The following is a 115,343-nucleotide window of genomic DNA, read 5'->3' as shown; positions in this document are numbered from 1 at the left end:
GGTGTATATCCCTTTAAACCCTGCAACTATAGGCGCAGTAACGGTTCTTGGGCTTCCTGGCGTGGTTATGTTGCTCGGATTAAGAATAATTTTATTTTAATGCTTGACGTGGCTTTGAAAAATATGATACATTAAGTCTCGCCCGTTTGGACAAGCTGTTGATTAACAACTTGCTGAAATGGTCAAGCGAAAAAAGAAATTAAAAAAATGCTTGACGAAAACAAAGGCGCTGTGATATATTATAAAGGTCGCTGCTGACAAGCAACGACGACGAAAGATGAGACATTGATCTTTGAAAACTGAACAACGAGTGAGTAGGAAATCACGTAAGTGAAATCCAAAATTAGAGAATTAATTTTCTCGTCAGATGTTTCAAAATGAGCATATCGCTCTTTTCAATACTAATTGGAGAGTTTGATCCTGGCTCAGGACGAACGCTGGCGGCGTGCCTAATACATGCAAGTCGAGCGGAGTTATTTTGAAAGCTTGCTTTCAAAATAACTTAGCGGCGGACGGGTGAGTAACACGTAGGCAACCTGCCCTTCAGACTGGGATAACTACCGGAAACGGTAGCTAATACCGGATAATTTCTTTTTTCTCCTGAGAGAAGAATGAAAGACGGAGCAATCTGTCACTGAGGGATGGGCCTGCGGCGCATTAGCTAGTTGGTGGGGTAACGGCCCACCAAGGCGACGATGCGTAGCCGACCTGAGAGGGTGAACGGCCACACTGGGACTGAGACACGGCCCAGACTCCTACGGGAGGCAGCAGTAGGGAATCTTCCGCAATGGGCGAAAGCCTGACGGAGCAACGCCGCGTGAGTGATGAAGGTTTTCGGATCGTAAAGCTCTGTTGCCAGGGAAGAACGTCCGGTAGAGTAACTGCTACCGGAGTGACGGTACCTGAGAAGAAAGCCCCGGCTAACTACGTGCCAGCAGCCGCGGTAATACGTAGGGGGCAAGCGTTGTCCGGAATTATTGGGCGTAAAGCGCGCGCAGGCGGCTATTTAAGTCTGGTGTTTAAACCTTGGGCTCAACCTGAGGTCGCACTGGAAACTGGGTGGCTTGAGTACAGAAGAGGAAAGTGGAATTCCACGTGTAGCGGTGAAATGCGTAGATATGTGGAGGAACACCAGTGGCGAAGGCGACTTTCTGGGCTGTAACTGACGCTGAGGCGCGAAAGCGTGGGGAGCAAACAGGATTAGATACCCTGGTAGTCCACGCCGTAAACGATGAGTGCTAGGTGTTAGGGGTTTCGATACCCTTGGTGCCGAAGTTAACACAGTAAGCACTCCGCCTGGGGAGTACGGTCGCAAGACTGAAACTCAAAGGAATTGACGGGGACCCGCACAAGCAGTGGAGTATGTGGTTTAATTCGAAGCAACGCGAAGAACCTTACCAGGTCTTGACATCCCTCTGAATCTGCTAGAGATAGCAGCGGCCTTCGGGACAGAGGAGACAGGTGGTGCATGGTTGTCGTCAGCTCGTGTCGTGAGATGTTGGGTTAAGTCCCGCAACGAGCGCAACCCTTAACTTTAGTTGCCAGCAAGTAATGTTGGGCACTCTAGAGTGACTGCCGGTGACAAACCGGAGGAAGGTGGGGATGACGTCAAATCATCATGCCCCTTATGACCTGGGCTACACACGTACTACAATGGCCGGTACAACGGGAAGCGAAGCCGCGAGGTGGAGCCAATCCCATCAAAGCCGGTCTCAGTTCGGATTGCAGGCTGCAACTCGCCTGCATGAAGTCGGAATTGCTAGTAATCGCGGATCAGCATGCCGCGGTGAATACGTTCCCGGGTCTTGTACACACCGCCCGTCACACCACGAGAGTTTACAACACCCGAAGTCGGTGGGGTAACCCGCAAGGGAGCCAGCCGCCGAAGGTGGGGTAGATGATTGGGGTGAAGTCGTAACAAGGTAGCCGTATCGGAAGGTGCGGCTGGATCACCTCCTTTCTATGGAGAATCGTTCTCTGCAATGAGGACATTCAAATCGGAAGCTCAGCTTCCACAATAGAACCTTCGGGTTCGAACACTCACTCGTGTTCAGTTTTGAAAGAGCAAGTCTCTTTCGTATGCGTTTGGTGGCGATAGCGGAGGGGTTCCACACGTACCCATCCCGAACACGACCGTTAAGCCCTCCAGCGCCGATGGTACTTGGACCGAAGGGTCCTGGGAGAGTAGGACGTTGCCAAGCGGACAACCAATTCATTGGTTGATTCACAATGTTATATATGTTATATGGGCTTTTAGCTCAGTTGGTTAGAGCGCACCTCTGATAAGGGTGAGGTCGGTGGTTCGAGTCCACCAAGGCCCACCATATAACATTATAGAGTAATTTTATGGGGCCATAGCTCAGCTGGGAGAGCGCCTGCCTTGCAAGCAGGAGGTCAGCGGTTCGATCCCGCTTGGCTCCACCATAAATTTTTAAATGAATAACTTTTTCAACTTGATCCTTGAAAACTGGATACCGAAACGAATTTGCGTTTTAGAACATCTTTTAGCAACTTGTGTAAACAAGTAAATGTTATTAGTGAGATTTTTCTTCGGAAGAATCAAGGTTAAGCTAATAAGAGCACACGGAGGATGCCTAGGCGCCAGGAGCCGACGAAGGACGTGGCGAACAACGAAACTGCCTCGGGGAGCTGTAAGCAAGCTTTGATCCGGGGGTGTCCGAATGGGGAAACCCAGCTGTGGTAATTCGCAGTTACTCATTTCTGAATACATAGGAAATGTAGAGGCAGACCAGGGGAACTGAAACATCTAAGTACCCTGAGGAAGAGAAAACAATAGTGATTCCGTCAGTAGCGGCGAGCGAACGCGGAACAGCCTAAACCTAAGAGCTTGCTCTTAGGGGTTGTGGGACGTCTCACATGGAGTTACAAAGGAATATGGTAGGTGAAGAGGTCTGGAAAGGCCCGCGATAGAGGTAAAAGCCCTGTAACCTAAACTGTATTCTCTCCGAGACGGATCCCGAGTAGTGCGGGGCACGTGAAACCCCGTATGAATCCAGCAGGACCATCTGCTAAGGCTAAATACTACCTGGCGACCGATAGTGAAACAGTACCGTGAGGGAAAGGTGAAAAGCACCCCGGAAGGGGAGTGAAATAGAACCTGAAACCGTGTGCTTACAAAAAGTCAGAGCCCTATTAATGGGTGATGGCGTGCCTTTTGTAGAATGAACCGGCGAGTTACGTTTAACATGCAAGGTTAAGCCGAGAAGGTGGAGCCGCAGCGAAAGCGAGTCTGAATAGGGCGAATGAGTATGTGGACGTAGACCCGAAACCGTGTGATCTACCCCTGTCCAGGGTGAAGGTGCGGTAACACGCACTGGAGGCCCGAACCCACGTACGTTGAAAAGTGCGGGGATGAGGTGGGGGTAGCGGAGAAATTCCAATCGAACTCGGAGATAGCTGGTTCTCCCCGAAATAGCTTTAGGGCTAGCCTCGGTATAAGAGTAGTGGAGGTAGAGCACTGATTGGGTGCGGGGTCCGCAAGGATTACCAAGCTCAGTCAAACTCCGAATGCCATATACTTATTGCCGGGAGTCAGACAGTGAGTGCTAAGATCCATTGTCAAAAGGGAAACAGCCCAGACCATCAGCTAAGGTCCCCAAGTGTGTGTTAAGTGGGAAAGGATGTGGAGTTGCACAGACAACCAGGATGTTGGCTTAGAAGCAGCCACCATTGAAAGAGTGCGTAATAGCTCACTGGTCGAGTGACTCTGCGCCGAAAATGTAACGGGGCTAAACACACCACCGAAGCTATGGCTAGATACGTATGTATCTGGGGTAGGGGAGCGTTGTGTAGGGGTTGAAGGTGTACTGAAAAGAGCGCTGGACACTACACAAGTGAGAATGCCGGTATGAGTAACGAAAAGATCAGTGAGAATCTGATCCGCCGAAAGCCCAAGGTTTCCTGAGGAAGGCTCGTCCGCTCAGGGTAAGTCGGGACCTAAGGCGAGGCCGAAAGGCGTAGTCGAAGGACAACAGTTTGAAATTACTGTACCACCGTAATCCGCTATGAGCGATGGGGTGACGCAGGAGGGTAGTGACGCGGACTGATGGATGTCCGTCTAAGCAGTGAGGCTGATGTGTAGGCAAATCCGCACATCGTTAAGGCTGGGCTGTGATGGGGAGCGAAAATTATAGTAGCGAAGGTCATGATCTCACACTGCCAAGAAAAGCCTCTAGCCAGGAGAAGGTGCCCGTACCGCAAACCGACACAGGTAGGCGAGAAGAGAATTCTAAGGCGCGCGGAAGAACTCTCGTTAAGGAACTCGGCAAAATGACCCCGTAACTTCGGGAGAAGGGGTGCCCCGGTAGTGTGAATAGCACGAGGGGGCCGCAGTGAAAAGGCCCAAGCGACTGTTTAGCAAAAACACAGGTCTGTGCGAAGCCGCAAGGCGAAGTATACGGGCTGACGCCTGCCCGGTGCTGGAAGGTTAAGGGGAGTGGTTAGGGGTAACCCGAAGCTATGAACCGAAGCCCCAGTAAACGGCGGCCGTAACTATAACGGTCCTAAGGTAGCGAAATTCCTTGTCAGGTAAATTCTGACCCGCACGAATGGCGTAACGACTTGGGCGCTGTCTCAACGAGAGATCCGGTGAAATTTTAATACCTGTGAAGATGCAGGTTACCCGCGACAAGACGGAAAGACCCCATGGAGCTTTACTGCAGCTTGATATTGAATTTGGGTACGATCTGTACAGGATAGGTGGGAGCCGTAGAAATCGGAGCGCAAGCTTCGGTGGAGGCGCCGTTGGGATACCACCCTGATCGTATCTAGGTTCTAACCTAGTGCCCTTATCGGGTACGGGGACCGTGTCAGGCGGGCAGTTTGACTGGGGCGGTCGCCTCCTAAAGAGTAACGGAGGCGTTCCAAGGTTCCCTCAGAATGGTTGGAAATCATTCGCAGAGTGCAAAGGCATAAGGGAGCTTGACTGCGAGACCTACAAGTCGAGCAGGGACGAAAGTCGGACTTAGTGATCCGGTGGTACCGCATGGAAGGGCCATCGCTCAACGGATAAAAGCTACCCTGGGGATAACAGGCTTATCTCCCCCAAGAGTCCACATCGACGGGGAGGTTTGGCACCTCGATGTCGGCTCATCGCATCCTGGGGCTGAAGTAGGTCCCAAGGGTTGGGCTGTTCGCCCATTAAAGCGGTACGCGAGCTGGGTTCAGAACGTCGTGAGACAGTTCGGTCCCTATCTGTCGTGGGCGCAGGAAATTTGAGAGGAGCTGTCCTTAGTACGAGAGGACCGGGATGGACGTACCGCTGGTGCACCAGTTGTTCCGCCAGGAGCATGGCTGGGTAGCTACGTACGGACGGGATAAGCGCTGAAAGCATCTAAGCGTGAAGCCCCCCTCAAGATGAGATTTCCCAATTAGTAAGACCCCTTGAAGACGACGAGGTAGATAGGTTGGAGGTGGAAGTGCAGCAATGCATGGAGCTGACCAATACTAATCGGTCGAGGGCTTATCCTATACGTAGAATGCAGATTCGTTTCGGATTCAGTTTTCAGGGAGTCAAATTCCTGTTTGGATTGCTGTGGTACTGATATCGTTTGGAGAGATACCCAAGTGGCTATAAGGGGACCCTCTGCTAAGGGGTTAGACTGCGTAAGCGGTGCGTGGGTTCGAATCCCACTCTCTCCGCCATTTTCAATCCATAGCAATACTAATTATTGTGGCGGTGTAGCTCAGCTGGCTAGAGCGTACGGTTCATACCCGTGAGGTCGGGGGTTCGATCCCCTTCGCCGCTACCATAATACCTGGAGGCTTAGCTCAGCTGGGAGAGCATCTGCCTTACAAGCAGAGGGTCGGGGGTTCGATCCCCTCAGCCTCCACCATTTTCATCTTTTAGAATTGCTTTTACACCGTGCCGGTGTAGCTCAACTGGTAGAGCAACTGACTTGTAATCAGTAGGTTGGGGGTTCAAGTCCTCTCGCCGGCACCATTTTTAATTAATGCGGAACCGTGGTGTAGTTGGCCTAACATGCCTGCCTGTCACGCAGGAGACCGCGGGTTCGAATCCCGTCGGTTCCGCCATTTTTTCCACAAAATGAGTGGGAAGTGTAAGACTTTTCCGCTTAATTGTCATGTAATCTTATGGCTCGGTAGCTCAGTCGGTAGAGCAGAGGACTGAAAATCCTCGTGTCGGCGGTTCGATTCCGTCCCGAGCCACCTTTTTTGGGGGATTAGCGAAGTGGCCAAACGCATCAGACTGTAAATCTGCTCACGTACGTGTTCGGTGGTTCGAATCCATCATCCCCCACCATTTATGAGCCATTAGCTCAGTTGGTAGAGCACCTGACTTTTAATCAGGGTGTCGAAGGTTCGAGTCCTTCATGGCTCATCCCAAACAGAAAGTCATCACCTTAGGGTGGTGGCTTTTTTTGTGTTTTTATGTCGTATTATAGTAGCGCGCTGCTGTAGTGATTAACATAATATTAGAGAATATGCTAAAATAGGCGAAAAGAGCAAAAGTGGTGGAGTATGGTGACTATGGATAGCGAAACATTGCGAAAAAAGTTAGAGCAGCTCACCGGAAAGAAAACCGGAATCAAGCAGTTAGGGAGGCAACATTCAGCTTCTCTTTTTAGCCTGGGATTGGAAGCACAAGAACAGCCGGTAATCCATGAAGGTCATCTTTGGGCACCATTATATGAGACTGATGGACGTGTAACCGCTGTCTGGGTGGAATTGGATGGACTTAACTCTTTGGAAATACAATTAGTGAATTATGCAGTTCGAAACTTTGCAATTGCACTAAAAGCTACTGGGGTTAGAGAAGAAGGGGAAGCGGAGGCTCGGCAGCTGGGTACCTGGTTGAACACCGAACTGGAGCAAGAGAAAAATGACTCTGAGATACCCGATGAGATGGCTCTAAAGGGACGTTTATTCGGAGATATGGTTCCATTCCTACTTAGCAGTGAGAATGCACATAGCCCGCAGATCACTTATCGTTCCTTAATGAAGCTGCTGCGCAGCTATTTTGAGAATGAAATTCTGCTTATACCTCTTCAAGAAAAAGAATGGTTAATATTGGCCCGGAAGGAACTACTCACGGGCGGAGATGATAAGGATGAGGAAGAAGAGAGTGTAGATGAAATTCTGGCTCAGACCAGTATGGGCTTGCACGAACTGATAGCTAGCGAATGGGTAGGTGTATTCCATTTGGCTGTAGCTCCGGCTATCGTTCCTGTTAAGGGATTGACGGGATCCGTGGCCTTGCTGAGGGAGACTATTGTACTCGGACGTATTTTCCAAGTGGGTGAATATATTCATTTACCTTGGGAGCTGCATTTGGAACGTTTGGTTAACAGCATTCCTGATGCACGGCGTAAACAGTTACTTGGACAGATTGGCGACTATTCTTCCGTATTATCGGATAAAGAGATGCTGATGACCCTGGAGACGTTTTTTGAGATGGATTGTAATGTAAGTGAAACAGCCAAGAAGTTATATATTCATCGCAACACGCTTTTATACCGTCTGGACAAGATAAAACAGGAGACGGGTGCCGATGTGCGTAGCTTTGGGGACGCTGCTATTGTGAAGCTTACTATGCTTTTGTATAAAGTGACGAAAAGGAAATAGGTTTTTTGTGAACGTTACAAATAGTCACCGTGTCCCGTCTAGGGTAATATAAATGTACAAGGAAAAAAGAATTTTTCAATTAATCAATAATTAACTCGAGGGGGAAATACAATGGCAGGCGTACGTTTAGAGCATATTTTCAAAAAATACCCGGGTTCAGATAAAGCAACAGTAATGGATATCAATCTTGATATTAAAGATAAGGAATTTCTAGTATTGGTTGGACCATCCGGTTGCGGTAAATCCACAACTTTGCGTATGATCGCTGGTCTGGAAGAAATCTCCGAAGGTAAAATGTACATTGGCGATCGTGTAGTCAACGACGTTGCACCTAAAGACCGCGATATCGCGATGGTATTCCAATCCTACGCCCTGTATCCGCATATGAGCGTATACCAAAACATGGCTTTCGGTTTGAAACTTCGTAAAGTGAAGAAAGATGAAATCGACAAGAAAGTACGTGAAGCTGCTAGAATTCTCGATATCGAGCATTTGCTAGATCGTAAACCAAAAGCACTTTCCGGTGGTCAACGCCAACGTGTCGCTTTGGGACGCGCTATCGTACGTGATCCACAAGTCTTCTTGATGGATGAGCCTCTTTCCAACTTGGATGCTAAACTTCGTGGTCAAATGCGCGCTGAAATCACTAAACTGGTTAAACGCCTTGAAACCACTTGTATCTACGTAACGCATGACCAAACAGAAGCTATGACAATGGGTGACCGTATCGTAGTTATGTATGATGGTATCATTCAACAAGCTGCTTCCCCTGAAGAGTTGTACAATGAACCAACTAACCTGTTCGTAGCTGGATTTATCGGATCCCCTACAATGAACTTTATCAATGGTACTTTGTCCGAAGCAAACGGTTCTATCCGTTTCCGCGCTGAGAACCTTGATGTTGAAGTACCAGGCGGAAAAGCTCAAATCATCCGCAGCAAAGGCTACATTGGCAAAGAAGTAATTATGGGCGTTCGTCCAGAAGATATCCATGAAGAGCCAGTATTCTTGGAAGCTTCCCCGAACACAATCTTTACTTCATTGGTTGATGTAACTGAAAACCTTGGTCACGAAATGCTCCTTTACTTGAGCGGCCTTGGTAAATCTACTGTAATCGCTCGTGTAGATGGACGTTCCACTACTCGCGAAGGCAGCAAGCCAAAACTGGCTATCGATATGAACAAAGTTCACTTCTTCGATAAAGAATCCGAAGTTAACATTCTGTTGGGATAAGATCGCAGGATCTTTTCTCTCTTGATAAAGCCACCCGAAAGGGTGGCTTTATTGTTTAATTAGGGTCGTAATGGATAGGCGTTAAGATTGCATTCACAAGCGTTATCAATTAAGATAGCAGGAGAATTACCTCCGGAATTGTAATGAGATCGCTGTCAACCGGACGCAGTAAGCGGACATATACCGCAGGTGACGAAAGGACGAATTTACATGGCTAAGAAAGTAAAAGTATCTGAATTGGTACAACATTTTCAATTAGAGGTTATTTCCGGCCAGGAAGGTCTAAAACGACCTATTACGGTCGATGACCTGAATCGCCCTGGACTAGAGATTGCTGGTTATTTCGAATATTATCCGGAAGAACGTGTTCAACTATTAGGTAAGACAGAACTCGCATTCTTCTCCATGCTACCTGAAGCTGAACGTAAAAGTAGGCTTCGTGGAATCTGTAATGACAATACCCCTTGTATCGTAATTACCCGTAGTTTGGATGTGCCACAGGAGTTAATTGATATAAGTAATGAAAAGGGACTTCCTGTGCTTCGTAGCTCGATGGCTACGACTATTTTCTCCAGCCGTTTGACGAGCTTCTTAGAAGGGAGATTAGCCCCTACAGCAACGATTCATGGTGTACTCTGTGATGTATATGGTGTAGGTATGCTGATTACTGGTAGTAGTGGTATTGGTAAGAGTGAGACAGCCCTTGAACTTGTAAAACGTGGACATAGACTGATCGCTGATGATGCCGTGGAAATCCGCCAGACTTCAGATAACCAGCTGCATGGTACAGCCCCTGAGTTGATCCGTCACTTGTTGGAAATTCGCGGAGTAGGTATCATTAACGTAATGACACTTTTTGGTGCGGGTGCTATCCGTAATCATAAACGGATTACACTTGTCGTTAGATTAGAGGCTTGGCAGCAAGACAAGCAGTATGACCGGCTTGGACTTGATGAGGAAACAACGCGGATTATTGATACCGATGTTCCACTTGTAACCATTCCTGTACGTCCAGGACGTAACCTTGCCGTTATTATTGAGGTTGCTGCGATGAACTATCGCCTGAAGCAAATGGGCTTTAATGCAGCCCTGCAGTTTACGAATAAGTTAACTGCGACCATATCTGAGGATATGGACGATCTCGATTAGGAGTGTGAGACAATGTTCCCATTAGCAATAGATCCTATTGTATTCTCAATTGGATCACTACCTGTACACTGGTACGGGTTAATACTAGGGGTCGGTGCACTCGCGGGATTATTTCTTGCGATCCGCGAGGGCAAACGGTTCGGAATCCCGCAAGAATTCTTTATGGATATGCTGCTACTGGGTGTACCCTCGGCAATTATAGGGGCACGGATTTATTTTGTAGCTTTTAAATGGGACGATTATAAGCATAATCTGATAGACGTCTTTAAGATCTGGAATGGCGGCATCGCCATTTACGGCGCATTAATAGGAGCGATTATTTGCGGAATTATTTATTTCCGTTATAAGGGTTACCCTTTCTGGCGTATTGTTGATATTTGTGCACCTGGACTACTGGCGGGTCAAATGATTGGCCGCTGGGGAAACTTTGTCAACCAAGAGGCATACGGCAGCGTAGTTGAGGAATCTTTTTTACGGGATAAACTGCATTTACCTGACTTCATCGTTAATCAAATGTACATAGGAGATGCTTTTCATCATCCGACCTTCCTGTATGAATCTCTTTGGAGCTTACTAGGGATTGCGTTATTGATGGTTCTCCGTCGTCAGAAGTTTGTACGTGCTGGAGAAATCTTCATGTCTTACTTTATATGGTATTCCATCGGTCGGTTCTTCATCGAGGCTGTGCGTACTGACAGTTTAGCTTTTAACGGAAGTGCAGGACTGGCTTCGTTTATAAACGGCTTATGGAGTCCGATGGAATGGTTAGGTTTTGAACAAGGATATCTGGATCCTGCCTATGGTAATATTCGTATTTCTCAGCTGCTTTCTCTACTGATTATTGTGGCAGCTATATTGCTGATCGTTATTCGCAGAGTAACCGGAGAGCCTAAAGCACATTATTCTGACCCTATCGTATGTACTAAACCGATCCAAGCAGATACTGTAGTGCCAGAAAGCGCAGTAAATACACCGCAGAAAACTCGTCAAGGAACACAACCTGAGCAAGGACAGCCAGCGGATGGAGATAAGAAGGAGCAGTAAAACTTATGATAGAATGCGTTCTTTTTGATCTGGATGGAACGATTGTCGATACGAATGAGCTAATCATTAGTTCATTTATGTACGCGCTGAAGGACAATGGTCTGGCTCCACTGACCAGAGAAGAGATAATTCCGCATATGGGAACAACCCTTCAGCAACAGATGAGAGTATTCTCTGGACTAGAGGATGTAAATGGTACGTTAGAAAAGTCCTATCGTTCTTATAATAATGAGCATCATGATGAGTTAGTGCGTTCCTTTCCGCTTGTAAAGGAGACCATTGAGGAGCTCTCGCGTCGTGGGATCAAACTTGGGATTGTAACTACTAAGATCCGTCCAACAACGATCAAGACCCTGGAAAGGTTCGATTTACTTAAGTACATGGATACGATTGTGACTGTGAACGATGTTACTGAACCAAAGCCACATCCGGAGCCCGTACTGACAGCGGTCCACAACCTTGGTGTTGATCCTCGCAAAACCTTAATGATAGGTGACAGTGCAGTTGATATTCAATCAGCCAAAGCTGCCGGTGTATACGCTGCTGGAGTATCTTGGTCTTTGAAGGGCGAGGATACGCTCCGCAAGTATGATCCGGACTTTATCATCCATAACATGAAGGATATTATAGAAATTATGGAGCGAGGAACGAATGAATCGTGAGAAACGTAACCCGTTATCCAGTAGAAGGTCATAACTCACTTTGGTATATTTACCGTACGGTCAGCCCTTGGAAGGGTGTCCGCAACTTTATTTTTATTCAGATTGCCCGCTATTGTCCGATTCTACCGTTAAAGAATTGGATCTATCGACGGATGCTGGGGATGAAGGTTGGTAAACACACGGCTTTTGGTCTTATGGCAATGGTGGATGTGTTTTTTCCGGAGAAAATAACGGTAGGTGAGAATTCTATTATTGGTTATAACACGACGATTCTGGCGCATGAGTATCTGATCAAGGAATATCGCCTGGGCGAAGTGGTGATCGGTGAAAATGTATTGATCGGCGCGAATACAACGATTCTTCCCGGTGTAACCATTGGAGATTGGGCAGTTATAGCTGCTGGCTCCGTGGTGCACAAAAATGTGGCGGCTGGCTCTTTTGTCGGAGGCAATCCTCTGCGAGAGCTGCGCCCCTCTTCAACGGAAGAACATGCGGAACAAGTGTAAACGATGCTTTTTTAACCCTGCAGTTACATATTGCGTTTTTTTAGCGCAGGTTCTGCAGGGTTTCTTGCGTCTTAGAGAAGATTATTAAGGAAACTTTAAGTTCTTCTTAAGTTTTTAGAACAGATACATTCGATATAATTAGCGTTAGTGATAAGGATAAGGCGAATCCCACGCTAGGCATTCAGCTTCAAATATCAGAATGTAAAATCAGCAGGTGCAGGCTTCCTGGTATTTTCAGTTTCCACATTCCGCTTAGCGTCTCTATGAACAACCATCATAGTAGAGAAGAGGAATATAATATGAACACTGCGAGACAGGAAAGGCTGCCCCAGCTGGATATTTTCAGAGCATTAGCGATCTTAGGCGTATTGCATGTGCATTCCTCATCTTTTGCCGCTGGAGAGCAGGCACTGCATTCCCCTTATTATTACTGGCTGAATTGGATCAACATTTTCTTTAAATTCGGTACGCCCTCATTTATTTTTCTGAGCAGCTTTGTATTGTTTTATAATTATTATGGGCGTCCTGTGACACGCAGCTTGATTATTAATTTCTACCGTCGTCGATTAAAGTATATTTTATTACCTTATCTGCTAGCCTCTATGGGCTATTACGCACTAACCTTATATGTGAACGGACGATTGACCCAGAACCTCGGTGGCAACCTGTACAGCTTTATTAGAGCGTTATTCTCAGGTTCCGCATATGCGCATTTGTATTTTGTATTTATCAGCATTCAGTTTTATTTGCTTTTTCCAGTACTGCTTAAGCTACTCCAGAGTTCCCGCTTTTTAATTAAATGGGCGGTTCCGCTCGGATTGGCACTTCAGTGGGGGTTTATTTTCTGGAATAAATACGAACTGCACATTGTTGAAAAAGGGAGCCTGGCGATCTCTTATCTGGCTTATTATATGATGGGTGCTTATATCGCAATTCACTTTGAGAAGGTGAAGACTTGGCTGATGAAGCCATGGAGGGGGCTAACTGCCAAGCAAAAAGGATGGACTGCCCTGTTAGTGAGCGGGTGGTTAATTGCAGCCTTTATCCATGTGCAGCTATGGTATGTGGCCCGCCATTTTGGGGTGTGGACGGATTCGCTGTGGTACGAGCTATTATGGAATGTCCATACGATGTTATCAGCATTGGTTCTGTTGTATGCTACATTCCTGATCTATCGTAAGGCCTCTCGCGGGATTGTTGCTTTTTTAACACGTTTGGGTGAACTCTCATTTGCGATATATTTGATTCATCCGCTATTGCTGGCGGTATATCGCAGGTTCCGATATCAGATTCCCCTAGAGTCGCTAACATATGTTTTGTTCATCTACGGAGGGCTTGTGGTCGCACTGGGAGGGAGCTGGCTTATTGTGCAGTTTGCTTTCCGGCGAGTTCCGGGTTCATGGATTATTTTTGGAAGCGTGCCTCGCTCTTTGGAATCCAGTCCGGAGGAAAAGTCAGGTTATATCTCTGAGGAACGGGCAAAGGGGTTCGTGCAGCAGGAGAAATAGCGTTAGAAGAAGGTCTGATACACGCACACGCTAAAACGTGGGGAAGTAGCCTTCATAATATTTGATTAAAAAGGCATCATTTCGATGCGGAGCTTAACAGGAGGAAAGATTATGAGACAAAAAGAAAGAATTCCGCAGCTGGATATTTTTCGGGCGATTGCTATTTTTGCAGTGCTGGCTATTCATGCTACTTCACGAACGTTGGCGGAGACACTAGGTACAAACATGTTTCATCCGTTCTTATTTATTAATAAATTCAGCCAGTTCGCCGTACCTTCATTCATATTTTTGAGTGGGTTCGTGCTCTTCTATAACTATATTGACCGTCCGCTGGGTGGCAAAACGCTAGGAAAGTTCTACACTAGAAGGCTGCTTTATATTATTGTGCCTTATGTAGTATTTTCACTGCTGTATTTTGCGTTAAAAATGAATGCCGGGAATACTTGGGGCTTACCTCCGGGGGAGATGGCTTCTAAGCTATGGAAGTATTTATGGACAGGAACGGCATATACGCATCTGTATTATATTATTATCATTATTCAGTTTTACGTGTTATTTCCGCTTATTTTGTGGTGTTTGCAAAAGGTTCGTCATCTGGCGGCTTGGGCGCCACTGATCGGGTTATTACTACAGTGGGGTTTTGTGCTGCTGAATAAATACATGACCAATCACGGGTATTGGCAGTTATCCAAGGGGAGTCTGGCGATCACTTATTTCTCGTATTTCCTGCTGGGTGCTGGGATTGCAGTGTATTACTCTTCTTTGAAAAAATGGTTAGTGCCTTCACGTGAAGGCTGGCGCGCCGGTAAAGGTCCGGTTTGGATTACGTTGTGGTTGTTATGGATTGTAGCAGGGGTTGTTCATGTTGAGCTATGGTTTAACAATTACACGAAAAAAACTGTCATCAACAGCTTATGGTATGAGGGTTTCTCTAATTTACATGCGCTGCTCTCTTGTGTGGTGCTGTTGCAAATCTCCTTCTTGCTCTATGGGGCGGGTCGTAGCTTGCTGACAAGACTTTTGGTATCTGTGGGAGCATGCTCCTTCGGAATTTATCTATTGCACCCTCTGCTGCTGTATTTCTATAGAAAATTACCGTTTCACGGGGGTTCTCTTGCGTACATCGCAGCGATTGTAGGAGGATGGCTTGTTGCGCTGCTGGTTTCATGGCTGGCAGTGGCTCTCGTCTTCCGGTATGTGCCTGCGTCTTGGATTATTTTCGGATCAGGCGCACCAAAGAAAGCAAAAACAGGCTCCATAAGCGCATAGTCTACTGCTAGGTAATATAAAAGCGCCGGTCTCCCGTATATGCGGGTTGACCGGCGCTTTTATATTTTGTCTATTCTCCAGCTTGTTCCCGCTGAAACTCCGCAATAGCTTGATACTGGCTTTCCAGACTACGGTAGACGGAAATATAAATCGGCAGCAGCTGCTTGTACACTTTGGTATGTTCATCAATCGGATCATGCTGGTAAGTTGAACCGATCATGTCGAATACAACATCGAAGGAGTCCACACGGCCCGTTGCGTAAAGACCAAGCACTACTGCTCCGAGGCAGGAGCTTTCGATACTCTCCGGAATGATGACCTCTTGATCAAAAATATCAGACATCATCTGCCGCCAGACTGAGGAGCGGGCGAAGCCGCCTGTAGCCAAAATTTTGCTAGGACGCCCGATTTGCTCTTCCATAGCCAGCAGAACCATATACATATTGAAGATTACGCCTTCTAGTACCGAGCGAATCATATGCTCCTTATGGTGATTCATAGAAAGGCCGAAGAAGGAGCCACGAGCATCAGGATTCCACAGCGGTGCCCGTTCACCAGTTAAGTAAGGATGGAACAGAAGACCACCGCTACCTGCCGGAACTTGTTCCGCGATGCGCGTTAGAACCTCGTAAGGGTCAATGCCAAGACGTTTGGCGGTTTCGACTTCAGAAGCAGCGAACTCATCCCGTACCCAGCGGAACAACATACCGCCGTTATTAACGGGCCCTCCGATCACCCAATGTTTTGGGGTTAAGTTATAACAGAAGGTCCGTCCTTTAGGGTCGGTAAGCGGGTGATCCACTACGGTGCGAATCGCTCCGCTTGTTCCAATCGTAGCAGCCACTACACCGGGTTTAATCGCGCCTACGCCAAGGTTGGACAAGACGCCATCACTGGCTCCTACGACAAAAGGTGTCGTGGGGAGCAGTAACAGCTCCTCTGCTAGACCGGGAAGCAGGCCTTGCATGATCTCTGTGGTGGGAACAAGCCGTGAGAGTTGATCTGGTGAAATATGGGCTATCTCCAGGGCCTCTTTATCCCACTCCAAAAGTTCAAGGTTGAGCATGCCTGTAGAAGAGGCAATGGAATGATCGATGATGTATTCGCCGAACAGCCGAGCGAATATGTATTCTTTTATAGAAATGAATTTATAGGTTTGTTGAAACAACTGAGGCTGCTCTTCCCGAAGCCACATTAGCTTGGTAATCGGTGACATAGGATGAATAGGCGTTCCTGTGCGCAAATACAACTCATGTCCGTTGAACTCGTTCTTCAGGCGAAGTGCAGATCCGGCACTACGGTTGTCAGCCCAAGTGATGCAGGCAGTAAGTGGTTTACCCAGCTGATCAATTGCAATGACACTGTGCATGGCTGAACTGAAGGAGACGAATAGGATCTTATCTGGAGTTACGGCGCTTTGCCGCATGACATTAGAGAGGGTATGAAAGACTGCACGTAGGATTTGCTCTGGGTCCTGCTCCGCTATAGAAGGGGAGGGTTGATGCAAGGGATAACCCATATTCGCTTGTGCAACTATGGCTCCATTCTCCTCGAAGAGAACTGCCTTTGTACTTGTAGTACCAATATCAACGCCAATCATATAGGATTTAGTCAAGCGTTAGCCCTTCTTTCTAGGTGAAAGTATATTTTTAGAACACCAATTACAAAATTATGAAGTACAATCGTATTAGCTCATTATAGTATTCGATAAGCGGGGAGGCAAAAATAAAGAAAATGCCAAACGCTCGACTAAGGGTTTGATTGACGAAAAAGCAGTGAACATGATACGATATTGAAAATACTTTAATTTGCTACCACTTTACCATAGTAAAGTAAACATAAACAGTATCTAATGATAACTGACGAGGTGAACAATGAAGATGTCCAAACCAAAGGGATTTGAGAAGCCGTCTGGCGTTCGGGACTATCTGCCCCGGGCCGTAACGAAATTGCGCAAAATTGAGAATGATGTACTGCATTGCATGAGTCGCTGGGGATATCAGCAAATGATGACTCCAACGTTGGAATATTACGATACAGTTGGCGTGGCTAGCTCTACGTCGGACCAGAAGCTCTATAAATTACTTAACAATCGTGGTCAGGCTTTGGTGCTTCGATCAGAAATGACTGCCCCGGTTGCCCGTGTTGTTGCCTCTCTATTGAAGGATGAGCCACTGCCATTGCGTCTGTCATATCACGCGAATGTATTCCGTGCCATTGAGGAAGAAGCGGGGCGGGAAGCGGAGTTCTTCCAGACAGGTGTAGAGCTGGTAGGTGATGATTCACCTGAGGCCGATGCGGAGGTAGTGGCGCTTGCTATTTCTTCGCTGCAAGCCGCGGGTGTGAAGTCTTTTAAGATCGCTATGGGGCATGTAGGCTTTCTGAATGGGTTATTTCAAGAGGTACTTCCTGAACTGCCCGAGGCTCAAGAGGAGCTGAAAAGTCATTTGCTGGGCCGTGACTATGTTTCTTTCCGGGAGACTTTACGGCGGCTGGATCTTACAGAAGCGCAGAAGAACGAACTGGATGGGCTGCTGCGTCTGCGCGGAGGCAAGGAGATTTGTGGACAGGCGCTAGAGCTGAGCAATCATCCGCTCGCGCGTCATTCGATTGATCATTTGTGCAAGGTGTGGGAGGTGCTGGTCTCTTACGGCGTATCACAGCATGTACTGATTGATCTGACGATGATCGGGGACTTTTCCTATTATACAGGCATGACTTTTGAAGGTTATGCAGCGGAGTTAGGATTTCCGGTATGCAGTGGTGGTAGATATGACAATCTGCTGCAACAGTTTGGGCGTCCGATCCCATCCACAGGATTTTCCTTAAAAACGAATCGCATCTTGGATGGTGTAACTGGAGTGGTCGAAGAGCAAGAGCTGCCTATTTTGATCCAATATGATGCGATTCGCAGAAAAGAAGGCTTGGAAGAGGCAACACGCCTGCGGTCAGAGGGTCATGCAGTCGTTACTAGACTTGCTGCAGGTCCAGAAGAGCTTGAAACGGTGAAGCGTTTGGATACGGACACGGTTGAAGAAGAGGGTGTACGGTACGGTGAGATCTATACATTCGTATCTTTTGTAAGTGAGCATGGCTGAGGATATCGCTAGTACAAAAAGCGATTAACATAAATTTTGCATGGAGATGGAAAAGGAGGCAACTTAACAATGGCACAGATATTGAAGGTGGCTATGCCAAAAGGCCGGATTTACGAAAAGGCTGCTGAGCTGTTCCGCCAGGCAGGTCTTCCGATTCCACCGGACGGTGAGGCATCACGCAAGCTTGTTATTCCGCTGCCTGAGGCAGGGATGGAGTTTATATTGGCGAAACCAGTAGATGTACCTACATATGTAGAATATGGCGTGGCGGATATTGGGATCGTGGGCAAGGATGTTTTGCTGGAGGAAGATCGTGATGTATACGAGCTGCTTGATCTTGGCATTGCCCGCTGCCGGATGTCGATCATCGGATTGCCGAACTGGCAGCCGGGAATTCAGCAGCGTGTAGCGACGAAATATCCGAATGTAGCTTCAAGGTATTTTAGGGAGCAGGGCCAACAGGTCGAGGTAGTGAAGCTAAATGGATCCATCGAGCTTGCACCACTGATTGGTCTGGCCGATCGTATTGTGGATATGGTAGAGACCGGGCAAACGCTGCGGGACAACGGATTAATCGAAATGAAGAGTATATTCGAAATTACAAGCCGCCTGGTGGCGAATCGTGTGAGCTATCGGATGAAAAATGAAGAGATACAGCAACTGTGTGACCGACTACAGGCAGTTATAGGGCAACCTAATTTGCGGTAGGCGGCAACAGATGTTAGGGGTAAAGGGAGGAACCAGCGATGAAGGTTGTGTCGAGCAAGGACTTTAAGCTAGAGCGGGAAGTGGAGTATGGTACGCCAGAGCAAAATCAGGCGGTAAAGGAAATTGTGGCCGCCATTAAAAAAGAAGGAGACACAGCGCTTCTTCGCTATACGGAGCAATTTGACCGGGTTGCACTTACGCCGAATCAACTGCGGGTAACGCCGGAAGAGCTTCAGGCAGCGTATGGCCGAGTAGAGCAATCTTTCGTATCTGCCATTCAAGCAGCTGCAGCCAATATCCGGGCGTTCCATGCCAGACAGAAACGGAATTCATGGATGGATTTGCAGCCGGATGGCACGATTCTGGGGCAGATTATTCGTCCGCTGAAGCGGGTAGGGGTATATGTACCTGGTGGCAAAGCAGCTTATCCCTCCTCGGTGCTGATGAACGTGATCCCAGCACAGATCGCGGGTGTGCCGGAGATCGTCATGGTGACTCCGCCATCCACCGGCGGCAAGGAAGGGATTGACCCTTATATCCTGGTTGCTGCCGCAGAAGCAGGTGTGAATGAAATCTACCGTGTGGGCGGAGCACAGGCGGTAGCTGCTTTGGCTTTTGGTACGGAGAGCATAGCGCCGGTAGATAAAATATGTGGGCCCGGCAACATATACGTTGCGCTGGCTAAACGCGAGGTATATGGCGCCGTGGATATCGACAGTATCGCGGGTCCAAGCGAAATTGTCGTGCTGGCAGATGAGACCGCTGAGCCGGCTTATGTCGCAGCGGATCTACTTTCGCAGGCCGAGCATGACGAGATGGCCTCGGCGATTCTGGTCACGCCATCGCAGAGCCTGGCGGATAACGTGGCGGCCGAAGTGGAGCGTCAGCTGCAAGAGCTGCCGCGTCAGGTGATCGCCCGTTCTTCGGTAGAGAATTACGGCGCGATCATTGTTGTGGAATCTATGGAGGAAGGGATCTCCGTAGTGAATAGACTGGCACCAGAGCATCTGGAGATTGTTGTCGAAGATCCTATGGGCCTCGTAGGCAGCATTGAGAATGCTGGAGCCATCTTCCTGGGAGCGTATAGCTCCGAGCCCGTGGGTGATTATTTTGCCGGGCCAAATCATATTATCCCAACCAATGGGACCGCACGTTTCTCGTCACCAGTGGATGTGGATGATTTTATTAAAAAATCAAGTCTGATCTATTACAGTAAGGAAGCACTCTTGCGTGATGGGAAGACCATTATAGAGCTGGCACGTCGCGAAGGCTTAGAAGGCCACGCACGAGCCATTGAGATTCGACTCAAGAACGAAGGAAAAGGTGGAGACGGATATGGAGAACAATAACGAACAGGCCCTGCGCCAAGCTGGATTAAGCCGTAAAACAAACGAGACGGATATAAAGTTGTCTCTTAACGTAGATGGAAGTGGAGTTTCAGAGCTGGAGACGGATGTTCCTTTTCTGAATCATATGTTGGATCTGTTCACGAAGCACGGACAATTTGACCTGTCTGTACAGGCGCGTGGAGACATCGAGATTGATGACCACCACACGGTTGAAGACATTGGGATCTGCCTAGGGCAGGCACTGCACGAAGCACTGGGTGATAAAAAAGGAATCAAACGTTATGCGAGTGTTTTTGTACCGATGGATGAGGCGTTGGCGCAGGTTGTGATCGATATCAGCAATCGCCCGCACTTTGAATATCGTGCAACCTATCCTTCACAGCAGGTGGGCAGCTTTTCGACGGAGCTTGTTCAGGAGTTCCTGTGGAAGTTCGCGCTCGAAGCACGGATTACGTTACATGTTATCGTACACTACGGTTCTAACACACACCACATGATTGAGGCTGTATTCAAAGCGCTTGGACGGGCGCTGGATGAGGCAACTTTGATTGATCCCCGTGTGAAGGGTGTGCCTTCTACGAAGGGAGTGCTGTAGGATGACTGTTGCAATCGTCGATTATGGCATGGGCAACCTGCACAGTGTGAGTAAGGCGGTAGAACGTCTCGGTTATGAGTGTGTAGTGACGGGTGATGCCGAGCAAATTCTCGCTGCTGATAGTGTCATTCTGCCAGGTGTCGGTGCATTTGGCGATGCGATGGGGCATTTGCGGGAGAATGGTTTGGATCTTGTCGTCAAACAGGTAGCCGCTGGAGAGCAGCCTCTGCTTGGGATCTGTCTTGGCATGCAGCTGTTGTTTAGCACCGGTGAAGAGCATGGCAGCCATGAGGGGCTAGATATTCTCTCGGGTTCAGTGGTGCGGTTCGCTCCTAGAGATGGCTATAAGGTGCCGCATATGGGGTGGAACAAGCTCAGCTTTAGACAGCCGGAGAATCCGCTTTTTGTTGGCCTTGAGGAGGGGCATGTGTATTTTGTCCACTCTTATCACGCGCTTGTAGCAAAAGAGAGTGATCTGCTGGCTGTCACGGATTATGGTTACCCAGTCACGGCTATTGTCGGGCAAGATAATGTGTTCGGTATGCAGTTCCATCCGGAAAAAAGCGGAGAGCTGGGAATCAAGCTGTTGGGTAATTTTTTGAAGATTAAGAGAGAGCGGGCGTAAGCCACGCTATAAATATAATGGAACGAAAGTGGGGAGCGCCAAATGTCTTCTTTTATTGTATATCCGGCGATTGATATCCGGGATGGAAAATGCGTCAGGCTGCAGCAGGGGGATTACAATCAGGAAACGATATACAATGATAGTCCACTAAAGGTGGCAAAATCATGGGAAGAGCAAGGTGGAAAGTTCATTCATTTGGTGGACTTAGATGGTGCGAAAGCGGGTCATCCTGTGAACGATGCGATTATCGGTGCTATTGCTGCTAATGCTAACGTTCCTGTGCAGGTGGGTGGCGGTCTTCGCAATCTTGCGGACGTAGAGAAATTGCTCGGACTTGGCGTTAGCCGCGTTATTATCGGTACTGCTGCGATTAATGATCATGCTTTTACCGAAGAGGTATTGGCAAAATACGGCGATAAAGTCGCGATCGGCATTGATGCGCGCAACGGTTATGTTGCGACACACGGCTGGCTGAACACCTCTGAAGTACGTGCTGAAGCTCTTGCCAAGGAATTGGCGGCAAAAGGAGCCGAGACATTCATTTACACCGACATCTCCCGCGACGGGATGATGCAGGGACCGAACGTGGACGGTATCCTGTCCATGGCGCAGGCCAGCGGTAAAACTGTGATCGCGTCCGGCGGAGTCACCAGTCTTGATGATCTGTTGCGTCTGAACGTGCACAGCGGCAGCGGTGTAGGCGGAGCTATTGTTGGCAAGGCGTTATATACGGGCAATATTGATCTTTCTGGAGCTTTGCGAGCGCTTGGGCAGAAATAGCGTTGGGCGAGCGCGCTAATTGATGAGCGGATGAACAAAAAGACGACATGAGCTAGCCAAGGAATAGTGGATCAATGAAACAGACAGAACCAACAGTGGGTTAAAGAAATAGACTTAACAGTAACGTAGTGAACACAAATCACTAAATCACCAAACTAATTAATAAACGAGCGAATGAACAAAAAGACAATAGATGAACTAGTAAATGAGCAGTGGGTTAAAGAAATAGACGTAACAGTAAATGAGTAACTAATAATAATTAAATGAACGCACAGAGAAGCAAACTAGCAAAAGTTAAACGAACAAACCAGCAAACCAGCAAACCAGCAAAAGGGCTTAATAACAAAGCAACAAACCAACAAAAGAGCTAAAACAAACCAGCTGGCCAAAAAAGCAACAAACCCAACTAGCTAATGTGTTTTCACTTTGCAAAAATCTCATCTCATTACGAATGGCGTAACGACTTGAGCGCTGTTTCAACGAGGGATCCGGTGAAATTTTAATACCTGTGAAGATGGAGGTTACCCGCTAGCTAAAACCCGCTGCACAATCTGCTACAATAGGCGTAATGAGGCGGCGGGAAGGGTATTTTTCCTCGGATGATGATTTAAGTGTACTTTATACCGCTATTTTTCACATTTAGAGCTGATTAGCTAATTTAGTTGTATTTCGTGCAGCTATAACTCAGAGATGAGTTGATTTATAAGCTCATCCCCAGATTTAGTTGTACGAAATGCAGTTAAAAGAGTAGCTTGCAAAAAGGTTGATAAAATAACTGTACGTTGTGCAACTAAATACTCGTGGGCTTGCAGGTGGCGTGAGCCCTTCCGACCACATAAGGGCCAAAACCGCGGAACATGAAGGTGTTATGGGTCAAGGAAGCGGCTACGAAGGGGTTAGCGATCATAGCACATGTTCAGCCGTGTGGGCTATGGTTCAGCCGGATGGGCTATGATCCGCCATGCCTTCAATCGAGGTTTCCAAAGGGCAGGGGCCCTTGGGCTCCCCCTGGGCTAAGAGGGCTTTAGGGGGACGGACACACTTTAGGTGCTTGAAACGCTTTTTAAAGAAAGGGGGATTTCATAATGTTAGCAAAACGTATCATCCCCTGTCTTGACGTTAAGGATGGACGGGTAGTCAAAGGCGTTAACTTTGTGAATCTGCGTGATGCTGGAGATCCGGTAGAGCTAGCGGCGCTGTATGACCGCGAGGGCGCAGACGAGCTTGTGTTTCTCGATATATCGGCTTCCGTAGAAGGTAGAGCAACGATGATCGAGGTTGTACGGCAGACCGCTGGTGAGATTGCCATTCCTTTTACAGTGGGTGGAGGGATCTCTACAACTGATGATATGAAAAGAATTCTTCGTGCAGGCGCAGACAAAATCGGCATTAATACGGCAGCCATCACTAATCCTCAGTTAATTTTGGACGGTGCTCGCCGATTTGGCTCCCAGTGTATTGTAGTAGCGATAGATGCTAAATATAATGAGGCTTTTGGTGAATGGGAAGTGTACACTCATGGCGGGCGTAAGCCCACCGGCATCCGTGCTCTGGCTTGGGCTAAAGAAGCTGAGAAGCTGGGCGCAGGTGAGATTTTGCTCACTAGCATGGATGCAGATGGCACAAAAGACGGCTTCGACCTGAAGCTAACCTCGGCAGTATGCGATTTGCTCAGTATTCCTGTGATTGCTTCTGGCGGCGCTGGGAAGAAGGAGCATTTTTACGATGTATTTACGGAAGGGAAAGCCGATGCGGGACTTGCGGCGACCATTTTTCACTATAAAGAGATTGCAATTAATGATTTAAAGGCAGATTTGAAGCAAAAAGGGGTAGAAATCCGATGAGCGAAACACAAAACAATACCACATTAAGCCAAAAAGAAGCTCTGGCAGGCATTCGCTGGAATGAAGCGGGTCTAGTGCCTGCCGTTGTTCAGGATGCTAGCAGTTTAGAGGTACTGATGGTTGCTTATATGAACTCCGAATCGTTACAGCTCTCACTGGAGAGTGGCCAGACTTGGTTTTGGAGCCGCTCGCGCAGCGAACTTTGGCATAAAGGCGGAACCTCAGGCAACACACAAGCTATTACCTCCATATCCTATGATTGTGATAGCGACACACTACTCGTGAAGGTTGTGCCTGAAGGACCAGCTTGCCATACTGGAGCTACGTCATGCTTTTTCCGTGAGATTCCTTTGAATAACCCAATAACAGATGCTTCGAAACCAGTGTCTAGTTTGACAGATGGTGAGCGTTTTGCTGTTCTTGGTGAGCTGGAGCGTGTGATTGCTGAGCGGGAACTGGAACGCCCGGAAGGCGCGTATACCACTTATCTGTTTGATAAAGGCGTGGATAAGATCCTCAAAAAGGTAGGCGAGGAAGCTTCCGAGACCATAATTGCCGCCAAAAATAAAGATAACGCCGAGCTGCGTCTTGAGGTCAGTGATCTGATCTATCATCTGTTGGTATTGCTGCAAGAGCGCAAGCTTCCACTGGATGAGATTATGGAAGAGTTGAGTACCCGTCACGAACGCCCACGCCGGGATCAGTACTAAGGGAGGACTGAGTGATGCATATTGATTACCACACGCATCATGAACGCTGTGGCCATGCCGTGGGTAAGCTTGAGGAGTATGTACAGCGCGGGATAGAGCTTGGACTTCAGCAGCTGGGATTATCCGACCACTTGCCGCTCATCCACGTAGATCCCGCCAGCTATTATCCAGAAATGGCTATGCCAATGGCTGAGCTGCCTCGTTATGTGGAGGAATGTCTAACCCTAAAGGAGCGTTACCGTGGAGTCATAGATCTGCGGGTGGGGCTGGAAGCCGATTATATCGAAGGCTATGAAGAGCAAATTCGCGAGATTTTGTCGCCGTATCCATGGGATTATCTTATAGGTTCTGTGCATTTTCTCGGGGAGTGGGATATTACGGATCACCGCCAGGTTCATGGTTGGGAAAGCAGAGATGCGCTAGAGGTGTATCGTCTTTATTACGATGCGGTAAAGAAGTCGGCGTTATCGGGATTATATGATATTATAGGACATATGGATGTTATTAAACGGTTCGGTTATGGTCCACAAACACCGGAGGGCAAGGCTGAGGTGAGGGCGCTAGAGCTAGAGACCTTAAAGGTTATAGCGGATAGCGGAATCGCCATGGAGCTGAATGCTTCCGGACTTACGAAGCCTTGCGCTGAGATGTTCCCGGCGGAGCATCTGCTACAGGAGGCCCTAAAGCTCGGCATACCGCTGACATTAGGCTCTGATGCACATGATCCTACCAAGCTGGGGGACGGGCTGCAAGAGGCGCGTAGTATGCTTTGGCACACTGGTTTTCGTGAGCTGGCTGTATTTGAGGGACGCCGCCGTACCACTGTTCAGTTCAAACTATAATAATTTATAATCCGCAGGAGGGTATTATGCATCATCAACAATTACGTATTTTTTCCGGTTCGTCGAATCCAAAGTTAGCGGCTGATATTGCGGAGCGACTTGGTGTTGAATTGGGGCAGATAAAGCTGACCCGCTTCATGAGCGGCGAGATTTACGTGCATTACGAAGAAAGCATCCGGAACTGCGACGTATTTTTGGTGCAATCCCTTTCGCATCCCATTAATGAGATGTTCGTGGAGCTGCTGGTGATGATAGATGCTGCCAAACGGGCTTCAGCTCGTACAGTGAACATTATTGTGCCGTATTATGGGTACGCTCGGCAGGAGCGGAAGTCCGCACCTCGTGAGCCGATCTCGGCTAAGATGGTGGCTGATGTGCTGACGACCGCTGGAGCAACCCGCGTAATCACCATCGATTTGCACGCAGCGGCGATTCAAGGCTTTTTCAACATTCCGGTCGATCATCTGACTGCACTCGATTTGATCAGCAGCCATTTGAAAGCCAAGGCAATGTCTGATCTGGTCATTGTTTCCCCGGATGCAGGGCGTGCGTCTATGGCTGAGAAGCTGGCGAATAAGCTGGATTCACCTTTTGCCATTATGATCAAGAAGCGCCCAGCCCATAATGAATCGGTAATCACTCATGTCATTGGTGATGTCGAGGGACGGACACCTATCATTATTGAGGATCTGATCGATACTGGGACGACCATTGTGAATGTGGTAGAAGGCCTGAAGGAGAGAGGTGCGAAGGACAGTATTGTCTGCGCGACACACGGATTATTCTCAGGGCCCGCGCTACAGCGGCTTGACCATCCTTCTATTCAGGAAGTGGTTACGACAGATTCTATTGCACTGCCTGATGACCATTCAAGTCGGTTTACAGTATTATCTGTTGCACCGATGCTTGCCCAGGCTACGCACATCATCCTTGAGGGTGGTTCAATCGATAAGCTATTTAGAGACGCGGGAATTTAATTCCCCGTCTTTTTTATTTTTTGTCAAAAAAGATGTTGTAAGCAGAGTGGTAGAGTCTTTCTCAACTTGAGATTCTCGCTGTCACATGTGGTATACTGTGTGGAGATACCCGCGCCCAATAAGGGAACGGAATAGCGATTAAGGATGGAGCTCCGGCATACCCCATAGGGCGCCGCCCTCCTATTTTTCGTTAGTATAAGGAAGCTTCTTATAAGGGAGGTGCCTTGCTTCCATGATTGAGAGAACTTCAGAGTATGAACTGGGGAATGATAATGTGATTCCTGTAACTCTGAATGCCAATTTTTTCTTTGAAAGAGCCGTTCGGTCCTTGGATCGCTTTCAATATGATAAGGCATTAAAGAATTTTCGCAAAGCTGTAGAGTACGAGCCGGAGAATCCGGTCAATCATTGCAACGTGGCTGGCGTATTATCAGAAATGGGTAATTATGAAGCGTCCAACGACATTTTAACCCATGTACTGGAGAATATTGATCCGGCAATGACGGAATGTTATTTCTATATGGCTAACAACTTCGCCAATATGGAAAGCTATGAGGAGGCAGAACGCTCACTCGTCACTTATCTCGAAGAAGATGTGAACGGTGAATTTCTGGCCGAATCGGAAGAATTGATGGAGCTGCTGCAATATGAGCTGGACCGTCCTGCTCCACTTATCCGGATTAGAAGCCGGGAAGGTGTAATAGAGCATGAGCGAGCCCGAGCACTGTTGGAGGAGGGCAAGTTTACACAAGCCGTCACTTTGCTTGAAGAGATTGTGAGCAATACGCCTGACTTCCTGGCGGCACATAACAACCTAGCCCTAGCGTATTTTTACATGGGTCGTTTTACCAAAGCTAAGGAATGTATTATGCGGGTGCTGGAGCTGGATTCCGGGAATTTGCATGCACTCTGTAACTTAGCGATCTTCCTTCAGTATGAAGGTGACCGCGGGCAACTGGATGGATTGTTACGCCTTCTGGAGACCACCATTCCGTTTCATCAGGAGCATCTGTTCAAAATGGCCACCACCATGGGGATTCTGGGACGCCATAGAACCGCCTATGGCCATTTTAGACGTCTGTTGAAGGATGAAGAGGTCGGTGGCGACGCCAGTCTCTATCATTACTGTGCGGCAGCTGCCAGCAATAGTGGCCTGTATACAGAAGCCCAACGCTGCTGGCAGAAGGCAGCTAAGCTTGATCCGGAATCGGCTGTGCCGAGATTTTTTCTGGCTCAGCTGCAGCAGGCGCAGGGGGAAGGTAAAACGCTGTCGCTGGTCAGCTACAACTATCAGCTTCCTTTTCAGGAGCAGCTGAAGCTGTGGAAGGACAACAAGGGCAGCTTTACCGAAGAGGTACGGAACAATCCGCTGCTTCGCTCTTCCTTCTTCTGGGCGCTCCGCTACGGGGATGCCAATACGAAGCTTCAGGTTACAGAAGCTCTTCGGTGGATCGAAGATGAAGAGATGTCCGAAATTCTGCAAGGACTTCTAAAGCAGCAGCCCTTGCAGGAAGAAAAGCTGCAAGAAGCGGCACTTCTTAGTCTGCAGCGGCTGATTGGAAGTGTTCCTGAAGAGAATGTGCTTCAGGAAGTCAAAGAAACCTCTTCCCCGCGTCTGAAGGGACTGCCGGAATGGAGAGAGGATTGGCAGAAAGTTATCGACCAGACCCTTAGTATGATGGATCGAAGATATGATGCAATCCACAAAAAAGATGCTGAATTACTGTGGAAGCAATTTCTGAGCAGCCTTTATCCGGATGTTCCGTTTATCCGTCATGCGAATGGCTGGTGTGCTGCCTTAGAATATCTAATTGCTAAAACGCATAACCTGCCGGTCACCTACCGTGAAGTAGCTCAGCGTTACAATGTTTCCGTATCTATGGTCAGTCGTTATGCTCGGCGCATAGATACGGAATGTAGTTTCGAGGGAAGTGTGAGCGACAGCCTTCCGCCATTTACCGAGAATATCTAAATCGATCATGTAGTATTTCGTAGAAACGGAGCCCTTTTTATATGTCTTGCGTAACGCTAATGTTCCTTATAGGGACACCGAAGGCGTCTATGCTCGCCAAAAAAGGGCCCGTTTCTTCTAAATAAACCCTATTGTGAGGAGGCCACTGTTATGTACAAAACGATTGTAATCGGAACAGGCCCAGCCGGGCTTACTGCTGCAATTTATTTGGCACGTGCCAACCTAAACCCACTTGTGATTGAAGGTATGCAACCAGGTGGACAACTGACAACGACAACAGAAGTCGAGAACTTCCCAGGCTTTCCTGAAGGAATTCTAGGCCCGGATTTAATGGACAACATGCGCAAGCAGGCTGAACGTTTTGGGGCTGAATTTAAGAATGGTTGGGTGGATTCAGTTGATTTTTCACAGCGTCCATTTAAAGTGACTGTAGATGGATTGGGAGTATTAGAGGCGGAGTCAGTGATCATCTCAACCGGTGCATCTGCCAGATATTTAGGAATCCCCGGTGAGCAGGAGAATGTGGGCCGTGGGGTCAGCACTTGTGCTACTTGTGACGGATTCTTTTTCCGTGGCAAAAAGATTATTGTCGTCGGTGGTGGAGATTCAGCGATGGAGGAAGCCAGCTTTTTAACCCGATTCGCTTCTAATGTAACATTGGTTCACCGTCGTGATGAGCTTAGGGCTTCGAAGATTATGCAGGCTCGCGCACGGGATAACAGTAAGGTATCGTGGGCTCTTAACCGTACACCGCTTGAGGTTACAACCGACGAGTCTGGCGTTAAGGGGCTGACGGTTCGCAACAATGAGACGGGAATTGATGAACTCATCGAAGCGGACGGAGTGTTTGTCGCGATCGGGCACACGCCGAACACCGGATTTTTAGGGGGGCAAATTACGACCGATACCAACGGCTACATTGTGGTCAACCCTGGAACGACAGAAACGAACATCCCGGGCGTATTCGCTTGTGGCGACGTGCAGGATACCCGTTATCGTCAGGCAATTTCCGCAGCGGGATCTGGCTGTATGGCAGCAATGGATGCTGAGAAGTACCTAGAGGGCACGATGGTGCATGACTGGAGCGAAACACTGGATAGTTAATTTTGCGAGAAATCGTAGTCGATGACATATAAGCAGGTAATCCTTTTTCTAAAGGGTTGCCTGCTTTTTTCAATATTGGCGGGGCCGTGTCCAGATATTAAATATGTTGTTTATTTATTACCGCTCGGAAGTTAAAATAACTGTAACAATGTCTTTATAAAAAGACTTGCGCATTTTAAAAATACGTTTACAATGAAGATATAATGTTAACGTGAACAATTTACACAAATCCTATTATAAGCAATAATTTTAAGTTTAAAATATTTATTAAGAAATCAACCGATTGAATAAATGTTCACGTTAAACTTTGTGTAACTCCCATTCGAACTTAAAGGAGAGCAGCAAACCTCATGAGTAAAAAATTCATGGATGAGAACTTCCTATTGTCGAGCGAGACCGCAATTAAGCTGTTTCATAATCATGCGAAAGACATGCCCATTATCGATTATCATTGCCACCTCAGCCCAAAAGAAATTTATGAGAACAAAACGTTCAACAATATCACCGAAGCTTGGCTGTATGGCGACCATTATAAATGGAGAGTGATGCGCGCTAACGGTATAGAAGAGAAATTCATTACTGGCGATGCCAGTGATTATGATAAATTTTTAGCCTGGGCTAGAACGGTTCCGATGATTATCGGGAATCCGCTATACCATTGGACGCATCTGGAGCTGCAACGTTTCTTCGGTGTATATGAGTTGCTGAATGAAGCTAACGCACCAAAAATTTGGGATGAAGTGAATAGACAGTTACAGGGTGAAGGATACGGAGCAAGAGATTTGATCATTAAATCGAAGGTGACTACGGTTTGTACTACCGATGATCCTGTAGATAATCTGGAATATCATGAGAAAATCAGTAATCTGAGTGGGTTCAATGCTAGCGTTGTGCCGGGATTCAGACCAGACAAAGCGCTTGAAATCAACCGTCCTACCTTCCAGCCTTGGGTAGCTCAGCTAAGCGAAGTTTCGGGAATGGCTGTTAAGAATTACGGACAGTTTCTTGCAGCATTGGAGAGCAGAGTGAGATTCTTCCACGCCAGAGCCGGCCGTGTATCTGACCATGCTTTGGATGCGGTAATGTTTGAGCCTACTACCTTGGAGGAAGCTACAGCTATATTCGCTAAAGCACTTTATGAAGGCACTGTAAGTGAGAGTGAAGAAAAGAAATATAAAGGATTCACGCTAGTATTCCTCGGCAAATTGTATAACGAGCTGGATTGGGCGATGCAATTCCATATTCATGCGCTACGGAATAACAACAGCGTAATGTTCGGAAGTCTCGGACCTGACACGGGTTATGATTCTATCAATGACGGCGTGATTGCTAAGCCTTTGGCGGGTCTGCTCGATGCGCTAGATCGTGAGAATGCGTTGCCTAAGACCATTTTGTACTCATTGAACCCTAATGATAATCATGTTATTGCCAGTCTAATGGGTAGCTTCCAGGGCGGCGGTATTCCAGGGAAGATTCAATTCGGAACCGCATGGTGGTACAACGATAATAAAGACGGCATGCTGGAACAGATGAAGACACTTGCTAATCTAGGCGTACTTAGCCAATTTGTTGGGATGTTAACAGACTCCAGAAGCTTTTTATCGTATACCAGACATGAGTACTTTAGAAGAATCTTGTGTGATCTAGTAGGCTCTTGGGTAGAAGCTGGAGAAGCCCCGGATGATATGGAGTTACTGGGCAGTATGATTGAGAACATCTGTTACAATAACGCTGATCATTATTTTAATTTCTCGAAACAGGCATTGGTGACTAGGTAATCGTTATGATATCCTTACATGGAAGAGCCAAACCCGTTTAATAAGGAAGGTTGACCCATGGCACCTACAATCAAGGATATCGCCAAATTGGCGAATGTATCGCATACAACTGTATCGAGAGCACTTAACAATAGTCCACTAATTAAAGAGGTCACACGTAAAAAAATTGCCGAGATCGCTGCGCAAGTGGGTTACGTCCCTAATTACAATGCCAAAAGCCTTGTGATGCAGCGATCCTATACCATTGGTCTGTTCTTCACGAGTATTGCCAACGGCACAACTTCTGGTTTCTTCTCTGATACGATTCGTGGTGTAAATAGGGTCATAGATGTAGAGTACAATCTGTTCATCCGTGGGATCGACGATTATGCGGATTACTCCTCTATTCATCGCAAACGTTTTGATGGAATTATTCTAATGAGCCAGAGTGAAGCAGATAATAAATTCATTTACCATGTTGTCCAGCAAGGCATTCCAATCGTTGTGCTGAACCGGCAAATTGATGACCGTTCCATTATCAACATCATCTCGAACGACCGGGAAGGTGCTTATAATGCAGGCAAATACCTGATCGAAAACGGGCATCAAGACATTGCAATTATTGAAGGTGTCGAGGGCTTTAAATCCACACAGGAACGCAGAGATGGCTTTATAAAAGCTTTGATTGACCATAATATCCCTGTTCGTAATGACTACATGATAAGCGGTAGTTATGATATGCAAAGTGGATATGAGGCGATGGGCAAGCTGCTGGATCTCGAGAAGCCACCGACTGCTGTATTTTGCTCCAATGATGATATGGCGATCGGGGCTATGAAAGGCGTGTTTGAGCGAGGGCTGCAGGTGCCAAATGATATCTCTGTTGTTGGTTTTGACGACATTGGGTTTTCACTTTTTGCCAATCCTTCACTCACCACGGTCAAACGTCCTATTGAGAAGATTAGTGAGCAAGGCGCTCGCCAGCTGTTAAGCTTGGTCAAGGAACCCTCAGAAAAAGACGGGCGGATCTCGATCGAGACAGAGCTTATTGCCAGAGAATCAGTCAGGAAGTTGCAGAAGTAGAGGCTGCGCATAGCAGCCTGATCCTTTACCTTCGTAAAGGATTGCTATCTAGAATTTTCACGTGTGCATATATTTAATGAATTAGTAATATAAATATGATTTTATATAGTTTATTTAATAAGTTTATCGTGTGCATTTACTATTAGGAGGCGTTAATATGAAAAGATTAAATAGTGATAATTGGACAGCTTACAAGCAGTATCCTGAGAAGGTTCTACAATTTGGCGAAGGCAATTTCATGCGCGCCTTTGTAGATTGGCAGATTCATACCATGAATCAAAAAACGGATTTCAATGGTGGAGTGGTTGTTGTACAGCCATTGGCTAACGGACTGGCAGAAATGCTGAATGATCAGGATGGGCTGTATACCCTTTATCTGCAAGGCATTAAAGACGGAGCGGCTGTAAAAGAACACGAGGTAATTAATTGTATTACGCGGACGCTTAATCCCTATTCACAGCATGAGGAGTATATGAAGCTGGCTGAGAACCCTGAGCTACGCTTTATCGTGTCTAATACTACTGAAGCGGGAATTGCTTTTGAAGCTGGCGACAAGTTAACCGATACGCCGCAGAGTAGTTTCCCAGGCAAGCTGACGGCCTTATTGTACAAACGTTATCAAACTTTTAATGGGGATGCTTCTAAAGGTTTTATCATCATTCCATGCGAGCTGATTGACCGGAATGGTGATGAGCTCAAAAAGGTTATTTTGAAATATGCTGAGCTGTGGAATCTTGGAGAAGGTTTTGTGAACTGGTTGAATGAAGCTAATACCTTCTGCTGCAGTCTGGTGGACCGCATTGTTCCCGGTTATCCAAGAGACAGCATTGCCGAGATTACAGAAGAGCTGGGTTATGAGGATAAGCTGGTCGTTGTCGGCGAGCAATTCCATCTTTGGGTGATTGAAGGGCCACAGTGGATTAAAAAGGAGTTCCCGGCTGAACTAGCAGGTCTTAATGTGCTGGTGGTGGATGACATGGCCCCTTATCGCACTCGTAAAGTGAGAATTTTAAACGGAGCTCATACAGCTATGACACCAGTAGCGTATTTGTACGGTATTGATACGGTTGCTGAAGCCATTGAGCACGAAGAGGTTGGGGCGTACGTGAAGTCCTTAATCTATGATGAGATTATTCCAACGCTGGATCTGCCGGCAGAGGAATTGAATTCTTTTGCAGACGCGGTATTAGAAAGATTCCTGAACCCTTATGTGCAGCATTACTTGATGAGCATTTCCCTTAATTCTATATCGAAGTTTAAGACAAGAGATCTGCCTTCTTTACTGCAATATGTAGAGGCCAAAGGACAATTGCCTGAAAAGCTTGTCTTCTCATTGAGCGCATTAATTGCCTTCTATAGAGGACGCAGAGGGGAAGAAAACATTCAACTGGCTGATGATGCGGATATTTTGGAATGGTTCGCCTCCTTATGGGGAGGATGGGATGGCACAGACACCGGGCTGCGCGCACTGGCCGTCGAAGTACTTGCCGCAACCAATCGCTGGGGCTGTGATCTGAATGAAGTGGCTGGACTTACTGACAAGGTGACAGAAGGACTGGTTGCGATTGAGAAAAATGGCATGAAGCAAGCCTTAAAAGCGTTCGTGAAGAGACCGGCACACAACTAATACCCTGGAGGTGACAATGATATGATCAAGACGATGAAAGAAGTATTGCAGATTAATGAGGCTGATAATGTCGCTGTTGCACTAAAAGACTATAAAGCAGGCGACACCATTGTGATTGGTTCAAAAGAGATTAAAATTACTGAAGATATCGCTAGAGGCCATAAAATTGCACTGTCCAGCATTAACGAAGGTGAAAACGTATTGAAATATGGTTACCCCATTGGTCATGCTATAGCGTCTATCGCGCCGGGGCAGTGGGTGCATACCCATAACACTAAGACAAACCTAACAGGGGTAGAGGAATATACCTTTGAGCAGAAGCTGACGCCGAATCCTTTTGCAGCGGAGAATTTGACCTTTAAGGGGTATCGCCGCTTTGATGGATCTGTAGGTATCCGCAATGAGCTGTGGATCGTCCCTACTGTTGGTTGTGTGAATGGAGTGGCGGAGCAGATCATCAATATTTTCAAAGCAGAGGTTGGAGATATCGCACCTTTCGATAACGTGCTCGTGCTTAAGCATAACTACGGTTGCTCCCAGCTGGGCGATGATCATGACAATACACGTACGATTCTGGCTAACGCGGTTAAACACCCGAATGCGGGCGGCGTGCTTGTGCTCGGATTGGGCTGTGAGAATAACAATTTGCATATTTTTAAAGACATGCTGGGCAGCTATGATGAGGATCGTGTGCGTTTCCTTGTCTCCCAGGAGGTTGGGAATGAGATTGAAGAAGGCGTGAAGCTGCTGAAGGAAATCTACAATAATGTACAAGGTGATCAACGGGAAGAGGTATCACTCTCCGAGCTGAAGATCGGTCTGAAATGTGGAGGCTCCGACGGGTTATCCGGTATTACTGCGAATCCGCTCCTTGGACGTCTGTCTGATTATATGGCTGCTCAAGGCGGGACCACTGTACTGACAGAAGTGCCTGAAATGTTTGGTGCCGAAAAAATTCTAATGGAACGTGCTGCGGACGAAACTATTTTCAACAAAATTGTCGATCTCATTAATGACTTTAAGCAGTATTTTATGGACTATAAACAGCCGGTATATGAAAATCCTTCTCCAGGGAATAAAGCCGGAGGAATTACTACGCTTGAGGATAAATCATTGGGTTGTACTCAAAAATCGGGGAACGCTACAGTTATGGATGTCCTCAAGTACGGGGAGCTTATCACTAATAAAGGCTTAAATCTCCTTAACGCACCTGGCAATGATCTTGTGGCTTCCTCTGCACTGGCTGCTGCTGGCTGCCAATTGGTGATCTTTACGACCGGGCGGGGAACACCATTTGGTACATTCGTGCCAACGATGAAGGTATCTACCAATACCCCATTGTATGAAGGCAAACGTCATTGGATCGATTTTAATGCAGGTGTGTTGGTGGAAGATGGTTCTCCAGATGAGGTCCTGCGCAGCTTCATAAACTATATTATTGCGGTGGCCAGCGGTGAATGGGTTAATAATGAAAAGAATAATTTCCGTGAGATCTCCATATTCAAAACAGGAGTAACGCTATAATAAATCATTAATTAATGACAAATCAGGCTGTCTCTTATGCTTTTTAAGCGTAGGGGGCAGTTTTTTTAGGTTCACAGCATACATAATCCGTCTTAAAAAGAACGATAATTGCTTTCTTTTGAATTAGTGATTGCAATCACAATGGTCCTGTACGGCCTGTGCTAATCTTTTATTGAGAATAGTTCTCACATAAAGGAGAAGAGTCAGATGGAAAAAGTGCTGAGTTTGGATGAATCTATATTCGAGATGGTATCACGGCATCCGGAGGTCATCGAGATTATGGTAGAGCTGGGCTTTAAGGATATTGCCAAGCCTGGCATGCTGCAGACTGCTGGCCGTTTCATGACCTTATCCAAAGGAATTAAGCTGAAAAAAATGGATCTCGAGCACGTGAAGCAAACTTTTGAACGTCATGGTTTCGGGATTATTTAATAAAGGAGTGTTAATATGAGCGAACTGATTAACAACCGTGAAGTTGATGTGCCGGAACAGACTCGTCGCCAGGCTATGCTTAAGGAGATTATTAAAGAGCTGCATGCAGGCAAAAGTGTAGAAGAGGTTAAGGCGCGATTCGCCGAAGCTGTGGGTGATGTTACCGTAGCGGAGATTTCCGCGATGGAGCATTCATTAATGACCGAAGAAGGAATTCCGGTATCCGAGGTCCAACGTCTTTGTTCGGTGCATACAGCCATTTTTAAAGGCTCTATTGAGCAAATTCACCGCTCGTCCCAGCCCGAGGAGCAGCCAGGCCATCCAGTACACACCTTCAAATTGGAGAACCGTGAGATCGAAAAACTTGTTAACTTCCGCATGGATCTGCACGCAACAAAGTTTCAAAAGAATGATAGTGAGGAACTGATCTTCAAATTGTTGGAGGATCTTAGCTTGCTGCTGGATCTTGATAAACACTATAGCCGAAAAGAAAATCTGCTGTTCCCATACCTCGAAAAATACGGCATTTATGGCCCGACCAAGGTAATGTGGGGAGTGGATGATAATATCCGCCGTATGATTAAAGAGGCAAAAGCAGCGCTCAGCACTTATAGCGGAAACGCAGCAGAAATAGTCATTCAGCTTGAGGAGATCATCAAGGAAGTTAATGAAATGATCTTTAAGGAAGAAAATATTCTATTGCCCATGGCCCTGGACAAACTGACGGAAGATGAATGGGTCAAAATCGCCCGGGAGAGCGATGAGATCGGGTTCTGCCTAACCGCACCGGAGCAGGAGTGGATCCCTGAGCGGGCCGCTGAGCCGGACGGCGCAGTGCTGGAAGAAACAGAAGGAGCTACGCCGCAAGGCGGGTTCATCCGTTTTGAGACAGGGTTGTTGTCACTGCATCAGCTGGAGACCGTACTCAACCATCTTCCTGTAGATCTAACCTTCATTGATGAGAATGATGTTGTCCGATATTTTTCACATGGGAAGGAACGTATCTTTGCCCGAACTAAAGCGGTTATCGGCCGTACAGTACAGAACTGTCATCCCCCGCAAAGTGTTCATGTGGTAGAGAAGCTTTTGGAAGACTTTAAGGCAGGCCGTAAGGATGCTGAAGACTTCTGGATCAATATCAAGGATAAGTTTATCTACATCCGTTACTTCGCTGTACGAGACGAGTCAGGCCAATATATGGGCACGCTAGAGTTCACACAGAATATCGCTCCAATCCGAGCATTAGAGGGCCAAAAGCGCATTTTATCAGAATAAATCGGTGCGTTGGGTTATTTTCCAGATAATAATATAGGTACAAGACTCTCTTACTTAGGCGTAAGGGGGTCTTTTTAGAATATAATAGAGTATACTCTTAAAATAAGGAATTCCCGGGTGTGTTGTCTTTCCTTGACCACAGAGAGGGCTTCTATTATAGTTGGTACTTAGGATTAACTATTTTAGTATAAAAAAAGGTGGCTTGTTACATGTCTGAGAATATCTACGTTGGCGTGGATTTGGGTGGAACTGCAATTAAGGTTGGAATCTGTAATGCTGAAGGTACCCTTCTTCATACTTATGAGGGACCTACAGGAACTGCAGAGGGTGTCGATACTGTTATCGATAATATCGAGAAGTATGTACGCCAAATTGTGGAGGATTCCCCGTACTCTTGGGATCAGCTTGCAGGTGTAGGAGCGGGTGTAGCCGGGTTCACAAATATTCGTGAAGGAATCATCATCCTTGCGCCTAACATAGGATTTAGAGATGTGCCGATCCGTTCCATTTTGGAAGATCGTTGGAACAAGCCTGTCAAAATAGACAATGATGCGAATGTGGCTGCACTGGGCGAAGCTTGGAGCGGTGCGGGACGTGGCGTTGATAACTGTGTCTGCTATACGCTTGGAACAGGTGTCGGTGGCGGAATTATTATTAATGGAAAGATTTATCAAGGCTTTGCGGGATTAGCTGGTGAGCTTGGTCATATCACAGTAGTGCCGGATCTGGAAGCTATTCAATGCGGCTGTGGCAACATGGGCTGTCTGGAAACCGTTTCCTCCGCTACAGGTATTATCCGCATGGCTAATGATGCAGTAGCTCGTGGCGATCGTACTTCCCTCTCTATGGTAGAGAAGATTGCTGCGAAAGAAGTCTTTGATGCGGCTAAGGCTGGCGATGAAGTAGCTATCCGTATAGTAAATCGTGCAGCGTACTATCTGGGTAAATCCATGGCTTCTGTTGCGGCTGTGCTTAACCCTGAAGTATTTATCGTTGGCGGCGGTGTGTCTAAGGCTGGAGATATTCTATTTGATGAGGTTCGTCGTGTGTTTGCGAAATTGACACCGGCTCCACTTCAAACTGGTGTTTCGATTATTCCAGCTGAGCTTGGCAATGACGCAGGTATTGTTGGGGCTGCCGGCCTTTTGCTGCGTTCTTAAAAGACGGGAAGTATTCATATACTAAATCTAGGGAGGGGACGCTTTTATGACCGAATTGGACAATACCCCAACGGCTGGAGCCACCCTGATTATTATTACGGGAATGTCAGGTGCGGGGAAGACAATTGCTGTACAGAGTCTGGAAGACCTAGGGTTCTTCTGTGTCGATAATTTACCACCGGTGCTGATTCCCAAGTTCGCAGAGCTAATTGAACAGTCAAAGGGTAAGATTGCCAAGGTAGCCCTTGTAATTGACCTGCGTGGTCGAGAATTCTTCACTGCTTTGTCTGAGTCTCTTGCCTATATCAAGGATGAGTCAACCATTGGCTGTGAGATCTTGTTTTTGGATGCTACAGATTCAGTACTTGTTCAGCGTTACAAGGAAAGTCGACGTCATCATCCATTAGCACCTAAGGGGCTGCCGCTTGATGGTATCAAGCTAGAACGTAAAATGCTTGAAGAATTGAAAAATTCAGCTACGTTATGTTTAGATACCAGCAGTATGAAGCCCGTGCAGCTTAAGGAGAAGATCGTTTCACGGTTTTCGCATCTAGGAAAAAGTACGCTTTCCGTCAATATTACATCCTTCGGATTTAAGTACGGTATCCCTATTGATGCAGATCTTGTCTTTGATGTCCGCTTCTTGCCTAACCCACATTATGTGGACCATCTGCGGCCTAAAACCGGCCAGGACAGTGAAGTCTACGATTATGTAATGAAGTGGCCTGAAACACAGGTGTTCCTGACCAAACTGCTCGATATGCTTCATTTTCTAATTCCGCAATATCGCAAAGAAGGTAAGTCCCAGATTATCATTGGCATTGGCTGTACGGGAGGTAAACACCGTTCCGTAGCCATATCTGAGTATTTGGGTAAAATGCTGGGCGTTAGCGAGACGGAATCCGTAACCGTTAGTCATAGGGATTCCGAGCGTGATCGGCACTAGAGAGAAGGGGTCATAGTGGCTGAAGAACAAAGACAGCGTCCACGTATCGTCGTTATGGGCGGTGGCACGGGGTTATCTGTTATGCTTCGTGGTTTAAAAGAGAAGCCATTAGATATTACTGCTATTGTTACCGTTGCCGATGATGGGGGAAGCTCAGGTATTTTGCGCAGTGAACTGCAAATGCCTCCTCCTGGGGACATCCGCAACGTATTGACAGCTATGGCTGATGTTGAGCCGCTCATGGCAGAGATTATGAGATACCGTTTCAACACGGGTGAGGGACTAGCTGGTCATAGTCTCGGCAACTTGATTCTTGCTGCGCTCACGGATATATCCGGCGATTTCGTTACAGCTGTACGGGAGCTCAGTCGATTATTCGCTGTTCGCGGCCGGGTATTGCCTGCGGCCGGTGAAGCTGTAATCCTGCATGCAGAAATGTCGGACGGCACGATTATCACGGGGGAGTCCAAAATCCCTGAAGCTGGCGGGATCATCAGACGAGTGTCCTTGGAGCCGCCAGATGTAGAACCGTTGCCCGAAGCGCTTGAGGCGATTCGGAATGCAGACGCGATCCTGCTGGGTCCTGGCAGTCTGTATACGAGCATTCTTCCTAACCTGCTTGTTCCGAAACTGGCAGAAGCGGTTGTATCTTCGAATGCTATCAAAATTTTCGTCTGCAACGTAATGACTCAGCCGGGTGAAACGGATAACTATACCGTCAGCGATCATCTTCAAGCTGTATATGATCATATCGGGATCGATTTATTCGATTATGTTATTGTTAATGACGGTGAGATTCCGGAACAGGTCCAGACGAAGTACGCCGAGAAGGGCGCGCGCCCGGTGCAGCTTGATAAAGAAGCGCTGGATGGCAATGGATACAAGGTTATAGCCGATAAACTGGTTTTATTCCGAACTTATTTGAGACATGATACCGATAAGCTTAGTCATCACATTTATCAGCTTGTGCAGGATTGGATAAACAGAAACCCTAGGGTATAACTTATAGATGAGAACGAAGTACTTATCAAGAAAGAGGTGAGACCCTTGTCTTTTGCGGCCCTTACCAAAAAAGAGCTGACGATGGTGGAGAGTGAACCCTGCTGCGAGAAGGCGGAAATGTCAGCGCTTATCCGTATGAATGGATCTGTGCAGCTTTCAAGCAAAAAGGTTATTCTCGACATTTCGACGGAGAACGCCGCGATTGCAAGGCGGGTATATTCTTTACTTAAGAAATATTACCAGGTCCATATTGAGCTACTCGTGCGTAAAAAAATGCGTTTGAAGAAAAATAACGTCTATATCGTCAGAATCCCAAACCGTGTACAAGAGATCCTAAAGGATCTTAGAATTGTGTCGGAAGGATTTATTTTTACCGATGGTATTGATGATGAGATTGTTGGGAATAACTGCTGCAAGCGTGCTTATTTGCGCGGTGCCTTTCTGGCTGGCGGATCGGTTAATAATCCGGAAGGCTCCTCCTACCATTTGGAGATTTCCTCGATGTATGAGGAACATTGTAAAGCATTAGTGGATCTGGCTGGGGAATTCCACCTAAACGCACGCTGTATTGAACGTAAAAAAGGGTTCATTCTTTACATTAAAGAAGGCGAGAAGATTATTGAATTCTTAAGTTTGATTGGAGCGCATCAGGCGCTGTTCAAATTTGAGGATGTAAGAATTATGCGCGATATGCGTAATTCCGTGAATCGGATCGTGAACTGCGAGACCGCAAATCTCAACAAAACAATAAGTGCTGCGGTGCGGCAGATTGAAAATATCAAGCTGTTGCAGCGAGAAATGGGACTGGAGAATTTGCCGGATAAACTGCGTGAAGTAGCAGAAATTCGAATGGCGCATCCAGATATCAACCTCAAGGAGGTTGGTGAAATGCTCAAAGGTACAGTCAGTAAGTCGGGAGTAAATCATCGGCTTCGTAAGATTGATGAGCTGGCGGACAAGGTTCGAGGCGGCTAATTACTTTTTTTCTAGTGTGGTTTACGTTATAATGATATAATAATATAAAATTAATGTGAAACTTTTGGGGAGAACTCAATTAGGGGGTAAGCGTTTCATGACAAAGCACCCGGTAGTTGTTCGGTTGAAGACAGGGCTTCATGCCCGACCGGCAGCATTGTTTGTGCAAGAAGCTAACAAGTTTTCGTCGGAGATTTTCGTGGAAAAAGATGATAAAAAAGTAAATGCTAAAAGTATTATGGGGATTATGAGCCTCGCTATCAGTTCCGGCACGGAGATTTACATTAGCGCGGACGGTGCGGATGCCGATCAAGCTGTAAACGCTTTGACAAGTCTGGTCAGCAAAGAAGAGCTTGAGAACCAATAATAGGAAGACAACATCGTTTCTGCTAGGAAGACTTTATTTATCGCATGACCAAAAGCCCTTCGGGGCTTTTTTTAATACCAAAAAATAGATGGAGAACGTGCAACATTTACCAAAATGACTCGTCTAGAGGATAATAACAAATCACAAGAAATGAAAGGGGCTGGCAAATATGAAAGGTTTATTGAAGAAAATTGGTTCAGTGATGATCGTAGGGAGTTTGTTAATTGGAGGGATCAGCATGAGTGGTGTTTTCCAAGGTCCTGCAAAGGCTTACGCAGATGAAGTGCAGAAAAATGTCGTTAGTGTAGTAGGTAAAGGCGAATTGTCCCTCAAGCCGGATATCGTATACTTGTCCATCGGTGTGGATACTACGGCCACAACTGCGCAAGAAGCGCAGAAGACCAATGCCGCTAAAATTCAGAAGATTATGACTTTACTGAAGAATACTTGGAAAATTGCAGATAAAGATATTCAAAGCACGCAGTTTTATGTGCAACCCAATTATAGTTACAGCGAAAAAGAAGGACAGCAAGTGAAGGGGTACAACGCCAATCATACGCTGTTAGTGTCTTATAGAGATCTGACCAAGGTTGGTGAATTGCTGGACGCTGCATCTGCGGCAGGGGCGAATAATATCGGAAATGCACGTTTTTCTGTGGAAGATACTTCTGCATTTGAAGCTCAGGTGATTGAAAAAGCGATGGCGAATGCAGATGTTAAAGCAGGGGCTATTGCTAAGGCAGCTAAACGCAGCTTGGGTCAAGTGATCACGGTCAGCCAAAATGATGGCGATATCACTCCGGTTTATTTTGAACAGAATCTAAAAATGAATATGGCTGCAGCAGATGCTGGTGCAAGCACATCCGTGCAACCCGGAGTAGTTAAAGTTACAACTCAGCTGAGCGTAATGTATGAATTGAAATAGTATCAGAACAAGGTGAATGCAGAGAGGAGAGGTGATCTTCCACTAGTAATAGTGGGGGGCGCCTCTTTTTTTGTGTAAGTTCTCTACGATTCTGTTTAATAAATTGGAAAGGAGAGGAAAAATAAGATGATGAATATTATTTCAAAAGAATCAGCACGCAAATGGGGCATAGGTCTGATGTCAGCAGGTTTATTGTTTGGTGGAGGTCTGCTGCCCAGCGAAACGGGTTATGCAGCAGCTAGTAAAACGGAGAATAAAGCTATTGATTCGCGTATCGTTTTAAAGGCAAACGGGATAAATTCGTTGCAGGAAGGTATTTTGAAGGAAGGACAGGCCTGGATTCCCATAACTTTTATGCGAGATGTGTTGGGATTACCGCTTGTGTATGATAAGAAGGAAAATGCGTACATGATTGGAAAAGGATCGACCAAGGCCAAGTTGATGTTATCCAGCTACGGTACTTCTGTGTGGGTGAACAACTATTTCATTCGAGAGTATGAAGGGAAGTTAATTAATAATCGCCTCTATGTTCCATCAGGATTGTTAAATGATTATATGGGTTATAAGGTAGATTGGAGTCGGGCCGCCAGTAGGCTGAATGTGGTGAACAGACCGCAGAACGCGCTGACGGTAACCACGGAAACTTATGCTAAAGATCGGGCAGAAGCTTTTATTCAGCTTGATTATCCGAAGATCAGTGGATTGGGCAACTCCAGTGCGCAACAAGCTATTAATAATACTTTGAAGGAAAGTGTTATGAAATTCGCGGCGGGTGCAGAACAGGATATCTCCGATCGAGATGGAGCAGAGCCCAAATACACCTATGATTCAGGTTATGTAGTGACCTACAATCAGAATGGTGTGATCAGCATAGTGATGCATCAGTATAGTGATACGGGCGGGGCCCATGGAATGACTAACCGTGAAGCCTTCACCTTCTCGCTTAAGGATGGTAAACGTCTACTGTTGGGCGACCTGTTTGGAGCTAATCCAAACTACAAAAAACAGCTGAATGCAAAGCTGAGCAAGCTACTGAAGGCAGAGGATAGTTATTTGGGAGGATTCAACGGATTGAATACGGAGAAATATTTCTATCTGAAGGACGACAAGGTTGTTCTGTTCTTCCAATTATATGAGTACACAGCGTATGCTGCAGGCTTCCCTGAGTATACTTTTAGTTTCAAAGAGCTTTTACCGGATGGCAGTAGCCCGTTTGCTGGCATAAAATAAATGGAAATGCTTCGTCTCCGCTAATGTCGGCACAAGACATCTCCCCCTTACCAGAGTTGTCTCTTGTTCATATGCTAAAGGGAGTAACTAGTTTATGAACGGGGGAGAGCTATGGGCTACCAATATACTGCAATTGGCGATTCCTTGACGACTGGATTTGGTGCTCTGCCAGGTAACGGTTTTGTACCGGTGTACCGTAGAATGGCAGAAGGGAGACTGCGGACTACTGTAGCCTCTACGAATTTAGGCGTGAACGGAATGACTACTTCAGAGCTGGAGCAGCGGCTGCGCGGAAATTCCATGATGCGTGAGGCCGTTCGAGTAGCTGATATCATCACTGTGTCTATCGGTGGTAATGATTTGATTCACGCGGCCAAATCAGCAGCAAGACAGCAAGGCAACTTATCCGCAGAGCTGCGCAGATCGCTTCAGGAATGCAAACAAAATTTCTCTGCAATTATGAATATCCTTATACAATTGAAGGCGAGGACGCGTAGACCTTTTATCATTAGAATTGTGGGATTATATAACCCCTATCCTCAGGTGGTTGGTGCGACAGAGTGGGTCAGGCAGTTTAATCAATACGCAGCACAGTACAGCAGCCGAGTATGTGGATTTGCTTCGATTTACAGTGAGTTCGCAGGAAATGAGAGAGGGCTGTTATCCATTGATCATTTGCATCCGAATGGCCGGGGTTATCGCGTAATTGCCGAGAAGCTGGATGCGCTAGGTTATGGCGGGCTGGCTTAATTGGATTTAGGTCTTCTATAAAATATAAAGAGGCTGTGCTCTAACCATAACGGATAGAGCACAGCCTCTTTATATTTTTACTTTATAGCTTACACACCGCTAGGCAATGTCTTCTCGATTACTTTATCTACGATACCGTATTCAGCCGCGTCTGCAGCAGTCATGAAGTAGTCGCGATCTGTATCCTTCTCAATACGTTCTAGAGGTTGACCCGTACGTTCTGCTAGAATACGGTTCAGCTTATCGCGCAATTTGAGGATGCGGCGGGCACGGATTTCAATGTCCGTTGCTTGACCTTGAGCACCACCCAGAGGCTGGTGGATCATGATCTCGCTGTTAGGCAGTGCGAAGCGTTTGCCTTTGGCGCCAGCGTTTAGCAGGAAAGCTCCCATGGAAGCTGCCATACCCACACAGATGGTGGAAACGTCTGGTTTAATGTACTGCATTGTATCAAAAATAGCCATACCTGCAGTAATGGAACCGCCTGGGCTATTCACGTAAAGGTGAATGTCCTTGTCAGGATCTTCGGCAGCCAAGAACAGCATTTGTGCGATGATAGAATTGGCTACCACGTCATTAACCTCCGTTCCAAGGAAAATGATGCGGTCCTTCAGCAGGCGGGAATAGATGTCATAAGCGCGCTCGCCGCGGTTGCTCTGTTCTACTACCATAGGAATATAACTCACGTGGAAAACCTCCTTGATATTGGTTCTTCAAATGTATTCATTTTTACTCTTGCCGTATTACCCACATGATAAACAAATTCAAACAAAAAGTCAAAGAAAGTCAAACTTATATTCAAAAAAAAGAGCCGACAAGCGGCTCTTTGGTTAAGTAGTAGTATAGGCACTACTAAATTATGTGCAAAAATGAAATTAATGGCGCGCCCGCCAAGAATCGAACTTGGATCTCAGGCTTCGGAGGCCTACGTCATATCCATTGGACCACGGGCGCAACAAAAATGATTATAATACAATTTTTACACAATTGCAATGTAATATTAATACTGGACAAGCGCTTTAGGGGCAGGCATCGGGCGCTATATCTTTTTCTGACCTTATTAATGTATAAGAAGACAAGCGCTTGAGAATTCTACTCTCGGAAGACTTGCGCTTCGAGCAATATTTGGTTAGAATATGGGTGGGACTTAAAAAGTTTACCCGGGACGTTTTGAGACCATGAACAAGGGAATAGAGGAAGACGAAGTTGCAGGAGTGAAAGTATGCGTAATTTATTAGATATCCAAAAGCAGCTTCTGCCTGATCTCATGGAAACCCTTAAGAGACGGTACACGATTCTTCATCAGATCATGCTGTCCGATATTATTGGGCGCAGAACGCTAGCCGCTTCGCTAGATATGACTGAGCGGGTACTGCGTGCCGAGACGGATCTTCTGAAATCGCAAGGGCTTATTGAGATCGAGAGTGTTGGCATGCGCATTAGCGCTGCTGGACGTAGACTGCTTGATTTGCTAGAGCCGGTTGTTAAGAGCCTATTTGGTCTGGATGAGCTGGAAGAGAAAATTCGAGCAACGTATGGTCTGGATAAAGTTATTGTAGTACCGGGTGATTGTGAGTCATCGCCGTTCACCAAACGAGAGCTTGGCCGAGCGGGTGCGAAAGCGCTGCTGAGTATACTTCGCGCAGATGATACAGTTGCCGTCACAGGTGGATCGACGCTTGCCGATATGGCTGATCAACTGGCACCGCCGTTGTCCCTTTCCTATAAGAACGCTTGGTTTGTTCCGGCGCGTGGAGGATTAGGAGAGAGTATGGAGATTCAAGCCAACACGATTGCCTCAACAATGGCAAAGCGGGTTGGAGCCAACTACCGGTTGTTGCATGTCCCTGATTTGCTTAGCGGGGATGCATACCAATCGCTTGCACTTGACTCTAATATTGGAGAGATTGTACAAACCATCCGTAGTTCGCGTATTATTGTACATGGGATTGGGGATGCCATTGAAATGACCCGCCGCCGCAAACTGGACGAGGCTACAGTCTCGGAAATCCAGGGTGAAGGGGCAGTGGCCGAATCTTTTGGCTATTATTTCAATGAAGAGGGTCAGGTTGTCCATACCATGCTTACGATGGGTCTACGTCTAGAAGATATTATTCGGACAGAGAAAGTCATCGGTATTGCAGGAGGCAAACCCAAGGCCAAAGCCATTCATGCCATGCTGCGTTTCGGGCAGGAGAATATTCTCGTCACGGACGAGGCTGCTGCAGTAGAAATAGGCAAGGAAATTGACAATCAACTACAGCTATCTTCGTAGTTTTTAGATTGCAGGCAATAACATACTTCTTGCATCATACTTAACATTGTTGTCATGACAGACCTCACCGTCTGTTTTGAATAAATAAAACGAATTCTAGGAGGAACTATTCAATGAGTGTAAAAGTTGGAATTAACGGTTTTGGACGTATTGGACGCCTTGCTTTCCGCCGTATTCAAAATGTAGAAGGTATCGAAGTGGTAGCAATCAACGACTTGACTGACGCTAAGATGCTTGCTCATTTGCTTAAATATGATACAACTCAAGGTAAATTCCAAGGTGATGTTGAAGTGCATGATGGCTTCTTCAAAGTCAATGGTAAAGAAGTTAAGGTTCTTGCTAACCGCAACCCTGAAGAATTGCCATGGGGCGACCTAGGCGTTGATATCGTACTTGAGTGCACAGGTTTCTTCACAACTAAAGAAGCAGCTGAAAAACACTTGAAAGGTGGAGCTAAGAAAGTAGTTATCTCCGCTCCAGCTACTGGCGACATGAAAACTGTCGTTTACAACGTTAACGATGACATTCTTGATGGTACTGAGACTGTTATTTCCGGCGCATCTTGCACAACTAACTGCCTAGCTCCTATGGCAAAAGTACTGAACGACAAGTTCGGTATCGTTGAAGGCTTGATGACTACAATTCATGCTTACACTGGCGACCAAAACACTTTGGATGCTCCACATGCTAAAGGTGACTTCAGACGCGCTCGTGCAGCAGCTGAGAACATCATTCCTAACACTACTGGTGCTGCTAAAGCAATCGGTCTGGTTATTCCAGAACTTAAAGGTAAATTGGATGGTGCAGCTCAACGTGTTCCAGTTGCAACTGGTTCCCTGACTGAGCTTGTAACTGTTCTTGATAAGAGCGTTACTGTTGAAGAAATCAACGCAGCAATGAAAGCAGCTTCCGATCCAGACACTTATGGTTACACTGAAGATGAAATCGTATCTTCCGACATCAAAGGTATGACTTTCGGATCCCTGTTCGATGCTACACAAACTAAAGTATTGACTGTTGGCGACAAACAACTGGTTAAAACTGTTGCTTGGTATGACAATGAAATGTCCTACACTGCACAATTGGTTCGTACTTTGGAGAAATTCGCTAAAATCGCTAAGTAATTGACTTGATATAAGCAACATCTATAGAGCGGAAACAGAAATTCCTTGTTTCCGCTCTTTCTAAATGTATTTCTTGTTTCCTGCTAGAAACAATTTTGGGTGTGGAGGAATTAATCATGAACAAAAAAAGCGTCCGTGATGTAGAAGTAAAGGGTAAGCGCGTATTTGTACGCGTGGATTTCAACGTACCTGTAGAAGACGGTAAAATTACTGATGATACTCGTATTCGCGAAACACTTCCAACCATTAAATATTTGATCGAGAACGGTGCAAAGATCATTCTTGCGAGTCATATGGGTCGTCCTAAAGGCGAATTCGTAGATTCCATGCGTTTGACTACTGCTGCTGAACGTCTGTCCGAGCTTCTTGGCAAACCAGTAGCTAAAGCTGACGAAGCAATTGGCGAAGCTGTAAAAGCAAAAATCGCTGAGCTAGGCGAAGGCGACGTACTTGTACTTGAGAATGTTCGTTTCTACCCAGGTGAAGAGAAAAACGATCCTGAACTGGCTAAACAATTCGCTGAATTGGCTGATTTGTTTGTTAATGATGCGTTTGGTGCGGCTCACCGTGCACATGCATCGACAGAAGGTATCGCTCATTTCCTACCAGCTGTATCCGGTCTTTTGATGGAGAAAGAATTGTCTGTTCTTGGTAAAGCTCTTTCTAACCCAGAACGTCCTTTCACTGCGATCATCGGTGGTTCGAAAGTTAAAGACAAGATTGATGTTATTGATAACTTGTTGTCTTTGGCTGATAACGTCCTGATCGGCGGTGGGTTGTCTTATACATTCACTAAAGCACAAGGCTTTGAAATCGGTAAATCACTAGTAGACAACGACAAACTTGACGTTGCTCTTGGATTCATCGAAAAAGCAAAAGCACTTGGTAAAAACTTCATGCTTCCTGTTGATGTTGTTGTTGCTGATAAATTTGGTGCTGACGCTAACACTAAGATCGTTGATTACAATGAAATCCCAGAAGGTTGGGAAGGACTTGATATCGGACCTAAGACTCGTGAACTTTATGCCGATATTATCAAGAACTCCAAGCTGGTTGTCTGGAATGGACCTATGGGCGTATTCGAAATCGATAAATTCGCTGAAGGTACACTTGCAGTAGCAAAAGCTTGTGCAACTACTGAAGGTTACACTGTTATTGGTGGCGGAGATTCCGCAGCAGCAGCAGAGAAATTCCACCTGGCTGATCAAATGGATCATATCTCCACTGGTGGCGGTGCATCCCTTGAGTTCATGGAAGGCAAGGCGCTTCCTGGCGTAGAAGCACTGAACGATAAGTAAGACCTAAGAAGGAGGCAACATAAGTCATGAGAACACCTATTATTGCAGGTAACTGGAAAATGTTCAAAACAGTTCCTGAAGCAGAAAGCTTTATTGCTGAAATTAAAGGCAAAGCAGAAGTAGAAGGCGTTGAGACTGTAATCTGCGCTCCATTTACTAACCTGCCTGCACTTGTAGCAGCTGCAAAAGGTACTAACATCAAGATTGGTGCACAAAACCTACACTTTGAAGATAACGGTGCTTACACAGGCGAGATCAGTGGTGTAATGCTAAGTGATCTTGGTGTGGACTATGTTATCATTGGCCACTCTGAGCGTCGTGCTTATTTTGGCGAAACGGATGAAATCGTGAATAAGAAAATGCATGCTGCATTCCGTCACGGAATTACTCCTATCGTATGTGTTGGCGAAAAGCTCGAAGAGCGTGAAGCTGATCAAACTAAAGCAGTATGTAAAGTACAAACTGAAGCTGCATTCCAAGGTCTTAGTGCCGAGCAAGCAGCAAAAGTTGTTATTGCATACGAACCTATCTGGGCTATTGGCACAGGTAAATCTTCCACTTCCCAAGATGCTAACGAAGTTATTGCTTACATCCGCAGTCTTGTAAAAGATCTGTATGATGCAGCAACAGCTGAAGCTGTTCGTATTCAATACGGCGGCAGCGTGAAGCCTGAGAATGTAACTGAGTACATGGGCCAAAGCGACATCGATGGTGCGCTTGTTGGCGGTGCCAGCTTACAACCGGATTCCTTCGTTCAATTGGTTGAGGGGGCGAAGTAAGATGTCAGCTCCAAAACCCGTAGCTTTGATCATCATGGATGGTTTTGGTTTGCGTGGAACGACAGAAGGTAATGCCGTTGCTCAAGCCAACAAACCTAACTATGACCGTTACCTGAAACAATATCCTAACACTACACTCACTGCTTGCGGTGAAGCTGTAGGCCTTCCGGCAGGCCAAATGGGCAACTCCGAAGTAGGGCATTTGAATATTGGTGCAGGCCGGATCGTTTATCAGGATTTGACTCGTATTGATAAATCGATCCGCGAGGGCGAGTTCTTCGATAACGAAACCCTGGTTAGCGCAGTTAGAAATGCTAAGAACACTGGCAAAAAGCTTCACCTTTACGCGCTTGTATCCGACGGAGGGGTACATAGCCATATTAACCACTTGTTTGCTATGCTTGACCTGGCTAAAAAAGAAGATATGCATGAAGTGTATATCCATGCTTTTATGGACGGTCGTGACGTAGCTCCTGATAGTGGGAAGAAGTTTGTCCAAGATCTAGTAGCTAAAATCGAAGAGGTTGGCGTGGGTACAATTGCAACGGTGTCCGGACGTTATTACGCAATGGATCGTGATAAACGTTGGGAACGTGTAGAGAAAGCCTACCGTGCTATGGTTTATGGTGAAGGCCCTAAATACACGGATGCTGTGCAAGCCATCACTTCATCTTATGAAAACTCGGTATTTGATGAATTTGTTGAACCTAGTGTAATTGTAGACAGTGAAGGCAAACCTGTAACGGCAGTAGAGAGCGGCGATTCCGTCGTGTTCCTCAACTTCCGTCCTGACCGTGCTATTCAATTGTCACAAGTGTTCACGAATCAAGATTTCCGCGGTTTCGACCGTGGACCTTTGTTCCCGCAAAACCTGCACTTCGTATGCCTAACTACTTTCAGCGAAACGGTACAAGGTTATGTAGCCTATTCACCGAAAAACCTGGATAACACATTGGGTGAAGTGCTTGTTCAACAAAACAAGAAGCAACTGCGCATCGCGGAAACTGAGAAATATCCGCATGTAACCTTCTTCTTCAGCGGTGGACGTGACGAGGAGCTTCCTGGTGAAACCCGGATCTTAATCAACTCTCCTAAAGTAGCAACCTATGATCTTCAACCTGAGATGAGCGCATACGAAGTGGCTGCAGCCTGCGTAGCGGAAATCGAAGCGGAAAGACAGGATGCTATCATTCTTAACTTTGCCAATCCTGATATGGTTGGACACTCCGGCATGCTGGAACCAACAATCAAGGCTGTAGAAGTGACGGATGAGTGTGTAGGTAAAGTAGTGGATGCGGTTGTTGCCAAAGGTGGCGTTGCCATTATTATCGCTGACCATGGTAATGCAGATATGGTATTTGACGAGAACGGTCGCCCGTTCACAGCTCATACAACCAATCCTGTTCCGTTCATCGTGACTACTGAGAATGTTGTATTGCGTGAATCCGGTATTCTTGCAGACGTAGCACCAACAATCCTAGATTTGATGGGACTTCCGCAACCTGCGGAAATGACCGGACAATCCATGATTGCTAGCCGTAAGTAAGGTAAGGTATAACGCCTTTGATTTTAAGCTATACAAGTAAGACCAAAACAATGTTAAAAGGAGATTAACTTACATGACTATTATTTCTGATGTATATGCTCGCGAAGTCCTTGACTCCCGTGGTAACCCTACTGTAGAGGTTGACGTTTATCTGGAATCCGGTGCTAAAGGCCGCGCTATCGTTCCTTCCGGCGCTTCCACTGGTGCTCACGAAGCTGTAGAACTTCGTGATGGCGACAAATCCCGTTACATGGGTAAAGGCGTTCTGAAAGCTGTTGAGAACGTAAATGAAATCATCGCTCCAGAAGTTATCGGTATGGACGCTCTTGACCAAGTGGGCATCGACAAATTGATGATTACTTTGGACGGAACTCCTAACAAAGGTAAATTGGGCGCTAACGCAATCCTAGCTGTATCCATGGCAGTAGCTCGTGCAGCTGCAGCAGCTTTGGATATTCCTTTGTACGTATACCTGGGCGGATTCAACGCTAAAACTCTTCCAGTACCAATGATGAATATCATCAATGGTGGTGAGCATGCGGACAACAACATCGACGTTCAAGAGTTCATGGTTCTTCCTGTAGGAGCTCCAAGCTTCAAAGAAGCTCTTCGCACAGGTGCTGAAATCTTCCACAACTTGAAATCCGTACTTCAATCCAAAGGCCTGAACACAGCTGTAGGTGACGAAGGTGGTTTCGCACCGAACCTTGGTTCGAATGAAGAAGCAATCACTACAATCATCGAAGCTATTGAAAAAGCTGGTTACAAACCAGGTGTTGACGTATTCTTGGGTATGGACGTTGCTTCCACTGAGTTCTACAAAGACGGTAAATACACCCTTGCTGGCGAAGGTAAATCTTACACTTCCGCTGAGTATGTTGACCTTCTTGCTTCATGGGTTGAAAAATATCCTATCATCACAATCGAAGACGGTATGTCCGAAGACGACTGGGATGGCTGGAAATTGCTTACTGAAAAATTGGGCGACAAAGTCCAATTGGTTGGTGACGACTTGTTCGTAACTAACACTGAGCGTCTTGCAACAGGTATCGAAAAAGGTATCGGTAACTCCATCTTGGTTAAGGTTAACCAAATTGGTACATTGACTGAAACTTTTGATGCTATTGAAATGGCTAAACGTGCTGGTTACACAGCAGTTATCTCCCACCGTTCCGGTGAATCCGAAGATAGCACAATCGCTGATATCGCTGTTGCGACTAATGCTGGTCAAATCAAAACAGGTGCTCCTTCCCGTACAGACCGTGTTGCTAAATACAACCAATTGCTTCGCATCGAAGATGAGTTGGGTGAATTGGCTCAATACAACGGCCTGAAATCCTTCTACAACCTTAAAAGATAATCTGCTTTTATAGCAGACTTCGAAGACCCGCCGTTATGGCGGGTCTTTTTTATGATTTGAAGAAGATAGACTTTAATAGGTTTATCCTTATCTTGCAAGAAAAGCTACGACTTAACAGTCTAAGCTGTTGTATTACCGACAGCGCTATGATAAAATAAGAATACTGTTTATGTATCGTGATAACCTAAATTACCATAGATAGTGATGCTTAGGCGTAGGAGGTGGAAGTGAATGGATATCTTTTTGAAAGTTGTGCTCCTGATTTTTTCCGTCGGTCTTATTGCGGTCGTTCTTCTGCAAAAGGGGAAAAGCGCGGGTCTTTCCGGTGCCATCTCTGGCGGTGCTGAGCATCTCTTTGGTAAAACAAAAGCTCGTGGTATGGAGCTCGTACTACAACGTGTAACTGTTGGACTTGCTGCTGGTTTCTTCATCATGGCGATTCTAGCTGCTATTCTAATCGACTAAAGATCTACCGTAAGCCCTCGCTCTGTTCTAAATGGAATAGAGCGGAGGCTTTTTTGTTATATTAAAAGGAGTTAAAAAGCACCTAAGGGTGCTTTTCTTTTCATATTCGCAAAGAAAAAGGCTGGATCGATAGGAAGTAAATCTGAGGTTGGCATGGATGTATTTCAGCAGTTAAAGGAAATTTTGTACTGTGTTAACCTTTGGATGACAGTAACAGGGATGCGCAGGATTGATTTCGTGTATACTAGGGTATGAAGTAGTAAAGGTAAAATTTACTTGGCATTACTGCAGGGCAGGACAAGATATACATATTTGCCAGCGGCTTGAAGCCGCGGAGGGCTGGGGTGACGAACATGATAACACAAGAAATATTACTCGATTTCATGCGGGAAACTGCATATAAACCAATGACTTATGAAGAGCTGGTGAGTCATTTTGCTCTAGAGGATAGTGAAGGGTTTAAAAAGTTCGAGGAGCTGCTGATTGAATTAGAGCAGGATGGAAGAATTGTATTGACCCGTACTGCACGTTATGGCGTGCCAGAACGGATGGATTTGCTGCGTGGACGTTTACAAGCACATGCGAAGGGTTTTGCTTTTTTAATCCCGGATGATCGTGATCATCCTGACGTATATATCCATGCAAATGATCTTAAGGGAGCTATGAATGGCGATATCGTTCTGATTCGTATTACCTCTAAAAGTCCGTCCGGCGGACGTATGGAAGGCGAAGTAGTACGTATTGTAAAACGTGGCGTGTTGCAGACGGTAGGTGTATTTCAGAACCTGGAGACCTATGGTTTTGTGCTGCCTGATGATAAGCGGATTAATCGTGATATTTTTATTCCGAAGCAATCCTTTAAAGGTGCTGTTGATGGTCAAAAGGTCGTTGTGCGTATTGTGAGTTATCCGGAAGGCCGAGCAGCGGCAGAGGGTGAAATTATTGAGATTCTCGGACATAAGGATGATCCGGGTGTTGATATTCTTTCCATTATCCGCAAACATCAATTGCCTGAGGCATTTCCAGCTGAAGTGATGGATGAAGCCGATAGTGCTCCTGATTCAATTACAGAAGAGGAGATTGCGGAGCAAGGAAGACGCGACCTGCGCGTACTGAACATTGTTACGATTGATGGCGAAGATGCTAAGGATTTGGATGATGCGGTAAACGTACAGCGCTTGGAGAATGGACATTACAAGCTGGGCGTCCATATAGCAGACGTAGGTTATTATGTGCGTGAAGGCTCTGAGCTGGATAAAGAAGCCTATGACCGCGGTTGTAGTGTGTATTTGGTAGACCGGGTTATTCCGATGTTGCCGCACCGTCTATCGAACGGGATTTGCAGCTTGAATCCACAGGTAGACCGGTTAACAATGTCCTGTGAAATGGAATTTAACGAGCAAATGAAGGTTGTGAAGCACGATGTCTTTACGAGCGTGATTCGCACCAAAGAGAGAATGACTTACTCCAATGTTCGTAAAATTCTCGAAGATGAAGATCCAGAGCTGCTGGAACGTTATAGTCCACTAATTGATGATTTCCGCCTCATGAAAGAATTGGCGATGAAGCTGCGCGATGCGCGGATGCGCCGGGGTGCGGTTGATTTTGATTTTGAAGAGAGCAAAATCATCGTGGATGAGAACGGCAAGGCTGTAGATATCGTGAAGCGTGAACGTTCTGTAGCTGAACAGATTATCGAGGAGTTCATGCTGGCGGCAAATGAAACAGTAGCTGAACATTTCCACTGGTTGAAGGTTCCGTTCCTTTACCGGATTCACGAAGATCCAGACCCAGAGAAGCTGCAAAATTTCATGGCTTTTGCGGCCAATTTCGGATATCACGTCAAGGGTCGTGGCAATTCGGTTCATCCACGTGCTTTGCAGGATCTGTTGGAGCAAATCCAAGGCACAAAGGAACAGACGGTCATCAGTACGATGATGCTGCGTTCCATGAAGCAGGCAAAGTATGATGCGGAGAGCACGGGCCATTTCGGACTGGCTGCGGAATACTATTCTCACTTTACTTCTCCAATTCGCCGGTACCCCGATCTGGTCATTCACCGCGTAATGCGTGAAGTGATTGAGAATGGAGGGGCACTGACCCAGAAACGGCATGATTATTTGTCTAGCCGGATGCCTGACATTGCTCAGCAGTCCTCGGAACGCGAGCGTGTGGCGGTAGAAGCTGAACGCGATACGGAGCAACTGAAGAAAGCAGAATACATGCAGGATAAAGTAGGCGAGGAATTCGAGGCTATGGTCAGCAGTGTGACCAGCTTCGGAATGTTCATCGAGCTGGATAATACCGTCGAAGGTCTTATTCGTCTCAGTGCAATGAGCGACGATTATTATCACTTCGACGAAGGTCATATGGCGCTTATTGGCGAGCGCACATCGCGTGTGTTCCGCATTGGTGACGAGGTGAAGATCCGAGTCGCCAAAGTAAATATGGATGACCACACGATCGATTTCGAGTTGGTCGACATGAAGCCACGCGCGCCAGGCGAGCACCGCGGCGGTGGTTTTGCAGGCGGCCGCGGAGGCAAGGGCGGCCGTTCGGGCGGCGGCTTCATTAAGCCGGCCGGGGGCAAAGGCGCCGCGGGCAAGGGACGCGGCGGTAAAGGCAAGCCCGGCGGCGCTGCTGCAGGCGCGGGCAAGGGCAAGCCGGGCGCAGCTGTGCGCGCCGGTGAAGGGCCGCGCGAAGCGGCCGGTGTTGGCGCAGCGGGCGGACGCGGTAAGCGGAAGCGCGGGCGCGAGGCCGGCGAGGATGCGAGCCGGGTAGTTGCTGCGCCGGGCGCAGAGCGCGGAGGCGAAGCCGGCGGCAACGCAGGCGCGCCGCGTGAGCGCAGCGGCGGGCGAGGCCGCGGCGGAGACACCGGCGGTGCCGGTGGTGGACGCGGCATCAGCTTCGGCTTTGGCTCAGGCAAAGGCGGATACGGCGCTCCTGCGTCCGACTCCTCCGGCGGCGAAGCGCGGGGCGTGGACGGCAGCACGAAGTTCCGCAGCCGCGAGGATCGCGGGGGAACTTTGGCGGTGGAGAAGGCCGTAACGGTGCTCCTACAGGCAAAGGCCGCCGCAAAAAGAAAACCAAAGGCGGCGTGTTCATCGGCCAGTCCGTGACACCAGGCAACGTAGAGACTTCTGAGCAAGTCACTTCTAAACGGAGTGACAATAATGGCGGCGCTCCAGAAGGAGCACCACGTAAGCGTAAAAAGAAATAAATGACGGTTATGCGTTGCGTAACTCTATAACGATACTAAGCACCGTCCCTCTTGGGGGCGGTGCTTTTTAACTCATAACAGGCTTGGTTAATTGCATTATGTGCAGTTAAATTTGGGTTATGTAGTAAAAGTGGTAGTTAGTTGCATTTTGTACATCTAAATCTGATGAGTTACCTCTAATTGGTCTGATTTCGCTTTTTTAGCTGCAGAAAGTGCAACTAATTAGTTTTTTGGCGGTGATAAGGCTTAAATAGTTGCACGAAATACATTTATATATAGAAAAACGTAGGTGATAGCAAGTGAATAGGTAGAGGATAGGATAGGTAGAGGATAGGCACAGTATAGGTAAAAGCGGCACTATTTGAATAGGCGTCGAATAGATGTATATCCAAGTAGGGGGAAGCGGATAATTGAGAACAAATATGTAATAAGTAATTAGGGTAGATGGATATAGATATGTGGAAATTAGTGGATAACTATCTGTTAATTAAGGCGCACAAGTAAAAGGGTAACCTCGCTATTTTCCAAAAAAGTCCAGATCAACTCAAATTAATGTTTTTTGTAACAAATGCTAGATATTGGGTAATGTTACTGACAACTATATGACAAATTAGGTGAGGTATATTTGGTTGAAGGTTCCTTGCGCTCACTTGATTCCATTTGTTACAATATAGATCAGACGTTCGATGGCTGTGTCGTTTAAGATTAGACAGACATGGTTACTTTAACTTATGAATATGATTCAAGGAGTGATTCTCATGGGTAAAAAAGCAGACGGGAAAGTACTCGCCCAGAACAAGAAAGCTTCCCATGATTATTTTATCGAGGATACTTATGAAGCTGGCTTGGTGCTGACGGGTACAGAGATCAAGTCGCTGCGTAATGGCCGCGCTAATATTGGAGATGCTTTTGCTACGATTCGCAATGGTGAGATTCATATTCACAACATGCATATCAGCCCTTTTGAACAAGGTAACCGTGCCAATCCTACTGATCCCACACGCACACGTAAATTGTTAATGCATAAGGAGCAAATTCATAAACTGCTGGGCTTGTCCAAGCGAGATGGATTTACGATTGTGCCACTTAAGATTTATGTGCGGAATGGCTATGCGAAGCTGCTGATTGGTCTTGGTAAAGGTAAAAAAGAGTATGACAAACGTGACTCGGCTGCCAAGCGAGATGCTCAACGTGATATCCAGCGTGTACTGCGTGATAAGCAAAAGATCGCCAGATAATCTGGGAGAACTAGACGATTCAAAGGAGTTCCAGTTTCAACCTTCAATTCCTTTAACCCACGTGTTAAAGTGTTGATAAATGTGCTATACTGAGTAAGTAAGTTAGTTATTGCTTCGTTACAGTTTTCTTGAATAAGAAGCTGTAGATTGGATCTCTCTTGCTTGGAAGATCCGCTTGATCCGAAGCGCCCTTTTAATGAGGGGCCGTTCTTGGATTCGACGGGGATAGTTCGAGCATGAGTAGCGAGTAGTGGGGACGCGTCCGCTTCATCAACGCTAAAGCCTATTAAACGGCAAACAACAAAACAACTACGCTTTCGCAGCCTAAGAAACTGTGTGCGTGCTTCTACTCTGCATCGCCCATGTGACAGGGATAGGGGCTAACAAATAGTGGGATACGCTGTCTCATCTCCGCCTGCGGTGAGCTGAAGAAGACAATCAGGCTGACCCAACGTATAGCCGGTTACGGGGCGATACTCGGGTGACATCAAAACTGTGACTACACTCGTAGAAGCTTATGTGCCGTTATCTTCGGACAGGGGTTCGACTCCCCTCGGCTCCATATGGAGTTTTAGAAAAAGCGACCTTTAGGGGTCGCTTTTTTGTATCCTCATAATTAAAGTTAGGCAATGCTTTTTAATGATTTCAGCCAATTCCTCAAATGTGTACTTGTGGTTTATCATGTCTACTATGAGGTCTCGGAATGTTTGGTATGCATATTTTTAAACTGCAAAAGATTTTTCTACCACCACGAATACCGTCCGCATGAGGATGGTTCCCATACTATTGTTAACGATACCCTTTTGCAAAGTTTCTTTGTTATAATTATTATAATAATCTCTTCATTGGCTGGTGATTATGAATGAGTGAAAAATTTTGGTTAGTAGTACAGTATCCTCTAAAAAGTGAAAAAGGAAGCCAACGTGATAACTGGTTAAGAGATAAAGTAATGGAATACCTGGACATATCTCTAATAGATGCTAACTTAGGTTGTGTTGATGGCTTTGATATGGGCAAATGCATTTCCGACCCAAAAAAATATGCTCTTAATATATTTTGTATCATTACGGAAGAAGAACGTAGTATAGCCTTGGTAAAGAGAGTTTTAAGAGATAGCAGGCTTGATTATACTCGTATAAAAATTGCTACAATGCCCTATGGAAAAGAAGAAACATATAGTCTTAAATTTTCCTATAAAAAGGGTGTTACCGATTTTTCGCTATAGCACAGTTTTGAGTTTAGAATTACAACTACACCGTAAAACAATTTTCTGGCGGGAGTCATGAATTTTGTGACATCAAAGCTCTGACTACACTCGTAGAAGCTTATGTGCCGTTATCTTCGGACAGGGGTTTGACTTCCCTCGGCTCCATAAGAGGAACCCGCTGAGATAGCGGTTTTTTTGCTGTTTAGTGATTGAATTGTAGACCGAATGCAGACAAGGAATTATGGGGAACTAAAAGTATTTATTCTTGTAGACATGTTGTCTACATCTAAAATTAGATCATTCACTTTGAAGTTAATATTTAGTGGCACATTTTCCGAAACTACATCTATAAGAGCTCGAACTGATATAAGATTAGATTATGGCATTAAGCACTCAAAAGCAAAAATATTCGGGGGAATTACTATTATGAGTTTCACTATTGATTATGTTAAAAATAAAAACAGAATTATTGTAACATCGGACGGTATGGAAGTTGAGGATGCCTTTGCGTACGCAGAACAATTTCCGAAGATACTGAAGAAAACTAAGCGAGGGTTTACAGGTATGACTGTAATCACTGGTGGTCTGGTATTTAAGCAAGAGGTGATGGCAATTCTTGCTCCAACTGGTGAAGATGCTGTGAAAGCTGGAATGTCCACAAAACACAAATGGGTGTATGTTGCGCCTACGGCGTTCTACAAAACGCAAATGAATCGTATGTTTAAAGATATTGCAAACTTGTACGAATCGATAGAAGAAGCTGAAGCGTATCTTGATTCCGCAGGGAATTAGCAACTTCTAAAAATTAAAAGGATCCAGCCATCATCTGTAGCGCCAAAGGTACTTTCTGCGTATTGAAGAAGCACTGTGAAAAACCGATATATTCAGGATTAACTTATATAAATGGATCACTATACTAAGGAGTTATTCCTATGACCAGTCTCCTTAATCAGAATGACTTATCAAATATTGGTTAGAATGCTTCTAGGATGACATCAAAACTGTAAGTAGACTCGTAGAAGCTTATGTGTCATTATCTTCGAACAGGGGTTCGACTCCCCTCGGCTCCATTTGAAAGACCCGCTGATTGATATTATCCCCTTCAAGTAGACACTCAAAAAAACCTTCATGTTATCATGTAGGCTTGAGTGCCACTTGGAGGGGATATTTTTTATGGCTAAAAAAGGTCAAACATTTCAGAAGTATACAGAGGAATTCAAATTAAAGGCGGTCAGAGCGTATTAAGAGGGTTCATCGAGCTATAAGGAGGTAGCTGAACGAGAAGGGATACGTAACTGTTCTCAACTGATTGAACACACATGAGGCCAGTTTTTTCGTTCTCTAAAGTATACCTAAATAGGATGAATAATAACTGGTTAAATTTACAAATTTGTCATGTGACAATAGTGATGACAGCAGTAACTATTCTCTCAAATGCTGGAATTATATAATGGATAGATTACATAGACAAGATAGGCTTCGTAAGGCTATTGTCTATAAATTTTTATTTTGTATTATTTATTTATAATGTAATTATATTACATAAAGTATTATATTGATATTTATATGAAATGGGGAGAAACATTGAGAGAAAGAATTCTAACTCTATTCATGACGATTGCTATTCTATTCACGACAATCACACCCGGGTTGGTACCGAGTGCTGAAGCAGCAGGAGGCACAGTTACAAAGACCTATACAGCAACTGCTGATACGATGCAATTAAATGGTCAAGCGGAATATAACGGAATCTATGATAATGACGGAGATGGTTATCTATATGTCGGCATGAGCAATAATGACGGCTTCGTCAATGTGCGCAATAGAATGGCCGCATCTTTCAATTTAGGTGCTCCAGAAGGGACCATTGTATCAGCAGAGCTGGTTGTGACGGTTGCTACTGTATTAAGAGTCCCGAATCACACGCTGTACATGGAGGCAAGGGGCTCTGCTGCGAATAGTTTGGACCATAATTTTAATGGTACCTTCCCCTTCGTAGATGTGAATAGCCCTTTTTCAGATAAATTTACGGCGAAAAGCACTGCGGAAGTGCCGATGGGCACTTATCTTCAGGATCAATCGATTACTTTCAATGTTAAGAGTGCTGTCGATGCCTTTACGGGTGGTTCTGATCGCACAGTAACTTTTACACTTAACGGCAATGAAGCAGATGCAGACAGCGGGAGATTTTTATTGTATTCCTTAGAAGCTTCGAATGCTGCATTTCGCCCGAAGCTAGTCGTTACTTATGAGACCGGACCGACGAATACCCCGCCTACGGGCTCTTTCAAAATTGCGGAGGGAACAGCGACAAGCGCCAGCACAGTCAATCTATCCGTAACAGGTTCAGATCCTGATGCAGGTGATAGTGTTACCCATATGAGATTTGCGAATAGCGTTGCTAATTTATCGGCGGCATCTTGGTTGCCTTTCAGCAATACAGCAACATTCAGTCTAAGTGGAGGGGATGGGGCGAAGAACATCTATATGCAGGTGAGAGATTCCAACAATGCGATATCTGCCAGTTCTTCTCAGATCATTCTATTGGATCAGACAGCACCAACAGGTGCACTGATTATTAATGATGGTGCTGCATGGACGAAATCAGAGATGGTCACTTTAAAAGGAACCTATACGGATGGAAGCGGCTCAGGAGTTGAGCAGGTGCGTCTCTCCAATGTTAATGGGACTTGGCAGACCAGCTGGTTCAGTATCGCTGATCTGAACGGGAGGTCATGGGTCCTTCCGGCTGGACAGGGAGTCAAAAACGTATATGTACAATATAAAGATAGAGTTGGTAATTCGAGCAACTCAACTATTAGTAGTACAATTACAGTAGATACAATAGCTCCTGTTATTACAAATGTAGTGAATAACATAGTATATAATAGCAAAGTTAATCCTCTATTTTATGAAGGCAGCGGATTGCTTAATGGGAGTCCCTATACCAGTGGTACAGACATCACCCAGGATGGAACGTATACACTGATCGTCACCGATCAAGCAGGCAATAGTGCGACGGTGGTTTTCAAGGTTGATACGATAGCACCTACCGTAACGGGAATAGCGAATGGTGTAATATACAACACAATCAAAACGATTACCTTTAACAAAGGAACCGCGACTTTAAACGGAGCTGCTTTTGTTAGTGGTGCACAGGTTTCACAAGATGGTGTGTATACCCTGATTGTAACGGATACAGCAGGCAATGTAACAACGATTAACTTTGAGATAGACACAACAGCACCTAAAATTAAAGGGGTAAGCGAGGGCGGGGTTTATAAGTCGGTAACTCCCAGTTTTAATGAAGGAACAGCGCAGCTGAATGGAACTGCTTATATGAGCGGTACAAGGATTGATCAGGATGGTGTGTATACGCTGGTTGTAACCGATACAGTAGGTAATGTAACAACGGTTAACTTTGAGATCGAAAATGTGGCGCCAATTGTTACGGGAGTAATGGAGGGCGGAATTTATATATCGGTAGTTCCTAGTTTTAATGAAGGGACAGCGCAATTGAATGGAACTGCTTATACAAGCGGTACAAAGATTGATCAGGATGGTGTGTATACGCTGGTTGTAACCGATGCAGCAGGCAACGTCACGATGGTGAAATTCATCATTGACAGAACCGCTCCAACCGTCACCGGCGTTGTTTACGGGGTGAGCTACAACACCGACAGAACGATCACTTTTAACGAAGGTACGGCAACGTTGAACGGAGATCCATTCGCAAGTGGCGAGACCGTTTCCGCTGAAGGCGACTATACACTCATTGTGACCGATGCGGTGGGCAACGTTACGACAGTCAGCTTTACGATCCACAAAACCGGCCCAACCGTTACTGGGGTTGTTTACGGATCGAGTTATAATACCGACAGAATGATCACGTTTAACACGGGAATCGCAACGTTGAACGGCGATTCCTTTGCTAGCGGATCTGAAGTCAGTGCCGAGGGCGACTACACACTCATCGTAACGGACGCGATGGGCAACGTCACAACCATTGCATTCACGATCGATAAAACAGTCCCGATCATTAGCGGTGTGACCGACGGCTCTATCTATAACACGAATCAATCGATTACGTTCAATGAAGGTACGGCGACCTTGAACGGAGATCCATTTGCAAGTGGCGCAACCATTTTCGCCGAAGGTGACTATACGCTTGTGGTGACGGATGAGGCGGGTAACGTTACGACGGCCAACTTCATCATTGACAGAACCGCTCCAACCGTCACCGGCGTTGTTTACGGGGTGAGCTACAACACCGACAGAACGATCACTTTTAACGAAGGTACGGCAACGTTGAACGGAGATCCATTCGCAAGTGGCGAGACCGTTTCCGCTGAAGGCGACTATACACTCATTGTGACCGATGCGGTGGGCAACGTTACGACAGTCAGCTTTACGATCCACAAAACCGGCTGGGGTTGTTTACCTTGAACGGAGATCCATTTGCAAGTGGCCAACCGTTACTGGGGTTGTTTACGGATCGAGTTATAACAACACCGACAGAACGATCACTTTTAACGAAGGTACGGCAACGTTGAACGGAGATCCATTCGCAGAATGACTATACACTCATTGTTTAACGTTACGACAGTCAGCTTTACGATCCACAAAACCGGCCCAACCGTTATCGCAACATTGAACGGCGATTCCTTTGCTAGCGGATCTGAAGTCAGTGCCGAGGGCGACTACACACTCATCGTAACGGACGCGATGGGCAACGTTACAACCATTGCATTCACGATCGATAAAACGGTCCCGATCATTAGCGGTGTGACCGACGGCTCTATCTATAACACGAATCAATCGATTACGTTCAATGAAGGTACGGCGACCTTGAACGGAGATCCATTCGCAAGTGGCGCAACGGTTTTTGCCGAAGGTGACTATACGCTTGTGGTGACGGATGAGGCGGGTAACGTCACAATGATTTCTTTCACAATTGATCGAACAAACCCGATTATAACCGGTCTAACTGTAGGAATAAGCAACTACACCAGTCCGTTGACGATTGGATTTAATGAAGGTACCGCTACATTAAACGGTCAGCCCTTCACAACCGGAACGAGAGTTATATCTTCTGGCAACTACACGCTAGTCGTCATCGATGAAGCAGGAAATCAGACGATTGCCACGTTTACGCTGAATATCTCGACTCCTGAATCCGGTTCAGGTTCAAGCTCAGACCCAAGTACAAGCTCAAGTACAAGCCCAATTCCAAGCTTAGGGCTAGAGATCGAGATCAATGGAGTTAAACAGAAGGATTTAGCCAAAGAAACAACTGCTGTTATGAACGGAAAGAAAGTGACAACGGTAACCATCGACGAGAAGAAATTATCGCGTTACCTCGATTCCTTACCCGATAAGCCAGTCATTAACATACCGGTCCATAATGATTCAGATCGTGTTCTTCTGCTCTTAAACGGTCAGCTTATCACAACACTGAATGACCGAAACGCAGTTATTCTAATTCAAACGGAGCTTGGTTCCTATCTTCTAGCTGCCAACCGGATCGATTGGAGTCTTGTCACGAAGCGTTTCGGTTCGGAGGATGCACTGCGAAACATGGTGATTCAAGTCGAGATTACCAATGTACCAGAAAGCGATATCGTGCAACTTGCTAATAGTATAGGGAAGGCAAGACTCTTGTCGCCGCCGATTGATTTCAACATCACAGCAGCACATGGCGGTAAGACGATTGAGCTCAACAAGTTTCTTAGCTATGTCGAGCGGACGATTGTCATTCCCAATTCAGCAGATGATCACAATAAAAATATAACGGGGATTACGATGACGAAGGATGGAAACATCGTGCCGGTACCTACCCGAATGATGAGGGAGAACGGCAAGACCTTTGCTGTCATTTATAGCCTGACAAATAGCGTCTATGCCGTTATAGAGAATGACAAAACCTTTGCGGATATTCAGAATCATTGGGCGAAGTATGATATCGAACAAGTAGCGTCCAAGCTGATCGTCCAAGGTGTCACTGAATCGAGCTTTCAACCGAACAAGCAAATTACCCGAGCTGAGTTCACGGCGATGTTGGTCCGGGCTCTCGGATTACACACGGTTGATCAGCCTACTAGCTTTACTGACGTCAACAGCGGGCAATGGTATTACGAAACGGTCTCCATTGCGGAAGGCTACGGGTTAGTTACGGCAAGTAACAACAGCCAGTACACTCCCAACGAGAAGCTAAGCCGAGAAGAAGCAATGGTGTTGCTGGGGAAAGCCATGAAGCTTGCTGGGATGGATACAGCGATTTCCGATAGCGAAGCCGCTCAACAGCTTAGCACATTCAAAGACCATCATTTGCTCGACTTGTCTGCAAGAGCGGCAGCTGCACTTAACGTTAAATACGGAATTATCATAGGCAATCAAGGACAGCTTACGCCGAACAATGTCATTACACGTGCCGAAGCTACCGTCATTTTACAACGCTTGCTCGAAGCGGCCAAACTGAGTTCGTAACAGCAAGAACCTTCAACCACAAGCTAAGTGGTTGAAGGTTCTTTTTTGTGTATATTTAGAGGAACTCGTCATGCATTACCTCGTGATCACCCATTACAAACTCCTGCTCAGCCGTTATTTGCCCCTTCTAGATTTGATCGTACTTGCGAAGTTTGTAATTAACCGCTTCGAACGCTTCGTCTAGGTCTTGTTGTCGTTGCAACTCTTTTTTATGCTACTCAAGGATCGCCTTTCTTTATAGGAGAGTTTGTTTTCCTTGAATGGCTAAATCAGTGTAATAAAGATGCTTCCAAAGGCAAAGTTACGGATATGTCTACCGCAAGCTCTTATGCAGTGAATCTAATTAAAGATGAAGCAGAAGCTAGTATTATCAATGGGAAGAAGAATGGCGTATTTGATCCGCTGGGCAATGCCACACGCGCATCGATACGCTGACCAAGGAATGATCTTAAACTATGCTACCTCGCCGAACATCCGAATCATCACACGGCGGCGAATTGTGGATTTGTACAGCCATGGCTCGGCTCCATATGGAGTACTATTGAAGACACCATGAAAGGTGTCTTTTTTCATATTTTCAGAATATGATCTGGACTATGCGTGGCGGTTCAAAAAAATGAGTATCTTGCTAGATCCAGTATCTTTCGTATGTGGAATTAAAGATTGCAGTGAAGAAGGTGTGAAGAAAAATTTAAGGTTCTATATAGGGATAAAAAAGGCAAACCTAGGATAGGAAGAGTTAATAGGGAGATATAAATGAAAACCAGTATACTTATGCTATAATTTAATAAAGTGACTCTGTGTTTTAGAAAAATTGGAATAAAGGATGCATTGATCAACCATGTATGAGAATCAGACTTCTATGCACCAAAAGCTGTTTATTATCGGCGCAGGTGCTGCCGGACTAATGGCCGCCGTTACTGCGCGTGATATGGGTATCGATACTGCCATTCTGGAGGGTAACGACCGGATTGGAAAGAAGATATTAATGACAGGTGATGGCCGCTGTAACATTACGAATGAATCCACTGCGACGGGTACGGATGAAGCAATTGCTTTATCGCACAAGTATCACAGTAATCAGGCCGGATTTCCACTTGCGGTATTGCAGCAATTTGGCATCCGTCAGACTATAGATTTTTTCTCCTTTCTCGGGCTTCCACTTACAAGATTGAAGGAGGGCTTGATGTATCCAATGTCGCTGCAGGCAGCAGCGGTGCTGGATATTTTCCAGCTTGCGCTGGAGGATCGGAATGTTCCGGTATACCTCAATAACAAAGTGTTGGATGTTACTGTTTCGAAGAATCATCCGCGCTTCAAGATAAAATGCCAAACGGAGACAGAGGAGGAGGTTGTTTATACTAGCGACTATCTACTTCTATCTGCGGGTGGCCTTGCCGGTCCAAATGCGGGAAAAGAACCTCCTGGGTATACACTTGCCGAACGTCTGGGGCACACCCTGATTGAGCCTTTGCCGGCCATTGTGCAATTGAAGCTGCAATATCCGAATATGAGGGCACTGTCCACTATCAAATCTCAGGGACAAGCCCATATCATTGTGAACGGTAAAGTCATCTGCAGTGAACAGGGTGAAATTGCCTTCACGGATTATGGTATTACCGGCCCGCCAATTCTTCAGCTAAGCAGAAAGGCTGCGTATCATCTTGCAAGAGGAGAACAGGTAACATTGTCGGTTGATCTGATGCCGGGCCGCACGGAGGAAGAGTTAGTTGAGTTTTTAGAAAGGCTCTGGGAGACCTTTGGACACCGGACTGTGGCGGATTGCCTTGTTGGCATCTTCAATAAGAAGCTTGTTTCTGTCCTACTAAAAGAGACTGGCTTAGATCAACAGCCAGAGCTGCTTTGCCAGGATCTATCGATGAAAACCAAGGGGAAATTTTATCGAATCTTGAAGCGTTGGGAATTTAAAGTGACGGATACCAATGGCTTTACGAATGCGCAAGTGACAGCCGGCGGCATTGATACGTCGGAACTCATCGAAGGAACGCTGGAATCCAAGCTGGTGCCTGGGCTGTATTTGGCTGGCGAAGTGATGGATGTCGACGGAGATTTCGGCGGCTATAACCTGCAATGGGCCTGGAGTTCCGGATATGTGGCCGCCATGGCGCTAGCTAAGTCAATTCAATAAATTTATTAGGAAAAGGGATGCATCAATTAACATGTATAAGGATCAGACTTCTAAGCACCACGAGCTGTTCATTATCGGTGGGGGTGCTGCAGGTCTAATGGCTGCAGTTACAGCGAGGGATCAAGGTATTGATACAGCAATTATTGAAAGCAATGACCGGCTTGGGAAGAAAATAATAACGACGGGTAACGGGCGTTGCAACATTACGAACCAATCCACCGCCACCGGTACGGATGAAGCGGCCGCTTTATCACGCAAGTATCACAGTAATCAGGAAGGATTCCCAATACATGTATTGCGGCAATTCGGTGTCCGCCAAACGATCGAATTTTTCTCCTCACTCGGGCTTCCTTTTGTAAGCTTGGAGAATGGCCGGATGTATCCGATGTCGCTGCAGGCGGCTTCGGTGCCGGGTGTATTTAAGCTGGCGCTGGAGGATCGGAATGTTCCCGTATATTATAAACATAAAGTGTTGGATGTTACCGTTTCGGCGGGACATCCGCGGTTCGCGATAACCTGCCAGACGGAGACAGAGGAACAGGTTGTGTATACCAGCGACTATCTTTTTCTATGTGCAGGCGGCCTTACCGCTCCCAAAACGGGAACGGACGGCTCCGGTTATACGCTTGTCCAACGTCTGGGGCACACCCTGATCAACCCGGTGCCAGGCATTGTACAATTGAAGCTGGATTATCCGTATTTGAAGGAACTATCGGGCATCAAATTTGAGGGAGAGGCCCATGTTATCGTAAACAATGAAGTCATCCGCACTGAGTCTGGTGAGATTCTTTTTACGGACTATGGTATCTCGGGCCCGCCCATACTTCAGCTCAGCAGAAAGGCTGCGTATAATCTCGGAATAGGAGAATCGGTGACATTGTCGGTTGATTTAATGCCGGAGCGCACGGAGGAAGAGTTAATTGATTTTCTGGAGATCCACTGGGGGATCTTCGGACACCGGACGGTTGCCGATTCTTTTGTGGGCATCGTCAGCAAGAAACTGATTCCAGTTCTGCTGAAGGAGGCTGGAATTGATCAACAGCCGCACTTGCTTTGTATGGATTTATCATGGAAAACCAAGAAAATATTTTATCGAATCTTGAAGCATTGGGAATTTAAAGTGACCGATACCAATAGCTTCACGAATGCACAAACAACAGCCGGTGGCATCGATACGACGGAGCTAATCGAAGGAACGTTAGAATCTAAGTTAGTCCCTGGGCTGTATTTGGCAGGTGAAGTGATGGATGTGGATGGAGATTGCGGCGGCTATAACCTGCAATGGGCTTGGAGCTCTGGCTACGCCGCTGCTATGGCGCTTGCTAAGCGACGTGCCAGCACCACGTAAGGGGACAGAGGGTTGCTGACTCTTAAACGATCACCTATTACTATGGCAGAGGTTTGCTGTAACAAGTCTGGTTTTAGTAATGTGAAAGCGATGAGGATTGTTTCTCATCGCTTTTTTTGTGATTTTTTAAAGTTTGGTGCTCATTTTATTCGTTGCTTAACTCTGATGTCTTTATTTTACCTCAACTTTATTGTCGTCCCTTTATTAATCCTTAAGTTTATCAATTAGAGTTAGTATTCGTCTATTTTTTGTATCTTCCTTTTTAGCAAGCTCAATATAATTAATCTGCTCTCGTTTAATGTAATCAGGCTGGTTTAGAAATGTATTCAGCATGTGGTACTCTTCAAGGTTTGTAGTAATGTAATCAGGCACAATCAGTTTACGATTTTCCTCACATTTCTTAAGTATTATATGTAATGTATCACCGAGCTCTTTTTGTACTGCTCTTCGAATAAATTCGTTATAAACAAAATAATGCCCATTCTTTGACGGCAATAAAGTATGGTCAAATTCGTGCCCGTCAACAGAGATTTGAATAGGTACTTTACCATTAGTATTGAATATCTCCCTTACTGAATAGGGGAAATAGACTACTTTCCATTTCATTTTACCTTCCAGCAGCCTTATCTCACTATCAAATTCATAAACCATACTAAATAACACTCCTCGTGGTAAAGAAGCTGATTTCGGTCACTAATTTTATCATAGCCACTTTGCTGTTTGTAGGTGATTCGAATTCAATATGCTGTTGCAATAACCTATATGATGTTGAACATGCCTTATCTGCATGAGGATAACATCAGTTTTAGTTATTTCTTCGTATAGTACACATGGTTCCAATAATCTGCCGTCAGTAAGTTCAGCAAAAAAATTACGAGCCACACTCAATATCTCCTCTACGTACTCCGTCATTTCTTCCTTAGTAGGGTAGTCAGAGCACTCCTTATCTAAGTCTTCTGTTATATCTTTACCGAAGTCAGGTATCGTGAATTCTTCATCCTTCTGCTGCCTAAACCAAAATTTCATGCTGGTTGTAGCGTGGAATATATGCTTCCAGTATTTATGCTTGGCATTCTTCCAAAAATGATCAGGACATACTTCGATAAGATTCTTCAACATTTCTACGGTTGGATCAAACTGTCTTCTTAAAACAGCCACCATCTTATCACTCATGTTCATCAACTCACTTCTCGAAATTTAGAATCTTAACTTTATTCTTGTCCTAAACAACCAAAACCTTCCATTTTGTGATGGTTCATTTGGAAAATTTGTGAAACATACTCAATCACAAACCCAACTGTTACGGGATTTTCCGTTCTTTGAACATCTTGATGATGAATAATTAGCTGAAATTGCTAAGGTATGTGGCGAGCGTACTTATATAAAAGGAGAGTCCATCTTTTTTGAGGGTGAAGAGGGAGAGGAGCACTATCTGGTTCTATCTGGAGTTGCTCACGTGTTGTTGCGTCTAACAGAACAGCACGGAGTGCCCTCTGATAAAGGTGTTCTAATCGATTTGAAATTAACGCATCAACACCTGGCGGATATGACAGGAACGGCGCGTGAGACCGTGACAAAATCATTGCTTGGATTACAGGATGAGCAGTTGATACGTATTGATCAGAGGAAAATACATTATGATACGGCTCCATAGGTAGTAAAAGAAAAGACACCTTGAAGGGTGTCTTTTTACGTTATTGCAGCTTGAAAAGAAGATGCCAACATTATCCCCGACTTTAATGAAAGTTCCCGGTTTCATTTTCCGTGAATTTTCCGTCGCTGTCATGCTGAGATTGCTTGCGGCGATCATTACGGGCTTGTTGTTGCTGTTGGGCTTCCAGGCTGTTTACGGGCGTGGCTTCCAAATCTTTTACGGTGTTGATCAGATTCTTGTCTGGTTTATTTGCGCTCAATTAAAAATTCCTCCTTGATTACCTAATGGTTGTGAATTTTATTATGTGCTGGCTACTGTGTGGCTATTCGTGTTGTATGATCACAATCCATTCGCTGTCCTATAATCATTAGCTCAGAACACGGTTAGATATGGGAGATATGAGTAAATGATTGTTTCGGAACCTTTTTTAGTTTTGATATGTTGAACGTGTTCTGGTTCCAGAATTTGTATTATTTTCGGAGGGGGACAGGGGCTAGATGCAGGATCTCTTTCTAAATATTTAGGAGGTGAAAAGAGAAACTTCATTTTTTGCAAGCGGTTACAATGATATCTGCAACAAATTAAAATCGGGAGGAAATAAAATGAAAAAAAGAGTTGCAAAGGTAACCAGTATTGTTGTGTTGTTTTCTCTTGCTCTTTCTTTAATAGTAGGTGGATGGACAAATACGGTGGTGCATGCTGCTGGTCTTGCGGTAACAGGCAGTGGAGGCTGGAATGAAACGGCATATGTGGAATGGTCACCTGTAAGCAATGCGACAGGGTATAACGTTTATGTTAAATTGGCAAGTGCAGCGGATTCTGGGTATCAACAAATTAATAATGAGTTAATCCGCAAATATCCTTCCTACTGGAGAGCCGATGCTGTAGGGCTTGCAGCCGGAAATTATGTGATGAAAGTTGAAGCTACCTTGTCAGGGGGTGGGACGGTAAGTGCGGTTTCAAATCCGCTATCCGTAACGTCATATGACCGCTCAGGATTTGCTTTTTCGACTAGCTCGCAATATGGTACGGGATCAGGGGCTTATAATGAGAATGGAACCCTCAAGAATGGTGCTCAAGTGCTGTATATAACATCTCAGACTGCGCAAACCGTAACCCTTGGTGTGAAAATCAACAGCTCCGGCGCTGTACAAACAGGGGTTGGCCTGGGCGGTATTCTGGCACTGAGACAAAAAGGCTATGATACAACTCCACTTGCGATTCGAATTATCGGAAAAGTTACAGCTGCTGATCTGAGTGGACAGCTTAACAGCAGTGGGTATCTTGAAGTCAAAGGTAAAAACAATTATTCGGAAATGAATATTACTATTGAAGGTATCGGAAATGATGCTTACGCATACGGATGGGGAATGCTTCTAAGATATGTAGGTAATGTGGAAGTAAGAAACCTGGGTGTAATGTTATTCCCCGACGATGGCATTTCAATGGATTCTGGCAATATGAATGTCTGGGTGCATAATAATGATATTTTTTATGGAGCTGCTGGAGGCGATGCAGACCAAGCCAAGGGCGACGGTTCCACAGACCTTAAAAATGGATCCAACTATATTACAATCTCTTACAACCATTACTGGGATTCCGGAAAATCTTCGTTAGTTGGTTTGAGTGAGCCGGCTGAATTTTTTGTTACCTTCCACCACAACTGGTTTGACCATTCGGACTCCCGTCATCCGCGGATTAGAGTGGCATCCGTCCATATCTATAACAACTTTTTCGATGGTATCTCCAAATACGGTGTGGGTGTTACTACAGGTGCTTCAGCTTTTGTAGAATCTAATTATTTTAGACATGCTAAGTTTCCAATGATGATCTCCTTACAAGGTACAGATGCTTTAGGGGAGGGCACGTTCTCAGGCGAAAATGGAGGTGTGATTAAAGCCTATAACAATCTTATTGTAGAGGCTTCAAGTCTCATCTATGCGAATTCAAACACAGGGACAGCTCCTACTAATGTTACCTCATTTGATGCTTACTTAGCTTCGTCAAGAAATGAAACCGTCCCAAGCTCATACAAAGCATTAAAAGGCGGAACAGCCTATAACAACTTCGACACGAGCGTAAATACAGGAGTGAACGTATCTAATATTGATAACGTAAGCAATGTTGAACAGATTGTTATGGCAAAAGCCGGCCGTCTGAATGGCGGAGACTTCACATGGGAATTTAATGATTCAGTGGATGACGTTTCGTATGCGCTTAATACAGCGCTGATGTCTGCAATCAGAAGCTACACAACGGGACTTGTCTCTGTAGGGGGGAATTCAAACCCAACGAACCCGACTCCGACTCCATCAGTAACACCTACGCCAACAGTAACTCCTGTGCCAACAGCGACCCCAGCTCCAACAGCGACTCCAGCACCGACGACAACGCCAGTGCCGACAGCGGGAGCAAACGTTCACAACTTTACTACGGATGGAACAACAAGCAGCTTCTTCAATATTCAAGGCAATCTCTCAACAAGTAAGGGAACTGTGGCCTATCAGGGTTTAACCCTAACCCAATGTCTAAAAATAGAGAGTGTTACCAGCATTCAATTCACTGCTGCTAAAGCTTCAACGCTAACCCTAGTGTTCAACACAGAGGGAACGAAAATCAAAGTGGATGGAACAAGTTATCCTATAACCAATGGCATTGCCACTGTCTCTCTTGCCGCAGGTGCACATACCATTACAAAAGATAGTACGGCGAATCTATACTATATGAAGCTGGAATAGGGGAATGGCTGCCTCTACTTTAATACGGAGTATCAGAAAAGCAGAAAAGCGACCTGTAGGGGGCGCTTTTCTTTGCTTTTTCTTATGATCTTATTACTTGAGTTATTATCGATTCAAAAACTATTAATTTTGTGTTGATTTGATTAATCTTTATCATCAACCAAATCAATAATCTCACGAATATCCTCAATATTTAAAGCTTCTGCAATTTTGCCTATATGACTAAAGTTAATATTCTCCCTTTTTCCATTAGCTAACTCACTTAATGCGGCATGTCGGACATCGGATATTCTGGACAATTCTCGTAGGGAAATCTTATGTTTTTTGGTCAATTCTGATATTTTTACTATAACTCTCTTTCCCACTTCTAATCCCCTCACTAACTCTGAGTTTTCATCTTCACTATATGCATAAGACGGCTTTTCTTTTCATGAGAATAAACCTCTCAGTTTTTAAGAAAGCTGCTTTACTATATAAGCACGTTTCAGCGCTTCAGGATAGTTGACCAGCTTATACTAATTCTCGGTTATTCCCCATACCGGTCAATCGCCATAGCTGCGGATTTCAGCATGCGCCGCTTAAGATGCTCACCCTCGACGATTTTTACGCGGAGGCCAAGAAAACGGATTTTGGACAATAGGAATTCGCTATCGTCTCTCATGTAGATGACTTTGATTCGATAGATACCCGAATTTTCATCAAAGGACACGGATTTATCAAAACAGGAAAAGGCGTACAGAATTCGTGATAGCTCAGCATTAAAGGTGGGGATGACTTGAATACATGCACATTCCTTCTGATCCTCTAATAATCGTATTATCCTTGCTTTTAAATCATTAATCCGTTTGGCAGGGAAGGGAGCTACTTCAACAGAAATAATGTTTTTTAGTTTAGTGGACATAAGAGAACGTTGCCGGGTGCTGTACCATTGCAGATACCACTCCCGCTTATACATGTTGTATTCCAGCTTATGAGGGAACCCGGTTTGGTCAGTTCGTTGGCCTCCATGCTTAATATGGAAAGTAATAAGGATCGCCTGATTCTGCATGATTATACGGCGGAGTGTACGAAGCATTGGATGATAGACCTGCCGCTCTTTGCTTTTAGCTTTCTCCATAATAATTCCCTGCACTTCTGTGGACGCTTCTGCCTCCAATATGGCGTTCAATTTACTTAAGGTATCCAGTGTAAAAGCTGCTTCTGAGGCCGGGTGCATTAACATGGTTTTCAGCCAGGAACGTTCCTGAGAGGTCAGCGCTAATGAACCCACTTCGTCGAGGCGTGAAATGATTTGGAAGTTAAATATTTTCTCAAATGGATTCATAATAGCTGTGAATCTCCTTCCACTCCGCGATAAATTGCTTACGCAGCCAAGGGGGTTCTAATACCTCGCAGCTCGAGCCAAAGCTTCGTAACCACGGCTTAATTTCATAAATACCATTCACTATGATCTCATAAAGGAATGTAGAATCGGACTCTTCCGTAATTTCTCCCCACTGTCCCTGCGCTTCAACCCGTTCCCGAATAAAATTAACACCTGGGCGATTGGGGTTATAAAATCTCGCCACCACTTTAATTGCACGGGTGGTATCTATAACCCAGCTGGTTGTCATCTGTTCTTCCAGATTGCTGAGTTTCTGAGCAAACTCTGCTTCTTCCACAGTGTCGCCCTCCTCAATTTGAGTGAGGCCCTCCATTCGGAATTTCATGATGCCCATACGTGAATTATGTCCGATTAAATACCAGCGCCCATATTGATGGTCATAGATGACGCGGAGCGGAAGAACAGTTTCTGTGACGCCCCTTGTTTCCCGCTCAAAGAGAGGATTGGTATTCTGAGAGGCGTAGTTTTTGCCCTTTTTAGGGGATAGATATAGAAACTTGATTTTTTTTCGCTGCTGAATGGCTGCAAATATCGTATATAGGTGTGCCTCATCAAGAATACGTGAATGATAATTATATTTGTATCTATGGGTTTCCGTAGCTTCGAGGGTATAACCCCGCTTCCGCAGGACCTTTTTTAAGGTGTCGCGCAGCAGGTAACCTTGCACAGACGGAGTCTGCGTGTTGGCGATGACATCAACATAGTCGTAAAGATCCAAGAGCTGATCGCCGGATAATTGATCAATCAGATCGTTAGCAGCCTTGTATCGATAAGGCCGACCTTCGTTTACACGAAGAATAACGCCAACTTCCTCAAGGTATTTCAGATCTCCACGGATGGTTTTCTCATCGGGCATTGGATAATCGGTTGGCATTTGCTCACTGCACACATCCTGTAGATCTTTAGCCGTTAGCTCCTGAGTCTGGAGCGCAGTTAATAGTAGAGTAAGCCGGATGCTCTCCGTTTCCTTAAGCGACTTCGCCCGGAACAAGAACAGGAGCAGCGGGTCGGCAGATTCATAGTAGTTATAGCGGAGCCACTCAGAGAGTTCTGTTCCTTGTTCTGTAGGCAGATCCTGTTGTAAGACGGTCACCATGCCCTTCAGGTTGCGCAGCGTTTTGTCATAGGTATGTACAGAAATGCCGAGACGATCGGCGAATTGTTGTCTGCTGTAAGCTCCCCCCGCTAAAGAGAGCATGCGAAGAAATTGAATCTCCTTGTCAAAACTTTCCCGGGCCATTTGTATCCCTCCAGCCTGTAGCGAATCCATAAGAAATAGTAGTACTCATTATATTAAGCACCAGAGTTGAATAAAATGGAAGTGTTTTTGGCCGCCGCCATACTTCCGCCCTGTTCGTTACAGGGAAGATGAGCGAAGATAGATCCATGAAGCCAAAGCAATTCTGATGAGGCGTTCGAATAGTAACAAGGGTAGAGAATAGGGAAGTAACCGATCTGGAGGGATGAAGATGGATCCTATAAACAAGCTTATCCGTGAGCAGCTGGAACAGATTGAACAGGAGGAGCAAGTTACAATATTGTATGCCTGCGAATCAGGTAGCCGGGCGTGGGGATTCCCATCGCAGGACAGCGATTATGATGTGAGATTTATTTATCTGCATAAACCGGAATGGTATCTATCTATTTTTGATAAGCGGGATGTGATCGAGCGTCCTATTAACAATATGCTTGATATCAATGGCTGGGATTTGCGGAAAGCACTGAATTTATTTCAGAAGTCTAATCCACCGCTGCTGGAGTGGCTGCAATCACCCATTCAATATGCAGAAAAGTACAGTACAGCAGAGAAGCTTAGAAGCATCTCCCCGTACACATTTTCGCCGAAGTCTTGTATGTACCATTACTTAAACATGGCAAGAGGGAACTACCGTGATTATTTGCAAGGCGAACAGGTCAAGATCAAAAAGTACTTTTATGTACTTCGTCCCGTTCTAGCCTGTGAATGGACTCACCGATATGGAGAGATGCCGCCGATGGAGTTCGATGTACTGGTAGAGCGGCTTATTCCGCAGGATGAAGAGCTGTGGCAGGTGATTCAGCAATTGCTGGCACGAAAAAAATCCGGTGAGGAACTAGACTACGAGCCGCAGCTAACCGCGATTAACGATTATTTAGAAGAACAGTTCCAAGTGTTGGATAAGGTGGCGGCGTCCTTGAATGCTAAGGAGAACAACAAAGATCATCAGCTGGATGCTCTATTTCGAGAAGCTTTACAGGAAGTATGGGGACGGGCCCTATAGAAAGATTGATAGGAGGAAGATGGTAGTGGCTATTGTACAACTGAAATCTACGAATCCAAAATTTACTTTTTTAATTAAAAAAAATCCAGTGACAGGTATGCAGCTTCGTCCGGTTCGTCAGGGAGTGGCGTATGGATGGTATTCTGATGAGGCAACTTATAACGTTTATTTTAAGGACGCAGATAACGATATATCCTACAAGCAGAATGGAAGCGAGAGCTTTGAGTATCTAAATGTCTCCCGGTTTAACACACCTCTATTTCCGCTTAATGCGGTCAATGAGTTTTTCTCTACACCCTTTAAATCCCAGGATGAACGGGATGCGGAAGGATATGAGCATTCTTTTTTCATCAATATGGTTCAGGTTGAGCGGATACACTATATTGAATTTTTCCAAAAGCATTTAAAGGGCTATACCTTCTCCTTGCAGCATCAGGCACATAAGAGCTATTCCCTGACGATTACCACACATAAAAGCTTGTATCACCTCTTACATGTTGTTGGTGTGCTGTCCTTGTTCTTATCCATATTTGGGGATGAGTACATAGATATTTCGGATGCTATTTTGGATAAATATATCCGCAGCCTTAACGTCATTGATGCACCTTTTTATATAAGAAGTCTATTTGCAAGGAATTTCCTTACCTCTAAGGAACGGTTCAAGCGATATAAAGCCTCCATCGAACAAACAGACCAGTATTCTATTGGGCTGGAGTATGGCGGTACTGCGATGCAGCGGCGTACTTTTATTTCGAGTGTGCTTCCATTCAATAAGCCGATTCTGGACATCGGCTGCGGAGAAGGTTTCTATGCAATTCCGTTTGCCGGAAAAATAGAGAGCACCTATTATGCGGTAGATATAGCCGAGGCGTTGCTGGAGGTTGTGAATCGGAAAGCGAAAGCTAAGGACATTGATAACATTGCAACCTTTGGCTCACTGGACCATTTTCTGGAGTCGTACAATGGGGAGCAGGTTGATGTGATTCTAACAGAAGTTGTAGAGCACATGAGTGAGGGTGAAGCGGCAGAGCTTATTCAGCAAATAATCGGTAATGTGAATTTTCAACAGCTTATTGTGACGACACCGAATGCTGATTTCAATCGTTACTATGAGCTGGAAGGATTCCGGCATGAAGATCACAAGTGGGAAATGGGACAGGAAGCGTTCGGGCAATGGGTTTTGGATACGGTTCAAGGTTTAGCAGTCGAGGTTGAATATTTGATGGTTGGTGACCGGGTTGGCGAGATCCGTACGACGCAATGCGCTATTGTGCGAAGAAAGGAGGAGTAGACAGTGGAAATTCAAACACGTGTACATACCATATTTCTGCTTGTAGGAGCAACGGAATGCGGGAAATCAACTTTTGCTAAAGAAGTTCTGATCCCGCAGTTAAAACTAGAGGATGCTTCTAAAGGGTTACGTACGAATGTGCAGTATTTATCCTCGGATAGTATCCGCCAGGAGATATTGGGCTACGACTATGATAAGTATGATCAGGTTATGCTGGAGGCGAGTTCGCATACCTTTCAATTATTGTTTGAGAGATTGAAGTTAGTCACTTCTTTTCCGATTAATGCGGAGTTTGTGGTGATGGATACCATTGGGCTATCCGAAGATTACCGTAGTAAAGTCCGTGAGATCGCCGGGCAAAATAATTATAATCTGGAGGTTATTCTGTTTGATTACCGTAAACGGGAGGATTACTACGTCTCGGAGCGCTCGAAGAAGCTGATCTCCAATCATTTAAACCGGCTGAGAAAAGAAGTCCTGCCTGTTCTGTCACGGGAAGGTTACAACAAGATTCATAAAGTGCGTGCTAAAGATTTTATTCTCGAGGGTGAAGGGATACCTAACCCGGACTACCGGGTGATTATACAGGATTGGGATACTTACACATCTACGGTACTTCTACAAGCACAAGAGTATATTGTGGTTGGGGATGTTCATGAGTGCGTCGAAGAGCTTCAGGGACTATTACGTAATTACGGCTACAGGGTGCACGAAGGTAAGTTAAGTGCAACAGATAAGCTCAGTAACACACGAGTCATTCTTGCTGGTGACTGGATTGATAAGGGCAAAAAGACACGGGAGACGATTGAGTTCTTATTTGATAACCGCGAGCATTTCCTATTTGTTATGGGCAATCACGAGAACTTTGTATACAAGTACGTAAAGGGTGAGATTCAAGGAACCGATCCGGAACTGCTAAGAACGTACTTTGATTCCACCCAAGTGCTTAAGGAGGATACCGCGCTTTTTAGTAAATTTTCGGCTTTAGTGGAGCAATCTCAGCCCTTTTACCGCTATATAGGTATGCAAGGTCCTTCTTTTTATGTTACTCATGCTCCTTGCCGTAATAAGTACATTGGTAAGCTGGATACGAATTCACTACGCCATCAGCGTAACTTTCGGCTGGATCGTGAGGTTTCCTTTGAGGAACAGCTTGATTTCCTAAAGCAAGAGGCTGTGAGTAATCACCCCTTTCATCTCTTCGGACATATTGCAGCCAAGCAGACTTTTCGGATCAAAAACAAACTCCACCTCGACACAGGGAGTGCGCAGGGTAATGAACTAACTTCTGTTCGCATGTCGTTTAAACCTTTCTATAAAAGTCAAAAATCGCATGTGACTACGGTGCACGAAGAGCTACCTATCCTGTTCCGGGAAAAGCAAACCGTATCCTTGTTAGAGCTTGATTACGAGTCTGTGCGCAGACTGCAGTATTCCTCGCAGAACCGGGTCAACTTCATCTCCGGGACGATGTCACCTGCGGATAAGGATATGGCTGCCGGTGAGCTTGAGTCTCTGCGAAAAGGGTTGGATTATTTTGCCGAGCGTCGTATATCTGAAGTCGTCCTGCAGCCTAAATATATGGGATCACGCTGTAGTGTGTACCTTTACCGGGATATAGAGCAGTGTTACGCAATTAGCCGGAACGGCTACAAGGTTAAGGCGGTCGATCTGACGCCTATCTACGAACAACTGCTGCATAGATTCGGAACCTATATGGCTGAGCAGGGGATCCGTGTGCTTTTACTGGATGGCGAGCTGCTGCCTTGGAAAGCGCTGGGGGATGGGTTAATTGAGCGTCAGTTCCGGCCGATTAGCAAGGCGCTGGAGACAGAGCTGGATTTCTTAAGACAATATGGATTTGAGGAGTCACTGGGTAAACTGATACAGGATTTTGAAGCAAGCGGGTTTGAACAAGACCAGCACCATATGTCGAAAGAGGCGCTTAACAACAACTATGGGTCTCATGTTTATCAGACTTTTAAGTATGTCCGTGACATAAGAGAATCGTATGTGGATCTTGACCAGCGTGAGGAAGCTTACAGAGTATACAAGCAGCAACTGGAGTTGTATGCGGGTGATGCAGAATTAGCGTACAAACCTTTTGCAATCCTGAAGGAAGTACTGGAGAATGGTGCTGAACGGGTACCTGACGGTAAAACCTCCGAATTATACAGGTTCTTAAATGATGATGAATCTCTGGTTTTGGACTTGAAAGAGCCTGATGCCTACATCAGAGCAGAGGAGTATTTCGCAAAGATAACGGTAGAGAAACATATGGAGGGAATTGTAATCAAACCGGAGCAAGAACAGCAGGGGGTAGTCCCATACATGAAGGTCCGCAATCCGGGCTACCTGTCGATCATCTACGGGTACGACTACAAGTTTCCACATAAGTATGCCAAGCTGATGAAACAGAAGAATATCGCTCCTAAGCTTCGGACGTCCTTAATCGAACACCGGCTGGGCAGACAAATGCTAGAAGTGAAGCTGGATGAGATCTCGTCTGACAACGAGGACTACAAGCAAATTGCAGCAAACCTGTTATTCGAGGTAACGAAAGAGAAAGAGATCGACCCGAGGTTGTAGAGGATTGTTACAGGCGAAGAAACTTGGTTTGCCAATTATGAGAATGAGTTCAGGCTGTCGGGAAGGTCCCGGCAGTCTTTTTTTCGTCAATTGTATCCAGCTCAATCGCGGTCATAGAGCCGGAAGGCAAGTGTACAAACCTCGTTCTAATTGTAAAAACAGGAGGACGCACCTTATCGGGTCCGTCCTCCTATCTATTCCTCATAAATACGCCTTAACCCATAATAACGAGCACGTTGTTTTCTGGCGCCATTTTGGCCACTGGGATCAGGTTGCCTTGAATTTCTTCACCGTTAATAACGATATGGGTAACCCCTTTTTGTACACCCTTCTTGTTCTCCACCTGGATGTTCAGCTTCTTCCCACGGAATTCCCGGACCATGGAAAAGTCTGTCCAGTCGGAAGGAACACACGGGTTGAGGCGAAGGCCATCAAATTGCGGTTGAACCCCCATAATGCCTTCCACCAAGGAGACCATCACGGTTGAAGCGGTGCCGGTCAGCCAGTGGACATGCGCCCGGCCTTGATATGGGCTGTCCTTGGACTCGACAAACTGGCCATGTACATAAGGCTCGAGTTTACGGATTTCAGCCTTATCGTTCATGCTGGCCGGACTGCAATTCAGGAAGTATTCGAACGCGCGCTCACCGTTGCCGATCATGGTTTCCGCCAGAATGAGCCATCCCTGCGGCTGGCTGAAGATGCCGCCGTTTTCCTTAGTTGAGGCGTTGAAAAGAGCCATCAACGCTACTGGCAAACCGTATTCACGGAACGGAGGGTAGAATAACATAGTGCCGTAATCGGTCCGCAGATTCTCATACACTTTGTCCATGGCGAGCTTCGCCTGATCCGGGCGGGCTGCACCGCTTAATACGGCCCAGCTTTGCGGATTGAGCCAGATCTTGGCTTCATCATTTTCCCAGGAGCCGATGGTATAGTTGTCTTCGGTAAATCCGCGGACGAATTGATCGTTCTCCCAAGCGTGTTTTTGAATGTTATCGTCCAGCTCATCAAGCAGGCCCTGCGCCCATTGAATATCTTCAGGCTTGTTCTTATTTTGTGCGATTTCCATGAATACCTTGAATGCCATATACAGCTGGAATGCGACGAACAACGACTCACCCTTGGCTCCAAGCCGTAGGCAATCGTTCCAGTCGGCATGAAGCCCAACTGGCATGCCGTGTGCGCCCATACGATCCAGACTGAACTGAAGTGCCTGGCGCAAATGCTCGTACACTGTGCCCTCGCCTTTATCCGAATAAGGGATTATTTCATCTGTGAAATCCCAGTTGCCACTTTCATTCAAGTATTTAATGACGGTGGGGAACAGCCATAAAGCGTCATCAGCCCGATAATGGGGGTGACCGGTTTCCCGCACGTATTCTGGATCATCCGGTGTGCCCTCATGTCCAGGGTTGTGGTCAAATTTCACCAACGGAAGTCCACCGCCGTTGGAAACCTGGGCGGATATCATCAGTCTTAGACGTTCAAGGGCCATCTCATGATCCAGATGAATGATGCCTTGAATATCCTGCACGGTATCCCGATATCCGAGTCCATTACGAAGACCGGAGTATTGGAAGGAGGCTGCACGTGACCAGATGAAAGTGATAAAGCATTGATATGCATTCCAAGTGTTGATCATGTTGTTCAGGTTATCGCTTGGTGTCTGGACCTGGAAGCGGTTAAGCTTGCTGTGCCAGAATGCTTTTAACTCTTCGAGTTCTTTATTTACCACGGACAAGTCCTTATAATGGCTGAGAATCTCGGAAGCGCCTTTCTCATCATACTGTCCCAGTAGAAATACGATTTCTTTCTCTTCTCCCGGCTGTAAATCTACGTTAATCTGCAGGGCCCCGCAGGAGTTAGTATTGTAGTTTAATGAATTGGAGCATTGGCCGTTCTCAACAGAGGCCGGATTGCCATAACTGCGGTAATCGCCTAGGAACGTATCCCGGTCACCGTCATAAGCGGTAACTTCTGCACCTGCAGCCCCGAAGAATCTCCAGGTTTGTTCTTCGGGGGTGTTTTCATTGATGACTTGAAGGATCATATTATTTTTATAGTAGGTCCGTGAAATAAACAGAGTGTACTGAAGGTTGACAGTATCCTGCTCATAGTTGTTATTGTTGGTTAATTCAACAAATCCGAAGAGAGCCAGCTTGCGTGCTTTGGAGCCATCATTGCGCACCTTCATGCGCCACACCTCATAGGTTTTGTTCAGTGGTACATAATATAATGATTCTGTATGGATGTTATCGTAGTCCGAGACAATGTTCGTGTATCCGGTTCCATGATGGCATACCGACTTATATTGCTCCAGATCTTTACCCACTGGCTGCCAAGAGCCGGACCAATAATCCCCGTTCTCCAAATCTCTCACGTAAATATAGCGTCCGGGCTCGTCCTTAGAGTTGAAGTGGTAGCGGATATGCCGCCCATTTGCGCCAGACTTTACAAAGCTATAGCCGCCTGCGTTACCTGAGATGATTGCACCGTATTCCGGCGAGCCGAGGTAATTCGCCCAAGGGGCAGGCGTATTCGGCTTGGTAATGAGGTATTCCTTGTTTTTTCCATCAAAATAACCATATTGCATGACCATTCCTCCTATTAAGTGGTTAATGGGCCGATCTATAAACGCGCGTTCACAAAGAGGTGAAATATCCATGTGTAATTTTATTATAAGATACTTTTAGTAAATCGATAACCCTATATTTTAGCGAAAAAACGAACAAAAATGCTAACTTTTTTAGTAGGGTGTAAAGCGAAAGACACCTTAAAAGGTGTCTTTTTTTATTTTAGCGGCAATGTCTACTCCACTAAAACACCATTAACAAACGTCATAGTTTTATCTTTGAATTCAAGAATAAACTTGTTTGGAAAATCTAGATCGGTATGAATCTCCGTCCCCAACATAACTTTTTTGCCTACATCATCAAAGGGATTATGAAGTAAACCTCTAGGCGTATACCTAGTTTCAGAACCGATTACATTATTATTCTCATCGCGGATAAATTTGGTTTTTCCTGAGAACACGAGGTCCTTGCCATTTTCCAAAGTTAGATGAACTTCCAAACGATCCTTTGTCTTCTGATAATCTATGACTACATCTTTAGAGGATACAGGGAAACCGATAACAAAAAGTCCAATAAGGGCTGTAGCCAGTATGAGTACCGATAAGACGGAAAAAATGAGAGTTTTTATATTCTTTTTTTTCACTTTTTTAAAATAATTGAGTTTGTTAACTTCCTCTTTATCAATAATAGGCACACTTAGATTTGCTGTGGCGGTCATTTCATTATAGGATTGAAGGCAGCTTTCACAGGATTGCAGGTGTTTTTCGATTTCTTCGTTACTATGTACAGAGGTTAGCTTTTCAATATAGGAAGGTAATAAATCCTGAATGATCTCGCATTTCATGAAGATCTTCCTTTCATTAATTTTTGTTTTCCACGGTAAAAGGTAACTCTTGCCCAGGTCTCATCTCTGCCAAGAATTTCGCCAATTTCCCAAAAACTGAATTCTCCGGTCAAACGCAGATATAATACTTCTTTGGTGTTTGGATCAAGTAAATGAAGTTGTTTAAATAAATCCATTTTGTCCTGAGCAAAAATGAACTGGGATTCTGTTGAATTTGCGTTAGCCAAAGGAGCGTCTTCTAATTCCTCAGACTTCCGCTTGCGCTGCTTGTCCAGCTCCTGATACCACACATGTTTAGCAATTTGACAAAGCCAAACGTATACTTTGCAGGTTCCATCGTATTTATCTATCGATTTTATAGCTCTATAAAAAGTTTCTTGGGTGATTTCTTCTGCCAGCAAGTGATTATGACAAAAGCTAAATACGAATTTATATACTTGGGTTGAATATTCCCTGTATAATTGCTCGTTGTCCTGCATCCATTCACCTCCTCAAGTTATATATCCGTAAAAAGCTATAAACGTTACAAGTTTTTTAAAAATAAATTTGATTTATAATAATCGCTTTCAACCCCGGTATGTGAGGGAATTAAGGAGGTTTAGCGTTAAGGCTAGTTTCACAGTTGGTTTACCCTTTATAATTACATGAGATCTTATTGTACAAGTTACAAGGGGGTTCATATATGATAACAAAGGTAAACCGGCAGTTAAATGAGGGTCCTAAAATTCTAAAAGAACAAGAGCTTGTTACCAAAATGATTCGTATATATTGTAAGAAAAAACATCATCATAAAGGCTTTTGTGAGGAATGTCAGGAATTAAACGAGTATGCGCTGAAGAGGTTAGCCTATTGTAAGTTTGGTGAAGAGAAAACAGCTTGTGCCAAATGTCCTGTTCATTGTTACAAACCGGATTATCGCCAAAGAATTAAAGGGGTTATGCGTTTTTCTGGTCCGTGGATGCTGCTCTATCACCCCATTGAGTCGATTAGGCATATTCCGCTACCTAATAAATTGAGAAAATAAGTAAAAACCGGACATCATTTGATGCCCGGTTTAATGTATTTTTAGGTATTATTCTCCCAGCTTTTCAGCCTTCACCAAAATCTCTCGCAAAACACGGGCAACCCGGCTTTTTCTTCTCTTTACTTTTACACTTATCCGTCTTAACGACTCTTGGTATACGGCGGTATCATTGGGTTCATAGAGCTGTTTGGCGGCAATCCGTAACGTCCTTCTCATTAATATTGCTGATGAACGTGTTGACTTCGTTCGGTATCCTCTGCGCAAGACCCGTATAGTATGTTTGTATTTCTCCAGGTCTTCGTTTGGAGGAACAAGGGCGAACAGATTTAGGGAGGAGTCATTGAACCCGTAGCTTTTGAACATGATTTTTAGATTCTCAATATTTATGAGATTTCCTCTGAAGTGGGTTGGATGTTCTTGGTGAACGCCGACAACTTCTTTGATGCTGTGAAAAGGGATTTTTAATCGATGCAGTCGATACCCAAGATCCCAATCTTCGAGTCCATAGAGGATAAACTGTTCATTAAAACCTCCAGCCCGAGTTAATTGGCTGCGTCTTATGGACACACAACGTGTGACGAGTAACATCCAAGGGGCTACATCTGTGCTGGCAAATTGCTTTTTAGTATTTGGAGGAACTCTTGAGGCAAAGGTGACTTTTGATAACGTCTCCGTCTGCTGAAGGATATCATTGGGTGTGATTATTGGGATGATTTCAGTCGCTGATTCGAAGTCAGGATTCCATAAGTTAGAAGGCGAAAGTGTATTACGGCAATGTTCTTTTTCTTCAGGAGAAAAGTCTGGGTAGTAGTGGGTATAAGCGTCATCCCATGAGTGTGGAATACCTGAAATTATCGACTTAGGATATTTACGGTGATACTGGTTTACGATCCTAATGAATTCAGGGAATACCAGAAAATCAGCATCGCAGAAGATGACGTATTTCCCTTTTGCCTGACTCAGCCCCAAATTTCTTACGGCAGAACGGCCGCGTTGTTCCTGCTGAGCGACATAAATAAGCGGATAAGAAGTTTGAAAGCTTTCGACCATTTCCTTAGTACCATCTGTAGAACCGTCATCTGCGATGATTACCTCGAACCGATCCTTCGGATAGGTCTGTGTCTCGAATGAAGTGAGTGTAAGTAGCAGCTGCTGAAGTCGGTTATAGGTTGGAATTATGATGCTGTAACGGATAGCCAGAATGATCACCCCCACCATTTAATAAAAGCCCTTGAATAGGATAAATAATAACAATATATTCAGGGACTTTAGCCTGGTCTAGTCAAACGCCTTTAAGGGTGGAAATAGGCAGGGGACAGGGTTTAGCACGAATCAAAGATTTTATCTTTTTGTGAACTTACCTAGCTCCGTCTCATCTCTATTGTAAAGAACCCGCTATATTAGCGGGTTCTTTACTGTCTGTGCGCTTAATTGTAGTAGACAGAATGCTCGGTATATGTGAAGTGCTATTAGTGAGATATAAGAACCCCATATTGTTTAAAAAAGTTGGTGATTTCAGAGATGTCCATCCGTTCATCAGGTAGATCTTCTGGATAATAAATGCCTGGGACCAATGGTTCTTCCTTTGATATCCGCAATAGCTTTTCTGCTTGGACAGCAGCTCCCAAAGCGGTAAGATGAGTCTGACCAAGCGGGTCAGAAATCGCTATTGTCCGTTCAACCCAGTGCCCATTATGATCCAGGCCCTTTAGATGAATAAGGATATGATGTGCGCTGCCAGTACCAGGATTGTAGAGCAGTCTTCGTCTAAGCGAACGGAATCGGTCCCCGCTGATCATCTTCCATATTCCGCTGTTAACTAGTCCGACAAGGATGGAGGTGGAGGCTTTGCTGTCGAAGGAGATGCGGAAGCTGGCGGAGTCGATATGCTCAGCTGTTGGCAAGGTGACATGATCTGGGGTGTCAAGCCGATAGCATTTTGCTGTATATCCATCTGGAAATTGGACTTTGATGGGGTCAGTCATTGGAAATACAAGACGTTTTCCCCCCCGTTCTGTAATATGGAATGGAATGGTCATACGATCCATGTACGCCGCGGAGTCGGGTCCTGCTTTGTCACGTAGAGAGTACAATGCGTGAATATCAACGGCGACGTTTTGAAGCGTGGCCGAGTGCAGCATGGCGAACAGCGAAGCAGTTCCCGCCATCCATCCCGAAGAAAGCACGATAGGAGCATAGAGGTCTGCTTTTTCTAACTTTGTGATTGATTGTTGGAATATCTCTGTCCAGCGAGTAAGATCGATCAGTGGGATTTTTCTTCTAACTGCAGACATAAGTAGCCGATCCTGCAGATCGTTGACGGAATTGATGATTAGCGATACATTATCGCCTGCATAAAGCAGTGGATCATCCGCATTATTATCAACTACGACTGTTTGTACCCGTGTGGACTCAAAAGGTGCTGCTTTTTGCGGTGACCTTCCTCCCAATATAATCTCGAGATCGGGATGTCGATCGTGTAATATTTGAGCAATTTGTCTGCCGACGGCACCGTATCCTCCTACAATAAGTACCTTTTTCCTATGCATATCTGCAACCTCCGTTTAAATGTTTATATGTTTAAGTTATTTAACGTATTGCTTAAAAAAATAGGAATGACAAGTGCTAGTCAGGTTAATGGCATTAGCACTGGCATTCCTCTTCAACGAAATGGACAAGTTGTTTCATAAGCGCTATCGCTTCGTCAAACTCAAGTCTGTAGAACATTTCCGTGCCCTTCTTCTGAACCTTAAGCAGCCCTGCTTGCCGTAATATTTTCAGATGATGAGAGACTGTAGGCCGGGACATGGGGATATGCTCTGCAATTTGGCTCACATTCATACTCTCTTTGTCGATCAGCAATGCAATGATTTGCTGACGAATAGGATCCCCCAAGCCTTGGAAATAGGGGCTTAAATTCTCGAAAATATGAATCGCCTTCTGATTACTACTAGATTCGTTCATAACTCCCTCCGTTATAATGTTTAATTGTTTAAACGTATCATAATATATTTCAGGGAATAATTCAATGCGTTGATAGTCTCCGTTATTTTGGAGGAATCCTAGTTTATTAAATATAATCAAGGGACATATGGATATTTGTATTAAAATTGTGAGGTCATATGGTAAGGCGGTTTTATGGATGAACTCAAGTAAAAAATAATCATGTCCTTAAACAAAAGACACCTCGATGGGTGTCTTTTGTTTAAGGAATTCCAGAAGGTAGCATACAAAGCTCGGCTTATTCGCGGGGATAAAAAAGGATCAATAAGAGGCTGCTCCTTTTTATGTTCTATTTTCCACTAGGTAATAATTTATTCAATAATATTGCTGCCAATGAAGCAGCTAGGATAGGTGAGCCTAATAAATACTGCACGAATGTAGGTAAAGAGTTCAAGTAGTCACCAGGAATGAGTACCAACGCCAAGGTGATGATCATAGGTAAGGCAATAATGTACATTTCTTTTTCGCCGATGGTTACATTCTTCATTACTTGCACACCATTAATTGCGATGATGCCGCAGATGATGGCGAAGACGCCGCCGATTACAGCGGATGGAATGGAAGAGATCAAAGCGGCGAGTTTACCGGAACAACCAAAGAGGACAAACCATCCTCCTACAGCGAGAAAAACCCGGCGGCTGGCAACACCTGTAATGGAGATGATCCCTGCATTAGTTGAATAACCTGTAACAGGAGTCGAACCGAGCACAGAAGCAATAAGACAGCCAATTCCTTCTCCAATTACGCCGCGGTTAATATTTTTGTCTGTCAAAGGTTTATTGATTACATTGCTGACCGCAAACCATGTGCCTGTTGTTTCAGCCAGCAGCACGATATAAATAATAACCATGGTGATAATAGCTGAAAAGTTGAAGGAAAAGCCGAAATCAACAAAAGCGATCCGCGGCATGCTAAACCACTTGGCACTACTTATCGCTGAGAAATCTAAAACGCCCATAATATTAGCGGAAATACATCCGACTACTAACGCCATCATTACGGAAAGAATTCGGAAGACAGATCCTTTATTACGGAACAAAGTACCGAGAACCACAAAAATAAGCAGTGTAGCACCTGAAATAAGGGCTAATAATACATTTTGATTAATTGAAGCCCCGGAGGCTCCGTAGATATTATCTCTGATCGCAACAGGCAATAAAGATAGACCTACAATGAAAATGATTGTGCCACCTACGATAGGCGGGATAAAGTTTTTAACGATTTTATTAAAAATCCCCGCATAACCCAAAATAATAACCAGGATAGCCCCGATTAAGCTGGCACCTAACACGGAGCTCCAACCGAGCTCCCCGCCACCACTAGCCGCATAAATACTGACGATCGCACCTAGCGGAACATAAGAAGGACCTTGAGCGATAGGCAGCTTCATACAGAAATAGGTTTGCACAATCGTTGCAAGTCCTGCGGCAATAAAGGTGGATTGGATTAACGCGCTGGACTGATTGGGCTGTAAGCCGATTAACATCGCAATAAGGAATGGCACTACATAGACATCCATAGCCAATACATGTTGAAAGCCGAGAATGACGGATTTACTAAATGAAACTTTTTCATCGGGTAGAACAGTTAGTAGCTGTGATTCTAAATGTGCTTGCTCTTGTACGTTTGCTTGTGTTTTCACTCCGATGCCCACCTTAAGTTTTCTAGTTTAATTAATCTTTAACGCGAATGAACTTTTTCACCCTGTACCCAGACTTCACGGATATTTTCAGGTCTAGCCAGGTACATTATCTTTTGAAAAATATCTTGCAAATCTTCACTCTCATCAAAGACGGGCAATTTCGCCGAGGGTACTTTCGTATCGATTATTTGAACATCCCATGCATAACCTTCTAGTAACCGGCCGATAGGTAAGCTTAAGCTTTCTCCGCCGCCAGCGGTAGCAAGATAAAAGGATTCATGGATCGTAATTCGTGATCCCGGTACTCCGCGGTTTTGTGCAGAAAGTGAGGGATTCACACCATCCTCCAGCATTCTTGAAGACATTACGGCTTGTCTAATGTTGTCGAAGAGACTAGGTGAAAAACCTCCGGAAATATCAGAGCCTAAACCAATCTCAACGCCTTTGGCATGGAAGTCAGCGATCGGAATGACACTATTGGCAAAATACGCGTTGGATATCGGACAATGCGCAATAGCTGTTCCTGTCTCTGCAAACAAATTCACATCATCTTCATCTAAAAAATTACAATGTGCCATGACAGATTTATCACTGAGCAGACCAAAATCATGCAAGGCAAAAGCATCGTTCTTCTGGAACCGTTCTTGCACATAACCATGTGCCCAATCACTTTCACTACAGTGCGATTGAACATACGTATCATATTTAGCGGCTAGTTCTCCCAAGCCTTGTAAAGCCTCATTAGTGCAGCTTGGAATGAACCTTGGTGTCACTACTGGATAAACGCCTTGTTTAGTAGATTTAGCGAGTTCTTGTACAGCTAGTATAAATTCTTCCGTATCCACTAGTGCGGTGTGGGTGTCGGAGTCACGGTAATTCTCAGGATTTCCCTGTGGATCGTCCATAACCACTTTTCCAACGAGTCCACGTTGTCCTTTTTCCGCACATATTTTAGCCAATAATAGACTGGCCTCTTTATGCACCGTTGCAAAATAAAGTGCTGTAGTGGTTCCGTTTGCGAGCAAAGTGCCAACCACGTCATCGTAGACTTTTTTTGCAAAAGCCAGGTCCGAGAATTTAGACTCCAGTGGGAAGGTATAAGTATTTAGCCAATCATAGAGCGGGATATCTAATGCAGTTCCAGATTGAGCCCATTGTGGCGCGTGGACATGCAGATCGATAAAGCCGGGCAAAAAATACTGGCCTTCGGCTAATACATGAAAATTGTCCTGACCTTGATAAGCATCAAGCAAGGGTTGATAGTCGGGGTGATCCGGTGCAACGATCATTTCTATCATCCCATCCGAATTGATACAGAAGAGATGATCCTTTAAAATTTGTATTTCTTTTGGGGATAGGCTAGAAAATGAAGTGCCTAGGAATATTTGCATATAATTTCTCATAATTTCCGCCTTAATGTTCGTCTTTTGGTGTGCATTCGTTATTATAATCCGTGAAAAAGGATAAGTCCAGACCAAAAGTCGAATAAAGGCGTAATTGACGGATAGGAGGAGCTGAAGAATTGAAAGCGAATATGACACATAGACGTCACGTTCGCTAGGCTAGAATACAGAAAAAGATAGAGTGAAGTAAAAAATGCTGATCGGCTTCGATTTCTTTACGGTTATAGGAAATGAATGCGGTTACTATCTTGTGATATAATAGATGAAATCGATCAATAGTTTGAGAAAATTGGATTAGGAGTGTTGCCTGGATGAGAAGATACAACATTTGGCGCCCGTTGATGTTAATTATTGTTGCTGTACTTACAAAAAGCTTGGTCACTAACCTATGTATTTTGTTTGGTATGCAGGCTGAATCAGCAAGTAGTATGGGGACGCTGGGCATGGTCATTGCCGGTTTAGTGATGTACAATCGCATGACAAATCGCCGACGTAAATAAGCTGGCCGGATAGATTATAAACGTCTGGTTATTATGTTATAGTAAAGATTGAAATAAAACTTGTATCGACCTGAAAAGGAGTACTTCATGACACAGTTTGTCTACAAACAAATTATTGATGACTTAAAAATGAAAATTTTTGCTGGGCAGTTTCCCGATATGAAATTACCGGATGAACGAACGCTTAGTGAAACTTATCAAGTGAGTCGTAGTTCTATTAAAAGTGCTCTGACTAAAATGGCAAATGCCGGCATTATTTTTAAAAAGCGTGGCTCAGGGACATTTATAAATCCTTTATACATAAAAAATGAATCTATTTTTAACTACGAAGGCTCTAATTTAGGTGTCACCGACAATTTTCAAATGAATGGGAAGAAGCCAAAGATTAAAGTTTTGAAATTCGAGGTCATTCCACCAACGGAAGATCTGCAACGGGATCTGTTTCTAGGCCCACATGATTTTGTATACAAAATCGTTCGCTTGCGTCTTTTTGATGATGAACCCTTTATGATTGAAACAGGTTATATCCCAATCAAAATTGTACAGAATTTAAATCAGACCATTATTGAAGGATCTATCTTTAATTATTTGGAGGATTCACGAAATCTGGCGGTAACCAAATCCTTTTTATCGATATCCGCAGAACCCTCTGAGGCTACGGATCAAGAGCTGCTGCATTTGCAGGCGAATGAGCCAGTAAGCATTATGGAAGGGATTTTCTTTTTAGATAATGGCACGCCATTTGAATTCTCCCATATGCGCTTCCACTATAAATACTTAAAATTTAATACCTTTGTGTCCGTTCATTAAAAGTAAGACTGGGGAATTTTTCTCGGTCTTATTTTTTTTATTTTGCGCAAAATAGATGAAGGACAAGTAGCAAATACCCCCGCAAACTTCAGTCCATATTTTTACATATATATTAATATTGACGTATTTTTACAGACAATTGACACTGTTTTTCATACTATGTTCATATTTTCACAAAATTGGACCGTATCATTTGTTGAAAAGGTTGAATTAATTTTTGGCGGCGGTATGATGTACTTGTGGAAGAAATTACGGCAATGTAGACACAGAAAAAATTTTGGGGAGTGGAAGAAATGGTATTATCCATGGATGTTGATTACTCATCAAAAACTTATTTAGAGAAGCTTGATGCATACTGGCGCGCAACTAACTACATCTCTGTAGGTCAACTGTATTTGAAAGATAATCCGTTGTTAAGAGAACCGCTGAAAGAAGCAGACGTAAAGATTAAGCCCATTGGACACTGGGGAACTATTCCAGGCCAGAACTTTATTTATGCCCATTTGAATCGGGTCATTACTAAATATGATTTGAATATGTTCTACATCGAGGGCCCTGGTCATGGCGGTCAGGTCATGGTTTCGAACTCCTATCTCGATGGTAGCTATACTGAAATTTATCCGGAAATCACACAAGATATCCCAGGCCTGAAGAAATTGTTCAAACAATTCTCTTTCCCAGGTGGAGTTGCTTCCCATGCTGCCCCTGAAACACCTGGATCGATCCACGAAGGTGGCGAATTAGGTTATTCTCTATCCCATGGTGTAGGTGCAATTCTGGATAATCCAGATTTGATCTCCGCGGTTGTTATTGGTGATGGAGAGGCTGAAACTGGCCCATTAGCGGCTTCATGGTTCTCCAACCGGTTCATCAATCCAGTTACTGATGGTGCAGTTCTGCCGATCTTGCACTTAAATGGTTTCAAAATCAGTAACCCAACGATTCTGTCTCGTCAATCCAAAGAAGAAATTACTGCATACTTTAAAGGTATGGGTTGGGAACCGTTCTTCGTTGAAGGCGAAAATCCTGATCTAATGCATCCGGAAATGGCTAAGGTACTTGATACCATCGTTGAAAGAATTGAAGCGATTCAAAAGAATGCACGTGACAACAATGACCTGACGCGTCCGGTTTGGCCAATGTTGGTCTTCCGTTCTCCTAAGGGCTGGACGGGTCCAAAGCAATGGGATGGTGTTCCGAATGAGAACTCTTTCCGTGCCCATCAGGTGCCGATTCCAGTGGATCAAAAAAATATGAAGCATGCTCCGGCGTTATTGGAGTGGATGAACAGCTATAGACCAGAAGAATTATTTGATGACAATGGTCGTCTGAACGCTGAACTTGCTGAGATTCTGCCAACTGGCGACAGACGTATGGGAATGAACCCAGTTACTAATGCTGGCAACCAAATTAAAGATCTAAACTTACCGAATTTCCGTAAGTTCGCACTTGATAATTCCAAACCAGGTGAAGTAATAGCACAAGATATGGCCGTTCTGGGTAAATACATGAAAGATGTTATCTCTATGAACGAAGAGAACCGCAATTTCAGAATTTTCGGACCGGATGAAACAATGTCCAACCGTCTGGGACCTGTCTTTGAAGTAACGAAACGTCAATGGTTGGATCAAGTGATTGAACCGAATGACGAATTCCTAGCTTCTTATGGCCGTGTTATCGATTCCCAATTGTCTGAACATCAGGCAGAAGGTTTGCTTGAAGGTTACGTATTGACAGGTCGCCATGGTTTCTTTGCAAGCTATGAAGCTTTCTTGCGTGTCGTGGATTCGATGATTACTCAGCATTTCAAATGGCTGCGTAAAGCAACAGATCAAAGCTGGCGTGCTGATATTCCATCATTGAATGTGGTAGCAACTTCAACTGTATTCCAACAAGACCACAATGGTTACACTCACCAAGATCCAGGTTTGCTAGGTCACTTGGCTGATAAAAAACCAGAATTTATCCGTGAGTATTTGCCGGCTGATGCCAACTCCTTGCTGGCTGTCTTTGACACCGTCTTAAATGACCGTCAAAAAATTAACTTGATTGTTTCTTCCAAACATCCTCGTCCACAATGGTTCAGTGCGGATGAAGCACAAGAGCTGGTGGATAAAGGACTGAAGATTATTGACTGGGCAAGCACCGATCAAGGTGGAGAGCCTGATGTTGTCTTTGCTTCTGCAGGTACAGAACCAACTATCGAAAGCTTGGCTGCTATCTCTATCCTGCATGAAAAACTGCCGAACCTTAAAATTAGATATATCAACGTGGTAGACTTGTTGAAACTGAGAAGTCAAAAATTAGATCCGCGTGGCTTATCTGACGAAGAGTTTGATCAATTTTTCACAAAAGATAAACCAGTTATCTTCGCTTTCCATGGATATGAAGGTCTGATTAAAGACTTGTTCTTTGATCGCCATAACCATAACCTGCACGTACACGGATACCGCGAGAATGGCGATATCACAACACCATTCGATATGCGCGTATTGAATCAAATGGACCGCTTTGACTTGGCGAAGGAAGCTGTTCTGAGCTTACCTAATGCTAACGACTATAAAGCGATCGCAGATGAAATGGATGCTATCGTTAAGAAACATCACCAATTCATTCGTGAAGAGGGTATTGATTTGCCAGAAGTAGAGAACTGGGTATGGAAAGCTTTGAAATAAGCGTATAGCCAGTACCATAGGAAGTAATACAAAAAGACACCTTTAGAGGTGTCTTTTTACTTGTTTAAATAACCATACAAAACAATTATAATCATTTTTTCATCTTTACCACTGTAAATATATGTGAGTAAATAGGTGGGTAAAGAAAGGGGAGAAATGTATGACATCTATTGATAAACTTCCCAAGTCTATAGAAATACAGCTTACAGAACAACCTTTATTTCACTCTGTATCTGATTTAATGAAAGATGGGCAATTCGGTGAGCAGTGGCTTGTATTGACTGAGAAGGAGGTTTCCGTTTGGGGGACGGACGGGAAACTGGTCTCAAAGCTTCTAGTCTCGAATATTACCGATGCCCGGGTAGTAGGCGGGGTAGGCGGCGGTTCGTTGCTTGTGGATACCCAAGAGGGGCCTATTATACTTATACGTTATACAGCATCACTTACCTCTATATTTGGTTTTGCTTCTAAATTAATTGGCGCTGTAGCTAAAGGCGAGGAACGGCCAACCGCTTCTGAAAAAGAGTTTCCAAGAAATTGTCCAAAATGCCGCAATCCGCTGCCGGAAGATTCACAAGCTTGTCCGGTGTGCAAGAGTAACGGCAAGGTTCTATTTCGGATGTTGAGTTACGCTAAGCCTTATAAGATCCAAATGATCGCCGCGGCGATTATGTTGATTTTTACTACATTGGTAGAGCTTGTTCCACCATTTTTGACGAAGATGATCGTTGATAATGTGTTGACAGAAAAGGATATGGGCTCAACGCTTCTATGGATTGTGATCGGGCTAGCAGCCACATCCTTAGTAATTACTTTAATGCAGACGCTACGTGGACTTATAGGGGTATGGATTGGTTCCAAAATCATGGGTGATCTTCGTCATGATGTGTATCATTCCTTGATGAAATTATCTTTATCTTTTTTCGACCGAAGACAATCTTCGCAATTTATTGGACGGGTGAATAATGATTCAGAGGCGATGCGGCAATTTATGACTGACGGTGTAATCTGGGTCTCGGGTGAATCGCTGCGGGTAATCGCTATTTTCACTATTATGTTCAGTATGGATTGGAAGCTAACGCTGCTTGCTATGCTGCCTATGCCGCTTATGGTGGTGCTGTCGACCGTGTTATGGCCGATGATTGGCAGACGTTGGTACCAGCAGTGGAGATCTATTTTTAGATTAAACGCTTTGGTTGGCGATTCTTTGCAGGGGATTCGTGTAGTCAAAGCATTCGGTCAGGAAACAACAGAGATGTCACGTTATACAGTCGCCAATAAGGAGCTGGTTCGGCATAATATTCGGATCGAAGGCTTATGGCAGGGGATGTTTCCTGCTTTTGCGTTGGTTGCTGGTGTGGGTACGTTATTAATTTGGTTTTATGGCGGGAAAACGGTGCTACAGGGCCAATTATCCATCGGTACGCTAATCGCTTTGGTGACCTACCTTGGGATGCTTCTCGGACCTTTGCAGTGGGTGAGCCAAATGATCAACTGGGCCAGCCATGCGATTTCAGCAGCAGATCGGGTCTTTGAAATTATGGATACACCGTCAGATGTGCCTGATACTGTGAATCCAGCAGCCATCGGCCGCGTAAACGGTGAGGTTGAGTTTAAGCGGGTTACTTATGGATACGAAAAACATCATCCTGTGCTCAAGAACGTGGATTTAAAAGTGGGTGCGGGCGAGATGATTGGTCTGGTCGGACATTCAGGTGCCGGTAAGTCGACGTTCATTAATATGATCTGTCGCTTCTATGATACAGATGAGGGAACCATTACCATCGATGGTGTGGACATCCGAAATATCAGCCAGTCAGATCTGCGTAGTCAGATCGGTGTAGTGCTGCAGGAGACGTTTCTATTCGACGGAACGATTGCTGAGAATATTGCCTATTCTAAACCGGACGCTACGGAATTAGAAATCATGCGCGCTGCAAAAATTGCCAACGCCCATGATTTTATCGTTCAATTGCCGGATGGCTATGATACAAGAGTTGGGGAACGTGGCCATAAATTGTCCGGTGGAGAGAAGCAGCGAGTGTCTATTGCCCGAGCAATAATTCACGATCCGCGAATTCTAATCCTAGATGAAGCAACAGCTTCTGTAGATACAGTGACCGAGCGGCAAATTCAAGAAGCGATCTCGCGACTGGTAAAAGGCAGAACGACATTCGCGATTGCCCATCGATTATCCACGCTAAGAAATGCGAACCGTCTTGTAGTGCTTGAACGCGGGAAGATCATTGAAGTGGGTACACATGAGGAATTGCTTGCTGCAGAAGGTGCTTACTTCAAGCTAGTTGAGGCACAGAAGGAAATGCCGCAGATTAAGGGGGTTGAGATGCATGAGTGATCCGAATCTTGTTAACGGGGAATTGAATCCTAAAGATCCCTATGAGATTAACATTCTTGAACCGGGTGCAATCTCTTTTAGCCGCAGTCAAGGTGGCGTGTTTCAAGGAGTGGTGGAGGGTCAGGTATATGAGGAATTAATTCTTTTTCGAATATTTCCTTTTCAATACACCACGGAGTATATTTCCGTCCGTAACTCCAAGAGTGAGGAAATCGGGGTCATTCGTGACATTGATCAGCTCGATGAAGAAAGTCGGGTGGAAGTGGATACAGAGCTCCGGCTGCGGTATTTTCTCCCGGTTGTAACCCGCATTGATTCTATTAAGCAAAAAGCGGATATGTGGATTTGGGAGCTGCAAACGAATCTGGGCCAGACCCGGATCGTTATGCGGAACCTGCACGAGCATATGCAGTATCCAAGTCATAAACGAATCATTCTTACGGATATCAATGGAAAAAGATGCGAAATCCGTGATTATCTAGCCCTGGATGTTCAGAGCCGGAGCAAGCTGAAGGATGTTTTATAGTCTAGTTATGAAAAAGCTCCGCAGCCATTTGTTGATGGTCTGCGGGGCCTCTTTTTTTATCCGTAGTTTCTGCTAAGGAAAAATTTGATGGCGTTCTCTCTTCGGTATGGTAATATATTACAACCGGATCTTTACCATAGGGGAGGTATGTGAGTGAAGCATAAATGGATCAATTCGCCGTACACCTTTGCTTTAGGGATGTTTGCGATGATGGTTCCCAGTCAGGCATTTAGTTCATTTTACAGTTACTTTTATGTTGAAAAATTAGGATTGGGCATTGGACTTGCTACATTAGCCAGAACCATCTTTCTGATCTGGGATGCGGTAAACAATCCGTTATTCGGCTATTGGTCAGATCGCACAGATACTCGTTTGGGTCGACGCAGACCATGGGTGTTTGGCTCAATTCCGTTATTCATGCTGGCATTTGTACTGGTTTTCTCCCCTCCCGGCGGATTATCTGAAAATGGATTGTTCACTTGGTTTCTAGTCACACTTATTTTCTATGAGGCTGTCGCCACTGTGTTATGGGTGAATTATGGAGCGTTACTCCCGGAGCTCTTCCGTGGAGACCGTATTCGGGCAAAAGCCTCTGCGATTCAGCAAGGCTATCAAGTTGTAGCTTTGTTAATCGGTACTGCCTTAACCCCAATTATTTTTGCAGCTATTGGTTTCTCTAATATGGCTATAGTGTATGCCTGTCTCTTTGGAGTGTTTATGTTTTTATGTATGATGTATGTCCAAGAAAAGAAGGAGCCCACAGAGCAGGAACCCTTGAAGTTGATTCCGGCTTTTCGGGAGACCATTCGGAATAAAAAGTTTTGGGTGTTTAATATTTCGAACTCTTTTGCCCAAACGGTGAATGGACTTGTAAGCTCGATGATTCCTTTTTATGCAAAATATGTACTTCATATCTCAGAGGCTCAGGTATCGATTTTACTCGCAGCTGTTTTTGTTTCGGTCATTCCATTAGTATTCGTGTGGTACTGGATGATTCGTAAGATGGACGGGGTCAAGGCGTGGCGGTTATCACTGATCTTATATGCGTTATCGGTAATTCCGTTATGGTTTGGTTATGACCTCTTAAGTGGCGTGGCTGCTGGCGTAGTTGTCGGTTTCGGATTAGCCGGATTTCTAGTGACCCCAGCAATAGTAGGTGGCAAGATTATTGATGAGGATGCGGAAAAAACAGGTCTGAGAAGAGAAGGAATCTACACGGCTGTAAGCGGATTCATCACTCGTTCAAGCGGGTTAATCTCTGCGTTAGCTTTTTTCATTGTAGGTATGATCTTTGGCTATCAAGGCGGCGATGACCCAGGGTCCAATCCTGAAGCGACATTTAGGTATTTAATAAGTGTGGTGCCATTATGTCTGTTGGCCATAGCTGTTGTCATATCCTTCACAATGAAATTTACATTTATGGACTCTTTGAGAGGTGAGGCTGACTATGAACAAAAAATTAATCATCAATTGTGATGATTTTGGGCAAAGTCCCCCCATGAATCAGGCGATTAAACATCTGCTGGAAGAGGAAAAGGTATCCTCAGCAACGATTATGGCGGTGGCCCCTGGGTTTGAGGAGGCCGCTGCATGGTGTAGTCGCAGACAACAACGGAATGTGGGACTTCACTTGACGATGACTAGTGAATTTGAGGCTTTGCGCTGGGCGAGCCTGACGGGAGAGACTTCTCTTCACGACGAGAGCGGACATCAATATAGGACGGTAAAAGAGTTCGAACAGGGAGCGCAGACAAAAGCCGTACTAAAGGAGATAGATGCGCAGTACGAGCGAGTGAAACAGTCGGGAATAGTGATTAGCCATGTAGACAACCACATGGGTAGTTTATACGGAATGGAAACAGGACGCAGCTTGCTACCGCAGACGTTGTGGAAAATTTCGCGCTGGGGATTGCCCTCACGATTCTTCAGATACATCCATGCTGAGGATCCGCTTTTGGCATCGCTGAAAAATATTGAACGACCAGTTGCCCTTGGAGCAGGGCTGGCGGATACGTTTGGGGTGCCGATTCCCGACTATTTGCTATCGCATCCTTTTGGTGTAGAGGAAGGCGAGACGTATGAAAGTTTTAAAAGATCTATTATTGCTAAGCTGTATTCGTTGCCGGATGGCGTTAGTGAGACCTATATTCATCCCGGGATAGACGATCCATGGATGCAAGCAAATATTCCGCACTGGAGTAAGCGAGTTTGGGAGTATAAGTTGCCCTTTGATGATGATTTTACCTATGCCCTCAGTGATGCTAAGGTTGAATTGACGAATTATCGTTATGTACAGGAGCATTTAAAACGTCCACGGTTAAGATCTGCAGGCAGATTGTTAAAGAACCTGATAAGATTATGAGCAAAAATAAAAGACACCTTGAGGGGTGTCTTTTGATTATCCCATTAATCCTTTTAGCCCGTTAAGGAAGGGGGAAATAGATTTAATCATATTGTAGCCCATCTTCATAACCGGCATAGTTTTTTGTACCATTCCAATAAAGTTGCCGATTCCCCCGAACCCGCCAAATCCGCCAAAACCACCGCCTCCAGAACTGGCAGCCCCTGCTCCTGCGGAGCCTAGAGCGCCTCCACCCATTCCGAAAAGTGAGCCGAATAAGGGCATTAATCCTGATACGTTTGCTTTCCGGGAGCGGGAAGAAGAGTGTTTTTTTGATTTTCTGTGTTTGTTTTTACGTGGTTTGGAAAGGGTCAGTCCATTCTTATCGAGGCCGGTTATCCATCCTATATACGTACGTCCATCATGTAACGTAATGCACACGGGTCTACCTTTCAGCTGTTCAGCACGTTTGCGAATCTTCGTTGTATTTGCCATTTGTGGATCACCTCATTGGTCTATTTACTTCTATATTACTCAGATATTTTTGTGTTGCTTGTGCTAGTTCATCATAAAAAAATATTTGGGTGAAAGAGCTACCACTTGTGTTGATGCCCATAATAATTCATTACACTCATATAATTTAATGTGTGATAAATAAATTATGGAGGGGTGAAAACTTGATATCAGCATGGATTGGGAGTATTACTTTTTTGGGAGCAGTGATTCTTTATATACTGCTGTCTCTGGGATTGCCTTATGGGGAATTTGCAATGGGAGGAAGGCATAGAATTATGCCTCCACAAATGAGAGTCGCGTGTGGAGTTTCAGTAGTGATACAGCTAATTGCCATCCTGTACTTATTGCAGGCAGGGAATGTGATCTCTATTGGATTACCTTTTGATAGAAGGGTATGTTATTTTTTTGCCGTCTATTTAATGCTTAATACTATAATGAACTTATTGTCGAGGAGCATGAAAGAAAAACTTGTAATGACACCCTTATCTCTAATAACTGCAATTTGTTTTGGGATTACTGCTATGAATGGGTAAAAAGTAGTGCCAGATATAGATTCGACTTTTCTAGACTTTATATAGGATTGTTTTTAGGACACATCTGGTGAAGATGTGTTCTTTTTGCATCTATTGACTCTTGACCTATAAAAACGGATTCATAAGTCTAGGTCTTTCTTCTTATGTTATTATATTTAACATTGTTTTATATTATTTTTACAATTATATGATAATTGGTTATGTTTGTGTGATATAATATCACAGAAATTATGTGAAAATGATAGGGAGGACTAATATTATTATGGGATGGAAGACACGATGGAATAAGCCGATTGCTTCTGTATTAGCAACTGCAGTGCTTTCTTTGCAGGTGTTTGGAGGTATTGGTTTGGGTGCAGCTTGGGGTACAGATAAAGCTGAAGCAGCATCCGCAGCCACAGCCAAACTCCGGCTGATGAGCACGACGGACGTGCACACCAATGTCTACGGCTGGGACTATTTTAAGAATGCGGCTTCTACAACTGTAGGACTCGATCGGACAGCTACGTTGGTTACTTATGCTAGGAGCGAATATCCTGATAATAATCTTCTGCTCGACAATGGGGACTTGATTCAAGGTACGCCATTGGGTACTTACATCGCGAATGAAAGTAATTTAGTAGAATCAGAGACTAAGCTACACCCTATGATTGCGGCTATGAATATTATGGAATATGATGTTGCGACTTTTGGTAATCATGAATTCAATTATGGGCTGGAATTCTTAAATCGGACTATTAAGGGCAGTGCTAATAACCCATTGAGTGGTGCGGACTTCCCCTATGTAAATGCCAATATATATATTGATGATAAAGATGGTAATCCAGATAATGACGTAAATGCTTTTGAACCTTATGTCATTCTTGATAAAAAAATAGTGGACAGCGATAACCAGCTCCGGGATATTAAAGTCGGTGTGCTTGGTCTTGTGACCCCGCAGATTATGGAATGGGACAAGGTTAATCTGGAAGGCAAAGTCATTGCTAAGGACATTGCTGAAACAGCAGAAAAATATGTTCCTATCATGAAGAGTGAGGGTGTCGATGTAATCGTAGCAATGGCACATACCGGCTTCGATGCAACTGCAGTTGCAGGTACTGGTGCAGAGAATGCTATCAATCTTTTAAGTAAGGTTGACGGCATTGATGCGATTACTTTCTCACACACTCACAAGGTGTTCCCAACAGTTGATAATAAATCCCTGGACGCTTCTTTCAAGGATCCATTAACAGGGCAGGCGTATAATAACGCTCAATCTGTTGTTGATAATGTTTACGGCCACATTAACGGGACTCCAGCCGTGCAAGCGGGTTATGGTGGGGGTTACTTGGGCCTGATTGATCTCAAATTGGTGGAAGTAGGCGGAAAATGGGAAGTGGATAAAGATAAATCCATTGCCTCAACCCGCTCCATAGCCAATGCTATACCGGATGCTGCTGTTGATGCTGCTGTTGCAGCAGATCACCAAGCTACTATTGACTATACAGGTCAAGAGCTAGGTGTTACTACCGCTCCGATGAACAGCTATTTTGCAATGGTTCAGGACGACCCTACCGTGCAGATTGTTACCAATGCCCAGAAGTGGTATGTGGAGAAGTATATTGATACCAATCTTCCACAGTATAAAAATCTTCCGATTCTCAGTGTAGGTGCTCCTTTCAAGGCTGGGCGTAACGGTCCTTCAGAGTACACGAGTATTGAGAAAGGTCCACTGACTATTCGTAGTGCAAGTGACTTGTATTTGTATGACAACACGCTGAAAGCTATTAAAGTTAAAGGTTCTGTTGTTAAGGAATGGGTTGAAATGAGTGCGGGTGCGTTTAATACCATCAAAGAAGACATCACAGCTCCACAAAGCTTGCTGAATGGGGAGTTTGCTGTTTATAACTTCGATGTTATTGATGGCATTAAGTACACAATTGATGTAACCAAACCTGCAAAATATAGTCCTACCGGTGTGATTAACGATGCTTCATCGAGTCGTGTGAAGCAAATTACGTATAAAGGTAAAACGTTGGATCCTAACCAAGACTTTATTGTTGTAACTAACAACTACCGTGCAAGTGGCGGAGGGAATTTCCCAGGTGTGAAGGGTTCGGAGATTCTAGTCGATTCCCAAGATGAGAATCGCCAGATCCTTATGGACTACATCAAAGAAGTAGGTACAATAGATCCTTCTGCGGATGGCAACTGGTCTTTGGCTCCACTTTCGGATGACGTAAATCTCACGTTTACTTCGTCACCAGAAGCGGCGAAAGTTATGCCGGCCAACATTAAGGACACTGGTGAAAAAGATATTAAGGGATTTAGTATTTATGAATTGGCTCTACCAGCTAAGGACGTAGAAGTTCACCTTCTTGGAATTAATGATTTCCACGGTCAACTGGATACGGTGTCTGTCGTAAACAATAAGAACGTGGGAACAGCCGCTATTCTTGCGACTTATCTGAAAGAAGCACAGGCTAAATACGATAATTCTCTACTCTTCCATAACGGAGATTCCGTAGGTGCATCTGCTCCAGTATCTTCACTTGAGCGCGATGAGCCGACGATTGAGTGGATGAACTTGATGAGATTTGATGTGGGCTCCCTAGGAAACCATGAATTTGACCAAGGTGTCAAAGCGCTAATGACACAATTGAACGGCGGAGTGGACCCTAAGGATAGCAACGTTACCCACAAGGGTACAAACTTTGATTATGTTAATGCGAATGCAGTGGATGCCGAAACTGGCGAGCCAATTATTAATCCTTATGTAATCAAAGAAGTGGGCGGTGTGAAGATCGGCTTTATTGGTCTTGTAACGAAATCCACACCAAGTAAGGTAGCACCTTCCGGTACGGCTGGCGTGCATTTCCTCACGCCTGAAGAGGAAGTGGCGGCTGTTGAGAAATACGCTAAGGAGCTTCAATCTAAAGGTGTTGAGACGATTATCGTGCTTGCACATGATCCTGCAACAACCAAAGATGGTGTGACTACAGGTGAAGCGGCTGATCTAGCCAATGCGCTTCCTGCGGAATCCCCTGTTGATGTTATCGTTGCTGGTGATAACCATGCACTTGCAAATGGAACAGTAAACGGCAAGCTGATTGTACAAGCTTATTCTTACGGTACAGCATTTGAGGATATCAAGTTGATCATTGATCCTAAAACAGGTGACGTGAAGGACAAGTCTGCTGTGGTAACTTCCACCTTCCATGATGGGGTAACACCAGATCCGGAAAGTGTGGCACTGGTTAATGCTTACCTTGAGAAGCATCCTGAACTCACTCAACCAGTGGGTACAACGGACGGAACTATCACTCGTACCGATGCTTACAATAATGAGGCTGCACTTGGTAATCTGATTGCTGACTCTATGCGTAATGCTGACTTCGGCGATGGTGCAAAAGCTGCCGATTTCGCCTTTATGAATCCAGGCGGTATCCGTGCGGACCTTCCGAAAGGTCCTGTAACCTTCGGCGATCTGGCTAAAATTCAGCCATTCGGCAACACGCTTGTGAAGCTGACACTAACCGGAGCGCAAATCAAAACATTGCTGCAACAGCAATGGAATGTAAAAGCTGATGGAACACCAGATATCAAAACGCTGCAAATTTCCGGACTGAAATATACAGCGAATATGTATCTGCCAGTAGCCGATCGTATTGCGAGCCTCACACTAACTGATGGAACACCAATTAATCCTACGCAGAAATATACAGCAGTAGTAAATAACTTTATGGCTGCGGGTGGAGATAACTACAAGGTTCTGACTCAAGCTAGTGATTCATTGGCTGGACCTATTGATTTGGACGTGTTCTACGACTACATTGTAAAGACGTTTAATGGCAAAGAGATTAAAGCAGCCATTGAAGGTCGTATTATTAATAAATTAAAGGCTGATTCGGGATCAGGCAGTGGCAGTGGAGGCGGTTCTACCGGTGTAACTCCAACGCCTACTCCAACCGTGAAACCAACAGCAACACCAGCACCATCAACAGCACCAACGGCAACACCTGCACCAACTACTGCGCCAGCAGCAAACTTCAAGGATCTGGGCAAGGTAGCTTGGGCGAAAGAAGCTATTGAAGCATTGGCTGCTAAGGGCATTCTGAAAGGTCTGGATGCAAATACTTTTGCGCCAACCAAAACAGTGACTAGAGCAGAGTTCGTTACGATGCTGGTACGCGCACTGAATCTTACGGGTTCAGCGACAACCAGTTCGTTCAACGATGTTAAACAAGGAGTTTGGTACACGGATTCTATCGCCCTTGCGGTGAAGGCTGGACTTGTACAAGGCTCTGGAAATGGCAAATTTGAACCGGGTCGTGAAGTGACTCGTGAAGAGATGGCCATTATGGTTGCTAACGCACTGAAAGACAAACTACAGCCGATTGATAAAAATGCAGCATTGGGTAAGTTTGCAGACAAATCCAGTATTGCTCCTTATGCACAAGAGGCTATCGCACAGCTAACTCAATTGGGAATCGTCAACGGTGTTGATGGTGGGAAATTTGCACCTAAGGGTATAGCTAATCGCGCTCAAGCAGCGGTTATCATCTATCGCATGCTTGGACAAGCATCATAATTCTATTGTTCTAACTAAAAGTGTATCGATGATCCTCTTGAGGGCATCGATACACTTTTTTTAAATATAAGAAAGTATAAGTGACACCAATACTCTTATAGTCTTCCCTTAAACGCTTACTGCCCTTACAAGGACACCGAAGGCGCTTTTACTTGTTAAATTTGTTGTTGCTCTTTCTGTGAAATCATGTTAAATTATATTCTGCACTGTATTTTTTTTATATCTTGTGCGGTCGTGGCGGAATTGGCAGACGCGCACGGTTCAGGTCCGTGTGGGCTAACCCCCGTGGAGGTTCGAGTCCTCTCGACCGCATACCTAAGTGCATATAAACAGGCAATACTTTTGAATCGCTCTTCAACCTGAAGAGCCTTTTTCTATTTATACGCATAATTCAATTTGACAAACTCTATGTAAAAGAAGTGAAGCAAAGATGGAGCCTAATGTAGGTGTAAATACGAAGCAAAGTGTGCGGTTTCTAGAAAAGTATTTCTCTGGTGAATCGATAGATTATCGTCAGATGATTGCTTTATTCATCCCTATCCTAGTGGATCAGGCCTTTGTGGTGGGTCTTAATCTAGTGAATACAGCTATGATAAGCTCGTCTGGTGTGGCAGCTATCAGTGCGGTCAATATGATAGATTCTCTTAATATTTTTCTCATTAGTGTGTTTATTGCCGTCTCAACAGGTGGGACGGTTGTTGTTGCGCAGTATAAAGGGAGCGGCAATGACCTCATGGTGTCAAAAGCTACGGCAGGTGCTACGTCATCTGTTTCGCTGATGGCATTTGCTATTGGGATGTTCGGAATTCTTTTTCACAATCCGCTGTTGAATTTACTATTTGGAGCGGCCTCACCGGAGGTTATGGAGAACGCCCGAATATATTTAATCGGGAGCTGTATCTCTTATCTTGGTATAGCTGTTGTGGAAGCGGTATGTGGTGCTCTTCGTGGAATTGGTAGAACGAGGGCCTCGCTTGTACTTTCGCTAATTATGAATTTAACTTATGTCTTATTGAATCTCGTCTTTATTAACCTGTTGCATATGGGTGTTCTGGGGATGACCATTTCTATAAATATAGCTAGATACCTGGGGGCGTTCTGCGCACTTTATTATCTATTCCGATTGGACAACGATCTGCATATCCGTATTCGCGATCTTGTAGCGGTTAAGCTGTCTATGCTGAAAAAAATAATGTTCATCGGGATGCCGTTTGCGGCGGAGCAGATGTTCTTTAACGGTGGTAAAATTCTGACTCAGATCTTCATCGTTAGTCTGGGTACGTATGCACTTGCGACTAATGCGATTGCCTCCTCCTTTGCAGGGATTATGCAAATCCCGGGGAATGCGTTGTCCTTGACGATTATTACAGTGGTGGGACAATGTATGGGAAGCAATAATGTTAAGGATGCTCGAAAATTTATTAAATCATTCCTTGTCACCTCTTCTCTTTCCCTGGTGGTGATGGGGTTGCTGATTATGCCTTTTTTCAATCCATTAGTGTCAATGTTCCATCCTCCTGCTGAGATTGTGGGTGATATCTTCCTGATTGTGCTCATCAATACGATTGCGCAAATTCCGTTATGGTCCATAAGCTTTATTACACCTTCGGCGCTTAGAGCAGCAGGGGATTCCAAGTTTACCTCCATGGTTTCAATGCTTACGATGTGGCTGTTCCGTGTAGTGCTCGGATACATCTTAGGTATTGTTCTGAACTTTGGTATACTCGGCGTTTGGCTGGCGATGAATTGTGAGTGGGGGATCAGAGGTTTGATTTTCCTGCGGCGATTTATGGGCAAGAAATGGGTTCAGCATCGTGTTATATAATAGATATAAAAAAATCAAAGGACGCCCTGAGGGGTGTCTTTTTTTGCATGCTCTGATGAGTGCCTTTGGAGAATGCAGCTTGAGTATTTCTTGGGTAGCGGGGTAATAATATGTAGGAATTGCGTCTTTATGCTTACTAAAACACACAACAAGGAGTCTTGCACAATGTCACATTTCGTTAGATCCGTTACTTCACCAAAGAAATTTATCTCCGGCCATAACTTACTGTCAGATCTGAATGAGTATATTAAGGCGTTTGGCGATCATGCCTATGTGATCTGTGATGAGTTCATTTTGGAACGTGCTAAGAAAGAGGCGGGAAGTTCCATCGAAGGTGCGGGGAATAAGGCTACTTTTGAAAAATTCAATTATGAATGTACTCAGGAAGAGATTGATCGTAATCGGGAACTTGCCCGTAAAGCTGGGGCGAATATCATCGTCGGTATCGGTGGAGGTAAAACACTGGACACCGCCAAAGCTACTGCGTATTATGAGAAGCTGCCTGTAGTTATTTTTCCGACGATTGCATCTACTGATGCACCATGTACAGCGCTGGCTGTCATTTATAATAAAGATGGTTCATTTGATCAATACTTATTCCTCCCAAGTAATCCGGATGTGGTCTTGGCGGATACAGCGATTTTAGCTTCAGCGCCTTCCCGTTTTTTCGCAGCTGGAATTGGCGACGCACTGGCTACTTATTTTGAAGCCCGTGCTTGTTATGCCTCTAATGGCGACAATCTCGTACTTATGAAACCTTCTACAACGGGTCTAGGTATATCAAGACTTTGTTATGAAGCTCTACTTAAGAATGCGGTAAAAGCAAAACGTGCGGTTGATCAGAAGCTCTATACACGCGCGGTGGAGGAGACCATTGAAGCGACAATTTATCTAAGTGGTGTGGGTGCTGAATCTGGTGGTCTGGCTGCCGCGCATGCTATTCATAATGGGATGACAGCCGTTCCTTCACTACACAAAGCTCAGCATGGTGAAAAGGTTACGTTTGGTCTTTTAGCCCAGTTAGTACTGGAAAATGCCTCAAATGAGGAGCTGGAAACTGTCATTAAGCTTATCAAGGATGTAGATCTTCCGCTAACCCTCGCCGATCTGGGGTGCACGGAATTTATCGAATCCGAATGGCGCCAAGTTGCTGAAGCTGCTTGTGCAGAAGGAGACACAATGGGCAATATGCCGTTCCCGGTTACTCCGGAAGATGTGTACAATGCGATAGTGGTGGCGAACTCGCTGGCAGAGTCTTATAAATAACTAGCACAACTAATATGTAGTGATAATGAAGGCGCCCTTGGGGGTGCCTTTTGTTTTTATATAGGTTAAGCTGTTGAAGTAGAGTAGGGGTAAAATTATGCTTATAGGTATCGGCTTCGGCATACTTAATCACGGGATAGGGTGCCTACGGAAACGAGATTATTGCTAATCGCCCCGTTGCTGAGCCAATATCACTCTATGTAATAAGGAGGAAAGATGAGAAAAAAACATTTAGGTTATCTAGTCCTTATTATCATAATTATTGGAGCGGTAATAATAGCAGTAATTCACGGAAATTCGGAGCGTCAGAACAAGCAGGCAGCAGGAAGCCTTGGAATGGATTATGTGCGCAAAGAGTACACGGAAAGTGCGTCGCTGAGAGTTGCAACGATTTGCAAACCCTTATTTGGAGGGTCGGGTTATCAGGTAGTGCTCGAGGATTCAAGTGGGCAATCGTATTATGTCATTATCGTTCTCGGAACTACACGTAATCTTGTCACTATGGACGATCTGACGAAAGAGGTGCGGGAAGGTACAACTGTGTTTCCGTGCCACCAATAAAACATGATAAATGAATCGGATCTCATCTATATGATTATTGGGAGGCACTCCTGCGGGGTGTCTGTTTTTGTTATATTAAATTGAATTTTGTTATTTATTTTCGGAATTAATAACAATAATACTAACGCAAACAATAAAATAATTATAACAAAAGGGAATATTTAGATTGTTTTATGCCAATGTAACCGCTATAATCTTGCATATACCGAAATATCTAACGAAATTAAAATATTTTGTTAGTGTTTGTTATTAATAACGAAGCTGAGTATGTGGAGGTGAATAGTTAGCGAGTAGGTCTGTAATTGTCTTCTATAAGGACAGATAGTTATTGGGTTCATAACAGCTGGTTGGCTATTCTTATTATCAAATCCATTCATTTTCGAAGGAGAATTAGGAATGAAAAAAGCGAAAAAGTGGCTGGGGAGTATACTTGCCTGTGCAATGATAATGTCTCCTTTCCCCTCTGTAATTTCTGCAGCAGCAGCGCCATCGACTGTGGGATTCGGTGATACACAGGGTCACTGGGCACAACAAAATATTGCGAAGTGGGTAGAAAATGGCGTATTAAACGGGTATCAGGATGGTTCTTTTCATCCCAATGAAGGAATTACAAGAGCTGAGTTTGCTACGATCTTGAATAAGGTATTTGGTTTCTATATGAAGTCAGATCAATCTTTTTCCGATGTAAAAGCGACCGATTGGTATGCAGATCAGCTTTCGTTGGCACGATATGCTGGGTATTATGAAGGATACTCAGAGAATAAAGCACAAGCTACTGATTATATAACGCGTCAGGATGCGGTGACGATGTTGGCTCGGATATTTACTCTTCAAGCTACTGAAAGCGCTTCATCGATGAGTGGATTTAGTGATTCCGCTCAGATTCAGGCTTATGCTAAGGATGCAGTTCATGCGCTCTCAGGTTTGATTACAGGGTATGAGGATGGAACCTTTAAGCCGCTTGGAAGGATCACCCGTGCCGAAGTTATAACGTTAATTAATAAAATAGTGAAGAGTTATTACTCGCAATCTGGAAGCTTTGAAGGAGGAATAGTTTCTGGGAATGTAGTCGTTAATCAGGATGGTGTTGTGTTAAAAAATGCAACGATAAACGGAAACCTGTATCTAACTGCTGGGATCGGTAACGGCGAAGTGACCCTTGAGGGTATTAAGGTTACGGGCACCACATTTATTGCAGGTGGCGGGATAAACTCCATTCTTATTAAGAATAGCTCATTAGGCAAAGTAAATATAAATCGTAAAGAGGGTGAGGTTCGTGTCCTCACGAGTGGTACAACCCAAATTTCTCAGCTAACGGTAGATAGTCTAGCAAGACTGGAGTTTGGAACTGGGACGATGATCACCACGGGAATTCTAAATAGCGCTGTGGGGCTGATCCTAGGTGAAGGCGCATCGATTGCTAATCTAAACGTAGCTGTCAAAGCGACTGGAACCACTCTTTCCGGTCAGGGCGACATTGCAAAAGCGGACGTTAAAGCAACAGGAGTAACGTTGAACGGTAAGCCCATTGCTTCTGGCACAATTGTCATTATCAAAGGCAATCAAGGTCCTGTAGCAACGACTACCCCAGCGCCTACCTCGGCATCAGGCTCATCAACAACGCCGGTAGGTCCGACTAATCCAACCGCGGCACCTACAGCGACACCAATACCAACGGAAACACCGACAGCAACAGCGACACCGACAGCAACAGCAACACCGACAGCAACAGCGACACCGACAGCAACAGCAACACCGACACCGACAGACCCGACGGGTCCTGTGGGACGTATCGAGAATTTAGCGGATGTTGATGCAAGTAGTGAGACTAGGTCGCTATTCGCCTATTTACAGGATATCCGCGGCAGTGAGATCTTGTTTGGACATCAGCATGCTACTACAGAAGGACTTTCTATTACTGAAAAGGACGGAACGCAATCTGAGGTCGAGAATGCAGTAGGCGACCTTCCGGGGCTGTTCGGCTGGGATACGCTTAGTCTTGAAGGTTTTGAGAAACCAGGCGATCTAGGCGCAACCCAGCTGGAGAATCGTGATAAATTAATCGGCGTGATGAAATCTGCTTATGAAAAAGGCGGCGTGCTTACATTAAGCTCGCATATGCCGAACTTCGTCACAGGAAAGGACTTTTATGACACCAAAGGGAATGTGCTTACGCATATATTACCCGGCGGTGACAAACATGCGGAATTTAATGCATTCCTGGATATGATTGCGGACTTTGCAAATAACTTAAAAGATGATGATGGTAAAGCTATTCCAGTCATTTTCCGTCCATTCCACGAGCAAAATGGTGGCTGGTTCTGGTGGGGTGCGCCTTACCGTACGAAGGAGCAGTATGCTGAAATTTATCGTTATACCGTTGAATACTTAAGGGACAAAAAAGATGTGCATAACTTCTTATATGCGTTCTCACCGGGAAGTCCATTTAACGGCACAGATGCGACATTCCTTGAGACGTATCCGGGAGATGACTATGTCGATATCCTTGGCTTCGATAATTATTATGACGGAACCACTGAGGGTTGGTTTGATTCAGTCGTGAAGGATGCTAAGCTGATCTCGAAGCTGGCGGATGATAAGGGGAAAATCGCAGCATTTACTGAGTTCGGTTATTCGGGTGTGAAGCCAACTGGAACGAAGGACCTGAAATTCTTTACCAAGCTAATCGCTGCACTGCAGTCTGATCCGGATGCTAAACGGATGGCGTACATGCAGACTTGGGCGAATTTCAATACAGATTCTATCTTTGTCCCTTATAGAAATGCTCCAAACGGGCTAGGGGATCATGAACTGCTCCCTGATTTTGTAGACTATTATAATGATCCGTATACAAGCTTCAGCCATGAAGTGGCTATTGCGGATGCGTATTCGAAACAGGTAACTACAGAAACCGAGCAACCTTTTTTACACATTGCCTCACCAACGGCAAACCAAACAGTGCCCACGACAAAAGCATCGACCCTTCGTGTTCGTGTGTTGAATCAGGACGTGGATAAAGTAACCTACCTGATTGGGGATGACACAACAGAGTACAGCATGGCAGCTGACGCAGAAGGTTTCTATTACTTGGCAGATTGGACACCAGGTGTAGCCTTCGACGAAACTGGCGTGATGCTTACTGTTAAGTCCTATGCAAAGGATGGTTCTGTACTTTCACAAACGATCCAAATCTTTGTAAGTGACGTAGAGGGGAATGGGGACCCATTCATTGTAGATACTTTTGAGAATTACAAAGGGAATGATGAATTACTTCGTGCGGCATTAAGTCCTGCGGGTGATCTAAATACGATCTCACTTGATGCGGACCATAAAAATGATGGCAAGTATGGCCTGAGATTCGATTATAATGTGGATGGCCAAGGTTATACAGGTCGTACCAAAAACATGAATAATGCCGACTGGTCGGACGCCAACAAATTGAAGCTCTGGATTGCACCTGATGGCAGCGACCACAAGCTTGTTATTCAGGTCAATGCAAGCGGCATTTCTTTTGAAGCTTATCCTTCACTGGCAGGTACGACACCTGGCTTGGTGGAAATTCCATTCAGCCAGTTCGCTCCAGCGCCATGGGATACAGGAAATGCCGGTAAAGTAATCACTAAAGAGAACCTTAAGGACATTCGGGCAGTGTCTATCTACGTAAATAAAAAGGACATAGTAGCAAGTACGTCTGGTACGCTGTACTTCGACGATATTGCAGCGTTTAATGATGGAACAGGTGGTGTTCCTAACGGGGGCGAAGGCCCTGGCAGCACGCCAGAACAGGCGAAGCTGTTGTATGGTTTCGAAAAAGATACTCAGGACTGGACAGTAGAGCAAAATAATGCGAGTGCAAGCGCGGCAGTGATCTCGACTGATGAGGCTGCTGAAGGAACTCATTCGTTAAGCTCCTTGTTCTCACTCGATTCAGGTGGAGCTTTTGAGCTCAGCAAAAATGGCAGTTTGGATCTGAGCGCGGTAGATAAATTAAGCGCACAAATTAAACTGTCGAACGGAACAGCGGATGCACGTTTGTATATTAAGACGGGATCGACCTGGGCTTGGGCTGACAGTGGAGCTGTGAAAGTAGATTCGAGCGGATTTACTACGGTTTCGCTCAACTTGGCAGGTATTGCTGATCTTAATAGTGTAAAAGCCATAGGTATCAAGCTCGAGGGATTCAGCGGTACGGGAACTTCTACGCTGTATCTGGATGATGTTCGGACCCTGAAGAATGGTACCGCACCTGAAGCTGTCGTCTATGGCTTCGAGGACAATACACTGCAAGGCTTCAGCATCAATGTGGATGAAAATAATAAATATAATACAGCGCTGGCTCAGAATCTATCGGTGAGCAATGCTGTGTATGCTGAGGGAACTCATTCGATGCAAGCGGACTTAACATTGAATGGAGGGCAATTCCAGCTGCGTCGTGTGGTGGTTACCAACTTAGCGAATGCATCAACAATTACGCTTAAAATCAAGGTTGTACCTATTGATGCAAGCGATGTTAGCGGTGTAATGGCTCAGCTGTTTACCCAAAGTGGCTCAAGCTGGGGAACATGGACTGCTTCTACGGCTACACCAGTAGATGCCAATGGATTTACTACAATAACACTGGATATCAGCAAGGTAGCGGATCGTAATTTGACCCAAGCGATTGGCGTTCAAGTCATGACCACAGCAACTGATCCAGTAGGTAGTGCTACCGTATATGTGGACCAAATCACGATTAAATAGAAAGTAGTAAAGCCGGAAGCGAACATTTTACGATGTTCACTTCCGGATTATTTATTTAGCATCAAATTTATTCATTTTAAGTCGAGTATCTGCTTGAAATTAACGAAGCTTAATAGACCCGCCATCTACCATGATAGTCTGGCCCGTAATATAATCGGAATCTTCACTCGCTAGGAATACCGCAACACGACCAATATCACTTTCCAGTTCACCCAATCTTCTCAAAGGGATTTTTGAAATCATGTTTTGGTAATACTCAGGGTTTGCTTCTGCCCATTCAATCATGCCAGGGGAATTAGCAATTGGAGCAATGATGTTTACGTTGATACCAAATGGACCAAATTCATTAGCGGCTACCCGAGTAATTCCACGGATGGCTTCTTTTGCAGCAGCATATGTTCCTTGATTGGTATCCCCGTTGAGGCCAGCGCCCGATGCAAAATTAATAATTTTACCTTGTGCTTCTTTTAAATACGGTAGTGCTGCTTGCATAAAATAGAAGGTTGGATAGAAGCCTGTATCAAAAGATAAATCGAAATCAGCCTGTGTAGTTTCTTCAATAGATTTCATTCTGGATGCGTGGGCAT

87 protein-coding genes, 12 tRNA genes, 3 rRNA genes and 1 other RNA gene (2 of these 103 cut by a window edge) are annotated in these 115,343 nt (G+C 45.1%); 84 read left to right on the top strand and 19 right to left on the bottom strand.

The features are described from left to right. The 22 genes from MHH63_RS23485 to MHH63_RS23380 all read left to right on the top strand — a co-directional run. On the top strand, positions 1-100 hold the 3' end of the coding sequence (locus tag MHH63_RS23485) for a pro-sigmaK processing inhibitor BofA family protein (protein WP_370510561.1). It extends 158 nt beyond the left edge of the window; only the last 100 of its 258 coding nucleotides appear in the window; its start codon lies off the left edge, out of view; the stop codon is at positions 98-100. A 302-nt stretch (positions 101-402) separates the two neighbouring features. After that, positions 403-1,960, top strand: a 16S ribosomal RNA gene (locus MHH63_RS23480). Between the two features lie 124 nt (positions 1,961-2,084). After that, a 5S ribosomal RNA gene (gene rrf / locus MHH63_RS23475) occupies positions 2,085-2,201 on the top strand. Positions 2,202-2,247: 46 nt separating this feature from the next. Then, positions 2,248-2,324: transfer RNA gene (locus MHH63_RS23470), tRNA-Ile, on the top strand. A 24-nt stretch (positions 2,325-2,348) separates the two neighbouring features. Beyond that, a tRNA-Ala gene (locus MHH63_RS23465) sits at positions 2,349-2,424 on the top strand. A 139-nt stretch (positions 2,425-2,563) separates the two neighbouring features. Beyond that, positions 2,564-5,490: ribosomal RNA gene (locus MHH63_RS23460) — 23S ribosomal RNA — on the top strand. The 16S, 23S and 5S rRNA genes sit together here with 10 tRNA genes alongside, the layout of an rRNA operon. 82 nt (positions 5,491-5,572) lie before the next feature. After that, positions 5,573-5,664: transfer RNA gene (locus MHH63_RS23455), tRNA-Ser, on the top strand. Between the two features lie 30 nt (positions 5,665-5,694). Then, a tRNA-Met gene (locus tag MHH63_RS23450) sits at positions 5,695-5,771 on the top strand. Positions 5,772-5,779: 8 nt separating this feature from the next. Then, positions 5,780-5,855 (top strand) — tRNA-Val (locus tag MHH63_RS23445). Positions 5,856-5,886: 31 nt separating this feature from the next. Further along, a tRNA-Thr gene (locus MHH63_RS23440) sits at positions 5,887-5,962 on the top strand. 14 nt (positions 5,963-5,976) lie between these two features. Beyond that, positions 5,977-6,054, top strand: a tRNA-Asp gene (locus MHH63_RS23435). A 62-nt stretch (positions 6,055-6,116) separates the two neighbouring features. Beyond that, a tRNA-Phe gene (locus tag MHH63_RS23430) sits at positions 6,117-6,189 on the top strand. A gap of 8 nt (positions 6,190-6,197) precedes the next feature. Next, positions 6,198-6,283: transfer RNA gene (locus tag MHH63_RS23425), tRNA-Tyr, on the top strand. A 5-nt stretch (positions 6,284-6,288) separates the two neighbouring features. Further along, a tRNA-Lys gene (locus MHH63_RS23420) sits at positions 6,289-6,361 on the top strand. 149 nt (positions 6,362-6,510) lie between these two features. Continuing rightward, positions 6,511-7,605, top strand: coding sequence for a PucR family transcriptional regulator (locus MHH63_RS23415; RefSeq protein ID WP_036687042.1), 1,095 nt, complete (start codon positions 6,511-6,513; stop codon positions 7,603-7,605). A 111-nt stretch (positions 7,606-7,716) separates the two neighbouring features. Then, positions 7,717-8,838: an ABC transporter ATP-binding protein gene (locus tag MHH63_RS23410; protein ID WP_076126826.1), complete on the top strand. Its 1,122-nt coding sequence runs from the start codon at positions 7,717-7,719 to the stop codon at positions 8,836-8,838. Between the two features lie 210 nt (positions 8,839-9,048). Next, positions 9,049-9,987, top strand: a complete 939-nt coding sequence (gene hprK, locus MHH63_RS23405) for an HPr(Ser) kinase/phosphatase (protein ID WP_036687047.1) — start codon at positions 9,049-9,051, stop codon at positions 9,985-9,987. A 12-nt stretch (positions 9,988-9,999) separates the two neighbouring features. Continuing rightward, positions 10,000-11,031 carry a prolipoprotein diacylglyceryl transferase gene (gene lgt / locus MHH63_RS23400; RefSeq protein WP_076126827.1) on the top strand — a complete coding sequence of 344 codons (1,032 nt, stop codon included), beginning with the start codon at positions 10,000-10,002 and terminating at the stop codon, positions 11,029-11,031. 5 nt (positions 11,032-11,036) lie between these two features. Beyond that, positions 11,037-11,693, top strand: coding sequence for a pyrophosphatase PpaX (ppaX, locus tag MHH63_RS23395; RefSeq protein ID WP_076126829.1), 657 nt, complete (start codon positions 11,037-11,039; stop codon positions 11,691-11,693). Beyond that, positions 11,690-12,199 carry an acyltransferase gene (locus MHH63_RS23390; RefSeq protein WP_170914218.1) on the top strand — a complete coding sequence of 170 codons (510 nt, stop codon included), beginning with the start codon at positions 11,690-11,692 and terminating at the stop codon, positions 12,197-12,199. Before ppaX ends, MHH63_RS23390 begins: the two co-directional genes overlap by 4 nt. Before the next feature lie 299 nt (positions 12,200-12,498). Next, positions 12,499-13,707, top strand: coding sequence for an acyltransferase (locus MHH63_RS23385; RefSeq protein ID WP_076179137.1), 1,209 nt, complete (start codon positions 12,499-12,501; stop codon positions 13,705-13,707). 111 nt (positions 13,708-13,818) lie between these two features. Beyond that, on the top strand, positions 13,819-14,976 hold the full coding sequence (locus MHH63_RS23380) for an acyltransferase (RefSeq protein WP_076224854.1): 1,158 nt from the start codon (positions 13,819-13,821) through the stop codon (positions 14,974-14,976). A 70-nt stretch (positions 14,977-15,046) separates the two neighbouring features. Here the strand turns inward: MHH63_RS23380 and gntK are convergent, their stop codons facing one another. Further along, the gene (gene gntK, locus MHH63_RS23375) at positions 15,047-16,576 is read right to left on the bottom strand and encodes a gluconokinase (protein ID WP_076186889.1); all 1,530 of its coding nucleotides are present in this window, start codon (positions 16,574-16,576) and stop codon (positions 15,047-15,049) included. Positions 16,577-16,856: 280 nt separating this feature from the next. Between gntK and MHH63_RS23370 the strand changes: the two genes are divergently transcribed. The 26 genes from MHH63_RS23370 to MHH63_RS23245 all read left to right on the top strand — a co-directional run bounded on the left by MHH63_RS23370 (position 16,857) and on the right by MHH63_RS23245 (position 44,633). Further along, positions 16,857-18,074 carry an ATP phosphoribosyltransferase regulatory subunit gene (locus tag MHH63_RS23370; RefSeq protein ID WP_341172158.1) on the top strand — a complete coding sequence of 406 codons (1,218 nt, stop codon included), beginning with the start codon at positions 16,857-16,859 and terminating at the stop codon, positions 18,072-18,074. Between the two features lie 69 nt (positions 18,075-18,143). Continuing rightward, positions 18,144-18,782 carry an ATP phosphoribosyltransferase gene (hisG, locus tag MHH63_RS23365; protein ID WP_036687062.1) on the top strand — a complete coding sequence of 213 codons (639 nt, stop codon included), beginning with the start codon at positions 18,144-18,146 and terminating at the stop codon, positions 18,780-18,782. A gap of 38 nt (positions 18,783-18,820) precedes the next feature. Further along, positions 18,821-20,131, top strand: coding sequence for a histidinol dehydrogenase (gene hisD / locus MHH63_RS23360; RefSeq protein ID WP_341172157.1), 1,311 nt, complete (start codon positions 18,821-18,823; stop codon positions 20,129-20,131). Continuing rightward, positions 20,118-20,726 carry an imidazoleglycerol-phosphate dehydratase HisB gene (gene hisB / locus MHH63_RS23355; protein WP_036687073.1) on the top strand — a complete coding sequence of 203 codons (609 nt, stop codon included), beginning with the start codon at positions 20,118-20,120 and terminating at the stop codon, positions 20,724-20,726. The genes hisD and hisB overlap by 14 nt, the downstream gene beginning before the upstream one ends. A 1-nt stretch (position 20,727) precedes the next feature. Continuing rightward, complete coding sequence (hisH, locus tag MHH63_RS23350) at positions 20,728-21,351, top strand: imidazole glycerol phosphate synthase subunit HisH (RefSeq protein WP_076126837.1); 624 nt, start codon at positions 20,728-20,730, stop codon at positions 21,349-21,351. A gap of 42 nt (positions 21,352-21,393) precedes the next feature. Continuing rightward, positions 21,394-22,131, top strand: coding sequence for a 1-(5-phosphoribosyl)-5-[(5-phosphoribosylamino)methylideneamino]imidazole-4-carboxamide isomerase (gene hisA, locus MHH63_RS23345; RefSeq protein WP_076126839.1), 738 nt, complete (start codon positions 21,394-21,396; stop codon positions 22,129-22,131). Positions 22,132-23,216: 1,085 nt separating this feature from the next. Continuing rightward, positions 23,217-23,975, top strand: coding sequence for an imidazole glycerol phosphate synthase subunit HisF (hisF, locus tag MHH63_RS23340; protein WP_036687077.1), 759 nt, complete (start codon positions 23,217-23,219; stop codon positions 23,973-23,975). After that, positions 23,972-24,685 (top strand): bifunctional phosphoribosyl-AMP cyclohydrolase/phosphoribosyl-ATP diphosphatase HisIE, encoded by a 714-nt coding sequence (gene hisIE / locus MHH63_RS23335; protein WP_076280347.1) that lies wholly within the window; start codon positions 23,972-23,974, stop codon positions 24,683-24,685. Before hisF ends, hisIE begins: the two co-directional genes overlap by 4 nt. A gap of 14 nt (positions 24,686-24,699) precedes the next feature. After that, a complete protein-coding gene (hisJ, locus tag MHH63_RS23330) occupies positions 24,700-25,527 on the top strand; it encodes a histidinol-phosphatase HisJ (protein WP_076310090.1) in 828 nt (275 codons plus the stop codon). A gap of 26 nt (positions 25,528-25,553) precedes the next feature. Next, positions 25,554-26,504, top strand: a complete 951-nt coding sequence (locus MHH63_RS23325; protein ID WP_036687083.1) for a ribose-phosphate diphosphokinase — start codon at positions 25,554-25,556, stop codon at positions 26,502-26,504. Between the two features lie 232 nt (positions 26,505-26,736). Continuing rightward, positions 26,737-28,476: a tetratricopeptide repeat protein gene (locus MHH63_RS23320; protein WP_341172156.1), complete on the top strand. Its 1,740-nt coding sequence runs from the start codon at positions 26,737-26,739 to the stop codon at positions 28,474-28,476. A 150-nt stretch (positions 28,477-28,626) separates the two neighbouring features. Next, positions 28,627-29,580: a thioredoxin-disulfide reductase gene (gene trxB, locus MHH63_RS23315; RefSeq protein ID WP_036687084.1), complete on the top strand. Its 954-nt coding sequence runs from the start codon at positions 28,627-28,629 to the stop codon at positions 29,578-29,580. Between the two features lie 350 nt (positions 29,581-29,930). Continuing rightward, entirely contained in the window at positions 29,931-31,358 is a 1,428-nt protein-coding gene (gene uxaC / locus MHH63_RS23310) for a glucuronate isomerase (protein ID WP_076126847.1), read from the top strand. A 57-nt stretch (positions 31,359-31,415) separates the two neighbouring features. Next, on the top strand, positions 31,416-32,420 hold the full coding sequence (locus tag MHH63_RS23305; protein WP_076126848.1) for a LacI family DNA-binding transcriptional regulator: 1,005 nt from the start codon (positions 31,416-31,418) through the stop codon (positions 32,418-32,420). Between the two features lie 157 nt (positions 32,421-32,577). Further along, positions 32,578-34,047, top strand: coding sequence for a tagaturonate reductase (locus tag MHH63_RS23300; RefSeq protein WP_076126850.1), 1,470 nt, complete (start codon positions 32,578-32,580; stop codon positions 34,045-34,047). A gap of 33 nt (positions 34,048-34,080) precedes the next feature. Then, positions 34,081-35,571 (top strand): UxaA family hydrolase, encoded by a 1,491-nt coding sequence (locus MHH63_RS23295; protein ID WP_076127063.1) that lies wholly within the window; start codon positions 34,081-34,083, stop codon positions 35,569-35,571. A gap of 207 nt (positions 35,572-35,778) precedes the next feature. Then, entirely contained in the window at positions 35,779-36,003 is a 225-nt protein-coding gene (locus MHH63_RS23290) for a DUF1858 domain-containing protein (protein ID WP_076126852.1), read from the top strand. A 15-nt stretch (positions 36,004-36,018) separates the two neighbouring features. Further along, on the top strand, positions 36,019-37,278 hold the full coding sequence (locus tag MHH63_RS23285; RefSeq protein WP_076282610.1) for a DUF438 domain-containing protein: 1,260 nt from the start codon (positions 36,019-36,021) through the stop codon (positions 37,276-37,278). A 209-nt stretch (positions 37,279-37,487) separates the two neighbouring features. Then, positions 37,488-38,438: an ROK family glucokinase gene (locus tag MHH63_RS23280; RefSeq protein WP_036687097.1), complete on the top strand. Its 951-nt coding sequence runs from the start codon at positions 37,488-37,490 to the stop codon at positions 38,436-38,438. Between the two features lie 46 nt (positions 38,439-38,484). Further along, positions 38,485-39,384, top strand: a complete 900-nt coding sequence (gene rapZ, locus MHH63_RS23275) for an RNase adapter RapZ (RefSeq protein WP_076126855.1) — start codon at positions 38,485-38,487, stop codon at positions 39,382-39,384. A 54-nt stretch (positions 39,385-39,438) separates the two neighbouring features. Further along, positions 39,439-40,386 carry a gluconeogenesis factor YvcK family protein gene (locus MHH63_RS23270; protein WP_169744815.1) on the top strand — a complete coding sequence of 316 codons (948 nt, stop codon included), beginning with the start codon at positions 39,439-39,441 and terminating at the stop codon, positions 40,384-40,386. Between the two features lie 45 nt (positions 40,387-40,431). After that, on the top strand, positions 40,432-41,361 hold the full coding sequence (whiA, locus tag MHH63_RS23265; RefSeq protein ID WP_036687104.1) for a DNA-binding protein WhiA: 930 nt from the start codon (positions 40,432-40,434) through the stop codon (positions 41,359-41,361). A gap of 97 nt (positions 41,362-41,458) precedes the next feature. Next, a complete protein-coding gene (locus MHH63_RS23260) occupies positions 41,459-41,728 on the top strand; it encodes an HPr family phosphocarrier protein (protein WP_036687106.1) in 270 nt (89 codons plus the stop codon). A 169-nt stretch (positions 41,729-41,897) separates the two neighbouring features. Next, positions 41,898-42,653: an SIMPL domain-containing protein gene (locus tag MHH63_RS23255; protein WP_076126857.1), complete on the top strand. Its 756-nt coding sequence runs from the start codon at positions 41,898-41,900 to the stop codon at positions 42,651-42,653. Positions 42,654-42,779: 126 nt separating this feature from the next. After that, positions 42,780-43,883: a PdaC/SigV domain-containing protein gene (locus tag MHH63_RS23250; RefSeq protein ID WP_076303372.1), complete on the top strand. Its 1,104-nt coding sequence runs from the start codon at positions 42,780-42,782 to the stop codon at positions 43,881-43,883. Between the two features lie 111 nt (positions 43,884-43,994). Next, positions 43,995-44,633 carry a GDSL-type esterase/lipase family protein gene (locus MHH63_RS23245; protein ID WP_076186860.1) on the top strand — a complete coding sequence of 213 codons (639 nt, stop codon included), beginning with the start codon at positions 43,995-43,997 and terminating at the stop codon, positions 44,631-44,633. Between the two features lie 89 nt (positions 44,634-44,722). Here the strand turns inward: MHH63_RS23245 and clpP are convergent, their stop codons facing one another. Beyond that, entirely contained in the window at positions 44,723-45,319 is a 597-nt protein-coding gene (gene clpP / locus MHH63_RS23240) for an ATP-dependent Clp endopeptidase proteolytic subunit ClpP (RefSeq protein WP_036687113.1), read from the bottom strand. 193 nt (positions 45,320-45,512) lie between these two features. Next, positions 45,513-45,587 (bottom strand) — tRNA-Arg (locus tag MHH63_RS23235). 268 nt (positions 45,588-45,855) lie between these two features. Between MHH63_RS23235 and MHH63_RS23230 the strand changes: the two genes are divergently transcribed. From MHH63_RS23230 to MHH63_RS23150, 17 genes are all read left to right on the top strand, one after another. Next, positions 45,856-46,908: a sugar-binding transcriptional regulator gene (locus MHH63_RS23230; protein WP_076126862.1), complete on the top strand. Its 1,053-nt coding sequence runs from the start codon at positions 45,856-45,858 to the stop codon at positions 46,906-46,908. Between the two features lie 113 nt (positions 46,909-47,021). Beyond that, on the top strand, positions 47,022-48,032 hold the full coding sequence (gap, locus tag MHH63_RS23225) for a type I glyceraldehyde-3-phosphate dehydrogenase (protein ID WP_036687120.1): 1,011 nt from the start codon (positions 47,022-47,024) through the stop codon (positions 48,030-48,032). A 116-nt stretch (positions 48,033-48,148) separates the two neighbouring features. After that, a complete protein-coding gene (locus MHH63_RS23220) occupies positions 48,149-49,330 on the top strand; it encodes a phosphoglycerate kinase (RefSeq protein ID WP_036687122.1) in 1,182 nt (393 codons plus the stop codon). 26 nt (positions 49,331-49,356) lie between these two features. Beyond that, on the top strand, positions 49,357-50,109 hold the full coding sequence (tpiA, locus tag MHH63_RS23215) for a triose-phosphate isomerase (RefSeq protein ID WP_036687124.1): 753 nt from the start codon (positions 49,357-49,359) through the stop codon (positions 50,107-50,109). 1 nt (position 50,110) lies between these two features. After that, positions 50,111-51,655 (top strand): 2,3-bisphosphoglycerate-independent phosphoglycerate mutase, encoded by a 1,545-nt coding sequence (gene gpmI / locus MHH63_RS23210; protein ID WP_076303371.1) that lies wholly within the window; start codon positions 50,111-50,113, stop codon positions 51,653-51,655. 73 nt (positions 51,656-51,728) lie between these two features. Next, positions 51,729-53,015: a phosphopyruvate hydratase gene (gene eno / locus MHH63_RS23205; RefSeq protein WP_036687130.1), complete on the top strand. Its 1,287-nt coding sequence runs from the start codon at positions 51,729-51,731 to the stop codon at positions 53,013-53,015. A gap of 231 nt (positions 53,016-53,246) precedes the next feature. Beyond that, positions 53,247-53,480, top strand: coding sequence for a preprotein translocase subunit SecG (gene secG, locus MHH63_RS23200; RefSeq protein ID WP_076126868.1), 234 nt, complete (start codon positions 53,247-53,249; stop codon positions 53,478-53,480). A gap of 353 nt (positions 53,481-53,833) precedes the next feature. Continuing rightward, on the top strand, positions 53,834-56,599 hold the full coding sequence (gene rnr / locus MHH63_RS23195) for a ribonuclease R (RefSeq protein WP_341172250.1): 2,766 nt from the start codon (positions 53,834-53,836) through the stop codon (positions 56,597-56,599). An 859-nt stretch (positions 56,600-57,458) separates the two neighbouring features. Then, positions 57,459-57,938, top strand: a complete 480-nt coding sequence (gene smpB / locus MHH63_RS23190) for an SsrA-binding protein SmpB (protein WP_341172155.1) — start codon at positions 57,459-57,461, stop codon at positions 57,936-57,938. A 200-nt stretch (positions 57,939-58,138) separates the two neighbouring features. Next, positions 58,139-58,503: a transfer-messenger RNA gene (ssrA, locus tag MHH63_RS23185) on the top strand. A 297-nt stretch (positions 58,504-58,800) separates the two neighbouring features. After that, complete coding sequence (locus MHH63_RS23180; RefSeq protein WP_076126889.1) at positions 58,801-59,163, top strand: hypothetical protein; 363 nt, start codon at positions 58,801-58,803, stop codon at positions 59,161-59,163. 408 nt (positions 59,164-59,571) lie between these two features. Continuing rightward, complete coding sequence (locus MHH63_RS23175) at positions 59,572-59,937, top strand: hypothetical protein (RefSeq protein ID WP_076126891.1); 366 nt, start codon at positions 59,572-59,574, stop codon at positions 59,935-59,937. Positions 59,938-60,756: 819 nt separating this feature from the next. Then, the gene (locus MHH63_RS23170; RefSeq protein WP_341172154.1) at positions 60,757-63,591 is read left to right on the top strand and encodes a hypothetical protein; all 2,835 of its coding nucleotides are present in this window, start codon (positions 60,757-60,759) and stop codon (positions 63,589-63,591) included. Between the two features lie 126 nt (positions 63,592-63,717). Continuing rightward, positions 63,718-65,631 carry an S-layer homology domain-containing protein gene (locus tag MHH63_RS23165; RefSeq protein ID WP_341172153.1) on the top strand — a complete coding sequence of 638 codons (1,914 nt, stop codon included), beginning with the start codon at positions 63,718-63,720 and terminating at the stop codon, positions 65,629-65,631. Between the two features lie 349 nt (positions 65,632-65,980). Next, complete coding sequence (locus MHH63_RS23160; RefSeq protein ID WP_175620007.1) at positions 65,981-66,187, top strand: hypothetical protein; 207 nt, start codon at positions 65,981-65,983, stop codon at positions 66,185-66,187. A gap of 285 nt (positions 66,188-66,472) precedes the next feature. Continuing rightward, on the top strand, positions 66,473-67,780 hold the full coding sequence (locus MHH63_RS23155; protein ID WP_341172152.1) for an aminoacetone oxidase family FAD-binding enzyme: 1,308 nt from the start codon (positions 66,473-66,475) through the stop codon (positions 67,778-67,780). A gap of 31 nt (positions 67,781-67,811) precedes the next feature. After that, positions 67,812-69,128 (top strand): BaiN/RdsA family NAD(P)/FAD-dependent oxidoreductase, encoded by a 1,317-nt coding sequence (locus tag MHH63_RS23150; RefSeq protein ID WP_341172151.1) that lies wholly within the window; start codon positions 67,812-67,814, stop codon positions 69,126-69,128. A gap of 204 nt (positions 69,129-69,332) precedes the next feature. Here MHH63_RS23150 and MHH63_RS23145 read toward each other — a convergent pair whose 3' ends face one another. Both MHH63_RS23145 and MHH63_RS23140 read right to left on the bottom strand, forming a co-directional pair. Beyond that, complete coding sequence (locus MHH63_RS23145; RefSeq protein WP_076279925.1) at positions 69,333-69,779, bottom strand: YdeI/OmpD-associated family protein; 447 nt, start codon at positions 69,777-69,779, stop codon at positions 69,333-69,335. A 51-nt stretch (positions 69,780-69,830) separates the two neighbouring features. Further along, the gene (locus MHH63_RS23140) at positions 69,831-70,301 is read right to left on the bottom strand and encodes a DinB family protein (protein ID WP_175620008.1); all 471 of its coding nucleotides are present in this window, start codon (positions 70,299-70,301) and stop codon (positions 69,831-69,833) included. 286 nt (positions 70,302-70,587) lie between these two features. Between MHH63_RS23140 and MHH63_RS23135 the strand changes: the two genes are divergently transcribed. Beyond that, the gene (locus tag MHH63_RS23135; RefSeq protein ID WP_179089461.1) at positions 70,588-70,782 is read left to right on the top strand and encodes a helix-turn-helix domain-containing protein; all 195 of its coding nucleotides are present in this window, start codon (positions 70,588-70,590) and stop codon (positions 70,780-70,782) included. An 82-nt stretch (positions 70,783-70,864) separates the two neighbouring features. Here the strand turns inward: MHH63_RS23135 and MHH63_RS23130 are convergent, their stop codons facing one another. Next, the gene (locus MHH63_RS23130) at positions 70,865-71,041 is read right to left on the bottom strand and encodes a hypothetical protein (protein ID WP_169744731.1); all 177 of its coding nucleotides are present in this window, start codon (positions 71,039-71,041) and stop codon (positions 70,865-70,867) included. Positions 71,042-71,384: 343 nt separating this feature from the next. Between MHH63_RS23130 and MHH63_RS23125 the strand changes: the two genes are divergently transcribed. Continuing rightward, complete coding sequence (locus MHH63_RS23125) at positions 71,385-73,520, top strand: pectate lyase family protein (RefSeq protein ID WP_341172150.1); 2,136 nt, start codon at positions 71,385-71,387, stop codon at positions 73,518-73,520. Positions 73,521-73,663: 143 nt separating this feature from the next. On the opposite strand, the gene MHH63_RS23120 is transcribed toward MHH63_RS23125, so the two are convergent. From MHH63_RS23120 to MHH63_RS23110, 3 genes are all read right to left on the bottom strand, one after another. After that, positions 73,664-73,885, bottom strand: a complete 222-nt coding sequence (locus tag MHH63_RS23120) for a helix-turn-helix domain-containing protein (protein ID WP_076126905.1) — start codon at positions 73,883-73,885, stop codon at positions 73,664-73,666. 161 nt (positions 73,886-74,046) lie between these two features. Beyond that, a complete protein-coding gene (locus MHH63_RS23115; RefSeq protein WP_076303214.1) occupies positions 74,047-74,844 on the bottom strand; it encodes a WYL domain-containing protein in 798 nt (265 codons plus the stop codon). After that, positions 74,831-76,144, bottom strand: a complete 1,314-nt coding sequence (locus tag MHH63_RS23110) for a helix-turn-helix transcriptional regulator (protein WP_076192616.1) — start codon at positions 76,142-76,144, stop codon at positions 74,831-74,833. Before MHH63_RS23110 ends, MHH63_RS23115 begins: the two co-directional genes overlap by 14 nt. A 229-nt stretch (positions 76,145-76,373) precedes the next feature. Here MHH63_RS23110 and MHH63_RS23105 point away from each other — a divergent pair, with 229 nt between their 5' ends. From MHH63_RS23105 to MHH63_RS23095, 3 genes are read left to right on the top strand one after another with little or no spacing between them, the layout of a single operon-like run. Next, positions 76,374-77,165 carry a nucleotidyltransferase domain-containing protein gene (locus tag MHH63_RS23105; RefSeq protein WP_341172149.1) on the top strand — a complete coding sequence of 264 codons (792 nt, stop codon included), beginning with the start codon at positions 76,374-76,376 and terminating at the stop codon, positions 77,163-77,165. A gap of 25 nt (positions 77,166-77,190) precedes the next feature. Next, positions 77,191-78,456: a class I SAM-dependent methyltransferase gene (locus tag MHH63_RS23100; protein ID WP_341172148.1), complete on the top strand. Its 1,266-nt coding sequence runs from the start codon at positions 77,191-77,193 to the stop codon at positions 78,454-78,456. Between the two features lie 3 nt (positions 78,457-78,459). Beyond that, positions 78,460-81,045 (top strand): metallophosphoesterase, encoded by a 2,586-nt coding sequence (locus MHH63_RS23095; protein WP_341172147.1) that lies wholly within the window; start codon positions 78,460-78,462, stop codon positions 81,043-81,045. Positions 81,046-81,259: 214 nt separating this feature from the next. On the opposite strand, the gene MHH63_RS23090 is transcribed toward MHH63_RS23095, so the two are convergent. From MHH63_RS23090 to MHH63_RS23080, 3 genes are all read right to left on the bottom strand, one after another. Further along, positions 81,260-83,641 carry a GH36-type glycosyl hydrolase domain-containing protein gene (locus MHH63_RS23090; protein WP_341172146.1) on the bottom strand — a complete coding sequence of 794 codons (2,382 nt, stop codon included), beginning with the start codon at positions 83,639-83,641 and terminating at the stop codon, positions 81,260-81,262. Between the two features lie 215 nt (positions 83,642-83,856). After that, entirely contained in the window at positions 83,857-84,465 is a 609-nt protein-coding gene (locus tag MHH63_RS23085) for a zf-HC2 domain-containing protein (protein WP_076126916.1), read from the bottom strand. Then, positions 84,462-84,944: an RNA polymerase sigma factor gene (locus tag MHH63_RS23080; RefSeq protein WP_341172145.1), complete on the bottom strand. Its 483-nt coding sequence runs from the start codon at positions 84,942-84,944 to the stop codon at positions 84,462-84,464. Before MHH63_RS23080 ends, MHH63_RS23085 begins: the two co-directional genes overlap by 4 nt. 203 nt (positions 84,945-85,147) lie before the next feature. On the opposite strand from MHH63_RS23080, the gene MHH63_RS23075 reads away from it, so the two are divergent. Next, a complete protein-coding gene (locus tag MHH63_RS23075; RefSeq protein WP_076126918.1) occupies positions 85,148-85,489 on the top strand; it encodes a nitrous oxide-stimulated promoter family protein in 342 nt (113 codons plus the stop codon). A 48-nt stretch (positions 85,490-85,537) separates the two neighbouring features. Here the strand turns inward: MHH63_RS23075 and MHH63_RS23070 are convergent, their stop codons facing one another. The 5 genes from MHH63_RS23070 to guaD all read right to left on the bottom strand — a co-directional run bounded on the left by MHH63_RS23070 (position 85,538) and on the right by guaD (position 91,537). Then, on the bottom strand, positions 85,538-86,689 hold the full coding sequence (locus tag MHH63_RS23070) for a glycosyltransferase (protein ID WP_340978063.1): 1,152 nt from the start codon (positions 86,687-86,689) through the stop codon (positions 85,538-85,540). A gap of 269 nt (positions 86,690-86,958) precedes the next feature. Further along, on the bottom strand, positions 86,959-88,038 hold the full coding sequence (locus tag MHH63_RS23065; protein WP_076187048.1) for a saccharopine dehydrogenase: 1,080 nt from the start codon (positions 88,036-88,038) through the stop codon (positions 86,959-86,961). Positions 88,039-88,132: 94 nt separating this feature from the next. Next, positions 88,133-88,453, bottom strand: coding sequence for an ArsR/SmtB family transcription factor (locus tag MHH63_RS23060; protein ID WP_076279933.1), 321 nt, complete (start codon positions 88,451-88,453; stop codon positions 88,133-88,135). A gap of 328 nt (positions 88,454-88,781) precedes the next feature. Beyond that, the gene (locus MHH63_RS23055) at positions 88,782-90,134 is read right to left on the bottom strand and encodes a uracil-xanthine permease family protein (RefSeq protein ID WP_076192601.1); all 1,353 of its coding nucleotides are present in this window, start codon (positions 90,132-90,134) and stop codon (positions 88,782-88,784) included. A gap of 38 nt (positions 90,135-90,172) precedes the next feature. Beyond that, positions 90,173-91,537: a guanine deaminase gene (gene guaD, locus MHH63_RS23050; RefSeq protein WP_340393199.1), complete on the bottom strand. Its 1,365-nt coding sequence runs from the start codon at positions 91,535-91,537 to the stop codon at positions 90,173-90,175. 311 nt (positions 91,538-91,848) lie between these two features. Here guaD and MHH63_RS23045 point away from each other — a divergent pair, with 311 nt between their 5' ends. The 7 genes from MHH63_RS23045 (at position 91,849) to MHH63_RS23015 (ending at position 100,766) form a co-directional block, all read left to right on the top strand. Then, positions 91,849-92,037: a hypothetical protein gene (locus MHH63_RS23045; RefSeq protein ID WP_036687195.1), complete on the top strand. Its 189-nt coding sequence runs from the start codon at positions 91,849-91,851 to the stop codon at positions 92,035-92,037. An 87-nt stretch (positions 92,038-92,124) separates the two neighbouring features. Continuing rightward, the gene (locus tag MHH63_RS23040) at positions 92,125-92,847 is read left to right on the top strand and encodes a GntR family transcriptional regulator (protein WP_076206068.1); all 723 of its coding nucleotides are present in this window, start codon (positions 92,125-92,127) and stop codon (positions 92,845-92,847) included. Positions 92,848-93,140: 293 nt separating this feature from the next. Beyond that, complete coding sequence (locus MHH63_RS23035) at positions 93,141-95,522, top strand: phosphoketolase family protein (RefSeq protein ID WP_341172144.1); 2,382 nt, start codon at positions 93,141-93,143, stop codon at positions 95,520-95,522. Between the two features lie 160 nt (positions 95,523-95,682). Further along, positions 95,683-97,878 (top strand): ABC transporter ATP-binding protein, encoded by a 2,196-nt coding sequence (locus tag MHH63_RS23030; RefSeq protein ID WP_341172143.1) that lies wholly within the window; start codon positions 95,683-95,685, stop codon positions 97,876-97,878. Then, positions 97,871-98,404, top strand: coding sequence for a DUF1854 domain-containing protein (locus MHH63_RS23025; protein WP_051491493.1), 534 nt, complete (start codon positions 97,871-97,873; stop codon positions 98,402-98,404). Before MHH63_RS23030 ends, MHH63_RS23025 begins: the two co-directional genes overlap by 8 nt. A 153-nt stretch (positions 98,405-98,557) precedes the next feature. Then, positions 98,558-99,880, top strand: a complete 1,323-nt coding sequence (locus MHH63_RS23020; protein ID WP_076279935.1) for an MFS transporter — start codon at positions 98,558-98,560, stop codon at positions 99,878-99,880. Then, entirely contained in the window at positions 99,852-100,766 is a 915-nt protein-coding gene (locus MHH63_RS23015; protein WP_341070289.1) for a polysaccharide deacetylase family protein, read from the top strand. Before MHH63_RS23020 ends, MHH63_RS23015 begins: the two co-directional genes overlap by 29 nt. A gap of 36 nt (positions 100,767-100,802) precedes the next feature. On the opposite strand, the gene MHH63_RS23010 is transcribed toward MHH63_RS23015, so the two are convergent. After that, the gene (locus tag MHH63_RS23010; protein ID WP_076126935.1) at positions 100,803-101,240 is read right to left on the bottom strand and encodes a hypothetical protein; all 438 of its coding nucleotides are present in this window, start codon (positions 101,238-101,240) and stop codon (positions 100,803-100,805) included. Between the two features lie 816 nt (positions 101,241-102,056). On the opposite strand from MHH63_RS23010, the gene MHH63_RS23005 reads away from it, so the two are divergent. The 6 genes from MHH63_RS23005 (at position 102,057) to MHH63_RS22980 (ending at position 114,756) form a co-directional block, all read left to right on the top strand. Then, positions 102,057-106,364: a bifunctional 2',3'-cyclic-nucleotide 2'-phosphodiesterase/3'-nucleotidase gene (locus MHH63_RS23005; RefSeq protein WP_341172142.1), complete on the top strand. Its 4,308-nt coding sequence runs from the start codon at positions 102,057-102,059 to the stop codon at positions 106,362-106,364. Between the two features lie 228 nt (positions 106,365-106,592). Further along, a tRNA-Leu gene (locus tag MHH63_RS23000) sits at positions 106,593-106,676 on the top strand. Positions 106,677-106,794: 118 nt separating this feature from the next. Further along, positions 106,795-108,189, top strand: a complete 1,395-nt coding sequence (locus MHH63_RS22995; RefSeq protein ID WP_076135377.1) for an MATE family efflux transporter — start codon at positions 106,795-106,797, stop codon at positions 108,187-108,189. A 165-nt stretch (positions 108,190-108,354) separates the two neighbouring features. Beyond that, a complete protein-coding gene (locus tag MHH63_RS22990; protein ID WP_076279938.1) occupies positions 108,355-109,455 on the top strand; it encodes a glycerol dehydrogenase in 1,101 nt (366 codons plus the stop codon). A 216-nt stretch (positions 109,456-109,671) separates the two neighbouring features. Next, positions 109,672-110,016, top strand: a complete 345-nt coding sequence (locus MHH63_RS22985) for a hypothetical protein (RefSeq protein WP_076179139.1) — start codon at positions 109,672-109,674, stop codon at positions 110,014-110,016. A 396-nt stretch (positions 110,017-110,412) separates the two neighbouring features. After that, a complete protein-coding gene (locus MHH63_RS22980) occupies positions 110,413-114,756 on the top strand; it encodes a glycosyl hydrolase (protein WP_341172141.1) in 4,344 nt (1,447 codons plus the stop codon). 99 nt (positions 114,757-114,855) lie between these two features. On the opposite strand, the gene MHH63_RS22975 is transcribed toward MHH63_RS22980, so the two are convergent. After that, positions 114,856-115,343 carry the 3' portion of an SDR family NAD(P)-dependent oxidoreductase gene (locus tag MHH63_RS22975; RefSeq protein ID WP_076206080.1) on the bottom strand. Its footprint extends 268 nt past the window's final position, so only the last 488 of its 756 coding nucleotides appear in the window; its start codon lies beyond the right edge, outside the window; the stop codon is at positions 114,856-114,858.

This window comes from Paenibacillus sp. FSL H3-0310 (assembly GCF_038002785.1).
Classification (GTDB): domain Bacteria; phylum Bacillota; class Bacilli; order Paenibacillales; family Paenibacillaceae; genus Paenibacillus_AQ; species Paenibacillus_AQ odorifer.
The sequence above is the reverse complement of the archived record's forward strand: the minus strand, read 5'-3'. Positions and strand labels throughout refer to the sequence as shown.

Bases quoted from the DNA above. Each gene is read 5' to 3' on its own strand.
- MHH63_RS23140 (WP_175620008.1), bottom strand. From the start codon at position 70,301: ATGAGTGATAAGATGGTGGCTGTTTTAAGAAGACAGTTTGATCCAACC.
- MHH63_RS23045 (WP_036687195.1), top strand. From the start codon at position 91,849: ATGAGAAGATACAACATTTGGCGCCCGTTGATGTTAATTATTGTTGCT.
- hisA (WP_076126839.1), top strand. From the start codon at position 21,394: ATGTCTTCTTTTATTGTATATCCGGCGATTGATATCCGGGATGGAAAA.
- MHH63_RS23090 (WP_341172146.1), bottom strand. From the start codon at position 83,641: ATGCAATATGGTTATTTTGATGGAAAAAACAAGGAATACCTCATTACC.
- MHH63_RS23015 (WP_341070289.1), top strand. From the start codon at position 99,852: ATGAACAAAAAATTAATCATCAATTGTGATGATTTTGGGCAAAGTCCC.
- hprK (WP_036687047.1), top strand. From the start codon at position 9,049: ATGGCTAAGAAAGTAAAAGTATCTGAATTGGTACAACATTTTCAATTA.
- MHH63_RS23285 (WP_076282610.1), top strand. From the start codon at position 36,019: ATGAGCGAACTGATTAACAACCGTGAAGTTGATGTGCCGGAACAGACT.
- tpiA (WP_036687124.1), top strand. From the start codon at position 49,357: ATGAGAACACCTATTATTGCAGGTAACTGGAAAATGTTCAAAACAGTT.
- MHH63_RS22980 (WP_341172141.1), top strand. From the start codon at position 110,413: ATGAAAAAAGCGAAAAAGTGGCTGGGGAGTATACTTGCCTGTGCAATG.
- MHH63_RS23280 (WP_036687097.1), top strand. From the start codon at position 37,488: ATGTCTGAGAATATCTACGTTGGCGTGGATTTGGGTGGAACTGCAATT.
- MHH63_RS22990 (WP_076279938.1), top strand. From the start codon at position 108,355: ATGTCACATTTCGTTAGATCCGTTACTTCACCAAAGAAATTTATCTCC.
- MHH63_RS23040 (WP_076206068.1), top strand. From the start codon at position 92,125: ATGACACAGTTTGTCTACAAACAAATTATTGATGACTTAAAAATGAAA.
- MHH63_RS23075 (WP_076126918.1), top strand. From the start codon at position 85,148: ATGATAACAAAGGTAAACCGGCAGTTAAATGAGGGTCCTAAAATTCTA.
- MHH63_RS23260 (WP_036687106.1), top strand. From the start codon at position 41,459: ATGACAAAGCACCCGGTAGTTGTTCGGTTGAAGACAGGGCTTCATGCC.
- lgt (WP_076126827.1), top strand. From the start codon at position 10,000: ATGTTCCCATTAGCAATAGATCCTATTGTATTCTCAATTGGATCACTA.
- trxB (WP_036687084.1), top strand. From the start codon at position 28,627: ATGTACAAAACGATTGTAATCGGAACAGGCCCAGCCGGGCTTACTGCT.
- guaD (WP_340393199.1), bottom strand. From the start codon at position 91,537: ATGAGAAATTATATGCAAATATTCCTAGGCACTTCATTTTCTAGCCTA.
- hisH (WP_076126837.1), top strand. From the start codon at position 20,728: ATGACTGTTGCAATCGTCGATTATGGCATGGGCAACCTGCACAGTGTG.
- MHH63_RS22985 (WP_076179139.1), top strand. From the start codon at position 109,672: ATGAGAAAAAAACATTTAGGTTATCTAGTCCTTATTATCATAATTATT.
- MHH63_RS23175 (WP_076126891.1), top strand. From the start codon at position 59,572: ATGAGTTTCACTATTGATTATGTTAAAAATAAAAACAGAATTATTGTA.
- uxaC (WP_076126847.1), top strand. From the start codon at position 29,931: ATGAGTAAAAAATTCATGGATGAGAACTTCCTATTGTCGAGCGAGACC.
- MHH63_RS23010 (WP_076126935.1), bottom strand. From the start codon at position 101,240: ATGGCAAATACAACGAAGATTCGCAAACGTGCTGAACAGCTGAAAGGT.
- eno (WP_036687130.1), top strand. From the start codon at position 51,729: ATGACTATTATTTCTGATGTATATGCTCGCGAAGTCCTTGACTCCCGT.
- MHH63_RS23220 (WP_036687122.1), top strand. From the start codon at position 48,149: ATGAACAAAAAAAGCGTCCGTGATGTAGAAGTAAAGGGTAAGCGCGTA.
- MHH63_RS22995 (WP_076135377.1), top strand. From the start codon at position 106,795: ATGGAGCCTAATGTAGGTGTAAATACGAAGCAAAGTGTGCGGTTTCTA.
- MHH63_RS23155 (WP_341172152.1), top strand. From the start codon at position 66,473: ATGTATGAGAATCAGACTTCTATGCACCAAAAGCTGTTTATTATCGGC.
- ppaX (WP_076126829.1), top strand. From the start codon at position 11,037: ATGATAGAATGCGTTCTTTTTGATCTGGATGGAACGATTGTCGATACG.
- MHH63_RS23115 (WP_076303214.1), bottom strand. From the start codon at position 74,844: ATGAATCCATTTGAGAAAATATTTAACTTCCAAATCATTTCACGCCTC.
- secG (WP_076126868.1), top strand. From the start codon at position 53,247: ATGGATATCTTTTTGAAAGTTGTGCTCCTGATTTTTTCCGTCGGTCTT.
- MHH63_RS23110 (WP_076192616.1), bottom strand. From the start codon at position 76,144: ATGGCCCGGGAAAGTTTTGACAAGGAGATTCAATTTCTTCGCATGCTC.
- MHH63_RS23080 (WP_341172145.1), bottom strand. From the start codon at position 84,944: ATGCAGGACAACGAGCAATTATACAGGGAATATTCAACCCAAGTATAT.
- gpmI (WP_076303371.1), top strand. From the start codon at position 50,111: ATGTCAGCTCCAAAACCCGTAGCTTTGATCATCATGGATGGTTTTGGT.
- MHH63_RS23290 (WP_076126852.1), top strand. From the start codon at position 35,779: ATGGAAAAAGTGCTGAGTTTGGATGAATCTATATTCGAGATGGTATCA.
- MHH63_RS23170 (WP_341172154.1), top strand. From the start codon at position 60,757: ATGACGATTGCTATTCTATTCACGACAATCACACCCGGGTTGGTACCG.
- MHH63_RS23180 (WP_076126889.1), top strand. From the start codon at position 58,801: ATGAGTGAAAAATTTTGGTTAGTAGTACAGTATCCTCTAAAAAGTGAA.
- MHH63_RS23085 (WP_076126916.1), bottom strand. From the start codon at position 84,465: ATGAAATGCGAGATCATTCAGGATTTATTACCTTCCTATATTGAAAAG.
- MHH63_RS23145 (WP_076279925.1), bottom strand. From the start codon at position 69,779: ATGGTTTATGAATTTGATAGTGAGATAAGGCTGCTGGAAGGTAAAATG.
- MHH63_RS23160 (WP_175620007.1), top strand. From the start codon at position 65,981: ATGAAGCAGAAGCTAGTATTATCAATGGGAAGAAGAATGGCGTATTTG.
- gntK (WP_076186889.1), bottom strand. From the start codon at position 16,576: ATGATTGGCGTTGATATTGGTACTACAAGTACAAAGGCAGTTCTCTTC.
- MHH63_RS23325 (WP_036687083.1), top strand. From the start codon at position 25,554: ATGCATCATCAACAATTACGTATTTTTTCCGGTTCGTCGAATCCAAAG.
- MHH63_RS23295 (WP_076127063.1), top strand. From the start codon at position 34,081: ATGAAAGAAGTATTGCAGATTAATGAGGCTGATAATGTCGCTGTTGCA.
- hisD (WP_341172157.1), top strand. From the start codon at position 18,821: ATGAAGGTTGTGTCGAGCAAGGACTTTAAGCTAGAGCGGGAAGTGGAG.
- MHH63_RS23250 (WP_076303372.1), top strand. From the start codon at position 42,780: ATGATGAATATTATTTCAAAAGAATCAGCACGCAAATGGGGCATAGGT.
- smpB (WP_341172155.1), top strand. From the start codon at position 57,459: ATGGGTAAAAAAGCAGACGGGAAAGTACTCGCCCAGAACAAGAAAGCT.
- rapZ (WP_076126855.1), top strand. From the start codon at position 38,485: ATGACCGAATTGGACAATACCCCAACGGCTGGAGCCACCCTGATTATT.
- MHH63_RS23150 (WP_341172151.1), top strand. From the start codon at position 67,812: ATGTATAAGGATCAGACTTCTAAGCACCACGAGCTGTTCATTATCGGT.
- hisIE (WP_076280347.1), top strand. From the start codon at position 23,972: ATGAGCGAAACACAAAACAATACCACATTAAGCCAAAAAGAAGCTCTG.
- MHH63_RS23025 (WP_051491493.1), top strand. From the start codon at position 97,871: ATGAGTGATCCGAATCTTGTTAACGGGGAATTGAATCCTAAAGATCCC.
- hisG (WP_036687062.1), top strand. From the start codon at position 18,144: ATGGCACAGATATTGAAGGTGGCTATGCCAAAAGGCCGGATTTACGAA.
- MHH63_RS23305 (WP_076126848.1), top strand. From the start codon at position 31,416: ATGGCACCTACAATCAAGGATATCGCCAAATTGGCGAATGTATCGCAT.
- MHH63_RS23300 (WP_076126850.1), top strand. From the start codon at position 32,578: ATGAAAAGATTAAATAGTGATAATTGGACAGCTTACAAGCAGTATCCT.
- MHH63_RS23415 (WP_036687042.1), top strand. From the start codon at position 6,511: ATGGATAGCGAAACATTGCGAAAAAAGTTAGAGCAGCTCACCGGAAAG.
- MHH63_RS23035 (WP_341172144.1), top strand. From the start codon at position 93,141: ATGGTATTATCCATGGATGTTGATTACTCATCAAAAACTTATTTAGAG.
- hisB (WP_036687073.1), top strand. From the start codon at position 20,118: ATGGAGAACAATAACGAACAGGCCCTGCGCCAAGCTGGATTAAGCCGT.
- MHH63_RS23245 (WP_076186860.1), top strand. From the start codon at position 43,995: ATGGGCTACCAATATACTGCAATTGGCGATTCCTTGACGACTGGATTT.
- MHH63_RS23255 (WP_076126857.1), top strand. From the start codon at position 41,898: ATGAAAGGTTTATTGAAGAAAATTGGTTCAGTGATGATCGTAGGGAGT.
- rnr (WP_341172250.1), top strand. From the start codon at position 53,834: ATGATAACACAAGAAATATTACTCGATTTCATGCGGGAAACTGCATAT.
- MHH63_RS23165 (WP_341172153.1), top strand. From the start codon at position 63,718: ATGACTATACACTCATTGTTTAACGTTACGACAGTCAGCTTTACGATC.
- hisJ (WP_076310090.1), top strand. From the start codon at position 24,700: ATGCATATTGATTACCACACGCATCATGAACGCTGTGGCCATGCCGTG.
- MHH63_RS23125 (WP_341172150.1), top strand. From the start codon at position 71,385: ATGAAAAAAAGAGTTGCAAAGGTAACCAGTATTGTTGTGTTGTTTTCT.
- MHH63_RS23030 (WP_341172143.1), top strand. From the start codon at position 95,683: ATGACATCTATTGATAAACTTCCCAAGTCTATAGAAATACAGCTTACA.
- gap (WP_036687120.1), top strand. From the start codon at position 47,022: ATGAGTGTAAAAGTTGGAATTAACGGTTTTGGACGTATTGGACGCCTT.
- MHH63_RS23320 (WP_341172156.1), top strand. From the start codon at position 26,737: ATGATTGAGAGAACTTCAGAGTATGAACTGGGGAATGATAATGTGATT.
- MHH63_RS23105 (WP_341172149.1), top strand. From the start codon at position 76,374: ATGGATCCTATAAACAAGCTTATCCGTGAGCAGCTGGAACAGATTGAA.
- MHH63_RS23230 (WP_076126862.1), top strand. From the start codon at position 45,856: ATGCGTAATTTATTAGATATCCAAAAGCAGCTTCTGCCTGATCTCATG.
- MHH63_RS23270 (WP_169744815.1), top strand. From the start codon at position 39,439: ATGGGCGGTGGCACGGGGTTATCTGTTATGCTTCGTGGTTTAAAAGAG.
- MHH63_RS23370 (WP_341172158.1), top strand. From the start codon at position 16,857: ATGTCCAAACCAAAGGGATTTGAGAAGCCGTCTGGCGTTCGGGACTAT.
- MHH63_RS23005 (WP_341172142.1), top strand. From the start codon at position 102,057: ATGGGATGGAAGACACGATGGAATAAGCCGATTGCTTCTGTATTAGCA.
- hisF (WP_036687077.1), top strand. From the start codon at position 23,217: ATGTTAGCAAAACGTATCATCCCCTGTCTTGACGTTAAGGATGGACGG.
- MHH63_RS23380 (WP_076224854.1), top strand. From the start codon at position 13,819: ATGAGACAAAAAGAAAGAATTCCGCAGCTGGATATTTTTCGGGCGATT.
- MHH63_RS23385 (WP_076179137.1), top strand. From the start codon at position 12,499: ATGAACACTGCGAGACAGGAAAGGCTGCCCCAGCTGGATATTTTCAGA.
- MHH63_RS23410 (WP_076126826.1), top strand. From the start codon at position 7,717: ATGGCAGGCGTACGTTTAGAGCATATTTTCAAAAAATACCCGGGTTCA.
- MHH63_RS23065 (WP_076187048.1), bottom strand. From the start codon at position 88,038: ATGCATAGGAAAAAGGTACTTATTGTAGGAGGATACGGTGCCGTCGGC.
- MHH63_RS23060 (WP_076279933.1), bottom strand. From the start codon at position 88,453: ATGAACGAATCTAGTAGTAATCAGAAGGCGATTCATATTTTCGAGAAT.